General features: G+C 54.6%; 96 protein-coding genes, 6 tRNA genes, 1 other RNA gene and 9 pseudogenes (2 of these 112 only partly in view). 76 read left to right on the top strand and 36 right to left on the bottom strand.

Annotated elements, in window-relative coordinates; genetic code table 11:
* Window positions 1-72 carry the 3' portion of a ParB N-terminal domain-containing protein gene (locus ADH66_RS12475; protein WP_207652991.1) on the top strand. Its footprint begins 777 nt before the window's first position, so 72 of the gene's 849 nt are visible here — the last part of the coding sequence; the start codon falls outside the window, past its left edge; it ends in the stop codon at window positions 70-72.
* 203 nt (window positions 73-275) lie between these two features.
* Here the strand turns inward: ADH66_RS12475 and ADH66_RS12470 are convergent, their stop codons facing one another.
* A complete protein-coding gene (locus ADH66_RS12470) occupies window positions 276-1,052 on the bottom strand; it encodes a ParA family protein (RefSeq protein ID WP_066540169.1) in 777 nt (258 codons plus the stop codon).
* A gap of 206 nt (window positions 1,053-1,258) precedes the next feature.
* On the opposite strand from ADH66_RS12470, the pseudogene ADH66_RS12465 reads away from it, so the two are divergent.
* A pseudogene (locus ADH66_RS12465) lies at window positions 1,259-1,429 on the top strand (tyrosine-type recombinase/integrase); the annotation flags it as partial.
* A gap of 337 nt (window positions 1,430-1,766) precedes the next feature.
* Here the strand turns inward: ADH66_RS12465 and ADH66_RS12460 are convergent.
* The 3 genes from ADH66_RS12460 to ADH66_RS12450 form a co-directional block, all read right to left on the bottom strand.
* Window positions 1,767-1,949 carry a hypothetical protein gene (locus ADH66_RS12460; RefSeq protein WP_088364441.1) on the bottom strand — a complete coding sequence of 61 codons (183 nt, stop codon included), beginning with the start codon at window positions 1,947-1,949 and terminating at the stop codon, window positions 1,767-1,769.
* A 322-nt stretch (window positions 1,950-2,271) separates the two neighbouring features.
* Window positions 2,272-2,634 (bottom strand): helix-turn-helix domain-containing protein, encoded by a 363-nt coding sequence (locus ADH66_RS12455; RefSeq protein WP_066540171.1) that lies wholly within the window; start codon window positions 2,632-2,634, stop codon window positions 2,272-2,274.
* Window positions 2,631-2,843, bottom strand: coding sequence for a helix-turn-helix domain-containing protein (locus ADH66_RS12450; protein WP_066540174.1), 213 nt, complete (start codon window positions 2,841-2,843; stop codon window positions 2,631-2,633). The genes ADH66_RS12455 and ADH66_RS12450 overlap by 4 nt, the downstream gene beginning before the upstream one ends.
* Before the next feature lie 163 nt (window positions 2,844-3,006).
* Between ADH66_RS12450 and ADH66_RS12445 the strand changes: the two genes are divergently transcribed.
* The 18 genes and pseudogenes from ADH66_RS12445 to ADH66_RS12365 form a co-directional block, all read left to right on the top strand.
* A complete protein-coding gene (locus tag ADH66_RS12445; protein WP_066540179.1) occupies window positions 3,007-3,975 on the top strand; it encodes a DUF6076 domain-containing protein in 969 nt (322 codons plus the stop codon).
* A gap of 132 nt (window positions 3,976-4,107) precedes the next feature.
* A complete protein-coding gene (locus tag ADH66_RS12440; protein ID WP_066540181.1) occupies window positions 4,108-4,914 on the top strand; it encodes a phosphate ABC transporter substrate-binding protein in 807 nt (268 codons plus the stop codon).
* 103 nt (window positions 4,915-5,017) lie between these two features.
* A complete protein-coding gene (gene pstC / locus ADH66_RS12435) occupies window positions 5,018-5,842 on the top strand; it encodes a phosphate ABC transporter permease subunit PstC (protein WP_066541985.1) in 825 nt (274 codons plus the stop codon).
* Between the two features lies 1 nt (window position 5,843).
* Window positions 5,844-6,677 (top strand): phosphate ABC transporter permease PstA, encoded by an 834-nt coding sequence (gene pstA / locus ADH66_RS12430; RefSeq protein ID WP_066540184.1) that lies wholly within the window; start codon window positions 5,844-5,846, stop codon window positions 6,675-6,677.
* Window positions 6,678-6,681: 4 nt separating this feature from the next.
* Window positions 6,682-7,437, top strand: coding sequence for a phosphate ABC transporter ATP-binding protein PstB (gene pstB, locus ADH66_RS12425; RefSeq protein WP_066540187.1), 756 nt, complete (start codon window positions 6,682-6,684; stop codon window positions 7,435-7,437).
* Window positions 7,434-8,120 carry a phosphate signaling complex protein PhoU gene (gene phoU, locus ADH66_RS12420; protein ID WP_456236482.1) on the top strand — a complete coding sequence of 229 codons (687 nt, stop codon included), beginning with the start codon at window positions 7,434-7,436 and terminating at the stop codon, window positions 8,118-8,120. The genes pstB and phoU overlap by 4 nt, the downstream gene beginning before the upstream one ends.
* A 22-nt stretch (window positions 8,121-8,142) precedes the next feature.
* Window positions 8,143-8,814, top strand: coding sequence for a response regulator transcription factor (locus ADH66_RS12415; protein WP_066540190.1), 672 nt, complete (start codon window positions 8,143-8,145; stop codon window positions 8,812-8,814).
* Window positions 8,811-10,457: a sensor histidine kinase gene (locus ADH66_RS12410; protein ID WP_066540193.1), complete on the top strand. Its 1,647-nt coding sequence runs from the start codon at window positions 8,811-8,813 to the stop codon at window positions 10,455-10,457. Before ADH66_RS12415 ends, ADH66_RS12410 begins: the two co-directional genes overlap by 4 nt.
* A gap of 5 nt (window positions 10,458-10,462) precedes the next feature.
* A pseudogene (locus tag ADH66_RS21990) lies at window positions 10,463-10,627 on the top strand (tyrosine-type recombinase/integrase); the annotation flags it as partial.
* Window positions 10,628-10,728: 101 nt separating this feature from the next.
* Window positions 10,729-11,514, top strand: a complete 786-nt coding sequence (locus ADH66_RS12400; RefSeq protein ID WP_066540204.1) for a ParA family protein — start codon at window positions 10,729-10,731, stop codon at window positions 11,512-11,514.
* Window positions 11,511-12,233 (top strand): annotated as a pseudogene (locus ADH66_RS12395) (ParB/RepB/Spo0J family partition protein); the annotation flags it as partial. The gene ADH66_RS12400 and the pseudogene ADH66_RS12395, both read left to right, overlap by 4 nt.
* Window positions 12,234-12,237: 4 nt before the next feature.
* Window positions 12,238-12,750 carry a class B sortase gene (locus ADH66_RS12390; RefSeq protein ID WP_066540209.1) on the top strand — a complete coding sequence of 171 codons (513 nt, stop codon included), beginning with the start codon at window positions 12,238-12,240 and terminating at the stop codon, window positions 12,748-12,750.
* A 31-nt stretch (window positions 12,751-12,781) separates the two neighbouring features.
* The gene (locus ADH66_RS12385; protein WP_066540212.1) at window positions 12,782-13,417 is read left to right on the top strand and encodes a hypothetical protein; all 636 of its coding nucleotides are present in this window, start codon (window positions 12,782-12,784) and stop codon (window positions 13,415-13,417) included.
* A 542-nt stretch (window positions 13,418-13,959) separates the two neighbouring features.
* A complete protein-coding gene (locus ADH66_RS12380) occupies window positions 13,960-15,765 on the top strand; it encodes a peptidoglycan DD-metalloendopeptidase family protein (protein WP_066540218.1) in 1,806 nt (601 codons plus the stop codon).
* A 78-nt stretch (window positions 15,766-15,843) separates the two neighbouring features.
* Entirely contained in the window at window positions 15,844-16,470 is a 627-nt protein-coding gene (locus ADH66_RS12375; RefSeq protein WP_066540221.1) for a recombinase family protein, read from the top strand.
* A gap of 221 nt (window positions 16,471-16,691) precedes the next feature.
* Window positions 16,692-17,066 (top strand): hypothetical protein, encoded by a 375-nt coding sequence (locus tag ADH66_RS12370; RefSeq protein ID WP_066540224.1) that lies wholly within the window; start codon window positions 16,692-16,694, stop codon window positions 17,064-17,066.
* A gap of 77 nt (window positions 17,067-17,143) precedes the next feature.
* On the top strand, window positions 17,144-17,275 hold the full coding sequence (locus ADH66_RS21340; protein ID WP_257789521.1) for a hypothetical protein: 132 nt from the start codon (window positions 17,144-17,146) through the stop codon (window positions 17,273-17,275).
* Window positions 17,272-17,769, top strand: a pseudogene (locus ADH66_RS12365) (DNA cytosine methyltransferase); the annotation flags it as partial. The gene ADH66_RS21340 and the pseudogene ADH66_RS12365, both read left to right, overlap by 4 nt.
* 116 nt (window positions 17,770-17,885) lie before the next feature.
* Here the strand turns inward: ADH66_RS12365 and ADH66_RS12360 are convergent.
* Together ADH66_RS12360 and ADH66_RS12355 are read right to left on the bottom strand one after the other, a co-directional pair.
* Window positions 17,886-19,064 (bottom strand): annotated as a pseudogene (locus ADH66_RS12360) (VirD4-like conjugal transfer protein, CD1115 family); the annotation flags it as partial.
* Window positions 19,052-19,441: pseudogene (locus ADH66_RS12355) on the bottom strand (ParA family protein); the annotation flags it as partial. The pseudogenes ADH66_RS12360 and ADH66_RS12355, both read right to left, overlap by 13 nt.
* Before the next feature lie 188 nt (window positions 19,442-19,629).
* Between ADH66_RS12355 and ADH66_RS12350 the strand changes: the two are divergent.
* From ADH66_RS12350 to ADH66_RS19710, 4 genes and pseudogenes are all read left to right on the top strand, one after another.
* Window positions 19,630-20,859, top strand: a complete 1,230-nt coding sequence (locus ADH66_RS12350; RefSeq protein ID WP_066540230.1) for a recombinase family protein — start codon at window positions 19,630-19,632, stop codon at window positions 20,857-20,859.
* Window positions 20,860-22,551 (top strand): recombinase family protein, encoded by a 1,692-nt coding sequence (locus tag ADH66_RS12345; RefSeq protein WP_066540231.1) that lies wholly within the window; start codon window positions 20,860-20,862, stop codon window positions 22,549-22,551. It abuts the gene before it with no gap.
* Window positions 22,548-24,089 (top strand): recombinase family protein, encoded by a 1,542-nt coding sequence (locus ADH66_RS12340; RefSeq protein ID WP_066540233.1) that lies wholly within the window; start codon window positions 22,548-22,550, stop codon window positions 24,087-24,089. The genes ADH66_RS12345 and ADH66_RS12340 overlap by 4 nt, the downstream gene beginning before the upstream one ends.
* Window positions 24,090-24,141: 52 nt before the next feature.
* A pseudogene (locus tag ADH66_RS19710) lies at window positions 24,142-24,321 on the top strand (tyrosine-type recombinase/integrase); the annotation flags it as partial.
* 164 nt (window positions 24,322-24,485) lie between these two features.
* On the opposite strand, the gene ADH66_RS12330 reads toward ADH66_RS19710, so the two are convergent.
* The 7 genes and pseudogenes from ADH66_RS12330 to ADH66_RS12300 all read right to left on the bottom strand — a co-directional run bounded on the left by ADH66_RS12330 (window position 24,486) and on the right by ADH66_RS12300 (window position 31,830).
* Window positions 24,486-24,561 (bottom strand) — tRNA-Thr (locus tag ADH66_RS12330).
* Window positions 24,562-24,585: 24 nt separating this feature from the next.
* A tRNA-Asp gene (locus ADH66_RS12325) sits at window positions 24,586-24,662 on the bottom strand.
* A 112-nt stretch (window positions 24,663-24,774) separates the two neighbouring features.
* On the bottom strand, window positions 24,775-25,689 hold the full coding sequence (gene ftsX, locus ADH66_RS12320) for a permease-like cell division protein FtsX (protein WP_066540242.1): 915 nt from the start codon (window positions 25,687-25,689) through the stop codon (window positions 24,775-24,777).
* Window positions 25,690-26,036: 347 nt separating this feature from the next.
* A pseudogene (ftsE, locus tag ADH66_RS12315) lies at window positions 26,037-26,690 on the bottom strand (cell division ATP-binding protein FtsE); the annotation flags it as partial.
* A 44-nt stretch (window positions 26,691-26,734) separates the two neighbouring features.
* Window positions 26,735-27,823 carry a helix-turn-helix domain-containing protein gene (locus ADH66_RS12310; protein WP_066540244.1) on the bottom strand — a complete coding sequence of 363 codons (1,089 nt, stop codon included), beginning with the start codon at window positions 27,821-27,823 and terminating at the stop codon, window positions 26,735-26,737.
* A 316-nt stretch (window positions 27,824-28,139) separates the two neighbouring features.
* Window positions 28,140-30,035, bottom strand: coding sequence for an ABC transporter ATP-binding protein (locus tag ADH66_RS12305; RefSeq protein ID WP_066540246.1), 1,896 nt, complete (start codon window positions 30,033-30,035; stop codon window positions 28,140-28,142).
* The gene (locus ADH66_RS12300; RefSeq protein WP_207652990.1) at window positions 30,010-31,830 is read right to left on the bottom strand and encodes an ABC transporter ATP-binding protein; all 1,821 of its coding nucleotides are present in this window, start codon (window positions 31,828-31,830) and stop codon (window positions 30,010-30,012) included. Before ADH66_RS12300 ends, ADH66_RS12305 begins: the two co-directional genes overlap by 26 nt.
* 386 nt (window positions 31,831-32,216) lie before the next feature.
* Between ADH66_RS12300 and ADH66_RS12295 the strand changes: the two genes are divergently transcribed.
* Window positions 32,217-32,882, top strand: a complete 666-nt coding sequence (locus tag ADH66_RS12295) for a matrixin family metalloprotease (RefSeq protein ID WP_066540251.1) — start codon at window positions 32,217-32,219, stop codon at window positions 32,880-32,882.
* On the top strand, window positions 32,875-33,726 hold the full coding sequence (locus ADH66_RS12290; protein ID WP_207652989.1) for a hypothetical protein: 852 nt from the start codon (window positions 32,875-32,877) through the stop codon (window positions 33,724-33,726). The genes ADH66_RS12295 and ADH66_RS12290 overlap by 8 nt, the downstream gene beginning before the upstream one ends.
* Window positions 33,727-33,805: 79 nt before the next feature.
* On the opposite strand, the gene ADH66_RS12285 is transcribed toward ADH66_RS12290, so the two are convergent.
* Window positions 33,806-34,549 (bottom strand): sensor histidine kinase, encoded by a 744-nt coding sequence (locus tag ADH66_RS12285; RefSeq protein ID WP_236757033.1) that lies wholly within the window; start codon window positions 34,547-34,549, stop codon window positions 33,806-33,808.
* A gap of 4 nt (window positions 34,550-34,553) precedes the next feature.
* Entirely contained in the window at window positions 34,554-35,270 is a 717-nt protein-coding gene (locus ADH66_RS12280) for a LytR/AlgR family response regulator transcription factor (protein WP_066540257.1), read from the bottom strand.
* A gap of 147 nt (window positions 35,271-35,417) precedes the next feature.
* Between ADH66_RS12280 and melA the strand changes: the two genes are divergently transcribed.
* A complete protein-coding gene (melA, locus tag ADH66_RS12275) occupies window positions 35,418-36,740 on the top strand; it encodes an alpha-glucosidase/alpha-galactosidase (RefSeq protein ID WP_066540260.1) in 1,323 nt (440 codons plus the stop codon).
* A 43-nt stretch (window positions 36,741-36,783) separates the two neighbouring features.
* Here the strand turns inward: melA and ADH66_RS12270 are convergent, their stop codons facing one another.
* Window positions 36,784-37,971, bottom strand: coding sequence for a phosphopentomutase (locus tag ADH66_RS12270; RefSeq protein ID WP_066540263.1), 1,188 nt, complete (start codon window positions 37,969-37,971; stop codon window positions 36,784-36,786).
* Window positions 37,971-38,684, bottom strand: a complete 714-nt coding sequence (deoD, locus tag ADH66_RS12265; RefSeq protein WP_066540266.1) for a purine-nucleoside phosphorylase — start codon at window positions 38,682-38,684, stop codon at window positions 37,971-37,973. Before deoD ends, ADH66_RS12270 begins: the two co-directional genes overlap by 1 nt.
* 301 nt (window positions 38,685-38,985) lie before the next feature.
* Here deoD and ADH66_RS12260 point away from each other — a divergent pair, with 301 nt between their 5' ends.
* Window positions 38,986-39,666, top strand: a complete 681-nt coding sequence (locus tag ADH66_RS12260) for an ABC transporter ATP-binding protein (protein ID WP_066540271.1) — start codon at window positions 38,986-38,988, stop codon at window positions 39,664-39,666.
* A gap of 107 nt (window positions 39,667-39,773) precedes the next feature.
* Here the strand turns inward: ADH66_RS12260 and ADH66_RS12255 are convergent, their stop codons facing one another.
* Window positions 39,774-41,321 (bottom strand): LTA synthase family protein, encoded by a 1,548-nt coding sequence (locus ADH66_RS12255; protein WP_066540273.1) that lies wholly within the window; start codon window positions 41,319-41,321, stop codon window positions 39,774-39,776.
* 132 nt (window positions 41,322-41,453) lie between these two features.
* Between ADH66_RS12255 and ADH66_RS12250 the strand changes: the two genes are divergently transcribed.
* A complete protein-coding gene (locus ADH66_RS12250; protein ID WP_066540279.1) occupies window positions 41,454-43,433 on the top strand; it encodes a DUF2142 domain-containing protein in 1,980 nt (659 codons plus the stop codon).
* Between the two features lie 17 nt (window positions 43,434-43,450).
* Here the strand turns inward: ADH66_RS12250 and ADH66_RS12245 are convergent, their stop codons facing one another.
* The 4 genes from ADH66_RS12245 to ADH66_RS12230 all read right to left on the bottom strand — a co-directional run bounded on the left by ADH66_RS12245 (window position 43,451) and on the right by ADH66_RS12230 (window position 48,948).
* Window positions 43,451-44,743: an MFS transporter gene (locus ADH66_RS12245; RefSeq protein ID WP_066540282.1), complete on the bottom strand. Its 1,293-nt coding sequence runs from the start codon at window positions 44,741-44,743 to the stop codon at window positions 43,451-43,453.
* A 269-nt stretch (window positions 44,744-45,012) separates the two neighbouring features.
* Window positions 45,013-46,092 (bottom strand): ethanolamine utilization protein EutH, encoded by a 1,080-nt coding sequence (locus tag ADH66_RS12240; RefSeq protein WP_066540284.1) that lies wholly within the window; start codon window positions 46,090-46,092, stop codon window positions 45,013-45,015.
* A gap of 22 nt (window positions 46,093-46,114) precedes the next feature.
* The gene (locus ADH66_RS12235; protein ID WP_066540285.1) at window positions 46,115-47,374 is read right to left on the bottom strand and encodes an aminopeptidase P N-terminal domain-containing protein; all 1,260 of its coding nucleotides are present in this window, start codon (window positions 47,372-47,374) and stop codon (window positions 46,115-46,117) included.
* Window positions 47,375-47,388: 14 nt separating this feature from the next.
* Window positions 47,389-48,948, bottom strand: coding sequence for a cellulase family glycosylhydrolase (locus tag ADH66_RS12230; RefSeq protein ID WP_066540294.1), 1,560 nt, complete (start codon window positions 48,946-48,948; stop codon window positions 47,389-47,391).
* 164 nt (window positions 48,949-49,112) lie between these two features.
* On the opposite strand from ADH66_RS12230, the gene ADH66_RS12225 reads away from it, so the two are divergent.
* Complete coding sequence (locus ADH66_RS12225) at window positions 49,113-49,325, top strand: AbrB/MazE/SpoVT family DNA-binding domain-containing protein (RefSeq protein WP_066540296.1); 213 nt, start codon at window positions 49,113-49,115, stop codon at window positions 49,323-49,325.
* Between the two features lie 10 nt (window positions 49,326-49,335).
* The gene (locus ADH66_RS12220) at window positions 49,336-50,391 is read left to right on the top strand and encodes an acyltransferase family protein (RefSeq protein ID WP_066540298.1); all 1,056 of its coding nucleotides are present in this window, start codon (window positions 49,336-49,338) and stop codon (window positions 50,389-50,391) included.
* Between the two features lies 1 nt (window position 50,392).
* On the opposite strand, the gene ADH66_RS12215 is transcribed toward ADH66_RS12220, so the two are convergent.
* Window positions 50,393-51,067: an MgtC/SapB family protein gene (locus ADH66_RS12215; protein ID WP_066540301.1), complete on the bottom strand. Its 675-nt coding sequence runs from the start codon at window positions 51,065-51,067 to the stop codon at window positions 50,393-50,395.
* A gap of 361 nt (window positions 51,068-51,428) precedes the next feature.
* Between ADH66_RS12215 and ADH66_RS12210 the strand changes: the two genes are divergently transcribed.
* The 3 genes from ADH66_RS12210 to ADH66_RS12200 all read left to right on the top strand — a co-directional run bounded on the left by ADH66_RS12210 (window position 51,429) and on the right by ADH66_RS12200 (window position 55,162).
* Window positions 51,429-53,174, top strand: coding sequence for a type 2 periplasmic-binding domain-containing protein (locus tag ADH66_RS12210; RefSeq protein WP_066540302.1), 1,746 nt, complete (start codon window positions 51,429-51,431; stop codon window positions 53,172-53,174).
* 136 nt (window positions 53,175-53,310) lie between these two features.
* A complete protein-coding gene (locus ADH66_RS12205) occupies window positions 53,311-54,267 on the top strand; it encodes an ABC transporter permease (protein WP_066540304.1) in 957 nt (318 codons plus the stop codon).
* Between the two features lie 13 nt (window positions 54,268-54,280).
* Complete coding sequence (locus ADH66_RS12200; protein ID WP_066540305.1) at window positions 54,281-55,162, top strand: carbohydrate ABC transporter permease; 882 nt, start codon at window positions 54,281-54,283, stop codon at window positions 55,160-55,162.
* Between the two features lie 20 nt (window positions 55,163-55,182).
* On the opposite strand, the gene ADH66_RS12195 is transcribed toward ADH66_RS12200, so the two are convergent.
* Window positions 55,183-57,540, bottom strand: coding sequence for a helix-turn-helix domain-containing protein (locus ADH66_RS12195; protein ID WP_066540307.1), 2,358 nt, complete (start codon window positions 57,538-57,540; stop codon window positions 55,183-55,185).
* 57 nt (window positions 57,541-57,597) lie between these two features.
* On the opposite strand from ADH66_RS12195, the gene ADH66_RS12190 reads away from it, so the two are divergent.
* From ADH66_RS12190 to ADH66_RS12175, 4 genes are all read left to right on the top strand, one after another.
* Window positions 57,598-58,365, top strand: a complete 768-nt coding sequence (locus ADH66_RS12190) for a PHP-associated domain-containing protein (protein WP_066540319.1) — start codon at window positions 57,598-57,600, stop codon at window positions 58,363-58,365.
* A 422-nt stretch (window positions 58,366-58,787) separates the two neighbouring features.
* Entirely contained in the window at window positions 58,788-60,146 is a 1,359-nt protein-coding gene (mgtE, locus tag ADH66_RS12185) for a magnesium transporter (protein ID WP_066540322.1), read from the top strand.
* A gap of 127 nt (window positions 60,147-60,273) precedes the next feature.
* Window positions 60,274-61,395, top strand: coding sequence for a Gfo/Idh/MocA family protein (locus tag ADH66_RS12180; RefSeq protein WP_084384504.1), 1,122 nt, complete (start codon window positions 60,274-60,276; stop codon window positions 61,393-61,395).
* Window positions 61,382-62,287 (top strand): nucleoside hydrolase, encoded by a 906-nt coding sequence (locus ADH66_RS12175; RefSeq protein ID WP_066540325.1) that lies wholly within the window; start codon window positions 61,382-61,384, stop codon window positions 62,285-62,287. The genes ADH66_RS12180 and ADH66_RS12175 overlap by 14 nt, the downstream gene beginning before the upstream one ends.
* A 59-nt stretch (window positions 62,288-62,346) precedes the next feature.
* Here the strand turns inward: ADH66_RS12175 and ssrS are convergent.
* Together ssrS and ADH66_RS12165 are read right to left on the bottom strand one after the other, a co-directional pair.
* A non-coding RNA gene (ssrS, locus tag ADH66_RS12170) (6S RNA) lies at window positions 62,347-62,551 on the bottom strand.
* 150 nt (window positions 62,552-62,701) lie between these two features.
* On the bottom strand, window positions 62,702-63,001 hold the full coding sequence (locus ADH66_RS12165) for a DUF1292 domain-containing protein (protein ID WP_066540328.1): 300 nt from the start codon (window positions 62,999-63,001) through the stop codon (window positions 62,702-62,704).
* Between the two features lie 871 nt (window positions 63,002-63,872).
* Between ADH66_RS12165 and ADH66_RS12160 the strand changes: the two genes are divergently transcribed.
* The 7 genes from ADH66_RS12160 (at window position 63,873) to ADH66_RS12130 (ending at window position 68,971) form a co-directional block, all read left to right on the top strand.
* Window positions 63,873-64,355, top strand: coding sequence for an HD domain-containing protein (locus ADH66_RS12160; RefSeq protein WP_066540330.1), 483 nt, complete (start codon window positions 63,873-63,875; stop codon window positions 64,353-64,355).
* Between the two features lie 167 nt (window positions 64,356-64,522).
* On the top strand, window positions 64,523-64,972 hold the full coding sequence (locus tag ADH66_RS12155; RefSeq protein WP_066540334.1) for a GtrA family protein: 450 nt from the start codon (window positions 64,523-64,525) through the stop codon (window positions 64,970-64,972).
* Window positions 64,953-66,128, top strand: coding sequence for an LCP family protein (locus ADH66_RS12150; protein ID WP_066540336.1), 1,176 nt, complete (start codon window positions 64,953-64,955; stop codon window positions 66,126-66,128). The genes ADH66_RS12155 and ADH66_RS12150 overlap by 20 nt, the downstream gene beginning before the upstream one ends.
* A gap of 33 nt (window positions 66,129-66,161) precedes the next feature.
* Complete coding sequence (locus ADH66_RS12145) at window positions 66,162-67,385, top strand: LCP family protein (protein ID WP_066540339.1); 1,224 nt, start codon at window positions 66,162-66,164, stop codon at window positions 67,383-67,385.
* Window positions 67,386-67,407: 22 nt separating this feature from the next.
* Window positions 67,408-68,340 (top strand): sugar phosphate nucleotidyltransferase, encoded by a 933-nt coding sequence (locus ADH66_RS12140; RefSeq protein ID WP_066540358.1) that lies wholly within the window; start codon window positions 67,408-67,410, stop codon window positions 68,338-68,340.
* 408 nt (window positions 68,341-68,748) lie between these two features.
* Window positions 68,749-68,824 (top strand) — tRNA-Thr (locus tag ADH66_RS12135).
* A 62-nt stretch (window positions 68,825-68,886) separates the two neighbouring features.
* Window positions 68,887-68,971 (top strand) — tRNA-Tyr (locus ADH66_RS12130).
* Between the two features lie 258 nt (window positions 68,972-69,229).
* Here the strand turns inward: ADH66_RS12130 and ADH66_RS12125 are convergent.
* The 4 genes from ADH66_RS12125 to ADH66_RS12110 form a co-directional block, all read right to left on the bottom strand.
* Complete coding sequence (locus tag ADH66_RS12125) at window positions 69,230-70,384, bottom strand: tyrosine-type recombinase/integrase (RefSeq protein WP_066540361.1); 1,155 nt, start codon at window positions 70,382-70,384, stop codon at window positions 69,230-69,232.
* A 128-nt stretch (window positions 70,385-70,512) separates the two neighbouring features.
* Window positions 70,513-70,650: a hypothetical protein gene (locus ADH66_RS20680; RefSeq protein ID WP_207652988.1), complete on the bottom strand. Its 138-nt coding sequence runs from the start codon at window positions 70,648-70,650 to the stop codon at window positions 70,513-70,515.
* Window positions 70,651-71,401: 751 nt separating this feature from the next.
* A complete protein-coding gene (locus tag ADH66_RS12115) occupies window positions 71,402-71,764 on the bottom strand; it encodes a helix-turn-helix domain-containing protein (RefSeq protein ID WP_066540367.1) in 363 nt (120 codons plus the stop codon).
* The gene (locus ADH66_RS12110; protein ID WP_066540370.1) at window positions 71,761-71,973 is read right to left on the bottom strand and encodes a helix-turn-helix domain-containing protein; all 213 of its coding nucleotides are present in this window, start codon (window positions 71,971-71,973) and stop codon (window positions 71,761-71,763) included. Before ADH66_RS12110 ends, ADH66_RS12115 begins: the two co-directional genes overlap by 4 nt.
* A gap of 161 nt (window positions 71,974-72,134) precedes the next feature.
* Here ADH66_RS12110 and ADH66_RS12105 point away from each other — a divergent pair, with 161 nt between their 5' ends.
* The 8 genes from ADH66_RS12105 to ADH66_RS12070 all read left to right on the top strand — a co-directional run bounded on the left by ADH66_RS12105 (window position 72,135) and on the right by ADH66_RS12070 (window position 78,124).
* Window positions 72,135-73,106, top strand: coding sequence for a DUF6076 domain-containing protein (locus ADH66_RS12105; RefSeq protein ID WP_066540373.1), 972 nt, complete (start codon window positions 72,135-72,137; stop codon window positions 73,104-73,106).
* A gap of 158 nt (window positions 73,107-73,264) precedes the next feature.
* A complete protein-coding gene (locus ADH66_RS12100; protein ID WP_066540376.1) occupies window positions 73,265-74,509 on the top strand; it encodes a helix-turn-helix domain-containing protein in 1,245 nt (414 codons plus the stop codon).
* A gap of 13 nt (window positions 74,510-74,522) precedes the next feature.
* Entirely contained in the window at window positions 74,523-75,329 is an 807-nt protein-coding gene (locus ADH66_RS12095) for an ABC transporter ATP-binding protein (RefSeq protein WP_066540379.1), read from the top strand.
* Window positions 75,326-76,132, top strand: a complete 807-nt coding sequence (locus tag ADH66_RS12090; protein WP_066540388.1) for an ABC transporter permease — start codon at window positions 75,326-75,328, stop codon at window positions 76,130-76,132. Before ADH66_RS12095 ends, ADH66_RS12090 begins: the two co-directional genes overlap by 4 nt.
* Before the next feature lie 70 nt (window positions 76,133-76,202).
* On the top strand, window positions 76,203-77,006 hold the full coding sequence (locus tag ADH66_RS12085; protein ID WP_066540391.1) for an ABC transporter permease: 804 nt from the start codon (window positions 76,203-76,205) through the stop codon (window positions 77,004-77,006).
* 65 nt (window positions 77,007-77,071) lie between these two features.
* A complete protein-coding gene (locus ADH66_RS12080; protein ID WP_066540393.1) occupies window positions 77,072-77,374 on the top strand; it encodes a nucleotidyltransferase family protein in 303 nt (100 codons plus the stop codon).
* A gap of 27 nt (window positions 77,375-77,401) precedes the next feature.
* Window positions 77,402-77,707: a HepT-like ribonuclease domain-containing protein gene (locus ADH66_RS12075; protein ID WP_084384508.1), complete on the top strand. Its 306-nt coding sequence runs from the start codon at window positions 77,402-77,404 to the stop codon at window positions 77,705-77,707.
* 332 nt (window positions 77,708-78,039) lie between these two features.
* Window positions 78,040-78,124: transfer RNA gene (locus tag ADH66_RS12070), tRNA-Tyr, on the top strand.
* 259 nt (window positions 78,125-78,383) lie between these two features.
* Here ADH66_RS12070 and ADH66_RS12065 read toward each other — a convergent pair.
* The 5 genes from ADH66_RS12065 to ADH66_RS12045 all read right to left on the bottom strand — a co-directional run bounded on the left by ADH66_RS12065 (window position 78,384) and on the right by ADH66_RS12045 (window position 82,253).
* A complete protein-coding gene (locus ADH66_RS12065) occupies window positions 78,384-79,538 on the bottom strand; it encodes a tyrosine-type recombinase/integrase (protein ID WP_066540394.1) in 1,155 nt (384 codons plus the stop codon).
* Between the two features lie 139 nt (window positions 79,539-79,677).
* Window positions 79,678-80,082, bottom strand: a complete 405-nt coding sequence (locus ADH66_RS12060) for a CopG family ribbon-helix-helix protein (protein WP_066540396.1) — start codon at window positions 80,080-80,082, stop codon at window positions 79,678-79,680.
* 363 nt (window positions 80,083-80,445) lie between these two features.
* Window positions 80,446-80,937, bottom strand: a complete 492-nt coding sequence (locus tag ADH66_RS12055; RefSeq protein ID WP_066540404.1) for a YkgJ family cysteine cluster protein — start codon at window positions 80,935-80,937, stop codon at window positions 80,446-80,448.
* Window positions 80,938-81,237: 300 nt separating this feature from the next.
* The gene (locus ADH66_RS12050; protein WP_066540407.1) at window positions 81,238-81,780 is read right to left on the bottom strand and encodes a GNAT family N-acetyltransferase; all 543 of its coding nucleotides are present in this window, start codon (window positions 81,778-81,780) and stop codon (window positions 81,238-81,240) included.
* Between the two features lie 14 nt (window positions 81,781-81,794).
* Complete coding sequence (locus ADH66_RS12045) at window positions 81,795-82,253, bottom strand: hypothetical protein (RefSeq protein ID WP_066540410.1); 459 nt, start codon at window positions 82,251-82,253, stop codon at window positions 81,795-81,797.
* 487 nt (window positions 82,254-82,740) lie between these two features.
* On the opposite strand from ADH66_RS12045, the gene ADH66_RS12040 reads away from it, so the two are divergent.
* Window positions 82,741-82,825, top strand: a tRNA-Tyr gene (locus tag ADH66_RS12040).
* A 259-nt stretch (window positions 82,826-83,084) separates the two neighbouring features.
* Here the strand turns inward: ADH66_RS12040 and ADH66_RS12035 are convergent.
* Window positions 83,085-83,255, bottom strand: a pseudogene (locus ADH66_RS12035) (tyrosine-type recombinase/integrase); the annotation flags it as partial.
* A gap of 206 nt (window positions 83,256-83,461) precedes the next feature.
* On the opposite strand from ADH66_RS12035, the gene ADH66_RS12030 reads away from it, so the two are divergent.
* The 22 genes from ADH66_RS12030 to ADH66_RS11915 form a co-directional block, all read left to right on the top strand.
* Complete coding sequence (locus tag ADH66_RS12030) at window positions 83,462-84,238, top strand: ParA family protein (protein ID WP_066540412.1); 777 nt, start codon at window positions 83,462-83,464, stop codon at window positions 84,236-84,238.
* Complete coding sequence (locus tag ADH66_RS12025) at window positions 84,235-85,170, top strand: ParB/RepB/Spo0J family partition protein (protein ID WP_066540414.1); 936 nt, start codon at window positions 84,235-84,237, stop codon at window positions 85,168-85,170. Before ADH66_RS12030 ends, ADH66_RS12025 begins: the two co-directional genes overlap by 4 nt.
* Window positions 85,154-85,663, top strand: coding sequence for a hypothetical protein (locus tag ADH66_RS12020; RefSeq protein ID WP_066540416.1), 510 nt, complete (start codon window positions 85,154-85,156; stop codon window positions 85,661-85,663). The genes ADH66_RS12025 and ADH66_RS12020 overlap by 17 nt, the downstream gene beginning before the upstream one ends.
* Before the next feature lie 70 nt (window positions 85,664-85,733).
* Window positions 85,734-85,928, top strand: a complete 195-nt coding sequence (locus ADH66_RS12015) for a hypothetical protein (protein ID WP_066537590.1) — start codon at window positions 85,734-85,736, stop codon at window positions 85,926-85,928.
* Entirely contained in the window at window positions 85,925-86,176 is a 252-nt protein-coding gene (locus tag ADH66_RS12010; protein ID WP_066537588.1) for a hypothetical protein, read from the top strand. Before ADH66_RS12015 ends, ADH66_RS12010 begins: the two co-directional genes overlap by 4 nt.
* Window positions 86,173-87,357, top strand: coding sequence for a DNA cytosine methyltransferase (locus ADH66_RS12005; RefSeq protein WP_066540417.1), 1,185 nt, complete (start codon window positions 86,173-86,175; stop codon window positions 87,355-87,357). The genes ADH66_RS12010 and ADH66_RS12005 overlap by 4 nt, the downstream gene beginning before the upstream one ends.
* A gap of 5 nt (window positions 87,358-87,362) precedes the next feature.
* Window positions 87,363-88,061, top strand: coding sequence for a hypothetical protein (locus ADH66_RS12000; RefSeq protein WP_066540419.1), 699 nt, complete (start codon window positions 87,363-87,365; stop codon window positions 88,059-88,061).
* A gap of 2 nt (window positions 88,062-88,063) precedes the next feature.
* On the top strand, window positions 88,064-89,086 hold the full coding sequence (locus ADH66_RS11995; RefSeq protein WP_066540421.1) for a DUF6017 domain-containing protein: 1,023 nt from the start codon (window positions 88,064-88,066) through the stop codon (window positions 89,084-89,086).
* A 28-nt stretch (window positions 89,087-89,114) separates the two neighbouring features.
* On the top strand, window positions 89,115-89,771 hold the full coding sequence (locus ADH66_RS11990; protein WP_066540423.1) for a hypothetical protein: 657 nt from the start codon (window positions 89,115-89,117) through the stop codon (window positions 89,769-89,771).
* A gap of 56 nt (window positions 89,772-89,827) precedes the next feature.
* Window positions 89,828-97,102, top strand: a complete 7,275-nt coding sequence (locus ADH66_RS11975) for an LPD25 domain-containing protein (protein ID WP_456236481.1) — start codon at window positions 89,828-89,830, stop codon at window positions 97,100-97,102.
* A 470-nt stretch (window positions 97,103-97,572) separates the two neighbouring features.
* On the top strand, window positions 97,573-97,878 hold the full coding sequence (locus ADH66_RS11970; RefSeq protein ID WP_157130694.1) for a DUF6103 family protein: 306 nt from the start codon (window positions 97,573-97,575) through the stop codon (window positions 97,876-97,878).
* Between the two features lie 205 nt (window positions 97,879-98,083).
* Window positions 98,084-98,443, top strand: coding sequence for a plasmid mobilization protein (locus ADH66_RS21810; RefSeq protein WP_407922927.1), 360 nt, complete (start codon window positions 98,084-98,086; stop codon window positions 98,441-98,443).
* Window positions 98,444-98,474: 31 nt separating this feature from the next.
* The gene (locus tag ADH66_RS11960) at window positions 98,475-99,746 is read left to right on the top strand and encodes a relaxase/mobilization nuclease domain-containing protein (protein WP_066540440.1); all 1,272 of its coding nucleotides are present in this window, start codon (window positions 98,475-98,477) and stop codon (window positions 99,744-99,746) included.
* A gap of 48 nt (window positions 99,747-99,794) precedes the next feature.
* Window positions 99,795-101,003, top strand: a complete 1,209-nt coding sequence (locus tag ADH66_RS11955; RefSeq protein ID WP_066540441.1) for a hypothetical protein — start codon at window positions 99,795-99,797, stop codon at window positions 101,001-101,003.
* Between the two features lie 32 nt (window positions 101,004-101,035).
* A complete protein-coding gene (locus ADH66_RS11950) occupies window positions 101,036-101,509 on the top strand; it encodes a hypothetical protein (protein ID WP_066540442.1) in 474 nt (157 codons plus the stop codon).
* A gap of 87 nt (window positions 101,510-101,596) precedes the next feature.
* The gene (locus ADH66_RS11945) at window positions 101,597-101,971 is read left to right on the top strand and encodes a type II toxin-antitoxin system HicB family antitoxin (protein WP_066540443.1); all 375 of its coding nucleotides are present in this window, start codon (window positions 101,597-101,599) and stop codon (window positions 101,969-101,971) included.
* Between the two features lies 1 nt (window position 101,972).
* Window positions 101,973-103,283: an S-layer homology domain-containing protein gene (locus tag ADH66_RS11940; protein WP_066540450.1), complete on the top strand. Its 1,311-nt coding sequence runs from the start codon at window positions 101,973-101,975 to the stop codon at window positions 103,281-103,283.
* Between the two features lie 164 nt (window positions 103,284-103,447).
* The gene (locus tag ADH66_RS11935; RefSeq protein WP_066540451.1) at window positions 103,448-109,429 is read left to right on the top strand and encodes a VaFE repeat-containing surface-anchored protein; all 5,982 of its coding nucleotides are present in this window, start codon (window positions 103,448-103,450) and stop codon (window positions 109,427-109,429) included.
* 14 nt (window positions 109,430-109,443) lie between these two features.
* Entirely contained in the window at window positions 109,444-113,001 is a 3,558-nt protein-coding gene (locus ADH66_RS21400) for a DUF3502 domain-containing protein (RefSeq protein ID WP_066540452.1), read from the top strand.
* Between the two features lie 229 nt (window positions 113,002-113,230).
* Window positions 113,231-114,052: an ABC transporter permease gene (locus ADH66_RS11925; RefSeq protein WP_407922896.1), complete on the top strand. Its 822-nt coding sequence runs from the start codon at window positions 113,231-113,233 to the stop codon at window positions 114,050-114,052.
* Between the two features lie 13 nt (window positions 114,053-114,065).
* On the top strand, window positions 114,066-114,962 hold the full coding sequence (locus ADH66_RS11920; protein WP_066540454.1) for a carbohydrate ABC transporter permease: 897 nt from the start codon (window positions 114,066-114,068) through the stop codon (window positions 114,960-114,962).
* Window positions 114,963-114,983: 21 nt separating this feature from the next.
* A protein-coding gene (locus ADH66_RS11915; protein WP_066540457.1) for a sugar phosphate isomerase/epimerase family protein crosses the window boundary here: on the top strand, window positions 114,984-115,343 show its 5' end (the start). It continues 507 nt past the right edge of the window; only the first 360 of its 867 coding nucleotides appear in the window; it begins with the start codon at window positions 114,984-114,986; the stop codon falls past the right edge of the window.

Raw genomic sequence — 115,343 nt, 5'->3', positions numbered from 1 at the left:
ACCGCAATCAAAGGATTTTTCGAGAAAGTGCATGAAATCCGACACGAAATGGAGAAGGAACATGAAAACTGACTACATCACCAGAGGCTCCACCCTGCCGCCCTAAACTGCTAATTTCTCTCCAATTCGACAAATCCGTGTGCAACAATCAAATATCCCGGTCTGTCCAATCCACGATAGCAGTATTTCTTGAATCTGGTCGCCAGCAGCTTGGGTCACAGCTCCGCCAAACAAGTCATCCAGGCTGGTCATTTGGATTTTTGCCGCGCTCCCCTTCATGACGCGACCTCTAAGGTCAGGGCCTCATATGCCGCTGACACCTTGCCGGAGGGGTCATGCACAAAAATGCTTTTGCCCTCGGCGCTTGTTTCAGCCGCGCGGATGGAGCGGGGAATAATGGTGTCGAAGATTCTTAGCTGGTCGCCGTATGTACCCCGCAGCAGTTCCACGATTTCCTGCGAATAGGTTGTCCGCATGTCTGCCATGGTGATTAAAATGCCGCTGATTGTGAGAGTGGGGTTGATCTGCCGCTTCACTCTGCCGATGGCCCTCATGAGCTGTTCCATGCCTTTCAGAGATAGATAGTGGGCCTGCATAGGTATTAGGACTTCATCTGCCGCAGACAAGGCATTGATGGTGAGCATACCCAAGGAGGGGCAGCAGTCCAGGAGAATCACGTCGTATTGGTCGCGGACGGTGTTTAGATACTCTTGGAGTATCGTTTCCCGGCTCATGATGTTTACCAGCGTGACCTCCATAGCGGCTAGGTCGATGTTGGCGGGGAGCAGGTCTAACCCTTCTTTCTGGTGGAGGATTCCCTCTCCGGAGGCCAGTGGCTTGTCCCCAATAACTTTGCCCAGCACGGTGGCAAGGGTTTCGTCTAGCTGGTCCGGGTGCTGATAGCCCAGGCTGGCGGTAAGGGAGCCCTGTGCGTCCACGTCCACCAGTAGGACGCGTTTACCCTTGCGGGCTAGGCCCACGCCTAAGTTTACAGTGGTGACAGTCTTACCAACTCCGCCTTTTTGATTGCAGATTGCGATTACTTTACTCATTTTCATATTCCTTTCAGCTATAAATCGGTATATAGTATAGCCATTTAGTTTATTTCATTTTTTGTCCTTTATGTGACCCGCTTCTTTTGGCGGCTGTCTTTTTTTGCCTCCTTTTGCCCTTTTTTTCATGGAAAAAGAATTAGGACAAACCTGATTCCCCTTGAATTTACTGGGTTTTCTGGTTTGTCCTTATTATTACATATGGGCACACATTTGCTACGACAGCACTCCAAAACGGCATAGATGTAAAAACCGTCTCCTCTATGCTCGGCCACTATGACGCAGGCTTTACGCTGAGAACCTACACCCACGCCACCCGACAAAAGCAGGAACAGGCTGCTGAGAAGATTGGGAATTTTATGAACCAGGTCAGATAAAAGTGGGTCAAGAACCGCAAAACGGCTGGGACTTCCTCTCCGGAAGTTTCCAGCCGTTTTCGCTCATTTCCGCATGTGGGTCAGGGTGTGGGTCAAGCCCAATTTTGAAAGCCCATTGGACAAAACAAAAACCCCGCAGACCGCAGTCTTACGGGGTTTTGTGGAGCTGCTATCCAGATTCGAACTGGAGACCTCATCCTTACCAACACACTGAGATGTGTCCAAGCGGTGCTATCCGGCACTGTTTGGGCGTTTTTTGTACCAATATGGGTGGTCTATAACGGTATTCCACCCACTGTTTCCACACAGTTTTTCCGCGTGTGGGTCAGGGTGTGGGTCAAGAGCCAAAACTCAAAGCAAAGGCACGGGCATAAAGACATAGAACCGCCCTCAAAATTTGCGCCGCAAAACAAAGAAAGTCCGTTTTGGATGTGGCATTAGCTTCTGGCATCATTTTCGTAATTTCTGCTACCATGGATGGTGTCATCCAGTAAGCATATTTTTGCATTTTTTCGCTCAAAAACTCTCCTTTCTGACCGACCCCTGATTTCGGGGGCCGGTAATCCCTGATTTTTCCCTAACGACCGGCTCTGCCGGACGATGTAAGTTGCGCGGTAGACCCCGCGCTTTAACCTGCTTGTCTTTTTGACCGTTTTCTGCGTCCTGTCTTGCCGGATAAACTTGCAACCCTTTGCATACTGGGGGACGGTTTCCACCCCACGGATACCGCCCTCACAAATCGCTACAAATGCCCTCACACGGCGTTCTGGGCCTGCTCTCGTCTTGTTCCTTGAGAGCGGCCTCGGTTCGCTTAACACGGCTTTCACAGGGATCACAAACGCCTACCTTGATGTCTGGCACTCGTTGTGGTACTTGACTGCTCCCTGGATGGGGAGAATCGTAAAAATCAAATTGCCGTTGCGAACCTGCCCATTCTCAGATTCATACTTTGTCGGCTCCGTCAGGATAAGCGTTTTGTACTCCAACTCCCGCACATATTTCCGCACCGTGTTCTCGCTCATGCCCACCGCCTTGCCAATAGTTTTGTAGCTTGGCCAGCACTGGTGCGACTTCCTGTCCTCGCAATACATGAGATAAGCGTAGACAGCCAGCTCGCCAGCCGACAAACCTAAACTGAAAATTGCGTTTGGCAGAGGAAAGAAATTCTTTGCTCCGCTGCATGATGCTCTCAAGAAATTACTCATATCTCATTACATCCTGTCTGACTCTCGACCCACGAGAGAAATTTCTCCTTGGGAACCACCAGGCGCGAACCGATTCTCAGCACAGGAAAGTCCTCCTGATGCAGCAACTCATAGGCCCCTGCAACTGAAATTCCCAAGACTTCTGCCACTGTTTTCGCATTGAGAAACAGTGGCAGTTCGTCATAACTTTTGAACTTTGATTGAACCACTCCGCACCTCCTAAAAAATATCTTGACTTTTCTGTCCGCTTGCTGTAGACTAATTCTTAAAGACAGTTTGATTTACCGGCCGTCATATGGTAACACATGGCAGCTCATTTGTCAAGGACAATTTCAAAAATATTTTTATCTTTTCAAAAGGAGTGCAACCAAGATGGCTGACTATCTGTTCTACACCTACTTTGAAGAGGGCCGCGAGTATTTTGTCTACAAAGATTTGACGTTCGAACGCTCACACAAAAAAGAAAAAGACTTCCCATTTCTGGAAAGCCTCTTGCGATTCACCTATTTGGACATCTGGCCGATGGAGAACCTGTTTAAGAAAATGGACAAGGCCCTGCTGAATTTTTACCGGGAACGGGATGCAGACTCAAGGGGAATAGTGATGAGCACTCTGGAGGAACTTGCTAAGAAACACATCTATTTCGAGTTTCTACGTTTTGACTGGCAGGCGCGGTTCCGCAATGCAGAGCAACATCCTGATGATGTTCAAGAGATTCTCCCCCACAAGCAGCTGCGGCACATCCCCAGCGACCTCGATACGCTCCAAAAACAAATCATGCGCCTGTTCCAAGATGTACTTGACATCGATGACGGCAAGAAGAGACCTGTTCATGAAAAGTTGCAAGCGTATCTGGACAAAGAGAAAAGAGAACCGCTCTATGCCTATCAGTTTAGGCCAATCTCTACCATCTATGAGCGAACCGGCAACGGTACTTTTGCCGAAGTGTTACACCCAACTTCTATCTCCGACCTGGTAGAGTTCTCCCTCCGGGAGTGTGTCAAGCGAGAACAGCGTATGCGTATCTGCTCGTACTGTGGCAAATATTTTGCCATCCCCCGGCGCAATACGGCAGAGTTCTGCAATTTGACCGTTGACGAGAACGGGCACACTTGCAGAGAGGTTGGCGCGGTAAAGCGCTGGGCGGAGAAGAAAAACTCGGACGAACTATTCAAGGAGTACCGCCGGGAGTATAAAAAGCGATTCAACTGGATTAAGGCGGGGAAGATCAGCCCCGGTGCGTTCTATGCTTGGAGCGCTGCGGCAAAGGGTAAGCGTGACGAATGCGCTGCCGGTAAAATGTCTTTTGATGAGTTTAAAGAGTGGCTGAGTGAATTCTAATTTCTGACCGACGTATTCTTTGTTTAGTGGCGCAAATTATTATGGGTTTTACCTGGATTTTACACAGAGCCCCTTTTGAGTTTTACAATGATCCCCTATCATTAAAGCATAAAACTGAAAGGGGAAATTCACATGAAGAAAATCACCACACTTGCACTGGCGGCCCTGACCGCCGCCACCATTCTCACCGGCTGCACCCAGAAAACCGCCGGTACTGTCTCCACAGACGGCTCCACCTCCATGGAGAAGGTCATCGGCGCGCTGGGAGAATCCTTCCAGGAGCAGAATGAAAGCGCCGCCTTCACCTACAACCCCACCGGCTCCGGCTCGGGCATCCAGGCCGTTATGGAGGGGCGTTGTGACATCGGCCTTTCCAGCCGGGAGCTGAAGGAGGAGGAAGCCTCCCAGGGCCTGACCGCCACGGTGCTGGCCTATGACGGTATTGCCGTTATCGTCAACCCGGAGAATCCTGTGGCAGACCTGGACACGGAGACTATTGCTAAGCTCTACACCGGGGAGATCGAGAACTGGAAGGACGCGGGCGGCAATGACGCGCCCGTGGTGCTCATCGGCCGTGAGGCGGGCAGCGGCACCCGGGACGGCTTTGAATCCATCACCGGCACCGAGGAGAAATGCCAGTACCGCCAGGAACTGACCTCTACCGGCGACGTGATCACCGCCGTGGCTCAGAACCCGGACGCCATCGGATACGCTTCCCTGGCCTCGGTGAAGGACAGCGTCCGGGCCATTACGGTAAACGGCGTGGCTCCCACAGAAGATACCGTGAAGGACGGCAGCTACGTTATCCAGCGCCCCTTTATTTTGGTGACGAAAACCGGGGAAGATCTTTCCGAAACGGCCCAGGCCTTCTTCGACTTCGCCACCTCCGCCGACGCGGCCCCGCTGATTTCCGGCGCGGGCGCGGTCCCGGCCAACTGAGGGCCGCCCTATGGAAAACATACAGACCTCCCGCGCACAGCTTAGGCGGAGGCCCCGGGTCTGCCGGCAGTTTACAGAGCGGTTTTTCCACGGATTGTTCCTCATGCTTGGCCTTGTCACAGTAGGCTGTGTGCTACTCATCACCATCTTTCTGGTACTGTCCGGCATACCGGCCATCCGAGATATCGGCCTGTTCGACTTCCTGCTGGGAGACACCTGGGAGTCCACCGCCCAGGACCCTAAGTTCGGCATTTTACCCTTCATCCTCACCAGCGTATACGGCACGGCGGGGGCCACCCTGTTCGGGGTGCCGGTGGGATTCTTCACGGCGGTGTACCTTGCGAAGCTGGCCCCGCTCAGAGTGAAGTCCGTAGTAGGGAGCGCGGTCAGCCTGCTGGCGGGCATCCCCTCGGTGGTGTACGGCCTGGTGGGTATGCTGATTCTGGTGCCGGGAATCCGCACACTGTTCCATGTCCCGGACGGGGCAAGTCTGCTGGCGGCGATTATCGTGCTGGCGGTCATGATACTGCCTTCTATTATAAAGGTATCAGTGACAGCGCTTGAGGCTGTTCCCCACGAATATGAGGAGGCCTCCCTGGCCCTGGGTGCCACTCCTGTAGAAACATACTTTAAGGTAACGGCTCCCGCCGCCAAAAGCGGCATCGCGGCGGCGGTAGTGCTGGGGGTTGGCCGGGCCATCGGCGAGGCTATGGCCGTGATGATGGTCTCCGGCAACGTGCCCAATATGCCCTCCATCTTCGGGAGCGTGCGCTTTCTCACCACTGCAGTTGCCAGCGAGATGTCCTACTCCAGCCCAGGGAGCCTGCAAAGAGAGGCGCTGTTCTCCATCGCCCTGGTGCTGTACCTGTTCATCCTGCTGATAAACGCCGCGCTGAACTTTTTCCTCAAGCGGAGCAAGGAGGGCTGACATGAGACGAAAAGCATACTCCTTCGCCATGCGCGGCCTTATGGCCCTCTCCGTTGCCATAACTTGCGGCTTCGCACTGTTCATCATCCTCTATGTACTCTGCAAGGGCCTGCCCAACATCACCTGGCAGCTGCTCTCCACCAGCCCCAGCATACTGAACGACCGTATCGGTATCCTGCCGGACATCCTCAATACCCTCTACCTTATCTTAGCAGCCCTCGCCGTTGTGCTGCCCCTGGGGGTGGGAGCGGCTGTGTACCTGACCGAATACGCGTCCAGCAAAAGGCTGGTGTCCGTCATCGAGTACGCCGCCGAGACCCTCTCGGGCATACCTTCCATCATCTACGGCTTCGTGGGCATGATGCTTTTTGCCGGGACCTTCGGCACCTCCCTGCTGGCAGGGGCGCTGACTTTGGTCATCATGAACCTGCCCACTGTCATGCGCACGGCCCAGGAGAGCCTGAAGACCGTCCCACAAAGCTACCGCGAGGGGGCGTTCGGCCTGGGCGCGGGCAAGTGGCGGGTGGTGCGCACGGTGGTGCTGCCCGGGTGCGTGGACGGCGTGATTACCGGCTGCATACTGTCCGTGGGGCGTATTCTGGGCGAGTCGGCGGCGCTGCTCTTCACTGCCGGGTTTGCCCATGTACTCAACGGCTTCTTCACCGGGCTGGGCAGCTCCGGGGCCTCCCTGACGGTTGCCATGTACGTCTACGCCAAAGACCGGGGCGAGTTTGAAGCGGCCTTTGCCATCGCGGCAATTCTGCTGGTGCTGACCCTGCTGGTCAACCTCTGTGCCGCTCTGGCAGGCTGGTATTTCAAGAAAAGGAGGGCATGAGCCAATGGAAGAAATTATCACCGCAAAAGACCTCTGTTTATGGTATAGCAGCACCCAGGCGCTGAAAAATGTGAGCATTCCCATCTATGAGAACAGCATCACCGCCTTTATCGGCCCGTCCGGCTGTGGAAAGTCCACATTTCTCAAGACCTTGAACCGCATGAACGACCTGGTCCCCGGGGTGAAGATAACCGGCGAGCTGAGGTATGGGGGTAAAAATATCTATGGGCCCGACGTGGACGTAAACGGGCTCCGCCGGGAGATAGGCATGGTGTTCCAGAAACCGAACCCCTTCCCTATGAGCATTTACGACAACATCGCCTACGGCCCCCGCACCCACGGGGTCAAAAGCCGGGCCAAGCTGGACGATATCGTGGAGCGTTCCCTCCGGGGCGCGGCCATCTGGGACGAAGTGAAGGATAGGCTGAAAAAGAACGCCCTGGGCCTCTCCGGGGGCCAGCAGCAGAGGCTGTGCATCGCCCGGGCCCTGGCCGTGGAGCCAAAGGTGCTGCTCATGGACGAGCCCACCAGTGCCCTGGATCCCATCTCCACCGGGAAGATAGAGGAGCTTACAATGCAGCTCAGGGAGAAGTACACAATCGTCATGGTGACCCACAATATGCAGCAGGCGGTGCGGGTCTCAGACTACACGGCGTTCTTCCTGCTGGGGGAGCTGGTGGAGTTCGGCGGCACGGAGAAGCTTTTCTCCCGGCCGGAGCAGAAAAAGACGGAAGAATACATTACGGGGAGGTTTGGATGATGAGGAACCGGTTCGATGAACAGCTTGCCCGGATGAACAGGGAGCTGATACAGATGGGCGCGCTGTGTGAGGAGGCCATCTCCCTGGCTTCCAGGGCCTTGGACGAGGGAAGCCGGGAGCACGCGGAAAAGGTGGCCGCCATCGCCGCCGAGACGGACCAGATGGAGCGGGACATCGAGAGCCTGTGCTTAAAGCTCCTCTTACAACAGCAGCCGGTGGCGAGAGATTTGAGGCAGATATCCGCCGCGCTGAAGATTATCACGGATATGGAGCGCATCGGCGACCAAGCCGAGGACATTGCCGAGATCGTCCTCATCCTGATAGACGAGGGCCACGCCCCGGAGCGCATGGAGCATATCCACGAGATGACCCGCTCGGCGGTGAAAATGGTGACCGGCAGCGTAGACGCCTATGTGTCAAGGGACACGGCCCTTGCGGCGTCTGTCATTGCCGGCGACGACCTGCTGGACGATTACTTCAAACGGGTCAGGCGCTCGCTGATCAAGCGGATAGCCCGGGAGCCCTCGGAGGGGGAATACGCCCTGGACCTGATGATGATAGACAAGTACCTGGAGCGCATCGGCGACCATGCAGTGAACATTGCCCAGTGGGTGATATTCTCCGTGACAGGGGAGAAAGACCTGGCCCCGGCTTGCGAAGAGAAAAGGGATGTGGTACAATAGACCGGCGAAGGAGGGGAGCATTATGATATACTGTGTGGAAGACGACGACGGCATAAGGGGGCTGATGAGCTATGCCCTTACAGCCGCCGGGTTTGAGGTCAGGGGCTTTCCCGACAGCGGCGGCCTGTTTGAGGCCATTCGGAGCGAGCCGCCCCAGCTGATCCTCCTGGACATCATGCTGCCCGGGGAGGACGGGCTGTCCATCCTGAAAAGGCTCCGCGCCCATACCGCCACCGCCGGGATTCCGGTTATCATGGCCACGGCAAAGGGTACGGAATACGACAAGGTCACGGGCCTTGATATGGGCGCGGACGACTATATTGCAAAGCCTTTCGGCATGACGGAGATGGTGTCGAGAGTGAAGGCCGTACTCCGGCGCTGCGCCCCCAAAGAGGAGAACATCGTCGAGGCGGGCGGCCTTCGGATGAATACCGGGGAGCGCACCGTAACGGCGGACGGCGGGCGGGTGGACCTGACCTATAAGGAGTTCGAGCTGCTGAGGCTGTTCCTGTCCCGACCCGGGATGGTGTTCACCCGGGAGCAGCTCCTTGCTGAGGTCTGGGATGTGGAGTACGCCGGGGAGACCCGGACGGTTGACATGCACATCAAGACCCTGCGGCAGAAGCTGGGAAAGTCCGGCTCCATGATAAAGACCGTGCGAAGCGTCGGCTACCGTCTGGAGGCGTCAGAATGACTAAGCGGATTTTTCACTCCATTTTGGCGGTGTCGGCGGCGGTGCTGCTGGCAAACATCATCATTGTGATGGGTTGCCTATACCAGTACTACCGGGACATTGAGGAAAGCCAGCTGGCGGACGAGCTGTACCTTGCGGCCCAGGGGGTTGAGAAAGGCGGAAGGGACTATCTTGAGGGCATAGACAGCAAAAGCTACCGCCTGACATGGGTCTCCCCGGATGGGACGGTGCTCTTCGACACGGCTGAGGACTATAGAAAGCTGGGCAATCACGGAAACCGGGAGGAAATACAGGAGGCGCTTCTGGGCGGCGAGGGCGAGAGCTCCCGCTTTTCCGGCACCATGACCGAGGAGACCTTCTACCGGGCCCGCAAGCTGAGCGACGGCACGGTGCTGAGGATTTCCGTCAGCCGGGCTACCATGTTCACCCTGGTGATGGCCATGCTCCAACCCATGACGATTGTGGGCATACTGGCTGTGGTGTTTTCGGCCCTGCTGGCCCATAGGCTTGCAAAGCGCATTGTCCGGCCGCTGAACCGGCTGGACCTGGACAGGCCACTTGAGAACGAGACCTATGAGGAGCTGGCCCCGCTGCTCAAAAAGATACACCGCCAGCGGCTGCAGATATCGGAGCAAATGCAGAGCCTGAAAAAGCGGGCCGATGAGTTCGTGCAGATAACCTCCCACATGAACGAGGGGCTGGTCCTGCTGGACAGGGACGGCAAAATCGTCAGCATGAACCCGGCGGCAAAGACTATTTTCCATACGGACAGCTCCTGCCTGGGGCAGGATTTCCTGCTTGTTGACCACAGCCATGCCATCAGCGCGGCGCTGGAAGAGGCTGCCGGGCAGGGGCACAGCGAGCTCAGAATGGAGCGGGACGGCAGGGAGTACCAGCTTGACCTGAGCCGCATACAAACTGACGGAGCGCCTGCCGGAACGGTCCTGCTGGCTTTCGATGTGACCGAGCAGGCGGAGGCTGAGCGGATGCGCCGGGAGTTCGCCGCAAATGTGTCCCACGAGCTGAAAACGCCCCTGCAGGTCATCACCGGCAGCGCGGAGATGCTGGAGGACGGCACGGTAAAGCCCCAGGACGCGCCGGAGTTTATCCATCTCATCCGCACCGAGTCGGCCCGAATGATGTCCCTGGTGGAGGATATCATCCACCTGTCCCGGCTGGACGAGGGAGCCCCCGCCGGTATGGAGCCGGTCGACCTGTACGAGACTGCCCGGGCGGCGGTCGCGGCGTTAGAGGGCAGGGCAAAGGAGAAGAATGTTGCTCTGTCTGTCAGCGGGGAGCCGGCCATCGTTATGGGGGTGCCGGGGTATCTCTATGAGATGGTCTATAATCTATGCGACAACGCTATCAAGTACAATGTGGACGGTGGCAGTGTGGAGATGAGCGTCACAAAAAATGGAGACAGCACAGTGCTGACCGTGAAGGATACAGGCATCGGCATACCGAAAGAGTATCAGGCGCGGGTGTTCGAGCGGTTCTTCCGGGTAGATAAGAGCCGGTCAAAGGCCTCGGGCGGCACAGGGCTGGGGCTGTCTATTGTGAAGCATATAGCGGGGATCCATGGGGCGGCGGTCAGGCTGTCCAGCGGGGTCGGGGAGGGGACTCTGGTTTCGATTGTGTTTTGAGCGCGAAAAACAGCTTTGACCTACTGTGTGCGGAGCACAGTAAACATCCTACCAACCCTTATATGTTCCCCTCTCCGAAAACAGGAGAGATGTACCATCCAGACTCCATAGTAAACCTCCATAAGAAGATATTAAAAAGTGCAGGATTGGGTCATCTGAAATTTCACGATGACAGTGTTAAAATAGAACTAAATCAGAAAGCCCCTAACATCAAGAGGGCCCCGATTTAGTTCTGTTTTAATTTTCAAAGAATAATGTGGGAGGTTATAAAATGAACGCAAAATCAAAAGTAATCGCAATCTGCAACCAAAAAGGCGGGGTCGGCAAGACCGTCACCACCGTAAACTTAGGTATCGGCCTGGCCCGCCAGGGCAAGCGCGTCCTGCTGGTGGACGTAGACGCACAAGGCTCTTTGACCGCCAGCCTGGGCTACCAGCACCCGGACCAGTTAGAGGAAACCATTTCCACTGTGCTGGGCAAGGTCATAGAGGACAAGCCCCTTCTCCCCGGCGAGGGAATTATCCACCATAAGGAAGGAGTTGACCTGCTCCCCGCCAACATCGACCTTGCGGCTATTGAGGTCACGCTGGTGAACATCATGAGCCGGGAAACTATCCTCCGTGAATACCTAAACACTGTCCGCGACCAGTACGACATCATTCTCCTGGACTGCTGCCCCTCGCTGGGTATGCTTACCATCAACGCCCTATCAGCCGCCGACACGCTTATTATCCCAATGATGGCCCATTACCTCTCGCTGAAAGGTATGGAGCAGCTCATGAGGACCATCGGCAAAGTAAAGAGGCAAATCAACCCAAACTTGACCATCAGCGGTATTCTCGTCACAATGGCCGATATGCGGACCACCTACTCGCAGGAAATCGTGGAACTGCTGAGAAATTCCTATGGCAGTCAACTCAAAATTTTCGACGCCATCATTCCCCGCTCCATCCGTGCGGCAGAGACCAGCGCCGAGGGCAAGAGCATATTTCTTCATGACCCCTCTGGAAAAGTCTCTGCGGCATATGAGGCCCTGACCTTAGAGGTAGCGTCATGAAAAGCAGCGCGGCGAAAATACAAATAACCGGCCTGGACGATTTATTTGGCGGAATCCCGGCCCAGGTTGCTGCTGACCAAATTCAAGAGCTTTCTTTGAGGGAACTGCATCCCTTCAAGGAGCACCCCTTCCATGTGGCGGACGATGAGAAAATGCGGGAAATGGCCGAGAGCGTGGCCCAATACGGTGTTCTGGTGCCTGGTATCGTCCGGCCAAGGCCCGAGGGCGGCTATGAAATCATAGCGGGCCACCGGCGCTCAAGAGCCAGCGAGCTGGCCGGGAAAGAGACCATGCCGGTTATCGTCAGGGATATGGACGATGACGAGGCCACGATTATCATGGTGGACAGTAATTTGCAGCGGGAGAAGATCCTGCCCAGCGAAAAGGCGTTTGCCTATCGAATGAAGCTTGAAGCCATGAAACGCAAAGCAGGTAGACCAAGCAAAGAAAATTCTACCCCAGTGGGGCAGAATTTATTGGGGCAGACTTCAGTGGCAATCTTAGCTGATAATTCCCCTGACAGCAAGTCACAGATTCAGCGCTATATCCGCCTAACCCACCTGCTGCCGCCGCTGCTCCAGATGGTAGACGAAAACAAATTAGTGCTCCGCCCCGCCGTGGAGCTGTCATACCTGACCCAGGAGGAACAGGGCTTGTTGCTGGAAGTGATGAGCAGCCGGGAAATCGTTCCCACTCTGGAGCAAGCCCAACAGTTAAAGCTGGGTGTCAGTCCCCGGCACCGGCATTGACTTCCCTGTTATGCAGAGCACGGATGTGCCGGACTTCTACCTGAAGCACGATTTTGAGGGCAATTACACCGACTATGGCCTGCCGTTTCTGGATGAGAGGTGCAGTCTGGAAACTTCCGACAACCTCATAATCTACGGCCATCACATGAACGACGGCAGTATGTTCTCAGCGCTGCTAAACTATACGGACAAGGACTACTGCACCGCCCACCCTGAGATCCTCCTGGAAACGGAGCAGGGCGCGGAAAGCTATCTTGTGGCGGCGGTAGTCCGGGAGAAGGGCAGCTACGGGCCGGGGGAGTGGAGCCTGTTTGACCAAATCAATATGAGCGTGGCTTCTTTCCGCGCTCTGGTTGAAAATCTCAACGAAAGGGGGCTGTACAATACCGGGTGGGAGCTTGTCTTTGGGGACAGGCTCCTGACCCTTGTGACCTGCGAATATTCGCAGGATAACGGCAGGCTGGCCGTTGTAGCAATGAAGACATGAGAAAATTATTACTGATAAAGGAGGACTGACAATGGCACTGGAGCCTTTGGGCAGGCGCCCGGAGGTGCTGCGCACATACCAGGTTATGGAGCGGAACAACCTCTACAGGGAAAAGGTCCAGCTCGGACAGGTGATAGAACACATAGACAAACTGACAAAAGCAATAGAGGACATGGACAAAAAGGTGGAGGGGCTTTCCAAGCAGGCGGGCGTTTTGGACGGCCCGCTTGTGTATGCGGCTTTTGCCCCTTATACACGCGAAAAAAGCACCCTCAGCTATGTCAGGGAACAGCTTCTCGAAACCGTGGGCAAGACCGCAAATGCCAGCCATGAGGAGCTGCTTTCCACACTTAACGCCCCGCCAATTACCTTTTGGGTGAAAATAGTCCAGGCAGCTCTGCATGACGCGGAGCAGGAAATGAAAATCTCCGCAGATGTACTTAAGGGCGGGAGGGACGAATTCCAGGACAAATTGAAGGATACTCTTAAGGACATGGGGAGCGCCTTTGAACGGCTGGGAAAAGACGCGGATAAGCTGCTGGAGGATATACCTCACTTGGCAAGAGTCCGTGACAGGGGCTGGTCCTCCATGCGCGTCATAATTGAGGAAAGGAGGCAGCAGAGCCCTCCCCACAGGGGAAGGCCGGAGCCGGAGCTGGAGCTATAAAATACCGCAGGGAGGGCCGCGGGGGACCGCGGCCCTTTCCCATGTCCCCGCCAGAGGGCGGGGGTGTGGGAAAGGGTTTGAATTGAGAAAACAACGGAGGTGACCCTGTTGACAAATTTCTACAAAATGGTATAATAAAAACGCCCCTCTCGGTGAGGGGCCAGCTTGGGCGGGACTTGCCCCGGCCAATGCTGTGAGGACGCTGCTGCATAATTCAAAGCGGTTAGCCGCCCCGAAAGGGGGTGGTTCATTTCCCTAAGTTTTTTACGAGGGGAGGTGGCGCGCTATGGGAGCGAAAATTTTGCGTTTCGCAGTCTTCGTGGCGATTGCCCTTTTGGTGATCGTATACTTAGCCCCAAAAGCGTGTTAGCCGCTCGGCTCCAACCCGAACGGCTAACGGTAATTCGTTGATCGTGTAAGGGCTGACCGCCGTGCGACAGCGCCCTCTTTATGTTTTTATTATAACATAATCTCCGGCTTTGTCAAGTGGCAGGGCCGGGGTTTTTATTTACATTTATCATCAAAGGGAAAGGAAGGATTTTTTGAGCAGCGATATACTGACAAGGGACAGACAGAACCAGGAGGCCGACAGCTCGGAGCAGTACGCCATCAACGCGATGGGCGACAGGGCGCTGCAATCTGCCGGTTATATAGTGAAAAGAAGCAGGCGGGCCCTGGAGAAGGCTATGGACAAGAGTCACACACCGCCCCAGCCCGGCGTTTCCGAGGCCGGTATCTCCAAGCGGGCATATCAGCCTGTTACTGCCCCGCAAAACATTGAGCCGAAAAAGGTACATACTCCCGAGTACAGCCCCCCGCCGCAAAGCGGGGAGTATGAGGAGAGCCGTTCCAAACGGCGTGAAGATAACAGCAGGGAGCCTCTGCCCCCTTCCGAAGCTGAACGTGACAGCGCTCCCGTTCCTTCCCGGGAGCAGGACAGCAGTACCGTCATAAGAAAGGCTGGCCGCAAAAAAGGAGCCGTACCTTCCACCACGGCAAAGAAGGACGCTCCCTCCGCTCCTAAAGGTTCCACCCATATGCGGGCAGAGGACAGCAGCCTGCGGCTGAACGAGGAACATCCCCTCAACACCTGGCAGAACAGCTCCTCCGCCAACAGCCTGCAAAACCAGGGCGCGGCTCTCCGTACCGCCGAAGCCTCCGGCGCGGCAGTGCAGACCCTCCAGGCCGCAGGCCAGTCGGCGGGAAACGCCGGGGCCGCTGCCGCCGCCAACGCCGCCGCGCCCGGGGTCGGGGCCGCGATTCAGGTCACAGAGAAAGCCGCCGCGAAAATCAGGGAAGCCATAGAAAATATTGCCGCCAGCGCGCCCAAAAGCAAATCCTCCTGGGGAGCGCTGGCGGCGCTTTTTCTTTTGCCCTTTCTGGTGATCGGAGTCATCGCCGGAGGCTTTCGGGGCAGCGGATCTGTTAAGAATGTGAACCTCTCGGCGGAGGTGATCGCCCTCATGCCACAGATAAGGGCGGCCTGTCAGGCCAATGGAATCCCGGAATACGCCCCTCTGGTGGCTGCGGTCGTCATGCAGGAATCCGGGGGCCGGGCGGACGATGTTGGCGGCGATGTTATGCAGTGCGCCGAGGGAATGGGCCTGCCGGTGGGTACGCCGGTCAGCGTGGAGGAGTCCATAAACTTCGGAACCGGCATTATCGCCCGGAATCTTCACGAAGCCGGAGCCGCTGGGCCCACGGATATCCCAAGAATCAGTCTTGCCTTGCAGGGGTACAACTTCGGCAATGGGTACATATCCTGGGCGCTTGCCAGGGGCGGTTATTCTAAGGAGAACGCCCGGGAGTTCTCAGAAATGCAGGCGGCCGCCCACGGCTGGAGCGGCTACGGCGATATCAACTATGTGGACAATGTGCTGAGATACTATAAGGTCAGTGTGGGCGGCATGGGTGACGCGAGTGCCATTGCCGACGGGCGGTTTGCCTATCCGCTGCCCGGCCACACCTGGGACACCTACCCCGGCCACAACGGCATTGATATTTCCTTTGCAAACTGCTATGGCGAGCCGGTCTATGCTGTAGCCGCTGGGACTGTGCGGTACGTGCAGGACGGCTGGACGCCGGCGTATGGCGTGGACAATATGTGGTCCTTTGGCAACAGTGTGTTTATTGAGCACGGGGACGGCTGGATTTCCGCCTATGGGCACCTTTCGGCGCTGGCGGTGACGAGCGGTGAAACCGTTACCCAGGGCCAGCTTATAGGCTATATAGGCAGCACCGGCAACTCCACCGGGCCTCATTTGCATTTGGCCCTCTATCATGACGGGGAGGCTGGAGTCGGCGGACAGAACTATGCGGAGCTGGCCTGGCCGCAGTACAGGGAATAATCGGGCCTTGCGGCGCTTTTTTCAAGCGGCTCTCCCATGCTTCGCGGGCCAAAAATTTATCGGAAAGGAGTCCGACATATGGAAACTTACGGATATGTCCGTGTGTCCTGCACGGACCAGAATGAAGAAAGACAAAGAATTTCCCTGAACGCAAAAGGCATAGCGCCCCAAAATCTTTATATCGACAAGCAGTCCGGCAAGGATTTTGCGCGGCCTCAGTACCAGCGGATGTTAAAACGGTTACAGCCCGGCGACCTGCTGTACATACTCAGCATTGACCGGCTGGGACGCAACTACAAAGAGATCCAGGACCAGTGGCGGACTCTCACCAAAATCAAGAGCGTGGACATCTGCGTGATAGATATGCCGCTTTTGGACACCCGCACAGCCAAAGACCTTATGGGTACCTTCATAGCCGACCTGGTGCTGCAGATACTCTCCTTTGTCGCGGAGAACGAAAGGGACAGTATCAGGAAACGCCAGGATCAGGGCATTGTGGCGGCGAAAGCCCGGGGGGTGCGCTTCGGCAGGCCGAAGAAGCCTGTGCCGGAGGATTTTGCCCAAATCGTCGGGCAGTGGGAACGTCGGGAACTGGATATGAGGGAAGTTCTGAGACTGTGCGATATGTGCCGGGCCACCTTCTATAAGCGTTTGCGGGAATTCCGCACGGTAAATAACACAAAAAATGAATCGGGCCAGTGCTAAAAAGGTATACCTTTTTAGCACTGCTCAATTTCCGTCATTATAACATATATGTTGCGAGAATACAATACCTTTTTATTAACTGATTCTACATTTCACACAAAAAATTTTGCGAAAACCGCTCGGAGAGCGCAGTCTGAAAAAGTATACCTTTTTCGACAAATTTAATGATGATATGAAACTATTATCACAATATAAAGCGGCTTATAAGGAGTTTATAGAAAATGGCGGACAGGAAAAAACGCATGACCCGGCGCGAGAAGGACATGAGGGCGCAGGCAAAAAAGGAACTACAGGCAGAAGGTGTGCTTCCCCCGGACAAGCCCCGGCTGAACCGCAGGAAATTCGCCAGAGAGGTGTGGGCAGAGTATGAGGCTATGGACCCTTTCCGGCGCGAAATCTTCCTCCTTAAGGCCATAGGCTGTATGGTGGGGCCGGATATGCCGAAGGTCACGCCGGAGGAGGTGGGGGTGCTTAAGATGCTCAAGTTAGCCGTGGAAATGGACAAGTTTTCCCAGCGGCTTAAGGCAGAGGGCCGTGATACCTACACCCTGGGGGAGATTTCCGAAAAGGTTATAATACCTGTTTTGAAATTATAGGGTCCACGGCCCCGCGGATAGTTGGCGGCATTGGCCGGGGATTTATGTGGAGATCGAGGAATTGGAGGGATGGCGCTATGAGCCGGATACTGAATAACGCCCGCCGGGCAGGGCTGCTGCAGCAGGAGATGTACCATAAGCGGCAGGCGGAGAAGAAGCCTAAGAGCCGGGCGAGGTCGCGGGTACATAGGAGGGGGAAACACAGATGAATCTAAGTCACCTCTCCCTTTTCACTGGCATAGGGGGCTTGGACCTTGCCGCTGAGTGGGCGGGCTTTGAGACTATAGGCCAATGCGAGTGGGCCGACTATCCCACAAGGGTGCTGGAAAAGCACTGGCCGGATGTGCCTCGTTGGCGAGACATAAGGACATTGACAAAGGAGAGTTTTTATGAGCGGACAGGGCAAAGGAGTGTCACGGTGGTGTCAGGAGGCTTTCCGTGCCAACCTCACAGTTCTGCGGGAAAACGTCTGGCATCTCATGATGTGCGCGATTTGTGGAGTGAACTCTTGCGAGTGTATCGCGATACAAACGCAAGATGGCTTGTGGGAGAAAATGTGCGGGGGTTGCTCTCAAGTGAAAATGGACGGTTTTTCGGGAGAATGCTTCGGGACCTGGACAGACTGGGGTGTCATGTATGGTGGTACTGTTTTCCTGCCAGCGCTATCGGAACGCCGTTTCGCGGCGACCGTACCGTTATTGTGGCCTCGGCCCATGGCATCGGATTCTCTGGCATGGACAAAGTGTTCTGCCAAGGATTCACAGGTGAGTATATGGAAGACAATTTCTGGAGGACACGCTATTTTCAACTGTTACCGTTTCATGTGGAATGGGCTAAATGCAAACCAAACAGCGGAATACACCGAAATGATGATGGGCTTTCCAGTGGGCTGGACAGACTTAAATGTTTAGGCAACGCAGTGGTGCCACAGCAGTTTTCAATGTCAAAGGCGTTCTTATCGTCCGCGTCGGCGGTGTACTGGAAATTGGGGTGCTTGGTGATGTCATATTTATCTGACAAAAACGGGCGGACGCCCCGCAGCTGGAGGATACATTTTCCACCGTCCATAACCGCAAGCTCATCCTGGCTCATCAATTCTTTCCCCAATTTCTGATAGTTGAGAGAGTGGGAGGTTTCCCGCCCCCGGCTCTCCCCGGTGTTGTAAGTGTCAATGGTTTCTTTTCCCAGGGCGGCGGCTAACTCCTTTAAGGTGGTGGGTTCCTTGCCGCCCAGAAAGATGGAAGTGTCCATATTTCCGATGATGGTGTCGGCGTTGTCCTTGTAGATGGCCTTCAGCTGGGACTGCGCCTGCAATACCAGACAGGCGGAAATCTCCCGGCTTCGGATGGTGGCTACCAGCTTTTCCAGCTTTGGAATCTGCCCGATGTTGGCGCACTCGTCAATCAGGCAGCGCACATGGACCGGGAGCCTGCCGCCGTACACATCATCCGCTTTTTCACAGAGCAGATTAAACAGCTGGGTGTAGCACATGGAAATCAGGAAGTTAAAGCTGTCATCGGTATCGCTCATAATAAGGAACAGGGCGGTTTTTTTGTCCCCCAGGGTGTCCAGTTCCAGCTCATCATAGGCTGTGACCTCCCGCAGCTCGGCAATATCGAATACCGCCAGCCGCGCGCCGCAGGAAATCAGTATAGATTTTGCGGTTTTGCCCGCCGCCAGCTTATATTTTTTGTACTGCCGCACCGCAAAATGGTTGGGCTTCTCGGATTCCAGCGCGTCAAACATCAGGTCAACAGGGTTTTTGTATTCCTCATCGTCCTCCCGGACCTCCATCGCGTTAATAAACTCAATCAGGGTGGAGAAGTTCTGCTCCTCCACCGGGGCCTCGTAGTGGATATATCCAATCAGGGCGCAGTACAGCAGCGTTTCCGCTTTGACCCAGAAATCGTCACTGGCTTTCCCCTCGCCCTTGGTGTTGGCGATTAAGGTTGTCACCAGCTTCAAAATGTCCTTTTCGCTGTGGATATGAGGATATGGGAATACTGCCCCTTTACGGTATCCAGGTACTGCCGCAGAATCGTTTCCCGGCTCATGGCATTTACCAGCGACACCTCCATACCGGACAGCTGAATATCCGCCGGCATCAGGTCCACACCCTCCGGGTGGCGCAGAATCCCCTCGCCGGGGCGGATCGGCTGATCGGTCAGGATACGGCCCATCGCGTCAGAGAGGGTAAAGGGCAGCTTATCCGGCTGGGGATTGCCCAGGCTGATGGTCAGGCTCCCTTGCGGGTCCCCGTCAATGAGAAGCACTTTCTTTCCGGCCTGCGCCAGTCCTATCCCTAAGTTGGCACAGGTTGTGGTCTTGCCCACACCGCCTTTCTGGTTTGCGATGGCGATGATTTGCGTGTTCAAGATAATCACCTCGTTTCTTGGTATGAAAAAAGGGAGAATGTGACCGGAATCAACATTCTCCCTTAGAAACGATATGTGATTGTGCAATAATCTGTCTTTTGTGAGGTTAGCTTTTGAGAGCCATCTCGCCGCAAACCCGCATGAATACTGGATTTTTGCCTGTTTGCTTTCCCTTTCCCCAATAACCTGTGTTCAACGAGGCATACTGCCGGGACACGTCCATAAAGATTCGGAGCCAGCTTGAGATCAAACGCCAGCGCGGGGATTTCATCGGCTCCTTTGCCGTTTTCGGCTACAAAAAGGACCCTGTTGACCACCACAAGCTGGTGATTGACGATTTTGCCGCAGACGTGGTGCGGGATATTTTCAACTGGAAACTGGACGGTATCAGCGCCATCGACATTGCCGCCCGGCTGAACGTCGGCGGAATCCCCACTCCCATGGACTACAAGCTGTCCCAGGGTATGCGCTATACCACCGCTTTCCGTGTCAAGGAACATTCAAGATGGAGCGCCGGAATGGTGCTGAGAATTCTCAAGAACCCTGTCTATACCGGCGTTTTGGAGCAGGGCCGGGTGACGACTCCCAGCTACCGGGTCAAGCGCCTGGTGCATAAGCCCCGGGACCAGTGGGCGGTGGTGGAGAACTGCCACGAGCCGATTATCAGCAAGTGCGACTTTGAAACGACCCGGCGGGTCCTTGCTATGGACACCCGCACCGCCGAGGTAGGCCAGCCGGTGGAGTTGTTCTCCGGCATGGTCTACTGCGGGGAGTGCGGCGGGCCGATGGTACGCAAGACCGTGCCCTCCGGCAGGAAAAAGTACATTTACTTTGTCTGCGGGGCGCATAAGGACAGAAAAGAGTGCCACCCCCACTCTCTGCGGGTGGAGGCGCTGGAGGAAATTGTCTTAGCAGCATTGCAGGTACATATCCGGGAGGTTATAGACCTCTCCGAGCTTATGGAGCTGACCGACGCTGCCAAGCTCCAGCAGGCGAAGGTGCAGAAAATCCGGGCCCGGCTTGCCAATCAGCAAGAGGAAATCGACCGCTGCCAGAAACTTCTCCGTTCGCTATATGAGAATCTTGCGGACGGTATCATTGACAAGAACGAGTACCAGGAGCTGAAAAGCGCCTACCAGGACCGGCTGTCCCAGGCCGAGGAACAGGCTGAGTTTCTGCGGGAGGAAATGGGCCGGGAGTTGGATAATTCCTCGAACAAGCATTGGATAGAACAGTTTATAAAGCACCGAAATATCGTGTCCCTTGACCGCAGAATCGTTGTCACCTTGATAGAGCGGGTACTGATTTTCCGCGACCGCCGGGTGGAGATAGTCTTCCGCTGGCACAATGAGTTCGAGTGGCAGGCAGAGCTAGTGGCCCGGGCCCGAAAGCTGCTTTCTGAAAAGGAGGCGGTTTGAGTGGCGAGGACGAAACGCAAGGTAAACCCACTGGCTTCTGGGCCCGATGAGCAAATAGTCACTCAAAAAGTGTACAAAACCGGGGCCTATATTCGGCTCTCGGTGGAGGACAGTGGTAAGCCGGGTGCTGACACCATTGAGGCACAAAAGGAGCTAGTGCTGGGCTATATTGACTCTCAAACGGATATGCAGCTTTGCGGCCTATACTGCGACAACGGACGCACCGGGACCAACTTCCAGCGCCCGGAGTTCGACCTGCTGATGGAGGATATCCGTGCCGGGAAAATCGACTGCATTGTGGTGAAGGACCTGTCCAGGTTTGGACGAAACTACAAGGAAACCGGCAACTACTTGGAGCGGATTTTTCCTTATCTGGACGTGCGGTTTGTTGCGGTCAACGACAGCTTTGACACGGCCTCCAAGGGGCAAAATGAGGGGTACATTGTACCGCTGACGAACATTCTCAACGAAACCTACAGCCGGGATATTTCCCGAAAGGTGTCAACTGCCATCAAGGCCATGGAACTGCAAGGCCATTTTCACGGGCCAGCCGCGCCCTACGGCTACGCGAAATCCCCGGAGAATCACAATAAGCTGGTAATCAACCCGGAAACAGCCCCTATTGTCCAGAGCATTTTCAAAATGCGTTTGGAAGGCATGGGCTATCGCCGGATCGCCTGCGCCCTCAATGATAACGGCGTGTTGTCCCCGGGAGCATATCTTTACAAAATGGGTTTCTCGCAAAGGGAAATTTATCGGGACACCCTATGGACCACCTGGAACATCAAAACCCTTCTGAACAATGAGGTCTACCTGGGCCACTTAGTCCAGGGAAAGCGCACCCAAGCGTCTTACAAACAAGCGCGAAAAGACCGTTACGCCCCGCCGGAGGAATGGCGCGTCGTGCGAGATACCCATGAGCCGCTGGTCAGCGAGGAAATGTTCGCAGAGGCCCAGGGCATGGCTGAGCAGAGCAAGGCAGATTATCAGGCAATGACCGGCAAGGGTGACGAGCTAAAAACCCCCAATCTGTTCAAAAAGATTATCCATTGCGGCGACTGCGGAAAGGCCATGTGCCGCCGCCATGTGTACAATCGGACCGCAAACGGCAGGGTATATTATTACAGCTACAAATGCACGACCCATATAAAAATGCCCTCGGCCTGCACCCCGAAAAACCTGAAAGAATCGGCACTGCTTGAGGTTGTGCGCGTCCAAATTGAGCAGCATTTAACGGCGGTTGCCCGCTTGGAAGAAATGGTTTTGCGGGAGTGCGCAGCCGTGTCTGCAAAAAAGCATATTGATATCGACCGCCGGATACAACAGGCACAGCAGGCTCAATCCCGCAGCAAGAAGCTCTTGGAGGGCCTCTATCAAAATCTTGCGGAAGGGGTTATATCGCGGGAGGAATATGCCTCCATGAAAGCCCACTACCGGGAGCAGTGCGCCGGATTTGACAGGCAGATGGCTGAGTTGGAGACTGAACGCCGGTCGCTGGAGCGCTACGGCCCGCAGAACCCCATGTTTAAGGTATGCAGGGACTATCAGGGCGCGGAATTATCCGAAGAACTGATCCACGCTTTAATTGCCGGTATTGACGTGTACGATGACAGCAGGCTGGAGCTCAAACTGGTCTATCAGGATGAATTCGCGGAGGTGTCCCGCTTCTGGAAAGGGGGCGGGGAGCAGTGACGGTTGCCATATATCTGCGCCTCTCCGGCGAGGATAACGATGGGGTGTCAGAATTCGAAAGTATCTCCAATCAGAGGAACCTCCTGCTCCATCATATCCACAATATGCCGGACTTTTTCGGTGCAAACGTGGCAGAGTTCTGCGATGATGGCTGGAGCGGTAAAAACTTCGACCGGCCCGCCGTTAAGGAGCTGCTAGAGCAGGCGAAAAGAGGAGAGATACAGTGCATCATGGTAAAAGACCTCTCGCGCTTTGGAAGGGACTACATTACCGTCGGAAACTACATCACCCGTGTGTTTCCGTTTCTAAATGTGCGGTTTATTGCCGTGAACGACCATTTCGACAGCAGCCGCCGGGAGGATATTTACAGTCTGGGCACATCGTTCCGGGCGCTGATTTATGATATGTACAGCCGGGACGCATCAAAAAAAGTCAAGACCGCAAAACAGCGGCTGGCAAAGCGCGGGGTAAATATCAACCCGGTTGCCCCCTTTGGCTATATGAAGGACCCCAAAGACCGGCACAGGCTGATTCCCGACCCCAAAACCGCTGATGTCGTGAGAAAAATCTTCTCCCTTGTGGCAGATGGCAACAGCATCGAAACCACGGCGAGAATCCTCAATTGCGAGGGAATTGCTCCGCCTTCGCGGAGCAAAAAGGATACTTCCAGTGAACACGCAAACTGGTGTAACGAGCATTGGAATACTGGCACAATCTATACGATTCTCCGCGACCGCCAATATATCGGCTGTTTTGTTTACGGAAAGCGGGTGCGGCCTCAAATCGGAGCGCACCAGCAGCTGACTGCTGATTTTGAGGACAGAATCGTGGTGGAGGATTGCCATGAGCCGCTGGTATCAAAGGGACTGTTTGAAGCGGTCCAAGAACGGCTTGGCAAGCAAAAGCACGAAAAGCACGTTATGCGCAACGACCCTCTCAGCAAAAAGGTGATTTGCGGCGTGTGCGGATATGCTATTGTTCCGCGCGGTCAAAAGGAACGGTACTACCTCTGCCAAAGGCCGAGGACAGTACCGGGGCTGGGCTGCTATGGGGAGAAGATTCTGGAAAGCGATATCCTGGCGGCTGTTTCCGAGGCAATTCTCCAACAGGCCCGCCTTGCGGCTGACTTGGCAAAGATTGCCGTTCAACAAACGGAAATGCGGGAGAAACAGGCCAAGGAGCTACGGCAAAAGTTGCAGGAGTGCCGGGCTGAACAGGAAATTCTGTCGGCTGAGATTACAAAGCTCTATGAGGGTTATGTGGACGGTCGGCTGACGAAACCAGTTTATTCAAGTCAAAAGGCTGTTCTGATGGAAAGGCTTGAACAGGCGCGTGACGCAGAGAAAGATTTGAGCGGGCAGTCTGCGGTATGTGATTCCGGCGATTCTGAGTTTATCGATAAATACCGGGAGCTGGCTGACACGGAGGTGCTGACCAAGGAACGGATTGGAGATTTGTTGGAGCGTGTGACGGTCTTTCCGGGAGGGAGGTTAGAGATTAAGCTGCGGTTTTTGGATGGAAATAGCGCTGCAATGTAAAAAAAAGTTCAAGTTTTGGAAACTTTTTCTTAGTCTGGGCTTGACATTGGATGAGTTGCGTCACACATTCGCCACAACGGCACTCCAAAATGGTGTAGATGTAAAGACTGTCAGCAGTATGCTTGGACACTACGATGCCGGGTTCACCCTTAGAACCTACACCCACGCCACCCGCCAAAAACAAGAACAGGCCGCAGAGAAGATGGGGAGCTTCATGCAGCAGGTCAGGTGAATGTGGGTCAAAAAAGGGCAGAACGGCTGGAACTTCCTACCCAGAAGTCTCCAGCCGTTTCCGCTTATTTCGGCGTGTGGGTCACGGTGTGGGTCAGACACGATTTTAGAGGCTTTTTCAGACAAAGCAAAACCCCCGCAGACCGCAGTCTTACGGGGGTTTTGTGGAGCTGCTATCCAGATTCGAACTGGAGACCTCATCCTTACCAAGGATGTGCTCTACCACCTGAGCCATAGCAGCATGAGAGTTCGCCAGGCGAACTCTTGGCGACCCGGAACGGGCTCGAACCGTCGACCTCTAGCGTGACAGGCTAGCGTTCTAACCAACTGAACTACCGGGCCATCAGTTAAGTAGTTTATGAACTCATGCTCAGTCAAGCGACATTTATAATTATAAGGCATTTTGCGCCTTTTGTCAAGAGGTAATTTCGATTTTTTCCGGGTTTTTCTGTAATTAAACGATAGCGTTCTCGCCCTCTTTTTTCAGATACCGGCGTATGGAGATCACGCCGCCCATTACGCCGAACAGCATCCCCACCAGCACATAGGCTATGTACAAGGTCAGTCCATAGGGGCGGAGGTCGATAATATTAAGGAATTTCACTATCCCGTACACCACCTCTACAGCCTTGTCGTAACCGAAATATAGCGCCGTGGCCGATATGACCCCCGAGAACACGCCGATCAGCACGCCCTCCACTATGAACGGCACGCGCACGAAACCGTTGGTAGCGCCCACGGATTTCATGATGTTTATCTCCATGCGCCGGGAAAATATCGTCACCTTTAGGGTATTCGATATGATAAACAGCGAAACCAGACCCAGCACCACCAGTATGGCAAGGCTCACATAGCGCACCAGCCGGTCCAGGTCGTTGAGCTTCTCCACCACCGAGCTGATATTGTTGGTCTTGTCCACGCCCTCTATGGCCGTGATGGTGGCCAGGGTCTCCTCGTAACGGCTAAGGTCCGACAGGGATATGGTGTAGGCATCCGGCAGGGGGTTGTCCTCGCCCAGGGCGGCGAAAAGGTCGCTGTCGTGTTCGGTGTCCATGCCGCCGATAACGTTTTTCAATCCGTCCTCCTTGGGCACGAAGGTACACTCACTCACGTTGTCCAGGGCGCGCAGCTGCTCGCCTATCTGCACGGCGGTCAGGGAGGGAAGGCCGTTCTCCAGGAATACAGTTACGGTGTTGTTGCTCTCTATCCCATGCATGGTGGAGCTCAAGTTCAGGGATATCAGCCCCGCGATGCCTGTCATCAAAAGGCAGGAAATAAGCACACAGATAGACGCGATGCTCATAGTGCGGTTTTTCCACAAGCCCTTTATGCCCTCTTTAAACAGATATCCTATACTATGAAAGCTCATTCCCATTACCTCCTATCCCGGCCGCGCACCACCTGCGGGGGCAGGTCTTCAGCCTGTTCAATGTCCAGAGCGGGATCATCTTCATAGTCCTCCTCCTCAAGCATTTCAAGCAGCGTGGGCTCATTATTGAAGCGCTCCCTGGCCTGGTCCGCATAGTCGTCCGCATAGCTCATGACCTCCAGCTCTCCGGCTGGGGGCAGGGGAGGGCCCGGCGCCTCCTGGGGCGGGGCCTCATAGCGCTCCTCCACATTATCGTACTCCTCATAGTCCGAGTCCGCCTGCATTTGGGCCTCCTGGCGGGCGGCGTACTCCTGAGGGGGAGCATAGCTGTCGGCCATATCGTTGGTGTCCGCCACTATCTGGCCGCTGTGTATCTGAATGATACGCTTGTGGAAATGCTTGACCAGGGAGTGCTCGTGGGTCACCATTAGCACCGTGGTGCCCCGGCGGTTGATTTCATTGAGAAGGTCAACTATCTCAAAGGACAGCGCCGGGTCAATGTTGCCCGTGGGCTCGTCGGCGATTATCATCTCCGGGTTGTTCACAAGGGCCCTCGCAAGGCCCACCCTCTGGCGCTCGCCGCCGGAAAGCTCGGTGGGGTAGTGCTTAGACTTGTGCTGAAGGCCCACAAGGCTGAGCATATAGGGGACTCTCTTGCGTATGGACTTTCCGGAGGCACCCACCACACGCATGGCAAAGGCCACGTTGTCGTACACCGTCATATGGTCGATAAGCCGGAAATCCTGAAACACCATGCCCATCTTGCGGCGCACATAGGGTATTTTCCCCTTGCGCAGGTGGGAGATGTCCTGCCCGTCCACCAGTATCTGTCCGGAGCTGGGGCGCTCCTCGCAGGTTATGAGTTTTAAAAACGTGCTCTTGCCCGCGCCGGAGGAGCCCACAATAAAGACGAACTCCCCCTTGGGGACCTTCAAGTTGATATCGTGGAGAGCTTCTGTGCCGTTATTGTATACCTTGGAAACATTGTTAAATTCGATCAATAGAAAAACACCTCACAAATTCACAGGACCATTATCCCTGCCGCTCAATACTTGCTGGCGGCATTATTGTCCAGGTATTTCTTTACCATCAGCGCCACCTTAAAGACGATGGCGTCCTCGAACTCCCGAAGGTCAAGGCCCGTGAGCTTGCGTATCTTCTCAAGCCTGTAGACCAGGGTGTTGCGGTGGACAAAGAGCTTGCGGGAGGTCTCCGAGACATTCAGGTTGTTCTCAAAGAAGCGCTGTATGGTAAAGAGGGTCTCATGGTCCAGGGTCTCGATGGAGCCCACCTTGAATATCTCCTTTAGGAACATCTCGCATAGGGTAGTGGGCAGCTGATAGATAAGCCGGGCGATGCCCAGGTTGTTATAGCTGACTATATCCCGGGCGGTGTCAAAGACCTTGCCCACCTCAAGGGCCGTCTGGGCCTCCTTGAAGGACCGGGCCAGCTCCTTGATATTGTTGACTACCGTGCCGATACCCACGCAGCACTGGGTATAGAACTCCCCGGTCAGGGTGTCGACTATGGACCGGGCCAGCTTATCTATATCCTTTTCGGTTATCTCCGGGCGTATCTCCTTCACAAGGGCGATGTCCGTTTCGTTGATGTTGATGATGAAATCCTTGGACTTGTCGGGGAAAAGGTTTTGGAGGATCTCAAAGGAGGATATCTCGTTCTTATCGCTGACCTTTATCAAAAGGCAGACCCTGGCTACCTCGGGCTCGAAGTGGAGCTCGTGGCTCTTGATATAGATGTCCCCTGGCAGAATATTGTCCAATATGACGTTTTTAATGAAATTACTGCGGTCATATTTCTCATCGTAATATGCCTTGATATTATCCATGGCGATGCCCAAAATGCGCACATACCTGCGGGCGTCCGGGTCAGCGCCGGAAACAAAGGCGGCATATGAGGGGTTCTGACGCGGACCAAAGGGCTTAAAGGTGCACTCCTCGGCCACAAAGACGTCCTCGGAGGCCATGGCATCAAGGGTGGCCCTCTCAAAAATATCGCCCACCCTGCTCAAGTCGCTGCAGGCAATGATGATCGAGGACTCATCTATAACGCCGATAGTGCGGTCGATGGCCTCGCTCATTTGGTGTATGATCCCTTGGAACAATCTGTTAGACATAAGTTTCTCCTCTCACAGCTGCAATTTTTAGCGGGAGCTGGTGTAACCGGCTTGGATTTCATAGCCAACTCAAAAGCCGCGTCCAGATACTCTTCTTCTATTTTACATAAACCGAAGGAAAATTTCAACCTTTTTTTCGCATTTTTAAAAAATGAGCGCGGCATATAAGCTATAAAAGTCTGTTTTCCACCAAAATCAGGGAGAGTCCAGCCAAAACCTCTGGTAAACCAGAGGTTTTCAATAGGCAAAAATCTGACGGGCAGACCAGTGCCCGTCAGACCTTACCTTTGCGATCCCTTATAAACCGTGCTTTCCGTCAGTCCAGTATACCGCCCATATCTATTTTTTCCTGGGCGTAGTACCGGGCCTGGGCATCCCAGAGCCGCCGGTACGCGCCCTGCTCCTCACTGAGCAGCCCGTCGTGGCTGCCCAGCTGGACCAGCCTGCCCTTTTGGAACACAGCTATCCTGTCGCAGAACCGGCAGGAGGACAGCCGGTGGGAGATGCACACGGCGGTCTTGTTGCCCGCGATCTCCCCGAAGCGCCTATAGACCTCGGACTCGGCCAGGGGGTCCAGGGCGGCTGTGGGCTCGTCCAGGACCAGGAAGGGCGCGTCCTTATAGAGGGCCCGGGCGATAGCGGCCTTCTGGGTCTCGCCGCCGGAGAACTCCACGCCGGCGTCGTCAAAGTCCTTTGTGATGTAGGTGTCAAGTCCCTGGGGCAGGGTCCCCAGGCGCTCGCCCAGCCCGGCCTCTTTAAGGTCGTGGAGCACCCGGTCCTTGTCGTACTGGACGCTTGCGGCCACGCTCTGGCCCAGCTGGAAGGAGAACAGGTGGTAGTCCTGGAAGACCACCGAGAACAGGGCCATATACTCGTCATAATTGTACTTTTTGATGTCGATGCCGTTTAGGGTTATCTCGCCCTCGGTGGGGTCGTAGAGCCGGCATAATAGCTTTATCATGGTGGTCTTGCCGCTGCCGTTGCGGCCCACCACGGCCAATCTTTCGCCGATGCGCAGCTCTAAATTAAGGTGCCGAAGGGCCCAGCTGTCCGTGCCGGGGTACTTGAAGGACACGTCATGAAACTCGATAAGGAACTCGTTGTCCAGCCGCTTCTCCGTGGGGAGGGTTCCCTGGTACTTGGTGTTCTCCCGGTCCAGGAACTCGAAGGAGCCCCGAAGGAACTCGTTGTTGCTCAAAAGCCCGGTGAACCTGTTCACAAGCTTTTGCAGGCTTCCGGCGAACCTGCTCACCGCGCCCACGTACTGCACCACGCCGCCCAAGCCTATGGCCCCGCACCAGGCCTTGGCCGTCACAGTGAGATATACAGACGCGCTGAGAAGATAGGGGAAAGCTGCCTCGACCGCGCCTATCCAGCCAAGGGTGGGGGAACGCTTCTTTTCCATGACCCCCCAGGTGGAGTTATACTCGTCCATCTCCTGCTTCATGACTCTGGCCTCGTTGTAGAGTCTCATGTCCTTGCCCTGCTTATGGTCGTTGGGCAGGGTCCAGTGGTAGTACATAAACAGGCGGTTCACAAGGGTCATATCGTCCGCCAGGGAGTCCCAGACCTGTGTGCTCTTGTCCGAAGCCAGCTTGAACACAACGAAGGAGAGGAGGAGTAACGCTATTACTATAACTGTCCCCCAGCCCGAGGCGAACACCCCGGCAAGCCCCGGCAGCTCCGGCACAGGGACCAGGAACACCCCCAGGGCCAGCGCCATGGAGCTGAGCACGCCCACAAGCCCCTCCACCATGTCGCTGACGGCCCAGTAAAGGGTGACAAGCCCCCGCCCGCCCCAGTTTTGCAGCTGCTTTATCTTGTCCAGCTTCTCCTGGACCCGCACGTCCTCTACGTCCTGATAGTCCATTTTGAGGAGCTTTCGGGAGTAGAGCATATACATATCGTTCCACATGGTGGTATAAAGGCCCTCCTTGCGCCGGGTGCAGAAGTGCCTTATAAGCAGCAGCACAAGATTTATGCCTGCCGCAAGCCCTGCCAAGAGGGCCAGACGGTTCACGTCCCTGGACCCCGCCAGCTCGTCTATAAGCTGCCCGGAGAAGTACAGGTTGATTATGGGTATCAGCGCCGAGAGCGCCGCCTCGCCCGCGTAGCATATCAGCATCTGCCTGCTGCCCGCCCCTGCAAGATATCTGTAGCCCCGGAGGATCAGGGCCATCTCCTCTTTAAACCGGCTCCATCTCTGCTTCATTTATAAGCTCTCCTTCCTCGTCTGTGCTGCCGCTGCGGTAGTAGGAGCTCTGCACCTCATAGAGCTCGTAATACTTTCCGCGCTTTTCAAGAAGCTCCTCGTGGGTGCCCTCCTCCGCTATCACGCCGTGCTCAAGGAACAGTACCCGGTCGCAGAAGCGGGTGCTGGAGAGCCGGTGGGAGATGTAGAGAGAGGTCTTCCCGGCGGTCAGGTCGCTGTACTTTTCATAGAGCTCCGACTCGGCGATAGGGTCCAAGGCGGCGGTGGGCTCGTCAAGTATGACTATGGGGCCGTCCTTATAGAGCGCCCGGGCCAGCATCAGCTTCTGGGCCTCGCCGCCCGAGAGGTCCACGCCGTCGTGCCAGATGTACTTCATGAGCTTGGTGTCCATGCCCTTGGGAAGCTCTGATACGCGCTCTGAGAGGCCGGCGAGCTCCAGGCATTTCTCCACCTTTTTACGGTCCATATTGTCTGTCATGGCCACGTTCTTCGCCAGGGGATAGGGGCGCACCGCCGACTCCTGGAATACCGCCGAGAACAGGGCGTAGTATTCCTCCCGGTTGAACTCGGTGACGGGTATGCCGTTTAGGAGTACCCGGCCCTCTGTGGGGTCGTAGAGCCCGCAGAGGAGCTTTACCATGGTGGACTTGCCCGCGCCGTTAAGGCCCACCAGAGCGGCCTTTTCACCCGAGCGCAGGGTCAGGCACATATCGTGTATGGTGTCCTTATCTGCCCCGGGGTAGCGGTAGCTGACGTGGTCCAGAGTGAGGGTCCAGCCCCCGTCCCTGGGAATGGGCCGTCCGCCCTCATGCCGGAACTGGTCGGGCCAGTCCAGAAGCTCCCGAAAGGAGGCTATCTTCAGATGAGCCTCGTGCAGGTCCGAGAACTCCTTTAAGCAGCCCAGAAGCTCCTGTGAGAAGTTGCCCACTGCCCCGAAGTACAGGACAAAGGCCGCCGGGTCTATGCTGCCGGTGACAGCGCCGTATATCAGCCAGATATAGGCCGCGCCCTCTCTTAAAAAGGTGATAAGGCAGCTTGCCGCGTCGGCGGCGAACTCCACCCAGCCCTGTTTTATGCCCCAGGCCCGCCGGGCGTTTGAGCAGCTGTCATACAGCTCGCAGAGCCACCCGGACATGCCGAAGAGCCGCACGTCCTTTGCAAACTTATAGTTGCCGGACTCTTCTTCGATATAGTTCATCTTTCGGTCGATGGGGGCCCACTTGTCACGGCTTTTGAAGACCCAGGTGTTGGCTTTGAGCCTTGCTATGAAGCCCAGAGCCGTCAGCGCCGCCACCAGCAGCATTACCCAGGGGCTCAGGGTCCAGAGGAGGGCCCCGTATACCCCGAGACCTATAAGGTTTGAAAGCAGCCGCTGTACCATGCGGAAGGTCTCCTCTAAGGCCGAGTCGTTGGAGTTCATGGCCTGCAGGCGCCTTGTCATGGCGTTTTGGAAATCCTGCTGCTCCCCGTGGGGATAGTCGGTGGTGGCTATCTTCAGGTCCGCGTCGCCGCCCAGATGTCTGCGGGGCGTGATGAGATAGCGGAAGTCAACGTAATTCCGAAGACCCTCGCTTATGGCCGCGCAGAGAAGTATGCCCAAGGACATCAGCCCTATCTCCAGCACCAGGCGCTCGAAGCTTACGCCCTCTTGCAGAAGGGCTATGACCCGGCTGGGCAGCACCATGGCTATGGCGGGGATAAGCGCCCGTGAGACCACTATCACCACCATAAGGGGATAGTACCAGGGGATCAGTTCCCAGGCCTTCCCCAGCAGGAAACTGATGTCGCTCCACATAGAATAATTTGGTTTTTTTGCGTCTTTGTTCTTCATAAAAGACCTCGCTCCTTTCGGGTGAAAGAGTAACATATTTCCCCGGGAAAAAGTAAAACCGTGCACGAACGGTAGCCCACCGCGCACGAATGGTAATTTTACTTCTCTCAAAAGGGGTAGCGTTCCAAAAAAACTTCGCAAAAAAGAAATATTTTTGTTGACAAATCAAAAAATCAGTGCTATTATATAAATGAAAAATAGAAATATATTGAGGTGATATATTGCAATATGGAGGTGAGGCCGATTTTGAATTGTTTTTAGTTCTAAATAAAGGGGTGATAATAGAATTTATATGCGACATAAATTCATAAAAGAAACAATACGCCTTTTTATAAAACGGAGGATTGCATATGAAAAAATCATTTAAGTTAAAATTCATGATTATGAGAAAGGTATCTTCTTTTTTATTAGTTATTGCTTTTATCGGAACAATATGTAATGTCCATACGTTTGCGGGCGCAAATCAAAATGAGATTGTCAATAAAGCTTCAGTGAGCGATTTTACAAATGGTTACAAACTCTCTGGAAAATCCCTATTTACGTTTATTCCACATGCTGACTTTGGCGATACTTCAATTAGCCATTTTAATAACGCTTTATATCAGTGGAATGCTTGTCTTCCGACCGGAGTTTCTGGTATGAATCGTTCGCCTACAAGTCGTCATACAGATACTACTTATCCGAGACAAGATAATATAAATAGGATTTATAGAGTGGCTAATTTTTCTAAAACTTATGTGGCGCAAACGACTAGTTGGTTGAATAAAAGTAGTAAAATTAGGATAGAAGCAGATATTAACTTAAATATGAGATATAAATGGAGTAATGGGGCCTCGTCAGACACTTACGATGTGTGGACTGTGTTCCTTCACGAAGCGGGGCATGTTATGGGCCTTCGTGATTTAGAAGATATAGATTATGTTAATCGAGTGATGTATTACGCATCTACCCTAGGAGAAAAGAAGCGTTCGGTGACATCTGAAGAACGGACGTTGATACAACAAATTTATGGTTGATAAGATTGATGAGTTATACCATATGATTAAATTTGAGAGGAGGATATCTATGAATCGAAAACGTCAAATTTTTAGATCGGTATCAATCCTTTTAGTTACAGTGCTTTTGGGGATTGGTGCTGCATGTGCGGTACATGGTTTAGAAAATATTGAAAATCCAGCGAAGCCAGATAGTTCACAGGATAACATCGTAGAAGATATTTCAGCAGAGGATATCCCAACTATGTACGTATCCGGGTTGTTAGCTAAAAAGACATTGGAAGACTTGGTTACGGAATCAAATCTAATTATTCGCGGTGTCGTGGATCATGCGGAGACACCTATTCAAGTGGAAAGTGCAGATGGAAGCGTTATGAACTTTACGGACTACATTGTGAAAGTGGACGAGACTTTCCAGGGCGGCTCCTTTGACACTGTTACCCTTCGCATGACAGGGGGGCTTGCGAATAATTTAGATGTTGTCTGTGAAGACGAGCCCGAGATGGGGATTGGCAAGGAATATATTTTCTTCCTGTACCATCCCGATTGTGGAGGCAGCTATAATACCGAAGGCGACTACTATTATCTTACCGGCGGACCTCAAGGATTATATTCTATAGAGGGCGCTTCTGAACGTATTGCGGCGCCTGTTTTGGAGGGCTCAGAAAATGCGGCCCCTGTCCGTAAGCTTTTGGCAGATGTCGAGAGGTATCAGTCTGATATCCCGGAGGGGCACACATATAGTATGCGTGAGGAAATTCTCGAGAATATAAAGTACAATTTAGAAACCGGGTTCATTACGCAGGAGGAATATGACAAAATGGTTTTAGAAATGGAGGAATATGCTGTTGTTGTTTCGGACTGACTTATTAGGCTAAAACTTTTTATTGAGATATAGACGAAATCACAAACAAGTGCCCCGAAAAGGGGCGCTTGTTCCCTTCTCAAAGGGGCAGCAGGATCTCCGTAGAGAACACCCCCTCCTCCTGCTGGCGGTTCACGTACCCCCCGCAGAGCTTCACCGCCCGGTCTATCTGAAAGAGCCCGAAGCCGTGGCGGGCGAAGCGGTCCCGGCCCGGCTTTGCGGAGACATATCTGCCGCCTTCAACCCTGCTCCTGCCCGGGGAGGAGTTGGTGACGCTTACGTAAAGCTGGCCCTTCATGGGGGCGATGTAGACCCGCATAAAGCGCTCCTTTTGGTCAGGAAGGCGCAGGCAGGCCTCCAGGGCGTTGTCCAGAAGGTTTCCTAAGATGGTGCACAGGCTCACGTCGGGTATATTGGAGGCGGGCACCTGGGCCGTGGCGCTGACGGCTATGTCATGGGAGCGGCAGAGGGAGAGCTTGGAGTTCAGTATGGCGTCGGCCATGACGTTGCCGGTGCGCAGCACGTCGTCCACCTGTTCGAAGGAGCTGGAGAGCTCGGTAAGGTAATCCTCCAGCTGCCCTGTCTGGCCCAGCTGCAAATAGGCCTGCATAGTCTGGGCGTGGTTGCGAAGATCGTGGCGCATACCGCGTATCTGTCTATACAGGTTCTCCACCTCCTGGACCTGGCGGGTCAATAGGTCGGACTGGAAACGCTCGGTGCGCCGGAGGGCTTCGTTCAGGGTGAGCCGGCGGCAGAGTATTATAGACCCGGCGAATATGAGAAGTATGAAGGTTATGATTATTGATAAGACCCAGCTTTCCAAGCTTTTATCCCTCCTGGCGGTAGAAATTGACGAAGGCGGCGTTGACCTCTAAAAAGCGGTTACGGCTTACGGGAACGGCCTTGCCGCCGTCCAGGATAAGACTGTCCCGACCCAGCCGGTAGATGTGACGGAGTCCCGCCAGATAGCAGCGGTGGCACTGGACAAAGTCCCCCTGTGGGAGCTTTCCGCAGAGCTCCTTAAAGCCGGCTCTGGCCTCCAGGGTATCCCCGCCCGCCAGGGTCACAAGGGTGCGATGGCCGCTGGACTCTATGAGGGCTATCTCCGACAGGAGCACCCGGGCGGCCTGGCCGTCGGCGCACTCTAGTAGTATGAAGGGCTCACGGCCTTCGCGCTGTATGGCCTTGTCAAGGCAGAGATATATCTTGTCCCGGCTGGCGGGCTTTACAAGGTAATGCACCGCGTCCAGTTCGAAGCCCTCTGCCATATGCCCCGCAAGGCCTGTGACGAACACCACCGGCAGCCGGGAGCCGGCGGCCCGAAGCTGGCGGCAGAGGTCCAGGCCGTCGGTGCCGGACATCTGTATGTCTAAAAGCAGCGCGTCCCAGGCCTTGTCCTGCTCCCAGCAGAACCAGAAGGCGTCGCCGCTGGGGAAAAGGCGTATTTCGGAGGGCTCCCGCCGGTCCCGGGCCCAGTCGTTTACAAGGCCCCGGAGAAGCTCCGCCTGGGCGGGCTCGTCGTCGCAAATGGCTATCCTGCGCATGGGGCACCTCCTAAGTTATCAGTCATTATATAATAGCATAGGCAAAATTATTTTTCAAGAACTGCCGCAGACCCCTTGCTATTTTTGCGTGTCTATGCTATTCTTGATAAAACCCAATGAAGGGTAAATCAGAAAGGAAAAAAGCTTATGCTTAAAATCACATTTATGGGCGCGGGCAGCACCGTCTTCGCCCGAAACGTCATAGGGGACTGTATGTGCAGCGAGACTCTTCGTGAGGCGGAGTTTGCCCTGTATGACATCGACGGCCAGCGGCTCCAGGAGAGCGCGGAGATACTGGGGGCCATGAACGAGACCCTGGGGGGCCACAGCAGGATAACCACCTTCCTGGGCGTTGAGAACCGCAAGGAGGCCCTGAGAGGAGCTGCCTTCGTGGTGAACGCCATACAGGTGGGGCTCTATGACCCCTGCACCATCATCGACTTTGAGGTGCCCAAGAAGTACGGCCTGCGCCAGACCATCGGCGACACCCTGGGCATAGGCGGAATTATGCGGGCTTTGCGCACTATCCCGGTGATGGACGACTTCGCCAAGGATATGGAGGAGGTCTGCCCCGACGCATGGTTCCTGAACTATACCAACCCTATGGCCATGCTCTCGGGCTATATGCAGAGGTACACGAACGTCAAGACCGTGGGGCTCTGCCACAGCGTGCAGGTGTGCTCCGAGGGGCTTCTGAAAAAGCTAAAGCTGGAGGACAAGCTGGAGGGCCGCAAGGAGCTTATAGCGGGCATAAATCACATGGGCTGGCTTTTAGAGATAAAAGATAAGGACGGCAACGACCTGTACCCTGAGATCCGCCGCCGCGCCAAGGAGATGAACGCCAGCGAGAAGCACGACGATATGGTGCGCTTTGAGTACATAGACAAGTTCGGCTACTACTGCACCGAGTCCAGCGAGCATAACTCCGAGTACAATATGTTCTATATCAAGTCGAAATACCCCGAGCTTATTGACCGCTACAACATCCCCCTGGACGAGTACCCCCGCCGCTGCGTCAACCAGATAGAGGGCTGGGCCAAGGAACGGGACCAGCTTAGGGAAAGCCATCAGCTGGACCACAAGCGCTCCAGGGAGTACGCCAGCTACATTATGGAGTCCATCATGACCGATGAGCCCTATAAGATCGGCGGCAACGTGCTCAACACCGGCGGGCTCATTGAGAACCTGCCCCAGGACGCGTGCGTGGAGGTGCCCTGCCTTGTGGACGGCCGGGGCGTGAATCCCTGCCGGGTGGGCCGTCTTCCTGTGCAGTGTGCGGCCATGAACATGACCAACATCAACGTGCAGCTGCTGACCCTCGAGGCCGCCGTTACCCGCAAGAAGGAGCATATCTATCAGGCCGCCATGCTGGATCCCCATACCGGCAGCGAGCTGGATATCGATACCATTATCAAGATGGTGGACGATCTGATAGCCACACATGGAGATTGGCTGCCCAAGTACCACTGAGAGTAAAAGCAAAGCCCCCGGCTTGCCGGGGGTTTTAAGTTGGTTATATCAGCTTGTCCAATAACGAGTGCCCGATGGTCCCTTTGGGCATTGCCACGCTGAAGTTATCGGACACAGTAGCGCCTATGACCGCGAAGCACTTTTCCGTCTCCAGCGGCCCGCCGCCGGTCATGCCGGGGGAGTACATCAAAAGCGGCACCCGCTCACGGGTGTGGTCGGTGCCCCGGAAGGTGGGATCATTGCCATGGTCGGCGGTTATCATTAAGAGGTCGTCCTCTTTAAGCAGAGGAAGCGCCTGACCCAGCTTCTCGTCGAAGCGTTCCAGCTCTGCGGCATAGCCGTAAGGGTCCCGGCGGTGGCCCCATAGCGCGTCGAAGTCCACCAGGTTCACAAAGCACAGGCCGGTGAAGTTCTCTCCCAGGAGCTCTATTGTCTGCTCCATGCCGTGAACGGAGCTTTTAGAGCGGTTGGACTGGGTCAGGCCCTCGCCGTCAAAAATGTCAAATATCTTGCCAACGGATATCATGTCAAGGCCGGCAGCCTTCAAAGCGTCCAGGCAGGTTTTGCCGTAGGGCTTCAGGGCGTAGTCATGGCGGTTAGAGGTGCGTTTAAACTCCCCGGGCCTCCTGCCCACATAGGGCCGCGCTATCACCCGGCCGACCCGCCATTCCTCCCGCAGGGTGAGCTCCCGGGCCATCTCGCAGTAACGGTAGAGAGCGTCAAGGCCCATGGTCTCCTCATTGCCGCATATCTGCAATACGGAGTCGGCAGAGGTGTAGACGATGAGATGGCCCTTCTCAACCTCCTCCTGTCCCAGCTCCTCAAGTATCTCCGTGCCGCTGGCGCTTTTGTTGCCGATTATTTTGCGTCCGGTAAGCCGCTCCAGCTCAGAGATAAGCTCCGGGGGGAAACCGGTATCCGTGAAGGTCTTGAAGGGTGTGGTGATGTGCAGGCCCATCATCTCCCAGTGGCCGGTCATGGTGTCCTTGCCGTTACTGGCCTCCTCTAAGACCATGCGATAGCCCAAGGAGCTTTCACAGGGAGGCAGCCCCTTGAGGGGGCGCAGGTTGGCAAGCCCCAGGCGGCGGAGATTGGGTATTCTGAGCCCGGCGGTCTCCGCGATATGCCCCAGGGTGTCGGCTCCATTATCCCCGAAGCTGTCAGCGTCCGGCATGGACCCTATCCCAAGGGAGTCGATGACGACAATGAATACGCGCTCATACTTTCCCATCAGGCTATCTCCAGGGCCAGCTTCATCATGTCTGTAAAGCTGTTCTGCCGCTCCTCGGCGGAGAGGGCCTCGCCGGAGGTGGGAGAGTCGGAGATGGTCAGAAGGCACAGGGCCTTTTTACCCGCCCGGGCGGCGTTCATGTATAGGGCGGCGGCCTCCATCTCCACGGCCAGCACACCCATCTTCTGCCATTTCCTGGTGCTCTCAGAGTCGTCGGAGTAAAACACGTCCGAGGACAGAATATTCCCGGCCACGGTCTTTATCCCCAGGCGCTCGCCGGTTTCGGCGGCGGCACGGGCCAGGTCAAAGTCGGCTATAGGCGCGAAGGTTCCGGGAAGCTGGAACTGGTGGGCATAGTTTGAGTCGGTGCAGGCGCCCACGCCGATAACCACCGAACGGAGGGCCGCCTTTTCGCTGAGAGTGCCGGCAGAGCCCACGCGGATTATCTTCTCCACTCCGTAGAAGTTGAAGAGCTCGTAGGTGTAGATGCCCACAGAGGGCATACCCATGCCGCCGCCCATGACGGTGACACGCTTATCCTGGTAGTTGCCGGTGAAGGCCAGCATATTGCGCACGGTGTTCACGCAGACCGCGTCAGAAAGGAAGTTCTCGGCTATGAACTTTGCCCGCAGGGGGTCCCCGGGCATAAGGACGGTCTTGGCAATATCCTCGGGCAGGGCGGCGTTATGGGGGGTGGGGGTAAGGTTGGGCATAGCTATCTCTCCTTTGCCAAAAATTATTTGTGTTAATTTTACCATATTTCTTGCCTTGAAGCAAGCCTGCCTTATTTTTGGCAGTGCATACCTATACATTTATAAGAATACATATTTTTGCGTTTTGGTTGCAGCTTTTTCAAAAATATTTTAAAAAATTTTTATTTTCTCCTTTTTGTACAAGCCGGGGGAGCGGTGGGGTATATGTTGATGGATTATGTCATATTGCACAAAGGGTTGAAAACTGATAGAATATACTTAGAAAATAACCAGGCCGGCGGGCCGGAAAGGCGTGACTTAAATGAGCGTTCTTAAAGCGGAAAACGTGACCTATGTGTACCAGAGCAAATACCAGCAGGTGAAGGCCTTGGACGGGGTGTCCTGTGATTTTGAGGCGGGGAAGTTCTACGCCATAGTGGGCCAGTCCGGCAGCGGCAAGACGACGCTCCTATCCATGCTGGCGGGGCTTGGCACCCCGAACGACGGGCAGGTGGTGGCCAACGGCCAGTCTGTGAAGGAGTTTGGCAGCGAGCGGCACAGGCGGGAAAATGTGTCGGTGATATATCAGGCCTTTAACCTGTTCCCGAGCCTTAATATTCTAGAGAACGTCATGTACCCCATGATGATACAGAAGGCCCAGGCTGGCAAGGCCAAGGCCCGGGCAAAGGAGCTGCTGGCGGCGGTGGGCCTTGAGGAGGTGGACCCCAGAAAGCTGCCCGCCATGCTCTCCGGCGGGCAGCAGCAGAGGGTGGCTATAGCCCGGGCCCTTGCAAGCGACAGCCCGGTGATACTGGCCGACGAGCCCACCGGCAACCTGGACTCTGAGAACGGGCAGATGGTGATAGACCTCTTAAAGCGGCTGGCAAAGGAGGAGGACCGCTGCATAATCGTCGTCACCCATGACCTGGGCATAGCCGCCCAGGCCGACGTGATATACCATATGAAGGACGGCCGGCTGAACGAAGAGGAAAGGGTATGCTGACCTCCTAAGAATTATGCTTGTGCGCAAGGGCAGCTATCAAAAGGCGTACCTTTTAGGATAAAAAAGCAAATATTCCCCGGGGAGGGCCTCCGGGGAATATTTAACGTTCAGGCAAAGTTTTTTATATAGTAGGCCGAATACTTCTGCGTCTCCTCCTCCAGCTTTTCAAAGCCCATCTCCTCGCAGAGGGTGGGTTCGCCGCTGAACAGGTCCACGCCCAGCCCCAGCCGGTTCCCCTCTATCTCGAAGCCCATGGCCGAGAGGGTGGTGGGGAATATGTCCATGGCGGTGTAATCCCGGTTCATGGTGCTGCCCTTTGGCTCCTTGGCGCTGTTCATAAAGCAGTTGTAAACTGTGCGGTCGTAATACTCGGTTACCTCCGCTACCAGACGTATGTCCATGCGGGGGTGGTCGCCGGTGAGGAGTATGACGCTGTCCTCGTAAAAATCCTGTTTAGTGCACCAATCGATAAACTCCATTATCTGCCGGTCGGCGCAGGCTACCACGTTGCCGGTGGTGGTATCATATTCGTCGGTGCAAAGACTGCAGAGGTAGCCGTTGGGATAGTGGGTGTCCACGGTGAGCATGGTGAAATTAAAGGGCTTCTCCTCCGCGGCAAGCCGGGTAAGCTCGTCCTTTGCTATCTCATAAAGGTACATATCCTCATAGCCCCACCATTCGTAGTAGTTGTGGGGGATATATTCCCGGTCCCGGGCGGTATAGAGATCGAATATTTCATAGCTGCCGTGCTGCTTATAATAGCTTCTGCGCCCGCCGAAGTCGGAGTTGGAGCCGCACAGGAACTCGTTTTGATAGCCCTTTTCCTCCAGCAGGTCACCAAGGGTGGTGAGCCCGCTTGCAAACTCGTCCCATTTGTTCATGGAGTTGCGCTCGGTGGGGAAGGAGTACGGCACGCCGGAGGAGGTGGCCAGAAGCGCCCCCATGGTCCAGGTGGTGCCGTTTATGGCGTGAAAGCCGCCCAGCTTTTCCGAACTGGAGAAGGAGAGGTTGTCCTCGGCCAGCCGGGTGAGGCCGGGGATATAGTTTATCTCCGCCTGGGCGCCGCCGGACTTCCGGTCGGCATAGGCCGTCTCCATGCTCTCAAGGTAGATATATATAAGGTTTTTGCCTTCGCCGGTGATGCTGACCTCTGTGGGGTCAACATAATGCTCCTCGTACAGGGTGGAGGGGGACATGCGCAGCCGCACATAGTCTATGATATTGAACTTCATCTCGGTAAAAACGGCGACTGCCGCCAGCGACACCACGCCGCAGCACATCAGCGCCCGACGCGACAGCTTAATTATGTCCATGTCGCCATGTTTCAAAGAGTGGTAGGTGACCTTGTACCGGTGCTGTAAAACAATTACGGCGGTCAACAGGAACAAATACAGCAAGATTATGGTGATCTGCGTGCCGCTGGAGTGGACGCACTGTATCACCATGTCGGTGTTCGAGCCTTTTAAGGGCGTGGTCAGGGTATATAGCAGCTCGCCGAACTGTATACGCAGGGTCGTGTGCATCCAGTAGACGGCCGCGTGCAGGATAAGCGAAAAAATGAACAGCAGGCTTGCAAGCACAAGCCGCAGGGTCCCGGGCCAGGTGCGCTCCTTATCGCCGCTGACGGGCTTTTTGACTATCTCAAAACGGTCCATTTTCCCTTCACCGTTCCACTTGCAAAATTGAATTTCAACTTATAAAGTATACCACAACTTGCACTTGCGGTCAACTGATAAAAATGGTATAATATGCCGTGAGCATAATCGTGGAGGAGGGGCGATGGGAAAATGGAGAGAGTGAATTGGCGCAGGCAGGGGACGCTTCTTGGCATAGTTCTTGCTTTGGCCCTGTCGGCTTGGCTGATAAACTGGGCCCGCACCCCGGAGCTGACACTGCAGAGCTTCCCGGAGGACGGGAGGGCAGTACCCTCCCGCAGCTGGCAGTTACATGACTGCCAGCTCAAAGGTGACGCTGTAATCAGGACGGGTGAAGAACCGTATATAAAATTCGGCGGGCTCTCAGGCAGTATGCAGTCGCTGTTGGTGCGCTTTGGGGCCGAGCCGCCCCCGGGCATAGAGATAGTGCTCTATTACCCTGATGACTCCGGGCACATACTCCCGGAGCGGTATGAGAAGAGCAGGGCCTCCGCCTGCAAGACGGAGTATATGTTTTCGTTCCCGCTGAAGGAGTATGGGTTCCTGCGGCTGGAGGTTCCGGCGGATTATGTGCTGTCTGAGGTGCTCGTCTCGGAAAGTCCGTTAAAAAACCAGTCCCATATTATGCCGTCCTTCCGAATCCAGGACCTGGTGATATTTTTTGTTCTCCTGCTGGCGGCGGCACAGGCGCTCCTCTATTTTTGGCCGAAGCTTTTACCCCGGCTTGCCGCCCTTTGGGGGACAAGGGGACCCTTCTGCCTGGGCGCGGTGAAGGCTTTAGGAACGGGCACAGCCCTTGCGCTGCTGGCATGGCCGGTGTGCCACCTTCGGGGGATACCCTATCTATGGAATCATGTATGCTTCTTTTTGCTGGCAGGAGCCGTTTGCTGCGGCCTTTGGCTGCTGCGGGGACAGGCGGCCCAGCGGCCGCAAAGGGTATTCGCGCTGCTGTGCCTGGGGCTTGGGCTGATATTCATAACGGCGGCCCCACTTATAGCCAATATTCCCGGGGACGGCGGCATACACTACAGGCACGCCCTCTTTACGTCGTATGGCGGCAGGGCCTATATTACCAGGACGGACGCATACATGATAGGCCTTATAGACTTTCCCGGATATGCGAACCTTGAGATGAACCGGGAGTTCGGAGAGCTTGTGGAGGCGCATTATACAAGCGGCGCGCGCCAGATAGCTGAGGAAAGCCTGCTGAGCTTCCCCTTTCCGGCCTATCTGCCGGGAGCCCTTGGCCTGTGGCTGGGGCGGTTCTTGGGTATGGGCTTTGCCTGGAACTATGCCTTTGGGCGCTTTGTGAACCTGCTGGCATATACCCTGATAGTATGCTCCGCCATAAAGCTTGCGGGAAGGGGAAAGATACTGCTCTGCGTGGCGGGCCTTGTGCCCTCGGCGGTGTTCCAGGCAGCCACCTTCAGCCCGGGAGGCATTATGATGGCGGCGGCAATGCTCTCTGCCGTGGCTCTTTTCCGGCTGGGCGAAAGGAGGGGGCGGGCGGTTTGGGCCGCCAGGGCGGGGCTTATGCTCCTTATGGTGCTGGCGGTGTTCACGGCCCCCTCGGCTGTGCTGGAGAGCGGTTTGGGCCTGACGGCGGAGGACCAGCTGGCGTATATAATGTCAAGCCCGCTGTCGTTTATAAAGACTATGGTCAAGTTTGCCCTGCGGGACCTCGTAAGGCCGGGCTTCCTTATGGAGCTGGGGAATTTTTCGGCATATGCCATAAACGTGCCGGGCTCCGCGCTGGTACTGGCGGCGCTGGGCATTACAGCCCTTACCGAGCCGGAGGACGAGCCCCTTTTGGATACAGGCTCACTGGCGGGTAAAGCGGGCGTGGCCGTCTGCCTTTGCGCCGCTGTGGGAGGGCTTGCGGTGTGGACATACCTCAGGCTCAGCCCGGTGGGGGAGGGGGCTGTCTCCGGGTTCCAGGGGCGCTGGCTGCTGCCGGCGCTGTTCCCGGCCCTGTACCTTCTGCGCCTGCCCAAAATAAAAAGTACCCTCCACAGGGGAAGGTACCTTTACGCCATGCTCTGCCCGGCGGTGCTTTTGAGCTGTATGAAGATGTGGCTGATACTTCGGTGCTACAGTGGCCCGGAATTCTAGGGCTGAAAGCGGCGCGTCTAGGCCCGGGGAAGAGCCCCTCTAAACCTTCTCAGCAGGCGGTAGAACACAAGGCATACCGCCACCCCCGAGAGCCCCAGCACAAAGAACAGCAGCGCCGCCCCGCTGCCCTTGCCGGAGCCGAACAGGGACACCAGCAGCCCGCCCGCCTGGGCGGACATAAGAGGCTCGAATACCTGGTCCACCAGTACGCCCCCCAATAGGTAGCCCACCGGGATAGTGAAGAATTGCAGGGTGTTGCGGCAGGAGAACACCCTGCCCTGCATACCGGCGGGGATGCGGGTGCGGAATATCACGTCCATATGGGCGTTCATCAGCGGTATGGGCAGCCAGCCCAGCACCGCCCCCAGGCACCAGAGGGCCGGCGTGCGGCCAAAGGCCAGCAGGAAGTTCTCCGTGCTCATAGCCAGGAACAGGCACAGGCATATGGCGCGCACCCGGTCCTTTGAGGCGGGCAGCAGGGACGCCGCCGCGCTGCCTATTAGTGACGCGGCCCCGACGGTGGCGTTCACCAGCCCAAACACGGTCTCACCGCCGTTTTCGCGGCTGAGCAGCAGGGCCGGAAGGGCTGCGTTGTAGGCCGAGGCCACCAGGTTTATGCAGGCCAGGAAGAAGATAAGGTACATTATAAGCGGGTCCCCCCGCAGCCATCTGAGCCCCTCCCCGGCCGAGGCCAGCAGGCTCTCCCGGGGGCGTTCGCTCTCGGGGGCCTTGGGTATGCGGATAAAGAACAGCAGCGTCAGGAAGGCCAGGGAGAAGGTGGCAAGGTCCACGGCTATCACCAGGCCCATGCCGGAAAAGGCGAACAGCGCCGAGGCCAGCACAGGGTGCAGCAGGGTGTTCAGAGAGCCCGAAAGGGACCTTAGCCCGCTGGTCCGCTGGTAGTGTTCCTTTGGCACCAGCAGCGTGGCGGCCACCTCGCTGGCGGGCTGCTGCACGGTGTTCATCAGGCCGCTGACGGCGTTTAAAAGGTACATATGCCAGGGCGCGAGCTGCCCGGTCTTCAGCAGGAACAGCACCCCAACGGTGCTCACCGCCGCCAGCAGGTCGCAGATGAGCATGGTGCGCTTCTTGTCCCAGAGGTCGCTGAGGGCCCCGGCGAAGATGCTCATGAGCACATAGGGCGCGTATGAGCACACGGACAACAGGGCGGTCTCCAAGGCGGAGCCGCTCTCCCTATAGAGCCACAGCACCAGAGCGTAGCCGGTCATGGAACTGCCCAGAGCGGACAGGGACTGGGTGCTCCACAGCAGCAGGTAGGGACGCAGTGATTTTATATTAAGCTTATTCATTTTGACTTTGCTCCTTTGAATTTTTATGCGGTTTCAAATTTGCAAAGTCTGAGGACTATATTACCTAAATGCTCCACGCAGGGCCAAGCGCGCCCCAAAGGGCGCGGCCGGCGTCCTCAAACCTTGCATGGAGCGCCGCAAATGCAGAGTTCTGTATAGGAATAGTTCCTCATATAGCTGTCACCTCGCTTTCAAAATATTATAGCCCATAGGAGAGGGAAAAGTCAACACAAAAAGCGGCCCGGCAAAAGCAGGCTGAAGTGGAAACTCTACTTTTCAGCCCCTTTAGAGCCCCTCTGCACGCACAGCGCCAGCAGCACGGCGGCTACGGCCCCGGTGAGCTTTCCGGCTATCATCGCGCCCAGAAGCTGGGGCTCGGTGCTGAGGACGAAGCCCATATGTGCCGCCAGCATACTTGTGCCGCTGACAAGGAAGGCCCCCGCCACCACCTTGCCCCGGTCGTCCATGTCCCTGTACATGGACAGAGTGGGCAGAGGGCTCACCAGACCCACCAGCATACCAGTAAGGGACTGGGGCCTCATGTCCAGCCTTTCCCCCAGCCACGCGAAGGGCCGCACCAGCAGCCGCCGAAGGAGCTCCGCCATGGGCAGACTGCCAAGGAGCACCACGCCGATAGAGGTCACCACGGCCATGGCCTCGCTGATGGGGGCCATGCCGGGGAGAAGCCCGAAGCCGGTCATGCTCTCCACCGCCGCCAGCACCAGGCCGATAGTGACTATCCAGCGGAGGGACTCGGCCAGGATACAGAAACCCTTTACCATCCTGCCCGGGGAAAGCTGCAAGCCAATGAGCAATAACAGGGCCAGGGCGAAGACGGGTATATTCTGGTGGAGTATCACCAGCAGCGGCAGACCGGCCATAAGCCCCCCGACCACCAGCCCCGCGGGCATTGCCGCAAGGCCCAGCATCACGCCACGGGCGAAGAAGCCCCGGTCGTTCTTTGGTATCATACCCATGCCCACCGGGATGGTAAACACGATGGTGCAGCCGAAGATGGCCGCCACCACAAGGCCGGCGTAGCTGCCTATCTGCGGGTCGGCGGCCAGCTCCTTTGAGAGCTGGTAGCCGCCCATATCCATACAGAGCAGCCCGCCGAACATGGCCGGGTCCACACCGATGAGCCTATAGAGGGGCACTATGGCCCCGCCCAGCCACTGGGCCAGCACCGGGGCCAGACAGATCATTCCCGCCATGCTGAGGCCCATGGAGCCCAGCAGCATGAAGCCGGTCTCGAACTTGTCCCCGAAGCCCCACTTATTGCCCCGCAGCCGGTCGACGCCGCCCAATACAGCCCCGGCGGCCATTACTATCATAAGAACCTCATTCATCCCTCAACCTCCCCGCTCAGTATCAGAAGGCTGTAAAGTCTTTCCTCATCATGTCTTCGAGGGCTTCAATAGTCCTGGGGGTCATGGCCGACAGATTTTCACAGCCGGTTTCCGTAACCAGGCAGTTGTCCTCAAGCCGGAAGCCTATGCCGAACTCCTCGTGGTAAATGCCGATATCCACGCAGAAGACCATGTTGGGCGCGATGACCTCTAGGGTTTCCACCACGTCGTGCACGTCATAGCCCACATGGTGGGCCCCGCCGTGCCACATATATTTTCCAATATTCTTCACGTCGTCCAGGAGCCCCGCGTCCTTCATAAGCTCCGCGCAGTAGCGGTGGGATTCGCCGTCCACGTCGGCCATTTTCATGCCTGGCTTTATTATGCTAAACATATGGTTTGAGGTGTCAAGGGCCATATTATAGAGAAGCTTCTGGCGCTCGTTAAACCTGCCGTTACAGGGCCAGCCCCTTGACACGTCAGTCATCATATGGTCATGCCACGCGCCCACGTCGTTGAGGACCATGTCCCCGTCCAGGGCCTGTCCCTTATAGGAATAGTAGTGTATGCAGAAGTTGTTTTTGCCAGCAGATATGATGGACGGGAACCCGGGGCCCTGTGGGCCGTACTGCCCCAGGGCATAGTCGAACACGGCCTTGTACTGGTACTCGTACATACCGGGCTTTGAGGCCTTCATCATGGAGGTTATCCCGGCGCAGGTTATCTCCTCGGCCCTTCTCATGGCCTCCAGCTCACAGGGCTGCTTGATGGTGCGCAGGCGGCGTATGAGGATATTGGCGTTCTCCACGCTTATGAAGGGATAGTCGCTCCCCATACGTCTTAAAAGCATGTGGGCGGGCTCGTCCCGGTCTGCGGTGGAAACCCTGAAAAGGTCCAGGTATATTCGCTCATACCTGCCGCAGGTGCAGAGCCTGTGCAGGTCCGCTTCAAAGCTGCTCACAAAGGCTATGTCCTCTATGCCGGAGACGTCGGCGGCCTCCTGGGGCTTTATCCTCTCGCCGGTCCAGCGCTCGGCCATCAGGTCCGGGGGGAGTATGTAGGCCTTTTCTATAACCGCGCCGCCCTGGTCCTTACAGGCGATAAGGGCCAGCTCCTGCTGGTCAAGGCCGGTAAGGTACAGGAAGTTTCGGTTGGTATAAAAGGGGTAGAACTCGTCGTTGGTCTTGCGCACCGGCGAGCCGGAGAACAGCACAAGTATCGAGCCGTCCTTCATTCCGGCATAGAGCCGCTCCCGATTGCCGCGATAGTATTCCTTTGTCATAGTAGAACCTCCAATTAAAAGTTATCAAACACAAATTTGCCTGATTCGCTCAGGTCGTTCCTGGTCCAAGACTTGTTGGGGCTGGTCCCGGGCTTTAAGGCCGCAGAGGTCTCGCTCTTGTCGCAGAGGGACCAGTTGGCCCAGCTTATGCTCTTTTTATCCAGGAAGTCCAGCCATTTTTTGGACTCCTCCGGGAACACCCCTCCGCTGCCGTCGGCGGAGCTTGTGCCCCATTCGCTGACGAACAGGGGAAGTCCGGCCTTTAAGGCCGCGTCCGCCCGGTCCCGGAGCCACTGGCCGTGGGTGCCGGCGTAGAAGTGCAGGGTATACATCAGGTTCTCACCGTCCACCGGGTCGGCCGCCGCCAGGTGCACGTCCTGGCTCCAGGTGCTGCTGCCGATAAGTATGACGCCCTTTTCCGACTGCCCGCGTATGGTCTTTACCAGCTCCTGGGCATAGGGCTTGATATCCCGCTTCCAGTCAGCGCCGCCGTTGGGCTCGTTGCATATCTCGTAGATGACCGCGGGCTCGTCTTTATAGCGCTTTGCAATTTCTGTAAAGAAGGCCTTGGATTCCTTTATATGGTCCATAGGATTGCCGTCGGAGAGGATGTGCCAGTCGATTATCACGTACATATCCTGCTTTATGGCCGCGTCTATGGCGGCGACAGCCTGTTCCTTTATTTTCTCCGGCTGGCTGAGGTAGCCGTTTTCCCCGGTGTACATGGCCACTCTAAAGAGATTTGCGCCGAACTTTGCCGTATTCTTGATGGACTGCTCATTGGCATACTGTCCGAACCAGTGCAGGCCGTGGCTGCTCATGCCGTGCAGAGCCACCGGCTTTCCCTCCTCGTTGCAGAGCTGTGTGCCTTTTACCTGTAACCAGCCGTTCTCACTGACCCCGCCGGAGATGGTCTCAACTTTGTCAGGAACCTCGGGGGTTGGGATGACGGGCTGGCCCTCTGTCTGCGCCAAGGCACGGATTACGATGGCGCAGGCCTCGGCGCGGGTCATGCCGGATTTCGGGTTGAAGCGGCCGCTGCCGTCCCCGGCCAGCACACCGCAGGAGTAGGCGGCCAGCACACTCTCATAATAGCGGCCGTCAAGCTCCTTGAAGTCGGCTATCTTGGCGGATTCCGTGTTGTAATCCCCGCGCTTGTCCGGGAGAAGGGCGCGCATGAGTATCTTGACCGCCAACTGTCTCTCTATAGGCTTATTGAACTTCTCGCCGGTGGGGGGGATTTCGTCCCAGTCGTACCAGTTCTTTGAAAGGCCCTCTGCCATAAAGGGCGCGGCCCAGTGGCCGGAGGCGGCGGAGCCGCCGGTGAAGCCCGCGCAACGCGCCACGATGGAGACAAACTCCGCGGCGGTGATGGTATTCGTCGGTCGGAAGGTGCCGTCGCCGAAGCCGCTGATAAGGCCCTTGCCGGCCAGCTCCTCTACATTGGCGGCGTACCAGCTGCCCGGCTTCACGTCGGTAAAGCGGGCAGGGGCGGCCCCTGCGGGCATGACGGCCAATATTACCAGCGTCAGTGATATGATGGCTGCGAGCATTTTGGTTATGCGATTAGTCATGGCGGGGATTCTCCTTCGATTGGTCTATTCCATATGATACCACTGCCTGGTACTGTTGTCAATTAAGATGGAAACGTATTTTTTGTAAATCCTCTTGATTTTTGCGTGTGGGCATGGTATGATTAGTTATACAAATCATACTTATAGGATAGGAGGCAATATTTATGAGCAGACCCAAAGGCAAATACGCCTGGACGGTGACGGTGGGGGAGAAGGGGCAGATAGTGATACCCAAGCAGGCCCGGGAGGTCTTTGGCATAAAGCCCGGAGACAACCTGATACTTCTTGGGGACGAGGAGCGCGGCCTTGCCATACCGCCCAAGAGCGAGATAACAAAATTCATCTCCGCCGTGTTCGAGACGGAGCAGGATAAGTGAGGGGAATACTATGAGAAAGGCCTATATCGACAATATACGCTGGGCAACCGTATGGCTGGTGCTTATCTATCACGTCTGCTATATGTTCAACGGCGTGGGTATTTTGGGTGGCATACCCGGCGCGGAGAATATCCCGGCCTTTGACACCGCCGCCGCCATGGTCTACCCATGGTTCATGGTGCTGCTCCTCCTGCTGGCAGGCATGAGCGCCAGGTATTCCCTCAGTAAGCGCACAGGCGGGCAGTTTATAAGGGAGCGGGCCGTGAAGCTGCTGGTGCCGTCAACGCTGGGGCTCTTTGTAATACACTGGATAACCGGGTATCTGAACATAAAAATGGGCGGGGGACTTAATTTTATCCCCGCGCCCCTGGTCTATCCCATCTCAGCTATAAGCGGCATAGGGCCCCTATGGTTTATTCAGACGCTGTTCCTGTTCTCCTGCGTTCTGGTTCTTCTGAAAAAGCTGGACGGGCGGGACCGGCTGTGGGAGCTCTGCGGGAGGTGCGGGCTTCCTATGATAATACTGCTTGCCCTGCCCATCTTTGTGGCGGCCCAGGTGCTGAACATGCCTGTGCTCACCATGTACCGCTTCGGGATATATTTTGTGGCTTTTCTGATAGGTTACTTCGTGTTTTCCCACGACGGCGTGCAGGAGAAGGTCGAGCGCGCCCGGGTTCCTATGCTCTGTGCCGCCGCAGTGTGCGCCGTGGTATACGCGTTCCAGTATCACCGCACGGACTATACCTCTCCCGACTGCCTGCAAAGCGTGATAACCAACCTGTACCTATGGTTCACGGTGCTGGCCATTATTGGCTTTGCGAAAAGGTATATGGACAGGGAGACGGATCTTACCCGATATATGTCAAGCTCCAGCTTCGGGGTGTATATCCTGCACTACCCCGTACTGCTGGCGATATGTTATGTGATATGCACATACTTTAGCTTTCCGGCTATATGTAATTATCTGCTGGCGCTTGTTATAGCGATGGTGCTGACGCCGCTGGCGTATGAGCTTATAAGGAGGATACCGGTGATACGCTGGCTGGTCCTGGGGAGGAGAAAATGAGCTAGATGTCGATGGAGGCTATCTCCGGGTAGTTCGCCATAAGGGTCATGGTATTCTCCGCGCTGAAGCCCTTGGGGAAGACTACTGAGAGACTGACCTCTATGAAGGAATTGTCATAGATATTCAAATGGGTGGAGACCACCTGTATGTTCATTTTGGTAAGGGTGCTGATTATCCGCTCGCGGGTGTCAGCGCCCTTTCTCATATGTAAAAGGATCCTCCCGGCGTTGCTGCCGTTGAATATGCGCAGGTTGCGGTGGAACAGGAACTGTAACGCCAGAAGCATCACCGTGCTGCCTATGCCCAGCACCCACATTCCCGCCCCGATGGCCATGCCTATGCCGAGGGTTGCCCAGGTGCCTGCGGAAGTGGTGATGCCGCTTATGCTGTTCTTATGGTTTAAAATTATGCCCGCGCCCAGGAAGCCTATGCCCGACACCACGCTGGCCGCCACACGGGAGGCGTCCACGGATACGCTGTCCACGGTGATAACGTCAAAAAAGCCGTATTTTGACACCACCACCATTAAGGAGGCGGCCATGGCTATGATCGTATGGGTGCGTATGCCGGCCAGCTTCATCCGGGCCTCCCGTTCGTAGCCTATGACAAGCCCGCAAAGGGCCGCAACCAATACCCGCAGAAGATAGTCCGACTGGGTGAAGGCAAATTCTTTCATTTTGGGGTTTGCTCCTTTCTGGCAAAGTGCCGCGCCTTGGGGTAGTAGCTTATATTTTATCAAGGCCGGAAATTTATTTCAAGTAACATATCCCGAAAGAAGGTATCATTTTGAGATTTTTGCCAAATCCCGCCGTGCAAAATGTCTGTTTCCGGCGTAATAGCGTGCTTTTTCGGATTTTTTGCCGCCGGGCGGGAGAAAGCTGTAAAATTTTTTTGATAGCTTTCGTGTAGATTTTGATACTTGAAATTTTGTGTCAGAGCGGCTTACAATAGGCCGTAGGAGGTCTCTATTCAGGAGGCGGCCGTGCCAAAACTGAAAGAAGACGCTCCCATATAATATGTAAGGAGGAAAACATACTATGAAACAGCTCAAATCAGTCCTAGCGCTCCTGCTGGCCCTTGCGCTGCTGGTATCCTGCTTCGCCGCCTGCGGCGGAAGCGATAACAGCTCCGCGGGCGGGAGCTCCTCTGAGAGCAGCTCGGTGGATTCCGAATCATCGGAATCCAATGTGAGCTCTGAGGACAGCGCCAAGGAGGGCGAGACCGGCACCCCCGCATCGGACATCTATGAAGGGGAGACCAACCAGCAGACCTATCCCCTGACAGAGGAGAAGGTCACCCTCACCATGTGGTACCCCAACGCGGGCTCCATGGGCGAGCTGGCCGACTTTAACGACGGCGAGTTCTGGCAGTGGTACGAGGAGAAGACCAATGTGCATATCGACTTTATTGTGCCGGCCAGCGGCAGCGAGTCAGATGCTTTCCAGCTGCTGTTTGCCTCTGCTGATATGCCAGATATGATCGAGCATAACCCTAACGGACAGAAGTACCGCGGCGGCGAGGATGCCGCTATTGAGGACGGCTACTTTGTGGACGTGGCCGAACACCTGGACTGGGTGCCCAATTATGTCAGCTGGCTGCACAGCCATGAGGACTGGGGCAAGGCCTGCTACAGCGATACCGGCAAGCTCTACGCCATGTGGGGCGTATGGCGCACCATTAACGAGGAGGGCGCTCTGGCCGACCAGGGCCTGTCCCTCCGCAAGGACTTTTTGGACAAGGTGAAGATGGAGGTTCCCACTACCTATGACGAGTGGGAGACGGTCCTGACCGCTTTTAAGGACGAGCTGGGCATAGAGGCCCCCTTCTATACCTCCAAGTATGGCATCGACAACGGCGAGTTCATGGCCGGCTATGACACCGCCCCGTACTTCTATCAGCGGGACGGAAAGGTACAGTATGGTCCCATGGACGACCAGTACAAGGATTACCTGGGGCTGCTCCACGACTGGTGGGAGAAGGGCCTTTTGGATAAGGACTTTGCCACCCGGACCTCCGGCGGCATTACAGCCGACAACGATATGATGCTCAACGACAAGGTGGGGGCCCTTGTGGACTACGGCACCCGTATGTCCGACACCTACATCACCCGCGGCGCCACCAACCCGGACTTCTATACCGTGGCCGCTCCCCAGCCCAAGAAGAGCGCCAGCGATCCCGACCCGGCCTGGAGAATGTATGACGCCGGCTCTGACCGCATGACTACCCGCGCCATGGCCTTCAACGCCGAGAGCGAGCATCTGGAGCTGGCTATGCGCTGGAACGACGGCTTCTACGCCGAGGACGTCTTCCTCAACGCCAACTACGGCCTTGAGGAGCAGGAGGGCACAGTCTGGTTTGCCGCCGAGGACGGCCACCGTATTGGCGACTATGACTTCCGCTACTCCAACCCGGACGGCATCTCCTCCGCCACAGTGCTGGTGCAGTTCTGGACCAAGAATCCTCCCGTGCGCGTGGAGGCCGCCCAGATAGAGCAGTCCGATCAGAACAAGCAGGATTCCTATCAGGTGTGGAGCCAGTATGAGCCCACCCACTTCCTGCCCGTGCGTCTGACGAACACCGCCGAGGAGGGCACACAGTTTGCCTCTAAGTACACCGATATCGAGACCTATGTGCAGGAGTGCAACGTGAAGTTCATCATGGGCCAGATGTCCCTGGACGACTACGACTCTTACCGCGATACCCTTAAGAGTATGGGCATTGAGGACTGCATCGCCCTTAAGCAGGCGGCCCTGGACCGTTATAACGCCCGTGAGATGAAGTAAAGCATAGTTCTTCCCCCGGGAGAGGGTTCTCCCTAAGTTTGTAAAATAAGAAGGAATGGGCGGGTATCAGACGCTGAGGTTACTGCCACGGCCTGATGCCCGCCGTTCTATTTATTATGTGTGAGGAGGGACCGCTATGAAAAAGCCGGCCGGCGCTTTGGGCGCGGCAGTAATAGAAAAGCCGCCCTTTGCCCTTCGGCTAAAGCGCGACATGAGGGCCAACTGGAGCATTTATCTTATGGCCCTGCCGTTTCTGGCGTATTTTATAATTTTCCACTACATCCCCATGGGCGGAGTGCTCATGGCCTTTCAGGATTTCTCTATCAAGAAGGGAATATTCGGCAGCCGCTGGGTGGGTATGCAGCAGTTTGAGACCTTCTTCAACTCGCCGTATTTTACCCGCACACTGACGAACACGCTGCTTATCAGCTTCTACGGGCTGCTGTTCTCCTTCCCGTTTCCGATAATCTTTGCCCTCTGCCTTAACGAGGTGCGCAATAAGCACTTTAAGAAGATAACCCAGACCATTTCGTATCTGCCGTATTTTATCTCCGTGGTGGTGGTGGTCGCCATTCTAACCGACTTCAGCAAGGCCAACGGCGTGCTGACCCAGATGGCCGCGGCCCTGGGAGACGACGGCGGGGCACTCATCTCCAGACCCGAGTGGTTCCGAACGCTGTACATAGGCTCGAATATGTGGCAGCATCTGGGGTATAACTCCATAATTTTCATATCCGCCCTGGCCAGCATTGACCCGGAGCTCTATGAGGCGGCGGTCATCGACGGCGCGGGCCGCTGGAAACAGACCCTATATATCACTCTGCCGGGCATAGTGTCCACCATCGTGGTGCTGTTGATACTGCGTCTTGGCCAGATAATGAGCGTTGGCTATGAGAAGATAATCCTGATGTACGGCCCGGCCACCTATGAAACTGCGGACGTTATCTCCAGCTATATGTACCGGGTGGGCATACAGGACTCAAACTACTCCTACTCCACCGCCATAAACCTGTTCAATTCCGTCATAAACTTCATCATCCTGTTTGTGGCCAACGCCTTCAGCAGGAGGATAAGCGAGACCAGCCTGTGGTAAAGGAGGTACCGATATGCTGCAAAGAACCAATGGCCAGAAGGTGTTCGCGGTATTCAACACCATCGGTCTGGTACTGCTCTCGATAATTTTCATATTGCCCGTATGGCACGTAGCCATGGGCTCCATCAGCGACCCGCTGAAGGTGTCCGCCACCAGCGGACTGATCCTTACCCCGCTGGGAGAGCCCACCATGGGCGGCTATAAGCTTGTCATGCAGAACAACTCCATACTGGTGTCCTATTTGAACACATTCATCTATGTGCTGGGCTCCACTTCCATAGGCTTGGTCCTGAACCTCCTGGCGGCCTATGTGCTCTCAAGGAAGAACCTGATGTTCAAGGGCATCATCGTCTTTATTGTAATGTTCACCATGATATTCAACGGCGGCCTGATACCCACCTATATCCTTGTGCGGAACCTTGGGATGCTGGACACTCGCTGGGCCATAATACTGCCCGGCTGCGTCACGGCCTACAACATAATTATCATGCGCACCTCCTTCTCCCAGATACCGGACGAGCTCTATGAGGCGGCGCGCATAGACGGCGCGGGGAATTTCCGCATACTCTGGCAGATAGTTGTGCCTGTGTCAAAGGCCATAATTGCCGTTATCGTGCTGTTCTACGCTATACAGCAGTGGAACGCATGGTTCAACGCCTCCATATACCTGACAAAGCGCGAGTTGTTCCCGCTGCAGCTGACCTTGAGGGAAATAGTGCTGCTGTCCTCTGAGAACTCCATCGTGGCGGAGGCCGACGGTCAGGACGTGGAGATATACCGTCCGCTGATAAAATACGCCACCATTATGGTTTCCGTGATACCCATGATGGTAATCTACCCGTTTATTCAGAAATACTTTGTGACCGGCGTAATGATCGGCTCCGTAAAGGGCTGATAAGGCTTCGGGCCTTGCGCTTATTCTCTGTTCTGCGGCGAAGGTAAAGATCTGCGGTATTCCGTGGGGGTGCGGTCCTCTGCCTTGCGGAACTGCCGTATAAGGGCCAGCGCATTGGAATACCCCACCTGTACGGCAATGCTCTCCACTGTGGCTGTGCTTTCGCGCAGCAGCAGCTTGGCGGCGTCCAGCCGTCTTTGGTGGATGTACTCCAGTGCGCTTATGCCATACTTTTTGCGAAAGAGCTGGGAGAGGTGCGAGGGGCTTACGGAGAACTTCTCGGCCACCAGTGCCACGCTGATGTTCATGTCGGTATAGTTTTCGTTTATGTAGCGGGCCGCGTTCTGGGCGATGCCGCCGCTGCCGGCCTGTTCGTTCTCTGCGCACCAAAGGGAGCGGAAGAACTCCATCCAGCGGCACATGAGTTCGGTAAGCTCCCGCTCGTGCTGCTCTGAGCGTATGCCCGAGAAGAAGCCCTCTATCTCTGAGCGGTGGGCGTCGGTGGTCTCCCTTGAGAGGTTTGAGAGCAGATAGCTTGCCAGCACCGCTGTGGCGGTGCGTACCTCACCGAAGGAGGCCGGCTCGTTGGAGAAGTTCTGGCAGCGCAGCTCGAGATAGAGCCGCAGGCCCTCCTCCATATCGCCGGCCGCCACGGCGGAATAGAACTCCTTCTGGCGGGTGGCGACGTCCTCCGGGCGTGGGGGATGCTGAGAGGCCAGCCGCTGGCGGATATCGTCATAGGTGCAGGGGCTTTTTACGAGCTGGTAGCTTTCCATCTGCTCCATGCCCCAGCAGGCCTCCTTATAGGCGGCGTTCAGGCGGTCCAGCCCGTCCGCCGGGGCGGAGAGATAGGAGCAGACCTCTATGCCTATCTGCCCGCGCAGGAACCTGCCCGCTTCGCCAAGGCACGCGGCAAGGGTGGGAACGGGGTCCTCATTGCCAGGGGCCAGACTGACAAGGACCCAGACCTGCCCGCCGGCCTGGCAGGTGTAGGCCCGGCCGGCCTTGTCCATCAGTTCCCCGGCCACAGAGGCCACGGCGAACCGGGCAAGGCTCTCGGCGTCGGGGTCGTTGGGGGTCTGGGCCGCGTCCGGAAAGAAGCCGCCGATGTCCACTATGCGGAACACGGCCAGGGCGAAGGAGTCAAAGGGGAACTCGATGCCGTTTTTCTCGCACAATACTCGGGCCGCCTGGGACTGGGCGCCGTCCTCGCTTCTGAGCAGCGCCGCAAGGGCCTCCTCCCGGAAACGGTTGGCCTCTCTGGTCATGGCCCGGGCATACTCCTGGGAGTATTTCAAGAGAGAGCGTATGCTGCTCTCAAGCTGGGCAAGCTCGCCCTCCTGGCCGTCGGGCCGGTGCTTTCCCGTGACCATATTGCTCAGATGCCGTATGGGGCGGGCGTTGTGCTGGGAGAGCAGAGCGGAGAAGGCCAGACCCAGTACAATATACACGGCGCAGTACAGTAGCATCAGCAGATGATAGTGCCGCTGGGTCTGGGCCCATTGGGAGTAGTCCACCGCCGAATAGAGAGTGAATCCCTCCAGCTCGTCAGAGTACATCACCGCGTAAGCTTGGCCGTCGAAGACCACACGGTTAATAGAGCCGGGCTTCAGCTGCTGGCCGGTGCAATAGGCGGCCAGGGCCTGGTTGCTGACGGGACTGGCTATTAAGCCGGTGGAGTTCGAGACCGCCCACAGCATGGAACCCTCGTCCTCAGAGACTGTCATTGGGGACCAGAAGGACTGCAAGTTCAGCTCCAGTATCTCCGTCGTTCTCTCTGAGCCGGCACGCCGGTCGATGACCGCGATAAGGCGTTCCGTGCGCCCGTTCCGGGAGATAGGGCAGAGAGCGAAGGCCCTGCCTTGGGAGAGCTCCAGTATCTGGTCAAAGTCTATGCCCAGCTCGTTTTCAAGGCTTTTGCTGAAATAGTCCTTTGAGGTCACGTACCCCTTTGTGGTGACCCCCACTTGGGGGTTTGAGAACCAAATATAGATATCTTTTATGTCGCGGTTAAAGGCGGTGTAGCTGTTCAGCCGCTCCCGCAGCTCTCCCACGTTCTGAAGCTTATAGGAGCCAAGGGGCGAGGTGGCATAGGTGAGTGAGACGTACAGCTTGTCCGTATGTACCAGGTTCATCAGGTTGTACAGCTCTGCCTGCTCATTCTCAACGGAGGCCGCTGCCTGGGACTGGGTAAGCATACTGTAGCGGTATGTCTCGGTCTCCAGCTGGCGGCGGGACATCTGTATTAGCACAAACAGCGCCGAGACGGATATGGCAAGTACAGCCAGATATGAAATGAACAGCGTACGTCCAAAGCTCTTTTGCGCAGAGCTCTTTATTTTGTCCCAGACGGTACCGGGCTTTTTCTCGGTATTCATATTGCCCCTCCAAAAATAATATTAAATCAAATACATACAAGAAAGGGAATTAAATATATGTATACAGTGCAGGTCGATCCGCATACCCACACAATTTTCTCCGGCCATGCCTTCAGCACCATAGGGGAGAACGCCGCCGCAGCCAAAAAGGCGGGACTCTTGGCCATAGGTATGTCCGAGCACTACGGCCCCACCTTCACAAAGGACCCGCTGGGCTTCGGGCCCATGATGAATATGCCCGCGCTGCCAAGAGTCATAGACGGCGTGACGATTCTTGCCAGCGTGGAGATAGACATAGTGGACTTCAAGGGGCATCTGGGGTTCTGGGATTTGGAGCACCCCTTCTTTGTGCCCAAAGAAGGCGGCGACTTTAACTCCCGCCTTCTGGACAGCCGGGACTACGCCATAGCCAGCGTCCACCACTTCAAGGGCATGGAGGAGAACACTGTCGCCAAGAACACTGAGATGTACTGCCGTGTGCTGGAGGACCCAAGAGTCCATATCATCGGCCATCCAGGAAGGGCGCCCTTGAGGTTCGACATAGAGGAGGTCTGTAAGACCGCCAAGGCCCACGGGAAGATGCTGGAGATAAACGACCACTCCTTCGACTCCAAAAGCAACGTGACGGACGAATGCCGCCGGATAGCGGAGTGCTGCGCGGAGCTGGGGGTGCTGGTATCGGTGGGCAGCGACGCCCACAGCGCCTGGTTCGTGGGGCAGGTGGGGCGCGCCATGGGGATGCTGAGGGAGATCGGATTCCCGCCTGAGCTTATCGCCAACCGCACGCTGGACGGGTTTTTGGAGCATATAAAGAGGGCCAGATAACCAATCAGTCCGGGCGGAATGCCCGGACTTCTGCGTGGTTTTTTTGTTATTTTAACACAAATCGAAGATATTTGCAACTATCTTTAAATTTGTCCCACTTGACATTTGGGAAAAAACCGGGTAAGCTATATCATATAAGGGTATATAGTTAAACGCGCTTTGAATCTGCGCCGGATATGACCCGAAAATTCAGAAAAAGCAGAGGTGAGCCGAGTGAGCGTTCCACGAAGTAATGACAGCGCTGAACCCCGAGAACAATACTTTCTGGTAGAAAGCGGCTTCGCACGCTATCTATCAGAAAGTATGCCGGCTCGCCTGTCAACATATATAGAGTAAAGCTGTGCTGATTCGCGGGCGCGTTCCTGCGGGGCCGGTGCTGTATGCTTCTCATTTTCACAAAAAAATGAAGGAGGTACACACCGATGGAAAACAATGTAATGGAGGAGCAGCTTCGGACCCTTTCGGAGCTGCTGGAGGAGAGGAGGTTCAGCGGGGCGGGGGCCATAGTTAAGGATATGAACCCGGCCGACGCCGCGTGGATACTGGAGGAGCTGCCGGAGCAGCGGATGCCTGTTTTGTTCCGGCTGCTGCCAAAGGAGCTGGCGGCAGACACCTTCGCCTATATGGAGCCCGAGAGCCAGGAGCTGCTGGTGCAGGGCTTCAGCGACAGGGAGCTGGACGAGGTGATGGAGCAGCTGTTTTTGGACGACACGGTGGACATGATAGAGGAGATGCCCGCCAATGTTGTGAAGAAGATACTGCGCCACGTGGACAGCGAAACCAGGAGAATGATAAACCAGGTGCTGAACTACCCCAAGGACAGCGCCGGGAGCATCATGACCATGGAGTACGTGGACCTGAAGCGGAGCATGACCGTCGAGCAGGCCTTCGAGCGCATACGCCGCACGGGGGTGGAGAAGGAGACCATATACACCTGCTACGTCACGGACAGCAGGAGGAAGCTCTTGGGCATAGTCACCGTGAAGGATCTGCTGCTGGCTAGAAAAGACGAAGTTATACGCAATATAATGGAGACCAACGTAAAGTACGTGAGCACCCATACGGACCAGGAGGAGGCCGCAAGGGCCCTTAGCAAATACGACTTCCTGGCCCTGCCGGTGGTGGACGCAGAGGAGCGCCTGGTGGGCATAGTCACCGTTGACGACGCCATCGACGTTATCCAGGAGGAGGCCACCGAGGACATCGAGAAGATGGCGGCCATCGCCCCCTCGGACCGACCGTATATGAAGACCGGGGTCTTTGCCACCTGGCGGAAAAGGGTCCCATGGCTGCTGTTTTTGATGATCTCCGCCACCTTTACCAGCGGTATACTGGCCTCCTTCGAGGGGGCCTTGGCCGCCAGTATGGTGCTGACGAACTTTATCCCTATGCTGATGGACACCGGCGGCAACTCCGGGGGCCAGAGCTCGGCCACCATAATACGCGGCCTGTCTCTGGGCGAGATACAGTATAGGGACGTGCCCAGGGTGCTCCTTAAAGAGTGCAGTGTGGCTATGCTCTGCGGCGGAACCTTAGCCCTGGCAAATTTTGTGAAGCTGCTGCTTGTTGACCGGGTGGCCCTGACGGTAGCGGCGGTGGTCTGCGTAACCCTTGTGGCCGCCATACTGGTGGCTAATATAGTGGGCAGCAGTCTGCCCATACTTGCAAAGCGCCTGGGGCTTGACCCCACGGTGACCGCCAGCCCCCTTATCACCACCATTGTGGACGCGGTGGTGCTGATGATATACTTTAATATTGCCAAGGCGGTTCTGGGAATCTGAGGGCTTTGCCGCGCATATGATTGTGTTCTTAACCTTGAACTTCTTTCAGCGCTAAATACCTGCCATATCTTAAGCCGGTATTGGTATTTATATTAATTCTAAAAAATAAACTATGGAGGAATGTGTTATGTCAAAGATAGTTAATGTGGCCATCGTGGGCTGCGGCGGCATGGGCGGCGGCCACGCCGTGGCCATAGCCACCGGCAGCGGACAGGCCCTGTGGATGACCGACGGCTCCAAGGGCCGGGAGCTGGCCCCGGGGGACACGGACCTAAAAACCAAAATGGCACTTTCCGGCACCTTCGATGTGAAGGAGGAGCGTCAGGAGTGGGCACGTAAACAGGGCTTTAATACTTACAGCAGCTTTGAGGAGATACTGGACGACCCCCAGGTGGACGTGGTTTTGATAGCCACCCCTAATGACAGCCATAAGGAGCTGGCGATAAGGGCCATGAAGGCCGGCAAAAGCGTGCTCTGCGAGAAGCCCGTTATGATGAACAGCAGGGACTTCGAGGAGGTGCTGGAGGTCGCGAAGGAGACCGGCAGGGTGTTCTATCCCCGGCAGAACCGCCGCTGGGACAAGGACTATCTGACCATAAAGAAGCTCTTTGAGGAGAAGACCCTGGGCGATGTGTTCCATATCGAGTCCCGCTATCACGGCAGCCGCGGCATACCCGGCGACTGGCGGGGTATGAAGGAGAAGGGCGGCGGCATGATGTTCGACTGGGGCGTGCACCTTTTGGACCGCATGGTGATGATGATACCCGGGAAGATTAAGACCGTCTATGCCCGCATGACTCATGTGACCAACGATGAGGTGGACGACGGCTTTATAATGAACATGACCTTTGACAGCGGCATAACGGCCACCGTCGAGGTGGGCACCTGCAACTTCATAAACCTGCCCCTTTGGTATATGGCCGGGACCAAGGGCACGGCGGAGATAAAGGACTTCCAGGACCGGGGCCATATGGTGCTCCTCAGAAGCTGGGAGGACAAGGACGCCACACCCATTCTCATGGGCGAGGGGCTCTCAAAAACCATGGCGCCAAGGGGCAGCGACACTATGGATGATATGCCCCTGCCGGACATCACATACGACCGCAACGAGCTCTATTCCAACGTCTGCGACGTGGTGCTGGGCGAGGGCGAGCAGATAGTGAAGAACGAGGAGGCCCTGCGCATACTGAAGCTGATGGAGGCCGCCCTGGAGTCCGACAGGAGAGGTACTTCCGTTGAATTCGAATGATTTGCTGCGGGCGCTAAGCGTCCCCCAGGGCCCGGTGGACGTGGTGCTGGACACGGACACGTATAACGAGATAGACGACCAGTTCGCGCTGTCGTATCTCATGCGCTCCCCGGAGCTGCACACCAAGGCCATATACGCCGCACCCTTCTTCAACGAGAACTCCTCGGGGCCAGAGGACGGTATGCTGAAAAGCTACGACGAGATATTCAAGGTGCTAAAGCTCTTGGGGGAGAGGGCGGAGGTATATAAGGGTTCGCCCGCATATCTGCCTGACGAGCATACCCCGGTCGTATCTCCCGCTGCGGAGGACCTCTGCCGAAGGGCGAAGGAGTACCGCCCGGAGAGACCGCTTTATGTGGTGGCCATAGGAGCCATAACCAACATAGCCTCCGCCATACTTATGGACCGAAGTATAACTGACCGCATAGTGGTGGCCTGGCTGGGCGGTCACGGTTTGGATTTCCATGACACGAAGGAATTTAATCTTATACAGGACGTGGCTGCCGCCCGTGTGGTGATGGGCAGCGGGGCACCCTTTGTACAGCTGCCCTGCTATGGCGTGGTGAGCGCCTTTTCCACCAGCCGACCGGAGCTGGAGTATTGGCTTAAGGGGAAGAACCCTCTCGCCGACTACCTCTGCCGGAACACCATAGAAGCGGCGGAGAGCTACGCCGCCGGCACGGCCTGGAGCCGCATCATCTGGGATGTAACGGCTGTGGCTTGGCTTTTAAACCGTGACGACCGCTTCATGCTCTCCCGCCTGCAGCCGGTAAGCCTGCCGGCCTATGACGGCCAGTACGAGCGCTGCCCCACGGCACACCTGATGAGATACGTTTACCAGATAAACCGGGACGCGCTGCTGACGGATCTGTTCAAAAAGCTGACAGATTAAGCGCAAAAGCGATACAAAAAGCCCGCCGTTCAAGGGAGAACGGCGGGCTTTAGTTTACAAGAGGACCCGCTTGACCGTAATGTGCTTCTCAATAACCTGCCTACATGAGGAACAGGTGGGTGCCCTCCCGCATGGTTCACGCTCCCTTCGTCCAACCACGGTCAAAGCCGGGCCGGGAGGTCTGCAATCCGCAGGCGGAGGGGGGCTCCCTAATTGATGAGTGTAGGGTTATATGTGCACAATTCGCGCATCAAGCAGGCGGCGGGGCGCCCCCGCTGGCAAGTCGCGGGGCGCGCAAAGCGGGCGCGCTTGGCTAGTGGAGGCAGAAAGGTCTGATGTCGCGGAGTAGGGGGCTGCCGGTTAGCTCTGTTGCGGCAACGGCTCTCCTTGTCTGTCTATGGGTTTATGGGAGGGTCACTCCTCGGGCTCGTCGTAATAGGCCTCGTTAAAGCGGGTCTCAAAGATATCCGCCAGCTTATCCAGGAGCGCGTCGTCCTCCAGCTCCTGAAGCTGCTCCTCGCCGTCCTCCTCTATAACCTCGAAGATGTAGTAGGTCTCGGCATCCGAGACCATGTCCTCCGGGTCCTGCCTGGTGGGCACCAGGGCCATAAAGTGGCCGTCGTCGGTCTCCAGCTCGTCTATGATCTCAAACTCGTGCTCCTGGCCCTCGTCGTCTATAAGGGTTATCAGGTCGGCTTCAAATCCAGTATCCAAAATATCCGCTCCTTTCCGATATGCCTATTGTACATAAAAACTGCCGGAAAGTCAAGATTAAATTTATGGCCCGGCTGTTAATCTGCCCAAAAACCCAGGCAAATATGGCGTTGGCGGCGGCTTTGTAATATCTGGCAAAATTTTTTCAAAAATTTTTAAAAAACCTATTGACAAACCCGAGGGGGCGGTGTATAATATAGTCACAACAGAAGAAGATAAACAAAAATTCTTCAGTCAGTTGCAGGCCGGAGGGGCCGGAAGTAGCAAGGACGTTTATCAGAGCTTTATTTGGTAAAGGCTGCGAAAACGGTGGGGAGAGGAGGAAAGCCGCAGTATAGAGAAAACCGGCAGGTAGTTTCAGGAGGAAGCGAAAGAGAAGGCCGGAAAAGGCGGCGCCGGAAGGCGGCAAAATTATTGACGGAAAGGCGGGCGAGTCCAATGGACAGCACAATCGAAGCACAGCACGGCGGGCTCGCGGCCCGCAAATAAATATAGATGAAGCCTTTAAACAACAGAACATGGAAAGGCAGGTCGTACCGATGGGCGTTTTTAAGTCCTATACCGACCAGCAGGCATGGATCTAGTCAGGCGCCGCGAATTACATAGCTTGATAAAGCAAATCATAAATTTTAAAAACGCGGGGCAGATAGATTGGTAATGATGTGCCGGAAAAGGAAGCAAGTGCCAATGGACTGTTGATGGTTCCTTGAAAAGTTCACAGAAGGTGTAAAACTTCATCGATAATAATGGGTCTCCGGGTCGCTCCCGGGGACCTTTTTTTGCCTGTTTCAAGGTTTCCAGAAAATTCAGCTTGAAATTCCTCCAAGGATTATATATAATATAAGACAGACTAAATACAGGAGGTCTCCCAATGACGAAAAAATGGGACCCTAACGCTTTCTGGAGCTTTTATACGGAGCTTATCGGCGGCTCGAACCTCTCCAGCATGGCGGGATATCCTCAGCATGGAAACACCTGCCGGCTGCTGCACAGCGTGGCTGTGGCCTATTATAGCTGCCGTATTGCGTCCCTGCTGGGCGCACGCTTTCATATGCGTGATATGGCCCGGGGGGCCCTTTTCCACGATTACTTCTTCTATGACGCTCAGGACGGTGACCCGGCACATAAAAAGCACTGGTCCAGGCACCCGGATATTGCCTGGCAAAACGCGTCGAAGGAGCTGGACCTGACCGGCATAGAGACCGACATCATCCGCACTCATATGTTCCCGCTGACCATACGCCCGCCCAAATACAGAGAGGGGGCGGTGGTCACTCTGGTAGATAAGGGCTGCTCTGTCTATGAATTTTTTAAGAGAAAGCGGCCCTATCCCAAGCTGGCTGGGCACGTATAAAATAACCTGCCGTCTGGATTTTTCCAGGCGGTTTTTGTTATGCTCACTCGGTACTTGCATTTTTTGGGAAAAGGAGTTATAATATATCGGTATATCGGGCGGGGACAGGCTTTAATATGATTTTCCTGCCACAAATTGGGTATACTGTTCCCGGGGAGGCGGCGTATTTGCGACTATTTTTTGAAAAGTACCGCGAGTTGATACTCTATGTGTTCTTCGGCGGGCTTACCACCCTGGTGGACTGGGTAAGCTACGGGCTGATGAGGGACCTTCTGCATATGCCGTACATGACGGCGGCCTTCCTGTCCCAGATGTTCTCCATACTCTTTGCCTATGTGACCAACCGGCGCTTCGTTTTTGAGAGCAGGGTGCACGGGGCCAAGGCTGTGGCGGCGGAGATGGCAAAGTTCTTCGGGGCCAGGGGCGCGTCGCTGCTGCTGAACATGCTGGTAATGTACGTGGGCGTGGACATACTCAATATCAACGACAAGGTCATAAAGGTGATAGCCAGCGTACTGGTAATCATCGCAAACTATATTTTCAGCAAGCTCTTTGTGTTCCGCAGCAGCGGGCATGGGGAGCAGGGGGAGGACCCTAATGGCAAGGAGAAAAAATAAGCAGGACTTTCAGGACGTTTCCAGCTATTCCGGCAATGAGGGCAAGAAGCGCCGGAAGGGCCGCAGGGCGAGAATTGCCCTTCAGTGGGTGGCGGGCTTTCTGTGCGTGGTGATGATACTGTTCGGCTCGGCGCTGATCTACATATCCACTGATGTGATCAGCGAGCTGAGCACCACCAGCATCACCAAGGACAAGGACCAGCTGGGTATAAGGGACGACGCAATAGTCAGCTCTGTGCAGGACGACAGCATCACGAATATCGCCATGTTCGGCGTAGACTCCCGCAACAGCGAGTTTAGGGGCCTCTCGGACGTGACCATGATACTAACGGTGGACAACAAGCACAACACCGTCAAGATGACCTCTATCCTCCGTGACAGCCTTGTGAATATCGAGGGCGACGGCTACGGCGGCGGGTACTATAACGAGGACAACAAGATGAACGCCGCCTATGCTTACGGAGGGCCGGAGCTGGCCATACGCACGCTGAACCAGAACTTCGGTCTGCGCATTGAGGACTATGTGACTATAAACTTTGTCAATATGGCGGCCATAGTGGACGCCTTCGGCGGCGTTGAGATGGAGGTCACCTATGACGAGGTGGAGGAGATAAACCTGAACCTTAACAACCTTATCTGGGAGGTGGAGGACAAGAAGAACGAGGACTACGCCAACGGTATTGAGGGCGTGAACTATCCCCAGGTGCTGGACAGCGACTTTATGTACGCCACCGGCGATGTGGACACCTACCTTCTCAACGGCAACCAGGCTGTGTCCTATGGGCGCATACGGAACATCGGCAGCGACTTCGGCCGCGTTGAGCGCCAGCAAAAGGTGCTGACGGCGCTTATTGACCGGGTAAAATTTTTCGGCGTGACGGAGTACCCGAACCTTGTAAAGAAGCTGGCCCCATATGTCGAGACCAGCCTTTCCATAGACGATATCATCTCCATGCTGCCGATACTGGCGACGGACCTTAAGGTGGAGCGCATCTCTGTGCCGGATTATGAGGCGGAGACCGATCTGCAGGATATTAAATATGACCTGGTGTACGACCTGGAGAACGCGGCAAAGCGTATGAGCGCCTTTATGTTTGAGGAGGTTTCGCCCTATTGGGAGGAATATAAGGACATAGTTGCGAAGACAAAGAAATAGATTTGACTGAGATTTTTAATAGGGAATTGGTAAATGGGACAGAGAGATAACAGGTCCCCGGGCCGGCACAGCGCGCCCCGGGACAGGGAAAAGGCCCCGCTCAGGCGGGAGGCCCTGCACGACAATTATTACTATGAGGACAGAAAGAAGTTTGAGGACATCTCCAGCTACTCCTCCGAGCCCCGCCGCCAGATGGACCGGGCAGCGGTAAGGCGGGCGAAAAAAGCGCCGGTAAAGAAGTCCCCTGCCGGAAGGGGAGTCCCCACGCCCAGGCCGAAGCGCCGGGTAAGGGCCGGGGCGGTCATATCCTGGGCATTGTTCCTGCTGGTCATAGGGGCCGTGGGGTTGTTCCTCTATATGTTCATGGGCTTGAAGGTCACGGACCTTGACGGCGGCCTTGCCGTGTCGGCGGGGCAGGCCGGGGTGAAGAACATAGCCATGTTCGGCGTGGACAGCCGGGACGGGGAGAACGAGGGACGGTCCGACGCGATAATGGTGCTGAGTATTGACAGCCGGACCCATACCCTCAAAATGGCTTCATTTATGCGGGACAGCAACGTGTATATCGACGGATACGGCTATGATAAGCTTACCCATGCCTACGCCTACGGTGGGCCGGAGTTGGCGGTGCGCACCCTGAACCAGAATTTCCAGCTGGATATCACGGACTATATTACCGTGAATTTCTACGACATGACGGAGATAGTGGAGGCCTTTGGCGGCGTAGAACTGGAGCTCACCGGCGAGGAGATGCTGGAGGTGAACCGCAATCTTTGGAACCTGAGCCGCGAGGCCGAAGACGTGGGAGCAGAGGCCTCCATAAAGGACTCGGACTATTTCACCGATGTAAACGGCACGCATAATATGGTAGACGGAGAGTACGCTGGGGGGAAGTTCCTCCTAAATGGGGCCCAGGCTGTGGCCTATTCCCGGATACGCTATATTGGCGGGGACGGAGAGCGCACCAGCCGCCAGCACGAGGTCCTGAAAGGACTTTTACAGCGGGCGAAGCAGCGTACGGTGTTCGCTTGGCCGTCTATTGTCCACGGGGTGGTGCCACACTGCGAGACCTCGCTGAATTTCCTGGACATGGTGAAGCTTGCGCCCTTTGCCTTCGGGCATATCGAAATAGAGAGCGCGACATTCCCCGGGGAAGCCGAGGGGGCCTATGATACGAAGAACGGGGACGGGCAGTATGTCATGGGCTTTGACGAGGGTCTTATGCAGGAAAACCTGCACAGGTTTATATACGGATAAGGATTCATTAGGAGGACAACATATGAGTGAACCGGTATTGGTAATAATGGCCGCGGGCCTTGGCAGCCGCTATGGCGGCGGGGGGCTCAAGCAGGTGGACCCGGTGGGTCCCTGCGGTGAGAGGATAATTGACTTCTCCATGTATGACGCGTATAAGGCGGGCTTTAGAAGGGTGGTCTGCGTTATAAAGCGGGATATGCTGGAGGACTTCAAGACAGAAATAGCCGCGCCCATAGAGAAGTATATGCGCATCGACTACGCTTTCCAGGAACTCAGTGACATACCAGGGGACGCGGAGATACCCGAGGGCAGAGAGAAGCCTTGGGGTACGGGCCACGCGGCCCTGTGCGGCGCACGGCTTTGCGGGGACGCGCCATACGCCGTTATAAACGCCGACGACTTCTACGGCCGGGAGGCTTATGAGAAGCTGTATAACTTCCTAAAGTCTGCGGACCTTGAGGGGGAGAAGCTGGACCTGTGCATGGTGGGCTATCAGGTGCAGAACACCATCTCGGAGAACGGCTATGTGTCCAGGGGGGTCTGCGCCACTGAGGACGGAGGGCTCACCCAGGTGGTGGAGCGCACCAGGATAGGCCGCACCCCGGAGGGCGCTATCGGCTACAGCGAGGACGAGGGGGAGACGTGGGTACAGCTGGACCCGGAGACGCCGGTATCCATGCAGTTCTGGGGCTTCACCCCGGGCTTTACGAAAGCCCTTGAGGAGGAGTATGCCCGCTTCTTCCAAGAGGATCTTCCCAAGAACCCGCTAAAGGGTGAATTTTACCTGCCCTTTGCCGTTAACGCCATGCTTCAGCAGGGCAGGGCAAAGGTACGGGTGCTTGAGACGGGCGGCAAGTGGTATGGAGTGACCTATAGAGTGGACCGCCAGTCGGTGGTGGACGCGCTCAGAGAATTGACTGACAAAGGGGAATACCCCACACCCTTATGGGGATAGTGACCGAAAGGGGGAGCAGGCGCTGCCGCATAAGGAAATTTTGCTTGATTGCACTACAATACCGCTTGTGAAATCCTGCGTCCCCGATTTATAAATGTAGTATAAGGGAGAATATAAAAATTAGGTTGCACGGGCCCTTTGGCTTTGTGTAACCTAATTTGTAATACTACTACGACTCTTGTCATCCATATAGCGGTTACAAGTGGGGGAGCAGCGAGAACGAAAACAAAGTGATACGGCGGCACTTCCCGAAAGGGAGGGACTTCGGAAAAATGACCGCCGCCGACCTCTGAAAATTATTTAAACTTTTCGCCTTTGCTCTTGACATTTTCGCGACTATAGAAAAATCAAAAAAAGGCTTGACATTTTTAAGAAGAGGGAGTATAATAAGAAAGCACTGAGAGAACTGCTGGTGTAGCTCAGTTGGTAGAGCAGCTGATTTGTAATCAGCAGGTCAGGGGTTCGAGTCCGTTCACCAGCTCCAAACTGGGCGGTCCGGCCCGCTGGAAAGGCCGGACAAGCCTTGTATAAAACTAAATATTTTATGGGGGAGTTCCCGAGTGGCCAAAGGGGGCAGACTGTAAATCTGTTGTCGACGACTTCAGTGGTTCGAATCCACTCTCCCCCACCATTGACAAAGCCTTGCATAAAAATGCGAGGTTTTTGTTTTGTTTGTACAAATTGTCTTGGCGGTCAAGTTCAGTAAGAAACTGCATATCAAAATGGATATTGCGGATAGAGTTTCAACTTATTTTTTTTGCGAGTTCGGCGGTTGCTCTGTCGGCTTTTTGTCCTGACCCACACCGTGACCCACACGCGGAAATAAACGGAAACGGCTGGATACTTCCGGGTAGGAAGTTCCAGCCGCTTTTTGCTTGTTGGGGCTGTTTCACATGACCTTGTCCATAAAATTTCCCATCTTTTCTGCGGCTTGCTCCTGCTTTTGGCGGGTAGCGTGGGTGTAGGTTCTCAGGGTAAAACCAGCATCGTAGTGGCCCAGCATACTGCTTACAGTTTTTACGTCTATACCATTTTGTAGTGCGGCGGTCGCGAAAGTGTGTCTTAACGCATGAAAGTTTATATAACTCAATCCGGCTGACTTCAAAATTCTCTTGTGGAGCGTTACGATAGAATCCGGGTAGTACATTTCACCGGTTCTTGTGGAGGGGAACATATAGGGGTTGTCCGGGTGTTTGAGGTGTTCTTGCTGGAGTAGTTCTACGGCTCTTTGCGGGATTGATACCAGCCTGACGGAAGTTTCCGTCTTAGGTCGAGTAATCACGATGTTGCCTTTCTCGTCCCGGGTAGCCTGCTTGCTGACGCTGATGGTCTGATTTTCGATGTCCAAGTCAGACCAGAGGAGCGCTACCAGCTCACCTTTTCGCAGGCCGCTGACCAGCTCCAGGTAGAACATAGGGAGGACGTTACGCCGCTGAGCTTCGGCTAAATAGGCTTTCATGTCCTCGGCGGGAAGGAACTTCATTTCCTTTTTCTCCAGTTTTGGGGCAATGCAGTCTGTCGTGGGGTTGCGCTGAATCAAGTGTTCTTTGACTGCCCGGTCTAAAGCGTTGTGTAGCATGAGGTGGATGCCACGCACGGTGGAGGCGCTTAAGCCAGGTGATTTTTTCTTCTGCGCCTCTCGCAATCTGCCGTTTTCGCGGAGGTCTTGGTAGAGTTTTTGAAGGTCGCGGCCTGTTAGTTTGTTCAGCTTGATGTCGCCGATTCGTGGATTTACATGAAGTTCGATGCTCCGACGGTAGTATTCAGCGGTGGAGACTCGCACATTTGGCTTGGCGTAGAGGGTGTACCAGTTCGTGAGCCATGAGCCGACCGTGTAATCGTCGGAGCGGGCTACGTCCAAATCTTTGGTGTCATCCATTGCCGCAACCAGTTTCTCCTTGACCTCGGCTTGGGTCTTGCCGAGCACATTCTTGATAATGCGCTTTCCTGTGGCTGAGTCGTAGCCTGCTGTATAGCGCCCCTCCCAACGGCCATCCTTGCGTTTGCGTATGTTGCCCTCGCCGTTTGCTCTCTTTTTTGCCATATCTCGGCCCCCTTTCTGACTACCAACACTACCACATGATGCCTGTCTATGTCCACTGACATTTTTCTTACTTTTCCAGTTCCGCCCAAATCCCTTTTCTTTGTTTAGCAGCGCAAATTTTGAGGGAGCTAGTCGTTGTAATATCCGGCTAAAATATCTTCAAAACGTACCTTGCCACGGGTACGGCGCACGTTATTTATGGCCTCACGGCGCATTTCTTCTACTTGCTCGGGCGTGTACTCAGAAAGATCAGCCAGCACCCGCATACCATTTCAAGCTGTACCGCATAACGAAACAACCCCTTTGAGATGGCTTTTGCGTTATCTTCGGACAATTTCAGAACTGCCTCAGCCAGTTTTTCACCCAGAATGTCATTGTCCTGCAAAGCATTGTCCGTCATGAGGCTTTCAACTGCTCGCGCAAACAATTCATTTCGGGAGGAAAATCCCTGTTCCTTCGCAAATCTATCCGCTCGTTTCACTAGACCTCTGTCCAAATATAGACTTATCCGCTGCATATTTTCTGAATCCATAAAGCACCTCTAAAATCGCATTACACCAACTTATGACCCCTAAAAATCTCCCGATATTCAGCCATTTCTGCCGATTCGCAACCCCTAACTTTATACCAAACTCCTATTTGCAACCCCTAGTGTGACCCTATCTTACACCGCCCTGAGAATCCTGAAAAATCCCGTAGTTTCTAGCCCTCCCGCCCGGCTCTGCCGGGCGGTGTGGACTGCAAAGGCGCCGCTCTTGGCGCCTTGCTTTCTCCTGCTTGTTTTTCGACCATGCTTTTTCTGTTCTTTCTGGCTGGATTATCTTCCATTTCAGTGCATATCTTTGCAAGAAATTTGCGTCGCTGCTCGCGGAGGATTTGCGCCGCTGATGGAGGCGAGGCCGGACCCCTCACAAATCGTCACAAATGCCCCAAAACGGCGTTCTGGGGTTGTCCTCGTTTGTTTCCCAGATACGCTCCAAAACCGCCCAACACGGCCCTCACAGGGGCCACAAACGCCTACCTCGATAACTGGCACTCGTTGTGGTACTTGACTGCTCCCCGGATGGGGAGAATCGTAAAAATCAAGTTGCCATTGCGAACCTGACCACTCTCAGATTCGTACTTTGTAGGCTCCGTCAGTATGAGTGTTTTGTACTCAAGCTCCCGCACATACTTCCTCACCGTGTTCTCGCTCATGCCGACTGCGCGGCCAATAGTTTTGTAGCTTGGCCAGCACTGGTGTGACTTCCTGTCCTCGCAATACATGAGGTAGGCGTAGACCGCCAGCTCTCCAGCTGACAATCCTAAACTAAAAATAGCGTTTGGCAGAGGAAAGAAGTTCTTTGCTCCGCTGCATGATGCTCTCAGAAAATTATTCATATCGCATTACCTCCTGTCTGACTCTCGATCCACGAGAGAAATTTTTCTTTGGGAACCACCAGGCGCGAACCGATTCTCAGCACCGGAAAGTCATCCTGGTGCAGCAACTCATAGGCCCCCGCAACTGAAATCCCCAAAATTTCTGCCACTGTTTTCGCATTGAGAAACAGTGGCAGTTCATCATAGCTTTTGAACTTTGATTGAACCACTCCGCACCTCCTAAAAAATTCTTGACTTTTTTGCCTGACCGGTGTAGACTTACTCTTAAATATAGTTTAATTTACCGACTGTCTTATGGTAACACATTGCAACTCGTTTGTCAAGGACAATCCCAAAAATATTTTTAATTTAATAAAGGAGGACGGTTAACATGGCTGATTACCTGTTCTATACCTACTTTGAAGATGGCAACGAGTATTTCGTCTACAAAGATTTGAGGTTCGAACGCTCGCATACAAAGGAAAAAGACTTCCCATTTCTGGAAAGCCTTTTGCGGTTTACCTATTTGGACATCTGGCCGATGGAAGATTTATTTAAGAAAATGGACAGGGCTTTGCTGGATTTCTATCGGGAACATGACTTTGATTCGCAGAGAGCAGTGATGAGTACGCTTGAGGAGCTTGCGAAAAAGCACATCTATTTTGAGTTCCTGCGCCTTGATTGGCAGGCGCGGTTTCGCCTTGTTGATAGGTATCCTGATGAGGACACACACAGGATTCTCCCTCACAAGCAGCTTCGGCACATCCCAAGCGACCTCGACACGCTGCAAAAACAAATCATGCGCTTGTTCCAAGACGTACTGGACATCGACGACGGCAAGAAGAAACCTGTGCAGGAGAAACTGCAAGCCTACCTCGACAAGGAGAAGAGAGAGTCGCTCTATGCTTACCAATTTAAGCCCATCTCCACCGCTTATGAGCGAACCAGGCAGGGGACTTTCGCGGAAGTCCTCCACCCAACCTCCCTCTCTGACCTGGTAGAGTTTTCCCTCCGCGAGTGCGTAAAGCGGGAACAGCGCATGCGCATCTGTTCCTACTGCGGCAAATATTTTGCCATACCCCGGCGCAATACGGCGGAGTTCTGCAATCTCACTGTCGACGAGAACGGGCACACTTGCAGAGAGGTCGGCGCGGTAAAGCGCTGGGCGGAGAAGAAAAATTCGGATGAGTTATTCAAGGAATATCGCCGAGAGTACAAAAAGCGTTTCAACTGGATCAAGGCGGGGAAGATCAGCCCAGGTGCGTTTTATGCTTGGAGTGCTACCGCTAAAGGTAAGCGCGACGAATGTGCAGAGGGTAAGATGTCCTTTGCTGAATTCAGAAAATGGCTAAGCGAATCGTAAAGAAAAAGGGCTGGAAACTTCCGGCCTTTCTCTTTATTTTGCGACGCAGATTTTGCGCTCAACTGCCAGTTGAGTTTCGCAAAATCTCCACGCCCATTCGGTTATTGTAAAGCTGAGTCTGCCAGGTTAAAATAGAAACAGCGAAAGGGGGAGCAGCCATGCTGGACAGCAAACGGGTAGCAGCGTTCATCGCAAGAAAGCGCCGGGATCAGGGCTTGACCCAGGCTCAGGTGGCGGAGAAGCTTGGGGTCAGCTATCAGGCAGTCTCCAAATGGGAGCGGGGTACTATACCCAACGTGGAAATCGTAGTAGAGTTAGCAAAGCTTTTGCAGGTGTCCGTGGACACGTTGCTGGCAGGCGGGGAGTCGTGGTTTTCCTATGAGAAAGCGGGGATCGATCTGGAATCGCTGGACGCTTTCGCGCGGGATGCAGCCTCTTTCTGTGCACCCGACGGCCCTAGAGTGGTAAGTGTTCCCGGATACGCCCCGCTGCTACTGGATATCCATTTTCCGGAAATGCAGGATCCGCTCTTGATTATGAGCGCAGATACTATCGGTGCAAAATGCAAAATGGCTGCAAAGTTCGGTTACACTGAGGTGGTTGGAAGAGATATAGTCAACGATCTTATAGTGCATACCTGCTCTGCGGGGGGACATCCTCTGGCCCTGACGGATAGTCTTATCAGTGGAAATGCAGACCATGGGTTGTTGCGTTCGTTGATAAAGGGTATATCAGAAGCTTGCCGGGAAAATGAGTGTGCCCTCTTAGGCGGCAGCACCTGCATCCAGCCCCAGACCATGCGCTTAGGGGAATATACCTTGTCTGCCACCATGGTAGGTGTGGTGGAAAAAAGAAAGGTGGTGGATGGCAGTACCATAAAAGAAGGGGATATCATCTTGGTGGTGGCGTCAAACGGCCTGCATACATCCCACTATACCCAAATGCGGGTGATGTTAGAGGAAATGCCCCAAATCGAAAAACAAAAAATTGAGGGTGAAACGTTTATCCAGCACCTTATGAGGCCCCATCCGTCCTACTACAAAGCACTGAAACCCCTGTTAGGCCGCCCGGAACTGCATGGTATGCCTGTTTTGACTATAGGAGGTTTGGCAAATAGCAGACAATTGTACAAGATTATGCCAGATGGCCTAACTGCCGAGTTAGACCTAAGAAAATTGCGCCCACTGCCATTTTTCTGCTTCTTAAAAAATGCGAGTGGCTATGATGAACAGGAAATGCTGTACAATCACAACTGTGGCGTGGGCCTGTACTTAATTGTGGATAAGGACAGCGCGGAGGAAATCTCCAAGGAAATCGGGCAGTATTTTGACTGCTACGAGCTGGGCCGCGTCAAGGCCGGGGATAAGAAAGTTGTGCTGAAGAACCACATAAAATGGGAATAAGGGAGGGATAGCTTTGATAACTGTAAAAAACCTGCAAAAAATGTATAAAATCGCAAAGCCCGGCGAGGGCCGTTTTGCTACGCTCAAGGCGCTGGTGCGCCCTCAATATGAGGAACGCAGGGCGGTAGACGGCATTGATTTTACCATAAGCGATGGGGAGATCGTGGGCTACATAGGCCAGAACGGCGCGGGGAAATCCACCACTATCAAGATGCTGTCGGGCATCTTGGTACCCACTGCTGGGGATATAAAGGTCAACGGCCTTATTCCCCACAAGGACCGCAAGGAGCATCTACGAAACATCGGTGTGGTGTTCGGGCAAAAGACCTCTCTGTGGTGGGACGTGCCTGTCATTGACAGCCTGAACATATTAAAAGAAATGTATCAGGTAGAGGACAGCCGGTTCAAGAAAAACCTGGAAATGTTTACGGATTTGCTGGACTTAAGCCCCTTCCTCAACCAACCGGTGCGTCAGTTGAGCCTGGGCCAGCGTGTGCGGGCCGACCTGGCCGCTGCCCTGATGCACGACCCCAAAACACTTTTTCTAGACGAGCCCACCATCGGCGTAGACGTGGTGGCCAAGGAGCGCCTGCGGGAGTTCATCACTGAAATAAACCGGGAGCGGGGCGTCACCGTGCTGCTCACCACCCACGACGTGGTGGACATGGAAAAGCTGGTAAGCCGTGTCATCGTCATCCACGCCGGGAAGATCATTTTCGATGGCAGTATGCAGGGCCTGCGGGAACGCTACGGCGGCGAGGACGCGGATATTGAGGCCATCGTGCGGGACATTTACCAGGAAGGGGGCCGCACCGCATGAAAATCTTTTTGGCATCCCTGCGCATGGAAAAGCGCTCTACCGGCATATACCGGGTGGATTTCCTGCTGAAAGTCATGTACAGCATCATCGCCATGTATGGGGTACGCAGCCTGTGGGCAGCGCTCTACGCCCAGGATCCGTCTATTGTGGGCCGCCCCCTGTCTTCCATGATTACTTACGCCATGCTGGCGGTGGCGCTGGACATCATCTTTTATCCATCGGCGATGTCCACCGCGCCGCAGAACTACATCTCCCAGCAGGTGCGCTCTGGGCGCATCGACACAGACCTGCTGCGTCCCGTTGACTTGCAGCGGCAGCTTTTGGCCCGCAACGGCAGCGCGGCGCTGTTCGGGGCATTGTGGCTGGTGATGCCCGCCTGGGCTTTGGGCGTGCTGCTCATGGGGCTGGAATTGCCGCCTACCCTCCTGCATGGCACAGCGTTTTTAGTAAGCGGCGTGCTCAGCTTTTTGATATTGTTTTCTTTGAATTTCATGCTGGGCATGGTGTGCTTTGCCACCACGGAGATACGGCAGATCACTATGGCCTACAGCGGTATTCTCACGATCCTATCCGGCAAGCTCATCCCCAACTGGCTCTACCCGGAATGGATGCAGGCTGTCATAGAGATACTGCCGTTCCGGTGCGTCTTTGAAACGCCGCTGAATATCTATACAGGTGCAGCGAGTAGAGTTGATATCATATATAGTCTATTGTTGCAGGCAGCGTGGGCGGCTGTGCTGTTCCTGCTGGGCAAAATCATGTGGCTGGGTGTGCATAAACATCTGGCCGTACAGGGAGGTTAAAACATTGCACCTGCGGCGCAGGTTTGACAAGTTTTGCTGCGCAAAACATCGCGCAATTAAGGAGGATCATATGCAGGAAATAAAATCAGGACTGAAAATGTATGGTGCACTGCTGAAAATGACCCTGCGGGGCATCCTGCAATACCGGGTAGATTTCTGGATGAGCCTTGTGAGCGTCTGCCTGCTAAACGGCGCGAACATCGTGCAGTTGTCAGTGATTTCCTGGCGGTTCCATGCTCTGGGAAGCTGGCAGGTGGGGGATTTGCTGGTGCTTTACGGGCTGTTTTTGATAAGCTGGAGCATCTTCTCTGTGTTCTTCTTCAAGCTGTCGAAAATTGAGGATGAGATCGTCAGCGGCTCTTTTGACGTATACCTTCTGCGCCCGGTGAGCCCCTTTTTGCAGCTTGTGGGTGGGGATATCAAGTATACGGGCCTATGCGACACCCTCTTGGGCGTGGTACTGGTACCCATGGGCCTTGCTATGAACGGTACGCACTGGGGACTGTGGCAAATCCTTTGGTTCGTGGTATTTGTACTGTCTGGCGGAGCTATCGCGGTATGCATCAAGTTTCTCATCTCCTGCGCGACGTTCTGGACTACCAAGGCCAACGCTCTCAACCAGGTGTTCATTCAAATCTACCTGCTGACCCAGAAGTACCCTGTGACTATCTTTGGCCCGGCATTCCGAGTGCTGGTGACGGGGCTGGTGCCTGTGGCTTATCTTAATTTTTACCCGGCCGTCTTTCTCCTGGGCAAATCCGATGCGCCATTTTGGATGTGTACGCTCTCACCAGTGGTAGCGCTGGTTTTGGCAGGCATCTCCGCGCTGGTGTGGCGCAGGGGGCTGCGGAGATATAATAGCTGCGGCGGATGAGAGGCGCAAGGCAGTTGCAATCTGGCCTGTTTTATGGTATAATCGATTTAAAGGAGGGAGCCTCCATGACGGACAAAATATATTCCATTGATGAAATAAAGAAAATCATTTCTCCCATTGCCAGCCGGTACGGCGTAGAAAGGGTATTCCTGTTCGGCTCCTATGCCAGGGGCGAGGCTACGGAAGAAAGCGATTTGGATTTCCGGATAGACAAAGGGGCTCTGCGTGGGCTTTTCCAGCTTGGCGGTTTGTATAGTGACTTAGAGGAAAGATTTGATAAAAAACTGGATCTGCTGACAACAGGGAGCCTGGAGCAGAAATTTCTTGACCGCATCGCCAGCGAGGAGATTTTGGTTTATGGACATTGAGTATCGCGATCGGGAAATTATCGAAAAATCGGCAAATATTGCGGGGAGATTGCCGATGCCCATACGGCTTCCCATAAATCCTATGACATCTTTGCGTCCAATTCTGTCTATCGGAATGCCGTCTGCCTCTGCCTGCTGCAAATCGGCGAATTGGTTAACTATCTTTCGGAAGATTTCAAAAGTACCTATCCGCAAATCCCCTGGCAGGCCATTCGAGGCATGCGGAATGTAGTGGCGCATGAATATGGTAAAATTGACACGGCTACGGTATGGGAAACTGCTGAGAATGGCGTGCAGGAGCTGCAAGAATTTTGCAGGCAGGTTTTGGGCTAAACTGGATACCGCCTTTCTTTGTTTAGCGGCACAGATTTTGAGGGCGTTTATAAAATTGGCGCAGGAAAGCTCCTGTGCCTTCGCTCTTTTTGACCCACACCCAGACCCACACGGCGAAAAAACCAGATGGACACAGTGGAAAATTTAAGGTCATACGCCGTGGTATGGTGGAGCAGAAAGGCCCAGAAACGCCGCAATGGAGCCAAATTTCGGCCCTCTACACTGTTTGTAATCAGCAGGTCAGGGGTTCGAGTCCGTTCACCAGCTCCAAACTGGGCGGTCCGGCCCGCTGGGAAGGCCGGACAAGCCTTGTATAAAATTTCATAATTTATGGGGGAGTTCCCGAGTGGCCAAAGGGGGCAGACTGTAAATCTGTTGTCGACGACTTCAGTGGTTCGAATCCACTCTCCCCCACCATTGACAAAAGCCTCGCGTGAAATGTGCGAGGCTTTTGTTGTATATTTACAAAAATCCTTGGGCGCTAACTTGATTCGGGTATTGCATATCAAAGTGGATATTGCGAATAAATTTCCGGCCTGCTTTTTGTGCTGGCTCTGCCCGGGCCTACTCTCTTTTTGTCTTGACCCACACCCTGACCCACACGCGGATAGGACGGGAAACGGCTGGATACCTCCGGGCAGGAAGTTCCAGCCGTTTTTGGTGTGCTGACCCAAATTCACATGACCTTCTCCATGAAACTTCCCATCTTCTCGGCGGCTTGTTCTTGTTTCTGGCGGGTCGCGTGGGTGTAGGTGCGGAGAGTGAATCCTGCATCGTAGTGGCCAAGCATAGAGGAGACGGTTTTCACGTCTACACCGTTTTGTAGTGCGGCAGTGGCGAAAGTGTGCCTTAACGCATGAAAGTTTATATAATTTAATCCTGCTGACTTTAATATTCGCTTGTGGAGCGTTACGATGGAATCTGGATAGTACATCTCGCCGGTTCTTGTGGATGGGAACATATAGGGGTTATCCGGGTGTCTGCGGTGTTCCTGCTGGAGCAATTCCACCGCTCTTTGCGGGATTGATACCAATCTGACTGATGTCTCTGTTTTGGGTCGAGTGATGACGATGTTGCCGTTTTCGTCGCGGGTGGCCTGTTTGCTTACGCTGATTGTTTGGTTCTTAATGTCCAGGTCAGACCATATGAGCGCTACCAGTTCGCCTTTGCGGAAGCCGCTTACCAACTCGAGGTAGAACATGGGAAGGACGTGGCGGCGGTCGGCCTCGTCAAGATAGGCTTTCATGTCCTCGGCAGGGAGGAATTTCATCTCCTTTTTCTCAAGTTTTGGAGCAATGCAGTCCTCTGTAGGGTTGCGCTGGATTAGGCGCTCCTTGACCGCCCTGTCCAGCGCGTTGTGGAGCATGAGGTGGATACCGCGCACAGTGGATGCACTTAGGCCGGGTGACTTCTCTTTCTGAACCTCGCGCAGTCTGCCATTTTCGCGAAGGTCTTGGTAGAGCTTTTGCAAATCACGCCCGGTCAATTTGTTTAATTTGATGTCGCCGATTCGTGGGTTCACATGGAGTTCGATACTCCTGCGGTAGTATTCGGCGGTGGAAACCCGGACGTTGGGTTTGGCATAGAGTGCGTACCAGTTCGTCAGCCATGAACCTACCGTGTAATCATCGGAGCGGGCTACGTCCAAATTCTTTGTATCCTCAAGTGCTATTGCCAGCTTTTCTTTGACCTCTGCCTGGGTCTTACCGAGCACATTCTTGATTATGCGTTTGCCGGTTGCGGGGTCATAGCCTGCTGTGTAGCGGCCTTCCCATCTGCCATCCTTGCGCTTGCGAATGTTTCCTTCGCCGTTTGCTCGTTTCTTTGCCATATATCGGCCCCCTTTCTCAGCACACCACAATACCACACTTTGCTGAGAAAGTCCACTGACATTTTCCTTACATTTTGGGTCTGAAGTTCAAATTTATAAAAACCGTATTCTTTGTTTAGCGGCGCAAATTTTGAGGGGGTTAGTCATCGTAATATCCGGCCAAAATATCTTCAAGGCTTACCTTTCCACGAGTACGGCGAACATTGTTTATGGCTTCGCGGCGCATTTCCTCTACCTGCTCAGGCGTGTATTCAGAAAGCTCCGCCAACACCCGCATCACCATCTCTAGCTGCACCGCATAGCGGAAAAGTCCTTTCGAGATGGCCTTGGCGTTGTCCTCTGACAATTTCAGGACGGCCTCGGCCAGTTTGTCACCCAGGATGTCATTATCTTGCAAATCGGTGTCAGCCATGAGGCTTTCGACTGCTCGCGCAAACAATTCATTTCGGGAGGAAAATCCCTGTTCTTTCGCAAACCTGTCCGCTCGTTTCACTAGACCTCTGTCCAAATATAGGCTTATTCGCTGCATTTTTTCTGAATCCATAAAACGCCTCCAAAAATGCAATACACCAACTTGTGACCCCAAGAAATTTCCCAGTATTCAGCCGTTTCTGCCTACTTGCAACGCCTAACTTTACACCAAATCCCCATTTGTGACTCAACTCTGACACCCATCTTACTACGCCCGGCAACTCCCGAAAAAGCCCGTGGTTTCCAGCCTTCCCGCCCGGCTCTGCCGGACGGTGTGGACTGCAAAGGCGCCGCTTTGGCGCCTTGCTTTCTCCTGCTTGTTTTTCGACCGGTATTTTTGAGCTATCTCTGGCTGGATATTCTTTCACGATCAGCGCATAATCTTCCGCTTATCTCAGGCTTGTGTATGCCGCCTCAAATTCCCACAAATGCCTCATCATCGAAAATGATACATTTTCTTTAATCGTTCTAAAATCTCGTAAACCACCGGGCAATGCTCGGCAGACGTCAGAATACTGTATAAGTTGAAAAGTCTTCCAGGCTTGTCCGTGTACGGATATTCACGGCATTGTCTGGGCCTGCATGATTCTATCCCGCACCGCCCATCGTCATCCAGAAAGGCACATGGACTTTTCAACTCTAATCCTTCCTCGCCCTGTACCAAGTATTTCTCCCGGAAGGATTCCTGAGTCATGCTGAGAAAATCCGAAATGTCAGTAATCTCATCATTCTCTAATACCGTGCTATATGCACGGCAGCAGTTGGCGCACTGGCTGCAGTCATACCCTTCAAACAATTCGTTATGTAAGGATAAAAACTGCTGGTCTAATTCCTCATCGTCAGCATGGTTTTTCAAGAAACTTCTGAACTTGAGATTTTCCAGATCTTTCTTCTTAGCCGCCTTGTATACTTCTTCTGGACTTATCATTTTCTTCCTCCTTCTCAGCGTCCTCACACGCTGCCACAAATGGCCTCAGGTCGCGTTTACCGGTGTTTGCCGTGTCCCTGCACCCCCCGGGCCTAAACTGCCCAACACGGCCCTCACAGGGCCGACAGCGCTTTGACACAGGGATGACACAGTTCCTTTCACTCCCGACATCACCACGCAAGCTGAAATAGGGCAGTAAATTCTTTTCAGACTCACTGCTTATCTGTGCGACCGTGACGAGACGGCGGCAATTCAAGTTTCATACATTTGTAGGTCAATAAACAGGAAGTTATTTACTTCTTATAGTGTAATCCAAAATCTCTTCATTTTGCATCCATCAACGTCTATGATTTTCTCAAAAACTCCACCATTCGCAATTATTACTTTTTCACTTGCTGCATTCTCACTATTACAAGTTACAAGAAGTTTTTCTATTCCCATTGATTTTGCATTTTGTATATTCAACCGAAGCATTTCCTTTGCATAACCTTTGCCGCGTTCAGAAGGGCGCACTGAATACCCACAATGCCCTCCCCACGTTCCAAGAATAGGATGATTTATGTGATGACGCAAATCTATCACGCCTACAACTTTGTCATCTCTCTTGCGTACAGCTAAGTATGTATGAGAAGGAACAGTCGCTCCCGTGTCACCGCATGTTTCTTCACTTTTTCTTAGTTCACATATTTTTATCCACTCTTCAGAAGACTTACTTACATCAAGCGACATACAACCTGCAAATTGATCTTCATTTTCTGCGTCACATTCCAAAATTTCTTGACGAAATTTCCATATTTCATCTGCATATATCTGCTGAGACTCTATTAATAAAATTTGATCCATTCTAATATTTCTCCTTAAATTCCGATTTGCCGACCTGCCATTATTATATCACGGCTACCAAAAATTGCAACTGAATCTAAGAGATTTACCGACGGCGGAAAGCCATTGCAAACGGTTTCGGCGGTCTCCCAAAGTTTCTCTCTTTGTTTACATAGCAGGTCTGCCAGGGGTATAGAAGTTTTCCGTGAAAAGCGCTGGAGGGCTGGCGCATCCTCTGCCAGAAAAACCGGCGTATCAAAGTAAATTCGTTCCCCATTATTTCGCAGAGCGCCGGCAGAAATCAGCCTGTCTACTGCCTCTGAGCCAAATTCTTCATGCAGAAGACCAGCGGGACAGGCCCCAGGCGGAAAATCTGCCACCCGGGAGAGAATCCCATCGGCCTGGGTTCTAAGAATCTGCCGGGGATTGCCAGGATGCGCCGCAGTTTGGTCCGGGTCAAAGTTTTCAAAGAGAAAGTATTCAAAATGACGCATTGCAAAGTCCCCCCCCCTTAGTGAATCTCAGACATTATATCACGTCCGGCGGGCAAAATCAAGTTGACAGACAATTCCAATGGCAGCACGCTCCCTTCGGAGTTGCGGGGCAAAGCGTAAAATGGACCGTTTTCTTTTGAGATGATTTCTTCATGGATTAGAACTGTATTCTTTGTTATGTGGCGCATATTTTGACCGCCTATTTTCTGCTATTGTAAAATTGTTTCTTGTCCGTTTTCGGTTCCTGACCCACATCCCGACCCACACGGCGAAAAAAGCGGGTGGACACAGTGGAAAATTCAGGGTCAAATACCGCGCTATGGTGGAGCGGAAAGGCTTAGAAACGCCGCAATGGAGCCAATTTATTGCACTCCACACTGTTTGTAATCAGCAGGTCAGGGGTTCGAGTCCGTTCACCAGCTCCAAACTGGGCGGTCCGGCCCGCTGGGAAGGCCGGACAAGCCTTGTATAAAATTTCATAATTTATGGGGGAGTTCCCGAGTGGCCAAAGGGGGCAGACTGTAAATCTGTTGTCGACGACTTCAGTGGTTCGAATCCACTCTCCCCCACCATTGACAAAAGCCTCGCGTGAAATGTGCGAGGCTTTTGTTGTATATTTACAAAAATCCTTGGGCGCTAACTTGATTCGGGTATTGCATATCAAAGTGGATATTGCGAATAAATTTCCGGCCTGCTTTTTGTGCTGGCTCTGCCCGGGCCTACTCTCTTTTTGTCTTGACCCACACCCTGACCCACACGCGGATAGGACGGGAAACGGCTGGATACCTCCGGGCAGGAAGTTCCAGCCGTTTTTGGTGTGCTGACCCAAATTCACATGACCTTCTCCATGAAACTTCCCATCTTCTCGGCGGCTTGTTCTTGTTTCTGGCGGGTCGCGTGGGTGTAGGTGCGGAGAGTGAATCCTGCATCGTAGTGGCCAAGCATAGAGGAGACGGTTTTCACGTCTACACCGTTTTGTAGTGCGGCAGTGGCGAAAGTGTGCCCTTATGGCATAATAAGGACAAATCGAAAATCCCAGTGATTTCTAGGGGATTCGGGTTTGTCCTTATTCTTTTTCCATGAAAAAAAGGGCGAAAGGAGGCCAAAATGAACCGGGCAAAAAAGCGGCGTGTCACATTAAGGACAAAATTTTAATCAAGCGTGAAACCATACAATATGAACAAATATAACCGAAAGGAACAAAAAGCATGAGCAAGGTAATCGCAATCTGCAACCAAAAAGGCGGGGTCGGCAAGACCGTCACCACCGTAAACTTAGGCATCGGCCTAGCCCGCCAGGGTAAACGTGTCCTGCTGGTGGACGTAGACGCACAAGGCTCTTTGACCGCCAGCCTGGGCTACCAGCACCCGGACCAGTTAGAGGAAACCCTCTCCACCGTGCTGGGCAAGGTCATAGAGGACAAGCCCCTTCTCCCCGGCGAGGGAATCATCCATCATGAGGAAGGTGTAGACCTCCTCCCCGCCAACATCGACCTAGCGGCAATGGAGGTCACGCTGGTGAACATCATGAGCCGGGAAACCATCCTCCGTGAATACCTAAACACTGTCCGCGACCAGTACGACATCATTCTCCTGGACTGCTGCCCCTCGCTGGGTATGCTTACCATCAACGCCCTATCAGCCGCCGACACGCTTATAATCCCCATGATGGCCCATTACCTCTCGCTGAAAGGCATGGAACAGCTCATGAGGACCATCGGCAAGGTGAAGCGCCAAATCAACCCAAAGCTGACTATCAGCGGTATTTTAGTCACAATGGCAGACATGCGGACTACATACTCCCAGGAAATCGTGGAGCTGCTGAGAGATTCTTACGGCAGCCAGCTGAGAATCTTCAACACCATCATCCCCCGCTCAATTCGTGCGGCAGAGACCAGCGCCGAGGGCAAGAGTATCTTTTTACACGACCCCAGCGGCAAAGTCTCAGCGGCATATGAAGCCCTGACCTTGGAGGTAGCGTCATGAAAAGCAGTGCGGCGAAAATTCAAATGACCGGCCTGGACGCATTGTTCGGCGAGGCCCCCGCACAAGTCACCGGCGACCAGATTCAAGAAGTCGCGCTATCGGAGCTGCACCCATTCAAAGACCACCCTTTCCATGTAATTGACGATGAGAAAATGCAGGAAATGGCCGAGAGCGTTGCGCAGTATGGCGTTCTGGTGCCGGGTATCGTCCGGCCCAGGCCAGAGGGCGGCTATGAAATCATAGCGGGCCACCGGCGCACCAGGGCCAGCGAGCTGGCCGGGAAAGAGACCATGCCGGTTATCGTCCGGGATATGGACGATGACGAGGCAACAATTATTATGGTGGACAGCAATTTGCAGCGGGAGAAGATTCTTCCCAGCGAAAAGGCGTTTGCCTATAAAATGAAGCTTGAGGCCATGAATCATCAAGGCCAAAGGAGTGACCTGACCTGTGAACGAGCCGTGCACAGGTTGAAATCCCGAGATATTCTTGCCCAGCAAGCCGGGGAAAAATCCGGCATGGCAATCACCCGCTATATCTCGCTGACAAGGCTGATTGAACCCTTCCTGCAATATGTTGACGAGGGCAAAATCTCCGTAAGCTGCGCTGCCGACTACCTGTCCGCGCTGTCAGAGAATCAGCAATGGGACGTAAAACAAGTTATGACATCCACCGGCCTGTTTCCTTCGCCAAAGCAGATGGCAGAGCTGAAAGAGTATAGCCGTGCAAACGGCTGGAACGCCGAGGGAGTTTGTGAAATACTAAAAGTGCAGGTCAATAAGCTGGTGCAAGTCACCATTAAAAGTAAGAAATTAAGCCAATATTTCCCCAAAGAATACACCCAACAGCAGATGGAAGAAGTTATCTTATCCCTGCTGGAAAGCTGGAAAAATCAGCAGAAAGGGGCGGAACAAGATGGCAACGACATCTAAAATCATCACCGTGAAAGACACCGCTTTCGGCCAGGATATGCTTGAGGTCTTGGCGGAACGGCAGTTAGAAAAAGCGGGGTTCCGGGGGCTGGATATTTCAACGTCTATTCTAACCTTAAAAGAGTATCTTGTCAAGAAACTCAGCCACGGAAATTGGAGAGTTGACCCCGGCCATTGCCAGCCGGAACTGCGCTACCTCTACCCCATCTACTTCGATTCCGCGCGTGTCCTTCTTGCGGAGTGTGTAGCCGAGTTCTTCCAAACCGGCAGAATCTATATGGCGGTTCTGGACCCATACCGCATGGAGTATGCGGAGCATGAGATACGCCTGCTGATACTTAGGCCGGAGGACGTTTCCTCTCTCCTGCGGGCGCTCAGGAAAGTCCATGCCCCGGGCCATGACCTGATTGCCAGATGGAAAAATCAAGCTGACCAAGAGAGGTGGCTGGAGCACCTCCAAACGCTCCAACAGGCTATAAGCAAATTACAGTAAATACAGTTTCCTGCCCCATTACTCTTTGTGGTGGGGCTATTTTTGTACCCATTTTTAGGAGGCGTCGACCATGAAAGATGATTTTTGGGACATTTGTAACTGCCCGGAGTGCAGTTACTTTAGCTCAGGTAAACCCCACTGCTGCGGTTTACCAAAGCGTATAACGGAGCGGGACAAGCCCTATATCCGGGGGGCCGTGCGGACCTGCCACTGCGTCAATCCCCGCCTGTGGGAATTTTATGAGAGCTTGGGGGCGGGGAAATGAAGGAGGCTTTTGGTCCGGCAGACAATATTGCCGACGGAAAAATGTACCTGCGTTTGGCGGCAGATATGGATAACCGCATAGCGGAGTTAAGAGACAGATTCAATTCCACCGGCGATATGCAGTTTTATTATAAAATTCAGGAATTGAAGAAAATCCGGCGCGAACACCGGGACACGGCGGCGCTCCTGCTGCGCCGGGGCGAGCTCCGGGAGAGGGAAAAAGCGGGAAAGGGGGAGCATTGCCGATGATGAAACTCCTGCTGGGCGGCTCGCCCTGCACCCACTGGAGTATCGCCCAATCGCGCCACAGAGAGACCAGGCCGGAGGGCCAGGGCTGGGAGCTGTTCCGCAACTATCTTATCGCAAAGGAGCGGTATTGTCCAGACTTTTTCCTCTATGAGAACAACAAAAGCATGGCGCCGGCTATCCGGGAGCAGATCACGGCGGAGCTGGGTGTGGAGCCGATATTCATCAACTCCGCCCTGGTGTCCGCCCAGAGCCGCCAGCGGCTTTACTGGACGAACATACCCGGAGTAGAGCAGCCCGAGGACCGTGGGCTGGTGCTGCGGGACATTTTGGAGAGCGGCCTGCCGCTCCGGGAAAAAGGGTACACACTGAAAGCCAACTATGCCAACTCTAACGCGGCCAACGCCCTGGATAGCAAGCACTTCCCCGCGACAATGGCGGCGGAGCCAATCCGAGTGGGCGCCATCGAGAGCAGCACCGGCTCAGAGGGCCAGGGCCACAGAGTGTACTCTGCGGACGGAAAGAGCAAGACCCTCTGCGGCAACGGCGGCGGTGCGGGAGCGAAAACTGGGCTTTACACAGTCCCCACCGGGATGGCATGGCGGGGCCATGCAAACGCTGATAACCCATCCTCCTTTGAGGCCCGCCCTGACCAGAAAGCTAACGCTGTCATTGTAGGCCACCAGAGCCGCCTTGTGATAGAAACTGCTGATGGCAGGAGTTTCCCGGCCTATAAGGTCAAAAACGGTCGGATTGCAATAAAGGGTCGGGAGTATCCCATACGGCTGGCAGACGGTTTCTACATCATCCGCAAGCTGACGGTTTTGGAGTGTATGCGACTGCAAACGGTCCCGGAAGACTACATATTCCCGGTGAGCAACTCCCAGGCATACAAAATGCTGGGCAACGGCTGGACGGTGGAGGTTATCGCACATATCCTTTCCTACTGCCCGGGCATTACTGCGGAGCCGGTAGAGGTGCTTTCCATGTACGACGGCATGAGCTGCGGGCGGCTGGCTCTGAACAAGCTGGGCGCAGATGTCGTGAGATATTACGCTACAGAAATTGACAAATACGCCATCAGGACTACAAAGACGAACTTCCCCGATACCCTCCAGATGGGCGACGCTTTCAGAGTGCGGGAAGACGGCTGGCGGTCTTTTACTGAATCTGTCGGGAGGTGAAGCAAATGAACGAAACAGAACGCCTGCACGGATTCCTGGTCAAAAAGTTCCCTGAAAAGCCGGAATTTCTTTCTATGACGCAGGAGGAATTTGAGGACCGCACCCTACAGGCATGGAGCGGCAGCGACGAGGATTCCAGGGTTTCCGCCGCCCTCCGGGGCGGGGAGCGCGAGTGGGAGCTGCTCTGGAACGACGAAAGCTATAAGGTGCGCGGAGCCGTGGCCTGCCGTGCCGGAGAGAAGTACCAGCTCAGGCTTGTGGGCGACGGGGTAGAGCCGGTGAGGAAAAGGCTGGCGGTCTACGGCACGGACAGGGTGCGCCTTGCCCTCATAGAGCGCGGCGAAGCGGACCCGGAGGTCATAGAAAATATAGCAAAATTCGGCAATATCACCGTCCGGCACCGGCTGGTGGACGCGGCCTGGGGGAAACCTCAATTATTGACAAAGGCTGTCCCATATCTGCCCGCCAGCGACATAGAAAGGCTTATGTCACATCCTGACACGGACATACGGTATAAGGCCGCCGAACACGGCACCAAAGAGCAGTGCCTCCGCTTATTGGCGCAGCCCTGTCCTCAAAATGACATAATGTCAATTACTGCGCGGGAGGCGCTGGCCGAGCGGATAGATGAGCTTGACGCGGTAGCGGACGCTATCAATTTTGGAAACCAAAAGACACGTGAAAATCATGAAATGGAGTTATAGCCATGAAAAAACTACAGTTAAAGGACCTGCACCCGGAAACTGCCCGGGGCTTCCGTTTCCTTATGGTCCCAAGCGAGCTGATCGAAAACGGGGAATACGCCGACCTGGACGACAGCGCAAAGCTTCTGTATTCAAAAATGATCGAAAGGGCCGGTTGGTCAGCATGTAACGAGGAGAAGTTTTCTGACAAAAGCGGACGACTTTTCATCATCTATACGGTGGAGCAGATGAAGAAGGACCTGCAAAAATCCCAACCCACCATTGTCAAGCTGACGAAGCAGTTGGAGGACAAGGGGCTCATAGAAAAGGTGCGCCAGGGCCAGGGCAAGCCCACGAGAATTTACATAAAGGACTTCTCCTCCGCGCCCCACCATGAGCCGGAGAAGCCCGGAAGTAAAGACCGTGAACTTTCAGAAGTTAAAAATCTTAACTTCAGGGGTTCAGGCGATTTGACCCCGGAAGGTAAAGACTCCGGGAAATCGGACGATTTCACCTCCATAAATGAAGACCCTGAACCTTCAGAAGTTAAAGACGTTAACTTCTTGAAGTTAAATTCTTTAACCTCTAGAAGTAAAGACTCTTTACTTCCAGAAGTTAAAAATCTTAACTCTATATATACAGAGAATATAAAGACAGAGAATAATAACCTCCCCTCCAACCCTCCTGCAGCTAACCCGGAGGGAGGGGTGGACGGAATAATGGAAAATGTCCGTGAGCAGATCGAGTATGACGTTCTGGCACAGGAGTACGGACAGGAGCTCTGCGACGAGGTGGTGGAGATAATCACAGAGGTACGCTGCCGTGACAGCCCCAGAATGAAGATCGGCACAGCGTGGTACCCCATGGACTTTGTGCGGCAGCGGATGGAAAGCCTCACCAGTGACCATGTCAGCTATGTGCTGGACAGCCTGGGCCGGGCGGGACCGGTGCGCAACCCCCACGGGTATTTACTGGCGCTCCTGTTCAACGCCCCCGCCTCCAGCAGCACGGCGGTGCAGGCGCTTTATAACGCATATAACGGGTAAAAGACTCCCAAAAATTGGAGGAAACAGCATGAAAGACAAATACATGGACCTAAAAACTGAGTTCACAGAGACCATTTCCGCTCTTTCAGCGGCGACCGGCTGGACAACGGAACAGACCGAGGACGTGCTGGAGTTGGTGCTGGCTGCCGCCGAAAAGAAGACGCGCCTGACAGCGGCGCAGTACCGGGATAAAGTGAAACAGGCGCGGGTAGAAGCCACGAAGCTCCTGCTCAAAAACTACCGGCAGCTAAAATGGTCCATTGAAGCAGGCACGGAAAATACCCTGGCTATGCTGGAGGATAAAAAGTTCCAGCGGCTCATGGAGCTGGAGGAGAGCGTTGAGAATCAGAATCTGCGCTCCACGGCCCTGCTGACCGCCTCCAACAAGGTGCTCTGGGCGCAGCTCAACACAGCCCTGGACTGTTTCCGGGAGTATTGTGAAGCTGCCGCAAGCCAGCAGACAAGGCGGCAGTACCGTCTCGTCTACGAGCGCTATCTGGCCCCCAAGGAAAAGCCCGTGCAGGATATTGTCGAGCTTCTGCACATTGAGCGCGCCCACTTCTTCCGGGGAATTCAGGAGGCGGCGTGCACACTGAGCGTAATGCTGTTTGGCTCCCACAGCCAGGAGGATTTCCTCCTGACTGTGACAGAGGAGACGAAGCACGAAAGGACAGATCAGCTTTGACCATGCAGTTAAAAAAGTTTCTGAATAAGACATTTGCCTATGAAGGGAGAAATTGAATGAACAAAAAAGCACAGACCTTTGCACAGCTGGCGGAGAGCACCGCCAGTCAGCTTACCGGCAGTTTTGCGGAGTGGACACACTTCTTGGAAACCGCCGCCAGGCTCTACAAATACCCTTACGACGAGCAAGTCCTCATCTACGCCCAGCGCCCGGAGGCCACGGCCTGCGCCGGTTACGACGTGTGGAAACAGCGCATGGGCCGGAGGGTGCGTCGGGGCTCCACGGGTATCGCCCTGCTTGACATCAGGGAGAACAGCCGTGGGATTCGATATGTGTTCGATATTGCCGACACCGTGGAGCGGGAAGGGAGCCGCCGCCCCTACTTGTGGGAGTACCGCAGGGAACATACCGAAGCCGTGACTGCCGCCCTTGGGGAAAAGTACGGCGTTACCGATGAAGGCGGCCTGCCCTACCAGCTGGAGGCCATTGCCCGGGAGCTGGCCGCCGAGTATTGGTACAGCCACATGGAGGACCTCCTGGCGAGCGTCCCGGGCTCGTTTCTGGAGGATTATGACGAACTGAACATAGAGACGGCCTTTCGGGACGCCGCCGCAGTCAGCACGACTTATGCGCTCCTGTCCCGCTGCGGGCTGAACGCGGGCAAGTTTTTCACCCATGAGGATTTCCGGCCCGTGTTCGGTTTCAACACCCCGGACACGGTGGCTGCCCTGGGAACGGCGGTCAGTGAAAACAGCGAACAGGTCCTGCGGCAGATAGAAGCAACAGTCAAGAATTATGAGCGCGGCAAGCGCATGGAGAGGAGAGAGCTTTATGGAGAACAAGCTGACCTACAGGCAGGAGGGGGACTTCCTGCTGCCGGAAATAGAGGCGGAGGCGCCGCCGGTATTGGGGAAATACGGACGTATGAGGGAGAGGTATCTCCGGGAGGAACGCCCGGTGCTGTACAACCGGCTGCTGCTGTCCGGGAAGCTCTGGCCGCACCTGAAGGAAATCGAGCAGACGGCGAACCAGCGGTTGGAACAGATAATGCCGGAGCTTCAGAAGTCCATGGGCCTTACGGAGCAGCTGAAGGCTCAGGACCCCATGAAGTGGGTGGGCCTGATGAACAACGCGAAGGCGAAAGCGGAGGAGACGATACTCGGCGAATTGATTTACAGTTAGGCACAGACGGAGAAATACCCAATCTGTTCGACCTTGCCGGGTCCACTATACCGCTGGTAAGGGAGCCGGCCGCAAGCGCCGCTCCCCTTCGCCCCCTGGTGGCTCAGGACGTGATTAACGAGGCCCTGACCCGGGAGGACAGGGAGATCATGGAGAGCCGAACGCTGGAAACTTCCAATGAAGAGTCTGCCGCGCAGCGGTATCAGGTTGTGATCTACTGCTCATATAAAAATGGCTTTGACGAAAAACTGGAGTATCGAACGCTTAACGAGGCACAGCAGACAGCCCGGCAGTACATTTCCGGGGAGATGGAGGACGGCTTTCAGTATGAGGGTGCGGGAGTTTATGACTTGCAGGAGCGCCAATGGCTCTATGCAGAGGGGCATTTCCCGGTGCTGGAGGGAGATAAGGAGCTGCCGTATCTTCCTTATAAAATAGAGGAAAAACCGGCGCTGGCAGAGCAGACCCCCACCGTCCGGGAATTGTACGATAAATATAAGGCAGATATCATCACCGCCCTTGCCTCAGACCAGCCATACCGCAACGCCTGCCAAAATTCCAACAAAGATACCGCATATTTGGAGGGCGAAGCTGCTATCAAGCGTGTGGTGCTTGCCATCGGGGACGATACCCTTACAAAGCTCTATTTTGATAACACCAAGTTCCACAATGATCTCCACCGGGAGACGCTGGATAAAACATATCCGCTTTTTTCTCAGCAAGAGCAGGAATCACAAAATAAGTACAAGCCGCAGGACGTTCCCTATATCTTCTGCGAGTGGAGCGAAAGCGATGTATTCCAAAACAAAACAGCATATTCGCTGGCAGAATTTGACCGGCTCATGAAGGAGCGGGACAGCACTTACGTCGAAAAACAGGCGGAAGGAGTCAAAAAATACGGCACCTGGCAGAAGATGTACGACTCGGACGACCCGGAATATATACCGTATCTGGGCTATGAGAAGGTCAAATTCACTCTGGTCCTGCCGGATGGGCGCACCTTTACGGAGCGCCAGGATATTGGCGATGGTGACGGCGGCGTGGTGGATTTTCTCAGTCAGTACGACAAATACAGGGAGATTATTCCACTGCTGGGAGAGAGCTTAGAAAGCGTTGAACCCATTGAACCAGAGCAAAACGGCCCCCTGGCAACGGAACAGAACACTTCTGCACAGCCCCATGAACTGCCTGTGCAGAAGCTCCCCGCCGATACGCTTACACCTGATCCCGTGCCGCAGGAACCAGCCCCGCAAGACACCGCTCAGCCTGACAACCCACAGTTTACTACGAAACCCGTTGCCATCTACCGTGCCGAAAAGAATAAACTTCCCTTTGACGTGATAATAGAAACGATACACGTTGAAGAACCCCAGCGCGGCCCTGCCCCTCAGAACTTCCACATCACCGATGATAAATTAGGTGCTGGCGGCGCAAAAACGAAATACCAGATGAATATGGCAGCTATAAAAGCCCTGCATGATATTGAGCAGGAGAATCGCCCTGCAACCCCGGATGAGCAAGAAACCCTCTCCAAGTATGTGGGCTGGGGCGCTCTTGCCGACGCTTTTGACGAAAGCAAGCCCGCCTGGACCAGCGAGTACAAGGAGCTTTTGGAAAGTCTTACCCCCGAGGAATACGAATCCGCCAGAGCCTCCACACTAAATGCCCACTACACGTCCCCCACCGTCATTAAGGCCATGTATCAGGCTCTGGAAAACATGGGCTTTCACGGTGGCAATATCTTGGAGCCCTCCTGCGGCGTAGGCAATTTCTTCGGTCTGCTGCCGGAATCCATGAGCGGCAGTAAGCTATACGGTGCGGAGCTGGACGGCCTCACCGGGCGTATTGCACAACAATTATACCCCAACGCCCACATCGAAATCAAGGGATATGAGAGCACCAGTTTTCAGAATAACTCCTTTGACCTTGCCATTGGCAACGTGCCCTTCGGAAATTATCAGGTTTATGACCCGGCTTATAACAAGCTGGGCTTTTCTATTCACAACTACTTTTTTGCCAAGACCATAGACCAAGTTCGGCCCGGCGGTATCATTGCCTTTGTCACTTCCCGATACACTATGGATTCAAAATCTACGCAGGCAAGGGAGTACATGGCGCAAAGGGCTGAGCTGCTGGGTGCTGTCCGTCTGCCTAACAACGCTTTCCTTGCCAACGCCGGGACCGGGGTGGTGACGGACCTTCTGTTCCTGCAAAAGCGGGAGCGGCCCATCGCTGACCTGCCGGATTGGGTCTATACTGAAAAGAACAAAGACGGCTTTACCATCAACAGCTACTTTATCGACCACCCTGAAATGATTTTAGGCGAGCAGTCCTCTGAGAGCACCCAATATGCAGGGCAGGAGTTTACCGTGAATCCTCTCCCCGGCGCTGACCTGGGCGAGCTGCTTGAAGAAGCCATCACGCGCATTGACGGGCATTACATGGAGGCTGAAACCGTGCAGGTCGAGGACGAAAAGCAGCAGGAAACCCTCCCCGCCGACCCGGACGTTAAGAACTTCACCTATACTATTGTAAAGGGTGACGTGTACTACCGCCAGGATTCCGTCATGGTAAAGATGGAGTTAGGCGCGACCGCAAAGGCCCGCACCGTGGCCCTTATCAACCTGCGGGACTGCACCCGGCGGCTCATCAGTGAGCAGCTGGACAGCTGCACCCCAGAGGAAAGCATACGGCATACCCAAGAGGAGCTCAACCGGCTCTATGACAGTTTTTCCAAGAAATTTGGCCTTATAAACAACAAAATAAACGAGCGGACCTTCTCCCAGGATTCTTCCTACTACCTATTATGCGCTCTGGAAATCCTGGACGATGAGGGCAAATTTGTACGAAAATCGGATATGTTCACCAAGCGCACCATCTATCCCCACCAGGAAATCACCCACGTAGACACCGCGACAGAAGCCCTCGCCGTTTCCCTGGGCGAACGTGCGCGGGTGGACATTCCGTTCATGGCGGAGCTCACCGGCAAGGCAGAGGAGGAAATCATCAGCGGCCTGCAGGGCCAAATCTACCGCGTCCCACTAAAAGAACCGCCTGTGTACCAGACCGCAGACGAATACCTCTCCGGCAATGTCCGGGAGAAGCTGAAAATAGCGGAGGCCGCGGCAAGTGTTGATCCCGCCTATCAGGTCAATGTAAGCGCTCTGGAGGCCGTACAGCCCCGGGACCTGGACGCTTCGGAAATTGCCGTCCGGCTGGGTACGGATTGGATGGACCCGGAGTACATCGGGCAGTTCATGCACGAAACGCTCAGGACCCCTAGCTATGCCAGAAATGAGGTCCATGTGCAGTATTCGCCCATAGTCCACGCCTGGAATATCAGCAATAAGACCCACATCCGCAAGGACGATGTGGCGGCACACAGCACCTACGGCACCCCTCGGGTCAGCGCCTATAAGCTGTTGGAGGACGCGCTGAACCTGCAAAATACCAGGGTATATGACACAGTAGAGGATGCGGAAGGAAACGAGAAACGTGTGCTCAACGCCAAAGAAACCACCCTTGCCCAGCAAAAGCAGGCCATGATAAAGCTTGCATTTCAGGATTGGATATGGCGTGACCCTGACCGCCGGGAAAAGCTGGTGCGTAAATACAACGATGAGATGAACTGCATCCGCCCCAGGGAATATGATGGGAGCCACCTTGTGCTGGCTGGCATGAACCCGGAGATACAGCTTGAGGAACATCAAAAGAACGCTATTGCCAGGGCAGTATACGGCGGCAATACACTGTTCGCCCACTGTGTGGGGGCGGGCAAAACCTTTGAAATGACCGCCTCCGCTATGGAAATGAAACGGCTGGGGCTGTGCTCCAAATCCATGATTGTGGTCCCGAACCACCTGACCCAGCAGTGGGCCAGCGAGTTTCTCCGGCTCTACCCCAATGCAAATATCCTTGTTACTACTAAGCGGGATTTTGAAAAGGATAGGCGCAAAAAGTTCTGCTCCCGGATTGCGACTGGCGACTATGACGCGGTTATCATCGGCTACTCGCAGTTTGAGAAGATCCCCATCAGCAAGGAGCGCCAGCTTGCGCTTTTGCATCAGCAAATTGACAGTATTGTGGCTGGCATTGCTTTGGCAAAAGCTGAAAACGGCCAACATTTTACGGTGAAAAACTTGGAGCGTACTAAGCGAAGTTTAGAGGACCGTCTAAAGAAATTGCAGGCTGACCACCGCAAGGACAATGTTATAAACTTCGAGGAATTGGGTATTGACCGGCTGTTTGTGGACGAATCAGATTGCTTCAAAAATTTGTTCCTCGCAACAAAAATGCAGAATGTGGCGGGCCTCTCCACCTCGGACGCGCAGAAATCCTCGGATATGTTCAGCAAGACGCGGTATCTGGATGAAATCACCGATTATAAAGGCGTGATTTTCGCCACAGGCACACCCATTTCCAACTCCATTGCGGAGATGTTCACCGTCCAGAGATACCTACAATACAACGCCCTGGAAGCTATGCACATGGAGCATTTTGACAGCTGGGCCAGCCGGTTCGGAGAAACAGTCACCACCATGGAGCTGGCCCCCGAGGGGACGGGCTACCGCCCCAGGGAAAGGTTTGCGAAGTTCTTCAACCTGCCGGAGCTCATGAACATCTTCCATGAGGTCGCGGATATCAAGACCGAAGATATGCTGAACCTGCCCACGCCTGACGTGGAGTTCCACAATATCGTGGCAAAGCCTACAGAGTTTCAGAAAGACTATGTGCAAGAGCTATCGGAGCGGGCTACCGCCGTGCGCAATGGAGATGTGAAACCCACTGAGGATAATATGCTTAAAATAACAAATGACGGTAGGAAATTGGGGCTGGACCAGCGGCTGATTTCTCCCTTTGCGGAGGACGACCCGGCCTCAAAGCTCAACCTGTGTGTGGAAAACATCATGAAGTTTTGGGAAGAAGGTAAGGAAGAAAAGCTCACCCAACTTGTTTTCTCTGACCTCTCTACCCCGAAAAAAGACGGTACTTTCAATGTGTACGATGACATAAAACGGAAACTCATAGAACGCGGCGTCCCGGAAAATGAGGTGGCTTTTATCCATGACGCGGAATCGGAGGTCAAGAAAAAGGAACTGTTCGCAAAGGTTCGCGGCGGTAAGGTGCGGGTGCTTATCGGCAGTACACAGAAACTCGGCGCGGGAACCAATATCCAGGACCGCCTCATAGCTCTACACCATCTTGACGTGCCTTGGCGGCCCCGCGACCTGACCCAGCGCGAGGGTAGAATCAAGAGAAGGGGCAATCAGAACGAGGTAGTTCACGCCTTCCGTTATGTGACAGAGGGTACATTTGACGCTTATTTGTATCAGACCGTTGAGAAAAAACAGCAGTTTATAGGGCAGATCATGACCTCAAAATCCCCTGCCCGGACCTGCGACGATGTGGACGAGGCGGCGCTGTCCTATGCGGAGGTAAAGGCCCTCTGCGCCGGGGATCCGCGTATCAAGGAACGCATGGAGCTCGACGTGGACGTGGCAAAACTACAGGTCATGCAGGCCAGTCACCGCAGTCAGCAGTATAATTTAGAGGACAAGCTCAGAAAGTATTTCCCCCAGGAACAGCAGCGGCTGGAGTGGAGAATCGAGGGCATCCAGCGGGATATGGCTACTCTGGCGGCGAATCCCCTGCCAAAAGATGATTACAGAATAGAACTGCTGGGGCAGCGCTTTGACGAGCGGAAGGCCGCTGGTGTGGTACTGCTGAAGGAATGTAAAAATGTCAAGGTGTACACGACGGTACCAGTTGGGGAATATCGGGGGCTAAAGCTGTTTGTTAAGTATCAAAATTTGCTAAGTAATGTGCAAATTGTTCTCAAGGGTGCGGTGGAATATGCCTTTGACGCAAGCGATTCCGATATAGGTAACATTGTCCGACTGGACAACGCCCTGGAACGTCTGCCTGAAGAACTCTCTAAGGCCCAGGCCAGCTTGGAGAATGTTAAGCAGCAGATGGAGAGCGCAAAAAGTGAAGTGGGCAGGCCGTTCTCCCAGGAGCAGGAGCTCAAAGACAAGCTGGCGAGGATAGTCAAGTTGGAGGTGGCGCTGAAGATGGAGCATAACCCTCCTGAGACTATGCACCGGGAAACTGCACCGGCACAGAGAATCAGTGAAACGGTGGCGCTGTAGGCAGACGTGCCGGTATCTGCCGTAATATACATTTAAAAGAAACGCACAGAGGGCGGGGCCGGAAACGGCCCCGCTTTTTTTTGTGCCATTTTCTGAAAGGGGAAATGCTGTGCGCAGTGACAAATCCTGTGAGAAACTGAAAGCAAAACAGGAGCCCGACAGGCCGTTTTCAATGCTTTTCTATAGAGAGCAAATGAGACTTTTTGAAAACGCCGCACCGGGCAGCGCCCAAAAAACCCAGTAAATAAGCCAGATTCCGGGTTTTGAAATTTTTTGAAAAATGAGACTCAAATGAGACTTTTACATGTTATAATATGTATTGTAAAGAAGTGCAGAGAGGCGGGACCGGCAGCGGCCCCGCTTTTCTGCGCAAATTTTTTGAGAGGGGAAATGCCGTGAAAAAAGTGATGACCTTGAACTCTGACAACATTTTTCCCGCCCCAAGAGCGCCCCCTTCGGGGGCTTTTTTCATGAAAATTATCGCTGGAAAGAAGGTGAAAACCATCGCAAAAAAGGAAAATACCGTGAATATTTCGGCGCCGTTCTCCCCGGATAAGTACGCCGCCCTGATTGTCTACGCGAACAAACGCGGCGAGAAAGTGGAGGATTATGTGGCGGATTCTTTGGAGGCCTGGTACCGGAAAAAGGTAAATCGCCATATTCGGGAGTACCTGGACGCGAAGTATGAGCTGGAGTTCGGGGCCCCGCCGGGGCCTCTTAATATTCCGGCCACAGAGCCGGAGGAGAGCGACGACGTGCCCCCATCGGAGAGCTGACGGGGGGCGAAAGTGCGGCCGCAGGCCGCACAAGTGCTGAAAGCGGCCGAAGGGCGTTTTCAGTACCAGCCAGCATCGCATTTGTCGGACAAAGCGTCGGACATTCTGTCCGACACTTTGCCCGCAACTGCCCGCTGGCGCGGCTGGCCAGGGGCGCTGCCCCTAAGACCCCGATTTAGACTGCCCCGGCGGTTTTGGAAAGGAGCTGCTGCACATAAGAACAAATAGGACGCAGAGAATCACTCTGCGGTTAAGCGAGGCGGAAAACAGAAGAATTACAAGGAGCGCCCGGTCCTGCGGACTTACGAAGTCCGCTTACGTCCGTCAGCTCATAGTTGGATATAAGCCCAGGGAATCCCCGCCCGCCGATTACTTTGCCATGACCCGGGAGCTCAGGGAGATCGGCAACAACCTGAACCAGCTTGCCTTTGTGGCGAACGCCACCGGCCTTATCGATGAGGACGCCTATTATGAGCAAGTGGCACGTTTGCGGGAAAGTCTGCGGCGAATTGAAAAGGCGGTGACAGGTAAGTCAGATGGCACAGACGAAGATATGGAAGATTGACAATCACTTAGCTCGGTGCGTTAGGTATGTTATGAACCCCGAGAAAACCCAGGATGGCAAACTGGTCTCCGGCGTGAATCTGTTTATCCCTCCCAAAGACTGGCAGTCCCCTACCAACCAGATGATAAGTACCAAGCTGCGTTTTGACAAACAAGGCGGCAGACTGGCGTATCACCTGGAGCAGGGCTTCAAACCGGGAGAGGTTACGCCGGAGACAGCTCATCAGATTGGGGTGGAGCTGGCGAAGGAGCTGTTCGGGGATAAGTATGAGGTCGTGGTCGCTACCCACGTTGACAAGGAGCATATCCACAACCACATACTTCTAAATTCCGTCTCCTTTGTGGACGGACGCAAGTTCCACCAGCCAAACGCCATGTACTACGACCGTATCCGCAAGGCCTCCGACCGGCTCTGCGAGAAATACGGCCTTTCTGTTATAAAGGAGGCGAAGAAGTCGCGCTATGAAGACTACCCGGCCCAGAACCATAAGGAGCCGCAGTCCTCCCCCACGGTCCACTCCGTCATGTACGGGGACATAGACCGGGCGGTGGAGGCCGCAAAAGACCTGGAGGATTTCTACCGTATCTTAACCCGGATGGGTTACCGGATCAGGCGGGAGGGTAAGTACCCGGCCATCTCTCCCGAAGGGCACGGCTTTTTCCGGCTGTACAAATTTAAGGAAGGGTATACCGAGGAGGATATCCGCAGGCGTATAGCTGAGAAAAAAGTTTACCGCGAGCCAAAGAAGGTCTACGGCGCGTGGAGGAATCAGGAGGAGCGGCGCGCGTACCAAAAGCGGTACACCGGCTACTATGCCCGGAGATATGACCGCCGCGGGCTCAACTACACCTATCTGCACTACCGCTATATGCTCATAAGCATACGGCGGCAGACCTATCCGTACTATCCCACCGTGGAGCAGCGCAAGGCCGTTGCCAAGCTGGAAAAGTATTCCCGTGAGGCGCGGCTGCTGGTGCGGAACAAAATTCAGACGAAGGAGGAGCTTTGTAGGTATCAGTCCGATTTAGGAGAGCGTATTCACGCGCTCCACAAAGAGAGGTGGTATCTGAAACAGGATTTGCAGAAGTGTTCCGATGAGAGTGAAAGGCAGGTGATACAGGAGAAGATTTCAGAGATCAGCCGCCGGCTGAAACCGCTCTACCGGGAGCGCAGCCTTTGCAGGGATATTGCAGAGCGCTGTTCCTCGGTGACAGCGGCGGTGGGCCGCGAAAAGGAATACGCCATGCGCGGCATGGCCCATGAAAGGGGGGAGGGATCATGGACAACACGTCAGAGGCAATAGATAGGGCGCTGATACAGGCGTATCTCAAAGAGAAGGGAAAGGTGAAAAATGTTAGCAAGTGAAAAGAAGCTCAAGGCCCGGCACCGGGAGAAAAACTACTTTAAGCGGCCCCGCTCTACTCAAGATTTAATCCCCATCGATACCGTCTACCCGGATGGGATGTTCCTCTCGAACGGCGGCATTTACTCCAAAAGCTACCGCTTTTCTGACATAAACTACGACACGCTGGAGGACAAGGAGAAGGAAGGTATCATCCGGGCCATGAAGTCCATGGCGCAAAAGTGCACCTTCGGGGAACTGGCGCAAATTACGCTGGTGAACCGGCACATTAACCGGGAACTGCTGGACAAATTGCAGTATCCGGAGCAGGAGGACGGCCTGGACGGCCTGCGCCGGGAGATGAACGGCATACTGGAAAGCCAGGCCGGGCGCGGCAGCGGTATCATACAGGAGCGGTACTTTACCATGTCGGCCAGCAAGCCCACGGCCCGGGAGGCTCAGGTGCACTTCGATCGGGCCGGGAACGAAATCGGCCTTGCCTTTGCGGGTATGGGGGCGCAGTTTACCCCCGTCAGCCTGTCAGAGCGCCTGAGAATACTCCACGACTTCTACCGCCCCGGCGACGAGAACTACTGGCAGTTCGACTTTGAGGACCACAAAAAGCGCCGGAGCAGCTTTAAGGACAGCATTGCGCCCATGAGCTTCCTGCCCGCGCCGGATTACTTCAAGATCGGCTCCCGGTACGTGCGTGTGCTTGCCATGACGAAAATGGCCGCCTGGGTGGACGATATCACCCTCACGAACCTCATTGGGCTGGACACGGAGATGGTGCTGTCCGTGAGCTTCATGCCGGTGACGACGGACGAGGCGGTCAGGCACTATCAGCGCAAGCTGGATTCTCTGGAAACAAACTCAATGCGCTTTCAGCAGAAGCAGCTCCAGCGGACGCATATCGCCGCGCCTGAGCCCTATAACTTCCGCAACGAGCGCACGGCTATGACCGACAGCCTCAACGATATCACCGTCCGTGACTGCGGGCTGGTGGTGGTCGCCGTCACCCTGGCGCATATGGCGGGCTCTCTTGAGAAGCTGGACTCGGACACGGAGCTTATCCGCAGCGTGGTCCAGGGGAATAACTGCGAGCTCAATATCTGCACCGAGCAGCAGCTGGACGCTATTAACACAGTGCTGCCCTTCGGGCTGGACAGGATTTCCATCGACCACAGCCAGACAACATCGACACCGGCAGCAGTCTGATTTGTTACTCTCTCAGCGGCCTGCGGGACCAGATGAAACCCATAGGGACGCTCATCACCCTGGACCACCTGCTGGGCCGTGTAATGCGGAACTATAAGGCTGGGAAGATAACCTTCGTATATGCGGACGAGTTCGCTATCCTGTTCCAGGACGAGGACACCGGCAGGTTTTTTGCCAACCTCTGGCGAAGAATCCGTAAGTATAACGGCTACTGCACAGGGGCTACACAGAACTGTGAAGAAGTGCTGGACAGCGAATCCGGGCGGGCTATGCTCTCCAACACGGACTTTGTGGTCATGCTCAACCAGTCCCCCTCCAACGCCCAGCGGCTCTCCGAACTGTACAATATTACGGAGAACCAAAGGACCTACTTCACCAACACCCAGCCCGGGCATGGCCTCATGAAGATCGGCGGGGCCATGATCCCCTTTATAAGCACCGTACCTGCCGATACCAAGCTGTACGGGCTGCTGTCCACCAATCCGAGAGAAGGGAGATGGAGCTAAGAAAAAAATTTAAGAAATACCTAATTATAGGTTGCAATTTCATTTGCAGTGTGGTATAATAGACTCAAAGAAAGGAGCGGGTCAAAAATGCAAACCACAAACACACTGCAATACAAAAACTACACCTGTCAAGTCATTTATTACAATGTCAGGGACCAACTTACCGGGCGGGTGCTGGGGATGAGCCAGATTCCCAATGTCAGCGCCCGGAGCCTGGATGAGATAAAAGAGGAGTTCCACAAGGCGGTTGATGATTACATTGCCGCCTGTGAGAAGAACGGCAAACAGCCCGAAAGAGCTTTTACCGGGAACTACAGTGTCCGAACTTCTCCGGCTGTCCATGAAGCGCTGGCCCTATACGCGGCCCAGCAGGAGGTCAAGTTCTCACAAGTCACTCAGCAGGCTATGAGTGAATTTATCGAAAACCATGACATTGAAATACCGAACAGGGAGGAAAACTGACATGAAAAAACTGATTGCAACCTTACTGACACTGGTTCTTACGGTCTCGACCATAACTGTCGGCGCTTCTGCGGCGGCTGAGAAATTCACAGATGTAAACTCTAACAAGTGGTACTACGCGGCGGTGGACTACGCCGTGGGCGAGGGGCTGTTCAGCGGAACCTCCGCTGTCACCTTTGCCCCGAACGGTTCGATGACCCGGGGTATGTTCGTGACGGTGCTGGGGAAAAAGGCGAAAATTGACGGCAGCGCATACCCGGGCAGCAGCTTCTCGGACGTAAAGGCCGGGAAATGGTACGCGCCCTATGTGGAGTGGGCCTCCGGGAACAATATCGTCAACGGCATAGGCGGCGGGAAATTCTCCCCGGAGGGGAACGTCACCCGGGAGCAGATGGCCGCTATCCTCTACAACTACGCCAAATTCACGGACTGCGACCTTACGGTGCAGGCCGGTCTGTTGGAGCAGTTCCCGGACGGAGACAAGGTGTCAAAGTACGCCAGGTACGCCATGGAGTGGGCTTTGACCCATGGGGCTATTAACGGTAACGGCGGCAGGCTGGACCCGCAGGGGAAAGCTACCAGGGCCCAGGTGGCGCAGATCTTCTATAACAGCCGGGAACTGCTGGATAACTCCGGCAGTGAGAACCCCCAGCCGCCTACCCCCTCTCCCAGCCCTTCCCCCTCGCCGTCTCCGTCCCCCTCTCCCTCTCCGTCACCCTCTCCCGACCCCGACAAGCCGAGAATTGAGATAACGGATGAGGTTAGGGCCAAGCTCAAACCCAATCAGGACCCGGAGAAGATTCTGGACTATGTTCTGAACGGCAAACATGACGACCCAACCTTCCCCTACAATGGGACTACGGCTAAGTGGGACCCAACACTGGTAAATTCCAATGATGTTGGCTTGAGGTCAATAGGTAGCTGGGAGAACGTAGAAGATGAATCCAGGAGCAGCTCCGCCATAGGCAATGGGTGCGTGAAATTCCTGACCCGTACCGCCAGCGACCGTTTCTATATCACCGCGAACGAGGAAGATGGGTGCTTTGTCCTCTACTACCACCCGGCAGAGGTAGAAGACAGCGATAAAATGCTCCAAGTGAAGCAAGCTCTGAATCTACCAAGCCATATCAAATATGACCGCAGCCTTTGCTATGAAGGAGCGGGCTGGGCGGGTCCGATATCCTGGGACCTGTACGGCGCAAAAGGGATAGCCGAAGATATAGAGTATGTGCTGACCGATATGCACCAAGCGATTCAGTATTATATCACCGAGCCCGAGCCGGGCGTGTTCTACCTGCTGTACGGCGAATAAGCAATACACTCAAAAGCCCTTCTGGAAACAGAGGGGCTTTTCCTATGCCCATTGAAAGGGGGGATGTGGAGAAAATTTCTATGTGCAGTGAAAGGGGGAATGTGGAGAAAGCATAGTTTTAAGCCATTACACACCAATTATTCAAAATTAGAAAGGATGAGCTTATGCAAAAAAACATCAAAAGAATACTGTCACTGGTACTGGTCATAGTGCTGTGCTTCAGCGCTGTGCCGTTATCTGCCTTCGCGACTGATGAAGTCCTTGATGGACCCTATGAGGTCGTAGAAGCAGAGGAAACGCCCTTGATGGAGCCCGATGTGTACGAAGAAGTTCCCCCTGGGGATGAAATTGCAGAGGAGCCTTCCGGGGAGCCCGGGGACATCCCCGAAGAAAACGACCCATATGAGGTGGAAGGGACGGAAATAGGGGCCGTTAAGGTATGGCCAACCCCCATGCGCCGCGCGGCTATGGCGGCTTCTGTTGGCTCAAGCTCTGTGCTCAAAATAGGGAATAACTGCTTCTCCAGCGAAGTTGGACTACTGCCGACCCTCAATCTGGAGGTCCACTATCTTCCAGCGAAAACAATGCTCTCAGGGAGTACACATGTCGCAGCATACTGCCTGGACGCCCACCTGGGGGCTACGGACGGTGCCAATTACACCTGGTCCGACCTGTCCAAGAATAACCAGTACACAATATCGGCTATTTTGGCTCTGGGCTTCCAGTGGAACAGTTCAAGCGTGTGGTCCGGCCCCAGCGACAATGCCGACAAGTGGGCGGTTACACAGATTTTGGTATGGGAAGCTGCGGCGAATAACATATTCCTACAGGCCAATGGGCTCTACGGCGTTAAGAGCAGTGTTGACGCTGATATAAACAAAGCGGCGACTCATGCTTACAATCCCAGCAGCTTTAAGTCCTACTATGAAGGAATAAAGAAAAAACTAAATGATTTTTTGAAGATACCCAGCTTTGCCAGTAAAGAGGCAAGCAAAGCTGAAACCATCACCCTGCGCTGGGATGGGAGTAAGTATAGCGCTACCGTGACCGACAGTAATGCTGTGCTGAGCAACTTCGATTTTTGGAATAGCATTCCGGGCGTAAAGGCGTCTGCAAGCGGCAATTCGCTGACTTTGTCCACTACGGAACCCATCCTCAGCCCAAAAACATCTTCCAAAGTTGATACCAACGACCGTCTGGCTGCCGGTGCAGGCGCAGTAGCAGTGTGGCGCACCAGCGACAGCAGCCAGCAGGATTTTGCGACCTATAATGCCGCTGGCGGCGAGCCGGTAAGCTGCTACATCAAAGTCAAAACCGACGCGGTAGGCAGCGCTGGCATCGTCAAGACTGCCGAGGACGGCAAGGTGGAGGGCCTCCAGTTCCAGATAACCGGCAGCGACGGCAGCAGCACCACCAAGACTACCGACGCAAACGGCAATATCGATATTGAGGGACTGCCCATCTACACAGCGGATGGGAGCAAAATCACCTACACCGCCACCGAGGTCAACGTACCCAATAAGTATGTCAAGCCCGAGTCCCAGACCTTCCAGCTTTCCGAGGGCCAGACCGCTTCGCTACAGTTTGATAATAAGCTCAAGCGCTGGCGAGTGACTGTCACCAAGGTGGACAGCGCGACCGGCTCTACAGCACAGGGCAACGGTTCTCTGGCTGGAGCGAAGTACGGTGTATACAAGGGCAATGAGCTCATTAAGGAGTACACCACAGATGAGAACGGCCAGTTTACAACCGACTACTACCCCTACGGCGAGGACTGGACCCTCCGGGAGATAAGCGCCAGCGAGGGCTATAAGGTAAGCTCCACGGCAACCAAGCTGTGCGAGATTCCTGCCGGTACCAATGACGAATATAACGACAACACCGCCCGCGTGACCGAGGAAGTCATGCGCGGCGGTGTTTCTGTTGAGAAGCGGGACAGCCAGACCGGCAGCACTCCCCAGGGTGACGCCAGCTTTGCGGGTATCGTTTTTGAGATTATCAACGACTCCGCGAATCCGGTTCATGTAGATGGTAAAGTTATAGCGCCGGGAAAGGCAGCCAAGGAGATCACCACCAACGCCCAGGGCTTTGCGACCACAGGCCCCAATTCTCTGCCCTACGGCGATTACATCGTGAGGGAGAAATCCACCAACGCTTCCATGCTCAAGACCTTTACAGAGGAAATCCACGTAGCGGTTTCGGAGGACGGAAAAGTATACAGCTTCACGGCGGAAAATGACGTGGTGCGGGGCGGCATTGCCATCGAGAAGCACGACAGCCAGACCGGAGCAACGCCCCAGGGCAATGCCGATTTTGCGGGTATCACCTTTGAAATCGTCAACAGCAGCGTAAAGGCGGTCGTGGTAGATGGGACAACCTACGCCCCCGGTCAGGTGGTCGCTACCTTGACTACCGATGAGAACGGACACGCCAGCACTGCCAATGACGCTCTGCCCTATGGACGCTATCTCGTCCGTGAGAAAGCTACAAACAGTTCCATGCTCCTGACTTGGCGGGAACAGCTTGTAACCGTCAGCGAGAATAAGAAGGTGTACTCCGTCACTGCCGTTGACGATGTAGTACGCAGCGGTTTGGCAGTGGAGAAGCGGGACAGCATTACCGGCTCCACCCCCCAGGGTGACGCTGGCTTTGAGGGGATAACCTTCGAGGTCATTAACAACAGCAAAAACCCGGTTATCGTCAACGACAAGAGCATAGCCCCCGGCGAGGTTGCGCTGACTCTCACCACCGACAGCGAGGGCAGGTGCAGTACCGCAAACAACGCCCTGCCCTTCGGGGAGTATATCCTCCATGAAAAATCCACCAATGAGTCCATGCTGAACACCGCTCCCGACCAGACGGTTATCATCGGTGAGCACCTAAAGGTTTATACCCATCAGATGGACAACGAGGTGGTCCGGGGCGGCGTTCTCATTGAGAAACGCGACTTGGAGTCTCAGCTGCTGACCCCCCTGGGCGGCGCAAGTTTGGACGGCACACTCTTTGAAATCACCAACAAGAGCAAGCGGGCGGTTTACGTTGACGGCGCACTCTATGAGCCCGATACCGTCTGCCTGACCATCGAGGTCAAGGACGGCATTGCACAGTCCGACGTGCGGGCCCTGCCTTACGGCACCTACAGCATGGTTGAGTCCAAACCCGGCACCGGCTATCTTTGGACCGACAAAAAGGTGCGCGATTTTACTGTCCGCAAGGACGGCGAGGTCACAGAGTTCCGCGAGGGTGACGCGGCCTACAATCAGGTCAAGCGCGGCGACCTCAAGTTCGTAAAAGTTGGCGAGGACAACATGCACCGCTTCGCGAACGTGGCCTTTAAGCTGACCTCTCAGACCACCGGCGAGAGCCATATTCTTGTCACAGACCAAAATGGAGAAGTCAGGACCGAGACCAAGTGGAACGCCCATACGCTCAATACCAACGGCAATGATGATAAGCCCGAGGGCGAGTGGACGGACGAGGCGGGCACCTGGTTCGGCAAGACCACCGAGGACTGGATGGTGGAAACTCAGGACGGCCTCTGTGCTCTGCCCTATGACTACTACACGTTGGAGGAACTTCGCTGTGAGGGCAACGAGGGCTATGCTCTAGTGACGGTTCCCAACATTTTCATCAGCCGGGACAGCACCGTTATCGAGTTGGGAACTATCGATGACAAATATGAGGGTAAAGTGGAAATCGGCACCACCGCCACCATTGACGGCGAGAAAGTCAGCGAGCCGCTGTCCGAAGTCACCATAGTGGACACCGTGCGCTACTCTGGCCTGACCCCGGGCAAGACCTATAAGCTGTCTGGCGTTCTCATGGACAAGGCCACCGGCGAGCCCCTGACCATAGATGGCAAGCAGGTCACGGCTGAGAAGGAGTTTATTGCCAGGGCCGAGAGCGGCACCGAGGAACTGAGCTATACCTTTAACGCCTCCGCCTTGGCTGGCAAATCCGTTGTGGTGTTCGAGGACTTGTATGAGGGTGACACCAAAGTTACCAGCCATGCCGACATCGAGGATGAGGGGCAGACGGTTACCTTCACCGAGCCCAAAATCGGCACCACGGCTACCGCTAATGGTGAGCATACCGCCGAGCCGGTCGGGGAAATCACCATCATTGACACAGTGGCCTATTCCGGCCTGATTCCCGGCAAGGAGTACACGGTCAAGGGTGTGCTCATGGATAAGGCCACCGGCGAAAAGCTGCTGGTGGACGGCAAGGAAATCACCGCCGAGGCTGCCTTCCGGGCCAGCGAAGCCGAGGGCACCATCGACATACCTTTCACTTTTGACGCTTCTGCGCTGGCGGGCAAGACGGTTGTAGCCTTTGAAACGCTTTATCGGGACAAGCTGGAGGTTTGTGCCCATGCGGATATCGAGGACAAGGACCAGACCGTTACCTTCGGTGAGAAGCCCGAAATCAAGACCACCGCTACCGTGAATGGCGAGAAAAAGGCCGAACCCAAGGGCGAAGTCACCATAAAGGACACTGTTTCCTACAACAGCCTGACCCCCGGCAAGACCTACAAGCTGACTGGTGTGCTCATGGACAAATCCAGCAATGCGCCCCTCCTGGTGGACGGGCAGAAAGTCACTGCTGAGAAGGAGTTTACCCCCGAGAGTGCCAGCGGCACGGAAGAAATCACCTTCACTTTTGACGCTTCCGCTCTGGCTGGCAAGTCCGTGGTGGTATTTGAAAGCCTGAGTTATGAGGGTAAGGAAGTAACCGTTCACGCCGACATAAACGATGAGGGCCAGACCGTGGAGTTTGAAGGTCCCGAAATCAAGACCAAGGCCACCGTGAACGGTGAAAAAGAGGTTGACCCCCTGGAGAAAATCACTCTGACCGATACTGTGAGTTATAGAAATTTAACTCCTGGTTTGACTTATAAGGTCAAGGGTGTCCTCATGGACAAGGGCACCGGCGAGAAGCTATTGGTGGACGGTAAGGAAGTCACCGCCGAAAACATTTTTATTCCCGAGAAGTCTACCGGCTCTGTGGAGATGTCCTTTACCTTCCCCGCCTCTGCTCTGGCTGGCAAGACCATTGTTGTCTTTGAGAGCGTATACCATGAGGCAAAGGAGGTTGCTGTCCACGCTGACCTTGAGGACGAGGACCAGACCATTACCATCCGGCGCAAGGGCGGGCTGCTTATCCGCAAGACCTCTGAGGACGATTTTGTGGAGGGTATCTCCTTCATCGTCACTGGTGGGGACTACGAGGAAACCTTTGTCACCGACAAGCAGGGCGAGATTTATGTGCAGGACCTGCTCCCCGGGGAGTACACCGTCACAGAGGTGGAGAATGACGTGACCGCCAAGTACATCATTGAGGCCGGCAAGACCGTGACAATTAGTTCCGGCGATGAGCCTACTGAGGTAGAGTTCCACAACAAGCTCAAGCGCGGTTCCGTGTATGTAGTAAAGACCGCCGTGGGCGCTCCCGGCGAGAATCTTCCCGGCGCGGAGTTCGCAGTATACGCCGACGTGGACGGCAATGCCGAGTTTGACCCGGAGACCGATACCCTGTTCGGCAAGCTGGAATATGCAGAGGACCGCTATTCCCTGTCCGGCCTGCCGGTGGGCGGCTACTTCCTCCATGAGGAAAAGGCCCCGGAGAGCTATGCCGCCGATAAGGGGTACTACTTCTTTAAGCTGACCGAAAACGGCGAGCGCGTGGAGGTCGCTAATACCGCCGACAGAGGGGCCGGTTTTGTCAACGAAAGGCAGACCGGCTCCCTGCGTATCGTCAAGGTGGAGAAGGGCACAGACAAGCCCCTGGAGGGCGCTGTCTTCTGCGTCATGGACAAAAGGGGAGAAATGGTAGCCGAGGGCAGGACCGGCAAAGACGGTGTGCTTGTTTTTGAGGGCCTGCCTGTTGGCAGCTACACCTACCAGGAGGTCTGCGCCCCGGAGGGCTATAAGCTGGACGATACCGAGCACAAGTTTGAGATTGGCGGGAAAACGCTTACGGTGGAGGTTACCGTCGGGAATGAGAAGATACCCGCCACGCCCTCTACCGAGGTGCCCAAGACCGGCGATACCCGGCCCGACCCCTGGTTAATCGGCGGCGCGGCCCTTGCTATGCTGGCCTGCGCCGGTGGGCTTCTGCGGTATCTTTTCAAACGCCGCCGTAACTAAAAAAGGAGATGAATATGACGAAACTCAATAAACTGGCCGCTGTCTTTCTGGCAGCGGCCTTTGCTTTTGCAGGCGCGCTCCCCGCCGGGGCGGTGACCGTCGCCGACACGCCCGTCCCGGACCGAATATATTACCGGGAAACCGCAGGAGAGGCCTTCTCCGGCGAGTTTGCCATGGACAGGGAAATCACCAAAGTGGAGGCGGGGGAGGACCCCGCCTTTACCCTTTCCTTTGAGGGCAGCGCCCTCATTTTTGACGGGCTGACGCACTCCGTGGAGCAGGCCGTCAGGATAGTTTGCGGGGAGGAAGCCCTTGATAAAACGCTGAAGCTGGCCGTGTATGACCTGGTGGACATTGCCCCGGCAAAGAGCAGCCTGATCCTTACCGTCAAGAACAGCCGTACCCTGCAGCCTGTCCCAAACGTGGGCTACACGCTCTACCGGGGCACACAGGCCGTAAGGAGGGGCCTTGTCACCGACAGGCAGGGCCAGCTTACCGCCAGCGGCCTGGAGCCCGGGGACTATCTTCTGAGACCGTCCTCCACCCCCGGGGGCTATAAGGCCGCGCCCGGCGTGAAGTTCACCGTTACCGGCCTGGAAATTTCAGGCGGCGAAAAGGAGATACGCACAAGCGACGGCAAAAAGAATATTGCCGGTGAGAACGAAGTACTGATTGCCGGAAAGTTTTCGCCGGATATTGTCCTGACCGCCGGGCAGGACAAGCAGATCGGGAGCGTGACAGTGGAGTATGAGGACTTCGGCGAAGCGAAAAGCCTTGAATATTCTGCCCTGCACGCAGCCCAGGAGGAGCTCAACCGGCGCAAGAACAGCGGGGAAATACTGGGCCCGGTGCACATCACCTATGAATACGCTGAAAAGTCGGGCCGCAGCTATACTCAGTATCTCACTGAGAAGGAGCCGGAACCAACCCCGCCGGTAAATCAGGGCAATACGGTTACGAAGCCCACGCCAACGGCTGCGCCTACTCCGAAGGCCACATCTACAGCAGCACCCACTGCCGCCCCAAAGCCCACCGTCGTCCCAACTCCCGCGCCCGTCCCCGACGGGCAGCTCACCATAGCCTGCACCGCCGACAAACCCGGGCAGGCGTTTTCCTTTGAGGTAAGCGGGACGAAGCTTGAGGGCGGCAAGTTCAGGCAGGATTACAAGACTGATACAGACGGTAAGATTGCCGCAAGCCTCCCGGCGGGCAAATACACAGTCACTCCCAAGAGTGCGAAGGGCTTTGACCTGCCGGAGCCGCAGACCATTGAGCTTATAGGCGGCGGGAGCGCTTACCTGACCTTCAGCTTTGTGGCGAACCAGCGCGACCTCGCGCTGACTGTAGTTGACGACGACGGCCAGCCTGTGCCGGGTGTGACTGTCGGCCTGTTTGAGCATGGAGAAACACCTCTGCCGAAGGTCAAAAAGAATACTGAGAGCAGCGCCGACATTAGCGCGGCTCTGGTGCAAATCAAGGAGCAGAAAGCCGCCGATGAGAAGCTCGCCGACCCTTACACCAAGGCGAATGCGCTTTATGTTGGCAAGACCGGCGAGGACGGTACGGCGCTGATTCAAAATGTGCCGGTTTCTGGGTTCGCAGCAGTGCCAATTGAACTGCCCGATGGGTACTCTGCGGAGAAAATTGCTACTGAAATCACGGCTGGGCTTGAGGACAAATTTACTGTTGACTGCAAATATGTTGCGGTTGACATCTCGGTGTGGAGTTCCAACACCAACTCCCCGGTTGTGGGAGCGGAACTGACCCTGATGGACAGGGACGGCGAAAAGCTGACAGAGTGGATATCTGAGGAAGCCGCCCACCGGCTGATTAGAGTGCCGAAGGGTGAGTACAGGCTGGTTATATGCCAGGCTAAGCAGAACGATACCGTTGCTTTTGAGGTCGGCGGGGATGAGTCCGTACAGGAAATCCGGGCGGAAACCTATCTCCCCGGCGCGGTTGACGAAAACGCTCAGAGAAACATAGAACGAAGACTTATTTCTGTTATGCTCGCGGCCATTTTGATACTGGCGGTATTTGCAGCATGCGGCGGCACAGAGAAGAATTCCTCTAAGGCTCCGGAGAGTAGCTCCTCTGCCCCCAGTAGCTCAGAGGCCCAGAGCAGCACAACCGAAAGTTCCTTGGAAAGCTCTGATGACGGGGAGCCCTCGGGGAATGAGCCCATGAACCTGGTGGTGGCCTATCCGCTTATCAACGGCGTTCCCCAGGACAACAAGCTCATTGAAGCTGAGATAAACGAAATCACACAGGAGAAGCTAAACGATACCATAGAGCTCATGCCGATCTCCATGGGCAACTATCAGCAGCAGATGCAGCTGATGCTGGCCAGCGAGGAGAAGCTGGACTGCTTCGTTATCCGCTCAAACAGCTTCAACGCGTATTATTCCGCCAACCAGATGACCGATTTGAGCGATTTGATCCATGAGTACGGCCAGGGAATCATCGATGCCGTGGGCCAGAGCTTTATCGATGCCGGCAAACTGGACGGTAAGCTCTACGGCATCACCACCAACCGAGACTTGGCTGTCGGCCACGGCGGCCTAGTCGTCCGCCAGGACTATATGGAAGAGGCTGGCTATAAGAAAGAGGACATCAAGACTATCGATGACCTGGACGGCCTTTTTGCCAAGGTTCATGAGAATCATCCCGACGTACAGGTAATCACCAGCAACTCGGGCAGCTCTATCTATGGAACTCTGGGCATGAGCTTCGACCCGCTGACGGACGGCTTCGCAGTGCTTCGCAACTTCGGACTGGACGACCTAACTGTTGTGAACGCCTTTGCAACTAACGAGTATAAGGACTACTGTCTCCATGCCCGGAAATGGTATGAAGCGGGGTATATCAGCGCTGATATAGCCGCCGTCACCGAGGGCGGTCCTTCCCAGGTCAAGGCTGGACGTGCCTTTGCTTATAATAACCGCTATAAGCCCGGCGCGGACAATCAGGAGTCCAAAATGTGCGGCACTCCCGTTGTAACCCTGACGGTTCTGGGCGATGCTACCTATACCTCTATTCCTCAGAGCTTCATGTGGGGCATCCCCTACTCTGCCGAGAGCCCAGAGCGCTCCATGGAGTACTTGAACGAGCAGTACACAAACCCCGAAATCATGAACCTGCTGGCCTGGGGCATCGAAGGCACCCACTACGACATTACCGAGGATGGGCATATTACCGCTGCCGCCGCCCTCAACGGTGCCGAGTCCGGGTATAACCCCAGCGCGGGCTGGATATTCGGCAACCAGTTTATCACCCATGTTTGGGAGGGCGATGAATTGGATCTCTACAAAAACCTGAAGGCCTTTAACGACGGGGCCGACAAGTCCAAAGCTTTCGGTTTCACCTTCAACAGCGACAGTGTGCTGACAGAAATAGCCGCCGTGCAGGGCGTTTACGACCAGTACAAAATAGGTCTTGAAAGTGGGCTTGTTGACACCGAGACCACTCTGGACCAAATGCTTTCCGAGATGGAGAGTGCAGGCATTCAGAAGATTATAGACGAGAAGCAGAGGCAGCTCGACGAGTGGGCGGCCGCCAACGGAGTCTCCTAAGACAAATAAATGGTAGCACCGCGCGAGCCGTCATATCCCGGCGGCTCGCCGTGCTATATAGTTTATCAGAATGTTAAGCGTTTCAAGGGAGTGTGACTTGTTGAATACTTTAGTTTCCAGTGAAAAAAAGAAAACGGGCTCGGTATGGCGGAAAATAAAATTTGGGATACCGCTCTATACCATGATGATACCAGGTTTCATATATTTGTTCATAAATAATTACCTACCTATGGCCGGCCTCGTTGTCGCTTTCAAGCAGTACGACGCGCGAAAGGGTATTTTTGGCAGTGATTTTATCGGTTTCCAAAATTTTAAATACCTGTTTGCCACAAAGGACGCGCTGGTGATAACCAGGAACACGCTGCTGTATAATGCGGCGTTTATAGTGCTGAACACGGTGCTGTCTATTTTTATCGCAATTTTACTGAGCGAGCTTTTCTCAATAGGAGCCAGAAAGCTCTACCAGAGTGTGATACTCCTTCCGTTTCTCATCTCCACCGTTATCGCGGGCTATATCGTCTACGGCTTTTTGAGCGCCGACTCCGGATTCATAAACAAGAGTGTCCTGCCCCTTCTGGGTATAGACGATATTTCTTGGTACAACGAGCCAAAATACTGGCCTGTTGTCATAACGTTTGTATACATCTGGAAAAACGTGGGATATAACTGTATTATCTATCTGTCGGCCATTATAGGCATAGACAGACAGTATTACGAGGCTGCGGCCCTTGAGGGCGCAGGCAAGATCCGCCAGATATTCAGTATTACCCTGCCCATGATAAAGTCGGTGACGATTATGCTCATCCTTTTGGCTATAGGGCGTATCTTCTATGCGGACTTCGGCCTTTTCTATCAGGTGCCCATGAACTCCGGCGCCCTGTTCCCAACCACTAACGTTATCGATACCTACGTGTACCGAAGCCTCATCCAGATAGGAAATATCGGAATGTCCTCGGCAGCGGGCTTCTACCAGTCTATCGTGGGCCTTGTGCTGGTCTCAGTATCCAACCTTGTTATCCGCAAGGTCGATCCAGAGAGTGCATTGTTCTGATGGGAGGGAAAATATGAAAACAAAAGAAGAAAAGCGTTTTCAGGTGTTCAGCCATGTAGTGCTGATAGTATTCGCGCTGTTTTGCATTATTCCACTGATACTGCTCCTGATGTCGTCATTTGAGGAGAACTCCACCCTTATCCGCGAAGGCTACGGCTTCTGGCCGAAATCCTTTAGTTTTGAGGCCTACGAGTATCTGTTTCGCCACGGCGGGCAAATATTCACATCGTATTTTGTCACTTTCTTTGTAACAGTTGTGGGGACTGCTGTGAGTATTGTGCTTACAACTATGCTGGCATATCCCCTCTCCCGGGACGATCTTTTGGGCAGGAAGGTACTGGGCTTTCTGGTATTCTTCACTATGCTCTTTAACGGCGGGCTCGTGCCGACCTATTTGATCTACACAAACACCCTCCACCTGAAGAACACAGTCTGGGCCGTTATAGTTCCCCGCCTGCTTCTGGGAGCTTACTATGTCCTTTTGATGAAGAGTTTTTTCACCACGTCCATACCAAAGGCCATAATCGAGGCTGCCAAGGTGGATGGGGCCGGAGAATACAGGATACTTGTGCAGGTCATCGTACCCATGAGCAAGCCCATAATCGCAACGGTCCTGATGCTCACCGCCATAAACTACTGGAACGACTGGTACAACGGCTTTATTTACATCACCACAAAAACCGAGTATTATACTATACAGGCGCTGCTCAACCGGATGCTTCAGGATATTCAATATCTCAGCAACAACGCCGCAACCATGGGCAATATCAGCGAATCGGTGTCAAAAATACCGTCAACGTCCGTGCGTATGGCTATAAGTGTGGTAGGCCTACTGCCCATATTGATAGTATATCCATTTGTGCAGAACAGTTTTGTCAAGGGTATCACTTTAGGCGCCGTAAAAGGATAAACTCATTAAGGAGGAATATATATGTCTTTAAAATTGGGAATACAACTCTTTTCCGTAAGGGAGGAGATGGCGAAAAGCGTTGAGAACACCATCAGGACCCTGGCCGATATAGGCTACAGACGGCTGGAGCTGTCGAATCACAACGCTCTTAACGACTTCGGCACAGGTTTTGGCATGAGCGCCGCCGACTTCAAAAAGCTTTTGGACGAGTTAGGGCTTGAGGTCGTGACCAATACGGTCAATCCGTATACTGACGACAATATTGACAAGCTGATTGAGTACCATGTAGCTATAGGAGCAAAAGGGCTTGTGTTGCCGGTGGTATGGTACGAGACCAGGGATGATGTCCTGCGCTGCTGTGAGAATATCAACCGCTGGGGA

Source organism: Acutalibacter muris (genome assembly GCF_002201475.1).
GTDB classification, from domain to species: Bacteria; Bacillota; Clostridia; order Oscillospirales; family Acutalibacteraceae; genus Acutalibacter; species Acutalibacter muris.
Note: the sequence above shows the minus strand (reverse complement) of the source record. Positions and strands in the feature narration are given on the sequence as shown.

Excerpts from the sequence above, each read along its gene's own strand:
- ADH66_RS11975 (WP_456236481.1), top strand. The coding sequence starts at position 89,828 with ATGAACAAAAAAGCACAGACCTTTGCACAGCTGGCGGAGAGCACCGCC.
- ADH66_RS12005 (WP_066540417.1), top strand. The coding sequence starts at position 86,173 with ATGATGAAACTCCTGCTGGGCGGCTCGCCCTGCACCCACTGGAGTATC.
- ADH66_RS12195 (WP_066540307.1), bottom strand. The coding sequence starts at position 57,540 with ATGAATACCGAGAAAAAGCCCGGTACCGTCTGGGACAAAATAAAGAGC.
- ADH66_RS12050 (WP_066540407.1), bottom strand. The coding sequence starts at position 81,780 with ATGGATCAAATTTTATTAATAGAGTCTCAGCAGATATATGCAGATGAA.
- ADH66_RS12230 (WP_066540294.1), bottom strand. The coding sequence starts at position 48,948 with ATGACTAATCGCATAACCAAAATGCTCGCAGCCATCATATCACTGACG.
- ADH66_RS12240 (WP_066540284.1), bottom strand. The coding sequence starts at position 46,092 with ATGAATGAGGTTCTTATGATAGTAATGGCCGCCGGGGCTGTATTGGGC.
- pstC (WP_066541985.1), top strand. The coding sequence starts at position 5,018 with ATGCTTGGCCTTGTCACAGTAGGCTGTGTGCTACTCATCACCATCTTT.
- ADH66_RS12080 (WP_066540393.1), top strand. The coding sequence starts at position 77,072 with ATGACGGACAAAATATATTCCATTGATGAAATAAAGAAAATCATTTCT.
- ADH66_RS12410 (WP_066540193.1), top strand. The coding sequence starts at position 8,811 with ATGACTAAGCGGATTTTTCACTCCATTTTGGCGGTGTCGGCGGCGGTG.
- ADH66_RS12045 (WP_066540410.1), bottom strand. The coding sequence starts at position 82,253 with ATGCGTCATTTTGAATACTTTCTCTTTGAAAACTTTGACCCGGACCAA.
- ADH66_RS12445 (WP_066540179.1), top strand. The coding sequence starts at position 3,007 with ATGGCTGACTATCTGTTCTACACCTACTTTGAAGAGGGCCGCGAGTAT.
- ADH66_RS12255 (WP_066540273.1), bottom strand. The coding sequence starts at position 41,321 with ATGGACCGTTTTGAGATAGTCAAAAAGCCCGTCAGCGGCGATAAGGAG.
- ADH66_RS12190 (WP_066540319.1), top strand. The coding sequence starts at position 57,598 with ATGTATACAGTGCAGGTCGATCCGCATACCCACACAATTTTCTCCGGC.
- deoD (WP_066540266.1), bottom strand. The coding sequence starts at position 38,684 with ATGCCCAACCTTACCCCCACCCCCCATAACGCCGCCCTGCCCGAGGAT.
- ADH66_RS12300 (WP_207652990.1), bottom strand. The coding sequence starts at position 31,830 with ATGTGGAGCGACATCAGTTTCCTGCTGGGGAAGGCCTGGGAACTGATC.
- phoU (WP_456236482.1), top strand. The coding sequence starts at position 7,434 with ATGATGAGGAACCGGTTCGATGAACAGCTTGCCCGGATGAACAGGGAG.
- ADH66_RS11970 (WP_157130694.1), top strand. The coding sequence starts at position 97,573 with ATGAAAATTATCGCTGGAAAGAAGGTGAAAACCATCGCAAAAAAGGAA.
- melA (WP_066540260.1), top strand. The coding sequence starts at position 35,418 with ATGCTTAAAATCACATTTATGGGCGCGGGCAGCACCGTCTTCGCCCGA.
- ADH66_RS12375 (WP_066540221.1), top strand. The coding sequence starts at position 15,844 with ATGGAAACTTACGGATATGTCCGTGTGTCCTGCACGGACCAGAATGAA.
- ADH66_RS12370 (WP_066540224.1), top strand. The coding sequence starts at position 16,692 with ATGGCGGACAGGAAAAAACGCATGACCCGGCGCGAGAAGGACATGAGG.
- ADH66_RS12440 (WP_066540181.1), top strand. The coding sequence starts at position 4,108 with ATGAAGAAAATCACCACACTTGCACTGGCGGCCCTGACCGCCGCCACC.
- ADH66_RS12160 (WP_066540330.1), top strand. The coding sequence starts at position 63,873 with ATGACGAAAAAATGGGACCCTAACGCTTTCTGGAGCTTTTATACGGAG.
- ADH66_RS12415 (WP_066540190.1), top strand. The coding sequence starts at position 8,143 with ATGATATACTGTGTGGAAGACGACGACGGCATAAGGGGGCTGATGAGC.
- ADH66_RS12205 (WP_066540304.1), top strand. The coding sequence starts at position 53,311 with ATGAAAAAGCCGGCCGGCGCTTTGGGCGCGGCAGTAATAGAAAAGCCG.
- ADH66_RS11990 (WP_066540423.1), top strand. The coding sequence starts at position 89,115 with ATGAAAGACAAATACATGGACCTAAAAACTGAGTTCACAGAGACCATT.
- ADH66_RS12305 (WP_066540246.1), bottom strand. The coding sequence starts at position 30,035 with ATGAAGCAGAGATGGAGCCGGTTTAAAGAGGAGATGGCCCTGATCCTC.
- ADH66_RS20680 (WP_207652988.1), bottom strand. The coding sequence starts at position 70,650 with ATGCGGGTGCTGGCTGATCTTTCTGAGTACACGCCCGAGCAAGTAGAA.
- ADH66_RS12310 (WP_066540244.1), bottom strand. The coding sequence starts at position 27,823 with ATGTCTAACAGATTGTTCCAAGGGATCATACACCAAATGAGCGAGGCC.
- ADH66_RS12145 (WP_066540339.1), top strand. The coding sequence starts at position 66,162 with ATGGGACAGAGAGATAACAGGTCCCCGGGCCGGCACAGCGCGCCCCGG.
- ADH66_RS11950 (WP_066540442.1), top strand. The coding sequence starts at position 101,036 with ATGAAACCCATAGGGACGCTCATCACCCTGGACCACCTGCTGGGCCGT.
- ADH66_RS12085 (WP_066540391.1), top strand. The coding sequence starts at position 76,203 with ATGCAGGAAATAAAATCAGGACTGAAAATGTATGGTGCACTGCTGAAA.
- ADH66_RS12010 (WP_066537588.1), top strand. The coding sequence starts at position 85,925 with ATGAAGGAGGCTTTTGGTCCGGCAGACAATATTGCCGACGGAAAAATG.
- ADH66_RS12015 (WP_066537590.1), top strand. The coding sequence starts at position 85,734 with ATGAAAGATGATTTTTGGGACATTTGTAACTGCCCGGAGTGCAGTTAC.
- ADH66_RS12235 (WP_066540285.1), bottom strand. The coding sequence starts at position 47,374 with ATGACAAAGGAATACTATCGCGGCAATCGGGAGCGGCTCTATGCCGGA.
- ADH66_RS12030 (WP_066540412.1), top strand. The coding sequence starts at position 83,462 with ATGAGCAAGGTAATCGCAATCTGCAACCAAAAAGGCGGGGTCGGCAAG.
- ADH66_RS11995 (WP_066540421.1), top strand. The coding sequence starts at position 88,064 with ATGAAAAAACTACAGTTAAAGGACCTGCACCCGGAAACTGCCCGGGGC.
- mgtE (WP_066540322.1), top strand. The coding sequence starts at position 58,788 with ATGGAAAACAATGTAATGGAGGAGCAGCTTCGGACCCTTTCGGAGCTG.
- ADH66_RS12250 (WP_066540279.1), top strand. The coding sequence starts at position 41,454 with ATGGAGAGAGTGAATTGGCGCAGGCAGGGGACGCTTCTTGGCATAGTT.
- ADH66_RS12295 (WP_066540251.1), top strand. The coding sequence starts at position 32,217 with ATGAAAAAATCATTTAAGTTAAAATTCATGATTATGAGAAAGGTATCT.
- ADH66_RS21340 (WP_257789521.1), top strand. The coding sequence starts at position 17,144 with ATGAGCCGGATACTGAATAACGCCCGCCGGGCAGGGCTGCTGCAGCAG.
- ADH66_RS12225 (WP_066540296.1), top strand. The coding sequence starts at position 49,113 with ATGAGCAGACCCAAAGGCAAATACGCCTGGACGGTGACGGTGGGGGAG.
- ADH66_RS12055 (WP_066540404.1), bottom strand. The coding sequence starts at position 80,937 with ATGATAAGTCCAGAAGAAGTATACAAGGCGGCTAAGAAGAAAGATCTG.
- ADH66_RS12115 (WP_066540367.1), bottom strand. The coding sequence starts at position 71,764 with ATGAATAATTTTCTGAGAGCATCATGCAGCGGAGCAAAGAACTTCTTT.
- ADH66_RS11945 (WP_066540443.1), top strand. The coding sequence starts at position 101,597 with ATGCAAACCACAAACACACTGCAATACAAAAACTACACCTGTCAAGTC.
- ADH66_RS12090 (WP_066540388.1), top strand. The coding sequence starts at position 75,326 with ATGAAAATCTTTTTGGCATCCCTGCGCATGGAAAAGCGCTCTACCGGC.
- ADH66_RS11935 (WP_066540451.1), top strand. The coding sequence starts at position 103,448 with ATGCAAAAAAACATCAAAAGAATACTGTCACTGGTACTGGTCATAGTG.
- ADH66_RS12220 (WP_066540298.1), top strand. The coding sequence starts at position 49,336 with ATGAGAAAGGCCTATATCGACAATATACGCTGGGCAACCGTATGGCTG.
- ADH66_RS12140 (WP_066540358.1), top strand. The coding sequence starts at position 67,408 with ATGAGTGAACCGGTATTGGTAATAATGGCCGCGGGCCTTGGCAGCCGC.
- ADH66_RS12290 (WP_207652989.1), top strand. The coding sequence starts at position 32,875 with ATGGTTGATAAGATTGATGAGTTATACCATATGATTAAATTTGAGAGG.
- ADH66_RS12000 (WP_066540419.1), top strand. The coding sequence starts at position 87,363 with ATGAACGAAACAGAACGCCTGCACGGATTCCTGGTCAAAAAGTTCCCT.
- ADH66_RS11960 (WP_066540440.1), top strand. The coding sequence starts at position 98,475 with ATGAACCCCGAGAAAACCCAGGATGGCAAACTGGTCTCCGGCGTGAAT.
- ADH66_RS12150 (WP_066540336.1), top strand. The coding sequence starts at position 64,953 with ATGGCAAGGAGAAAAAATAAGCAGGACTTTCAGGACGTTTCCAGCTAT.
- ADH66_RS21400 (WP_066540452.1), top strand. The coding sequence starts at position 109,444 with ATGACGAAACTCAATAAACTGGCCGCTGTCTTTCTGGCAGCGGCCTTT.
- ftsX (WP_066540242.1), bottom strand. The coding sequence starts at position 25,689 with ATGAGCTTTCATAGTATAGGATATCTGTTTAAAGAGGGCATAAAGGGC.
- ADH66_RS12025 (WP_066540414.1), top strand. The coding sequence starts at position 84,235 with ATGAAAAGCAGTGCGGCGAAAATTCAAATGACCGGCCTGGACGCATTG.
- ADH66_RS12065 (WP_066540394.1), bottom strand. The coding sequence starts at position 79,538 with ATGGCAAAGAAACGAGCAAACGGCGAAGGAAACATTCGCAAGCGCAAG.
- ADH66_RS12180 (WP_084384504.1), top strand. The coding sequence starts at position 60,274 with ATGTCAAAGATAGTTAATGTGGCCATCGTGGGCTGCGGCGGCATGGGC.
- ADH66_RS12210 (WP_066540302.1), top strand. The coding sequence starts at position 51,429 with ATGAAACAGCTCAAATCAGTCCTAGCGCTCCTGCTGGCCCTTGCGCTG.
- ADH66_RS11920 (WP_066540454.1), top strand. The coding sequence starts at position 114,066 with ATGAAAACAAAAGAAGAAAAGCGTTTTCAGGTGTTCAGCCATGTAGTG.
- ADH66_RS12245 (WP_066540282.1), bottom strand. The coding sequence starts at position 44,743 with ATGAATAAGCTTAATATAAAATCACTGCGTCCCTACCTGCTGCTGTGG.
- ADH66_RS12125 (WP_066540361.1), bottom strand. The coding sequence starts at position 70,384 with ATGGCAAAAAAGAGAGCAAACGGCGAGGGCAACATACGCAAACGCAAG.
- ADH66_RS12385 (WP_066540212.1), top strand. The coding sequence starts at position 12,782 with ATGGCACTGGAGCCTTTGGGCAGGCGCCCGGAGGTGCTGCGCACATAC.
- ADH66_RS12400 (WP_066540204.1), top strand. The coding sequence starts at position 10,729 with ATGAACGCAAAATCAAAAGTAATCGCAATCTGCAACCAAAAAGGCGGG.
- ADH66_RS12215 (WP_066540301.1), bottom strand. The coding sequence starts at position 51,067 with ATGAAAGAATTTGCCTTCACCCAGTCGGACTATCTTCTGCGGGTATTG.
- ADH66_RS12260 (WP_066540271.1), top strand. The coding sequence starts at position 38,986 with ATGAGCGTTCTTAAAGCGGAAAACGTGACCTATGTGTACCAGAGCAAA.
- ADH66_RS12280 (WP_066540257.1), bottom strand. The coding sequence starts at position 35,270 with ATGCGCAGGATAGCCATTTGCGACGACGAGCCCGCCCAGGCGGAGCTT.
- ADH66_RS12270 (WP_066540263.1), bottom strand. The coding sequence starts at position 37,971 with ATGGGAAAGTATGAGCGCGTATTCATTGTCGTCATCGACTCCCTTGGG.
- ADH66_RS12020 (WP_066540416.1), top strand. The coding sequence starts at position 85,154 with ATGGCAACGACATCTAAAATCATCACCGTGAAAGACACCGCTTTCGGC.
- ADH66_RS12455 (WP_066540171.1), bottom strand. The coding sequence starts at position 2,634 with ATGAGTAATTTCTTGAGAGCATCATGCAGCGGAGCAAAGAATTTCTTT.
- ADH66_RS12060 (WP_066540396.1), bottom strand. The coding sequence starts at position 80,082 with ATGGATTCAGAAAAAATGCAGCGAATAAGCCTATATTTGGACAGAGGT.
- ADH66_RS11940 (WP_066540450.1), top strand. The coding sequence starts at position 101,973 with ATGAAAAAACTGATTGCAACCTTACTGACACTGGTTCTTACGGTCTCG.
- ADH66_RS12105 (WP_066540373.1), top strand. The coding sequence starts at position 72,135 with ATGGCTGATTACCTGTTCTATACCTACTTTGAAGATGGCAACGAGTAT.
- ADH66_RS12470 (WP_066540169.1), bottom strand. The coding sequence starts at position 1,052 with ATGAGTAAAGTAATCGCAATCTGCAATCAAAAAGGCGGAGTTGGTAAG.
- ADH66_RS11955 (WP_066540441.1), top strand. The coding sequence starts at position 99,795 with ATGTTAGCAAGTGAAAAGAAGCTCAAGGCCCGGCACCGGGAGAAAAAC.
- ADH66_RS11925 (WP_407922896.1), top strand. The coding sequence starts at position 113,231 with ATGGCCGGCCTCGTTGTCGCTTTCAAGCAGTACGACGCGCGAAAGGGT.
- pstB (WP_066540187.1), top strand. The coding sequence starts at position 6,682 with ATGGAAGAAATTATCACCGCAAAAGACCTCTGTTTATGGTATAGCAGC.
- pstA (WP_066540184.1), top strand. The coding sequence starts at position 5,844 with ATGAGACGAAAAGCATACTCCTTCGCCATGCGCGGCCTTATGGCCCTC.
- ADH66_RS12200 (WP_066540305.1), top strand. The coding sequence starts at position 54,281 with ATGCTGCAAAGAACCAATGGCCAGAAGGTGTTCGCGGTATTCAACACC.
- ADH66_RS12100 (WP_066540376.1), top strand. The coding sequence starts at position 73,265 with ATGCTGGACAGCAAACGGGTAGCAGCGTTCATCGCAAGAAAGCGCCGG.